The organism is Bifidobacterium vespertilionis (assembly GCF_008698145.1).
GTDB lineage: Bacteria > Actinomycetota > Actinomycetes > Actinomycetales > Bifidobacteriaceae > Bifidobacterium > Bifidobacterium vespertilionis.
Genome location: NZ_RZNZ01000001.1, coordinates 229,685 through 321,282, shown reverse-complemented (window position 1 = coordinate 321,282; position 91,598 = coordinate 229,685). Strand labels below are relative to the sequence as shown.

The window sequence follows — 91,598 nt, the reverse complement described above, 5'->3', positions numbered from 1 at the left end:
GGGACTACCAGCGCCGCCGGCCCCTGCCGGATGGCAACGATGCCCCGAGACAGGCGTAAACCATGCCCCGAGACATACCGTCAACCATGCCCCGAGACATCCGTCAATTATGCCCCGAGACAATACAATTGAAATGATGGTGCCTACACATCCGATTTGCTCATTGTGTGGCCGGCAAGCGCCGGAATGAGCAGATCCGATGCGGTGGAGCCTGGTTTAGGCTGCTCAGGCATCAGATTTGCTCATTGTGTGGTCTGCCGGGACAATCTGCCGGGAACCGGATGAGCGGCGCACGTTCCGCCCACTTTGCGGTCTCCTTGCCGGTTCGCGCATCAAAAAAGCGGCTGGCCGTGTGCCGGGACCGACGGATCAACCAGTCAGCCAGACACACGGCCCGCCGCCGTATGCTTCCCGGAAAGCCGGGAGAGGAAACGTATCGGAAACTAGGAAACTTAGGAAACTAGTCGGCGATAGCGGCCAGCAGATCGTCGGCCTGCTTGGCCAGCTCCTGCTTGGTCTCCTCGGAGAAGGTGTTCACGCCGGTGGTGAAGGCCTCGGGGGCCAGCTCGGCACCGGTGCCCTGACCGTCGACCAGCGTGTTGTGGGTGAACTCGAAGCTGAAGATCTCGGCCAGCTTGGCGCGCACGCCGGCGCCCTTGGACTTGCCGGCGATGGAGGCGAGGGCCACGGTCTTGCCGCTCAGCGCGGTCGGGCCGCCGAAGTCGTACTCCTTGAGCGGGCGGGACAGCCAGTCGAGCAGGTTCTTGAGCACGCCCGGGTAGCTGTAGTTGTACTCGGGGGAGAAGATCCAGATCGCGTCGGCGCCGTTGACCTCCTCGCGCACGCGGGCCACGGCGGCCGGGGTCGGGTACTCGTCGTCCTGATCGAACAGCGGGACGTCGGCGTAGTCGAGGTAGGACACCTCGGCGCCCTTGGCCTTCAGCGCGTCCGCCGCGAAAACGGACAGCTCCTTGTTGAACGACTTCTCGCGCAGGGAGCCGACGATGAACACGATCTTCTTGGACATGATGTCTCCTTGGTTGTTGCCTGCACCCGCACTCCGCAGGTGTTCCTCGCGTCCGCCCGGCTGGCGGACCTTCCAATCAGAAACATATCATGCTGAGATATACCGACACGACGGGTACGCCCGTAGCGGATATCGGAATAAGTTATGGCGCGCGTTTGCTTACATGCATTGTCTCCATGGATCAATCTACGTTGTTTGGCATGAATCTATGCGATCATCGCCGATTCCGGACAGGAAGGCGTGTTGTATTTCCGATTTGTGTGGTTGTTTTTGGGTGGGAGGCCGGATAGACCCGTTGGAAAACCGGCGGAACGGCGGTGTTCTTACCGGGCGGATCTCGAAAATCGACCGCACAAATCGGAAATACGGATGTAGTTTTTCTGGTACAGGCCGTTCGGAGACCGTTCAACGGCCTGCACCAGCCCGGAACGGGTCGGAATCAGTCGATGAGCGTGTATCCGTGGTCGGCCACGACGGTCCTGAGCTTGCCGAGGTAGGTTTCCGCGGCGGCGGAGAGCTTGGCGCGCTCGTTGGTGATCCAGCCGACCAGCATCGTCTCGTCGGACTCGAGCGGGACCGTGACGATCTTCTCGTTGTTGAGGTCGCCGTTGTCGATGCCGGTGCACACGGTGTAGCCGTTGAGGCCGATGATGAAGTTCAGGATGGTGGCGCGGTCGGTCACGTTGATCTGCTTGGGGGAGTAGTCCGGCCAGACCGCCTCCTCATAGAAGTAGAAGCTGCCCTCCTCGCCCTGCTCGTACTGGATGAACGGGTAGGGCTTGAGGTCCTCCATGGTGAGCTTCTTCTTGGAGGCGAGCGGGTTGGTGCGCGCCAGGAACACATGCAGCGGGGCGCGGAACAGCGGGTGGAAGGACAGGTGCTTCTCGCGCAGGAGCTTGCCGATCACGTCCTTGTTGAAGTCGGACAGGTAGATGATGCCCAGGTCGGACTGCATGTTGGCGGTCTGGTTGATGATGTCGCGCGTGCGGGTCTCGCGGATGGTGAACTCGTACTCGTCGGACTTGATGGAATTGATCATCTCCACGAACGCCTCGACGGCGAACATGTAGTGCTGGGTGGAGACCGTGCACAGCTGCTTGCGCGGCTTGGCGTGCTTGTAGCGCTCCTCGAGCAGGTCGGCCTGGTCGAGGACCTGACGGGCGTAGGTGAGGAATTCGGCGCCGTCCACCGTCAGCGCGATGCCCTGGGAGTGGCGGGTGAAGATCTCGATGCCGAGCTCGTTCTCCAGTTCCTTGACCGAGGAGCTCAGCGCCGGCTGGGAGACGTAGAGCTCGTGCGAGGCCTCGTTCATGGACCCGCATTCGACGATTTTCACGATGTAGCGCAACTGAAGAAGTGTCATAAAGTGTATTTATACCCGATGGGGTGAACGGGAGGATGGGTTATAGCCGTTTTGTGAGATTGCGCCATCCTGAGCGTGCCGTGCCATCCTGAGTGTGCCATGCCTTCCTGCGCGAAGCGAAGGATCCTTCGGCTCCGCTTCGCTGCGCTCAGGATGACGGCAGACGCCTCGGTGCCACCGGGCAACGGTGGTTCCGCATGATGACGTTGGCGATCGATAGACTTGTCCTATGACGAAGCGTAGCCTCATACTCATCCTTCGCATCGTTGGCTTCGCGTGCGTGACGCCGGTTGCGATGGTCTGGTGGGGGCCGGTGTTCAACATGCTGATCCACCAGCCCGGCGGCTGGCCGTCGATTCCCGTGGTCCTCGCCTACGGGACGGGCCTCGTGGTTTGGCTGGCGTCGTTCGCGCTCACGGTCAATGACATCCATCCGTCCGATCCGGGCCGGATGATCGCCGGCGCGATCCGCATCGTCGCCGAATGGCTGCTGGCGCTGATCGCCCTGCCGATCGCATTCGTCTGTCTACTGCTGGCGTTGAACATACTGTCGGGCGGTACGATGGGGTTGAGCGTGAAAGATCTCGATGTGCTCATCGTCGCCATGCTCGTTATGGTCCTGCTGGGGCAGGTCTGACCATGCCGGAGCCCCGCCTCATCCTGTGATACTCGAATCGTCGCGAACAGCAAGGGCCGAGGAACGCGCCCGGAATTGCAGGGGCAACGTCATGCACCAATGAATCCGATGCACAAGGTAATAATCATCCTTCGCTTCGCTCAGGATGATGTTGGGGATCCGCGTCCGCTTAATAGGCGCCGCCGCCGGTTCCGCCGGAGGTACCGCCATTGCCGGAGCCGTTATCGCCGGAATTGTTGCCGTTGCCGGAACCGTTGTCCGTGTTTCCGCCGTTGCCGGATCCATTATCCGTGCCGGAGCCGCCGCTGTTGTTGCCGTTATCCGTGCCCGATCCGGATCCGCTGCCGCCGTTTCCGTTGCCGGAGCCGTTGTCCGTGCCGGAGTCGGTGTTGCCTGAATTGCCGGAATTGTTGCCGTTGCCGGACCCGTTGTTGGTTCCGTTGTTGTTGTTCTGCGCGTTATTGCCGGTTCCCGAGTTGGATCCGTTGCCGGAATTGCCCGATCCGGTGGATCCGTTGCCATTGTTGTTGCTCGTGCCGGAGTGAGTCGAGGAGCCGGAGTTCGAATTGCCCCGATGGCTGGTGGACCCGCTATTGCCCGAGTTGTTCGACGAATTGTTGCGAGAACCGTTGGACGAGCTGTTCGGGCGTGAGCTGCTGTCTGAGTCGTTGCCCGAGCTGTTGCCGGAGTCGGAATCCATTGAGTCGTTGACCGCATCCATGGCGTTCTGCAGGGCCGTGGCGGCGTTGTTGAGGTCATCGACCTTCGGATCGCTGGCCGCGAGCAGCGTGTTGGCCGCGTCGATGGCCGACTGCAGTGATTGGCGCGATTCGTCCGAAGCGGACCCCTCGCTGCTGGTCATGAGCGTCTGCGCATTGGAGACCGCCGTCTGCAGGCTCTGCTTTGCGGCGTTGATGGCGGCGTCGCTCTTCTGCTTCTGGCTGTCCGTCACGGCGGTGACGGCCGATGTCACGGTGGAGGCCTGGCTGTTGAGCTTGTCCGCGAGCGCCGTGTTCGCATTCGTGTTGGCGGCGATCGCCGCGGCATCCAGATTGGCGTCGCATGCGCTGGCATCGCCCGCATCGGAGGCACCGGAAATGGCGGTTTCGAGTGCGGTGAGGGTGCTCGGATCGGCCACCTGGTCGGAGGTGATCTGCTTGGCGTCGTTGGCCTGCAGCAGCGCCGCGTCCAGCGCGCTCTTGCCCCTGGCCACGTTGTCCGCTGCGGTCCGGCATGCGGCGATGGCCGCATTGAACGAGGTCTGCTGCTGGTGCCTGTTGAAGGCGAACGCCCCGCCTACGCCCGCCGCGATCAGCACGGCCGCCACGACGCCGATGATGATCGGCTTGCGGTTGATGGTCCCCGCGGCGCTTCCCGTGGTCAGGCCGCCGATGCCGTTGTTCGTGCGGGCTGCGTTCGGATCGCCGACCGGAGGGAGGATCGTGGTGGTATCGTTGACGCTCGGGGGCAGATTTGGCGCGGGTTGGGCAGGTGTCTGCTCTGCCGCAATCGCATGTCTTGGCGCATCGTTCGCGACGGGGTTTGATGAAGTGGCGATCGTTGTGGCGTTTGCACCTGCGGCTGCAAACAGGTCCTGCTCCTGCGGAACGGGGTTCATTGCGACCGTGGGCTCGTCCTGCAGCGCGGGCCGCACCTGTGTGGGCTGATCGTCCGATGCCACGTCGTTCAGCGGCGTGCCGGATTCCGCGACTGCGGGTTCCTGGATGGAGGTGGATCCCCCCGTGATGCGAGGGAACACCATGTGCTCGTCCACGGACGGCAGGGGTTCCGTGGAGGTGGGTGCGTTGTTGGTGGCGTCATTTCCTAAGTTGGGCGAGTCGTCGGCTGTCGCATCGGCCGACGGGAACGACAGCGAAGGCCCATCCACGGGGGTGACGGGGTCGGTAATGCTTGGGAAGGACAGCAGGGGGATGTCCCAGTCGCCGCTTTCGACGCCCTTTGGCTTGTCGTTGTGCTTGTCCTGCGGTTCGGTCATGCTCTGTCCCCTTAATCGTTGTTTCCACCCCATCATAGCCGCTGCGGCGGTGTTTCTGCCGTCGATTCCAAGTCGGTCCCGTGCCGCTTGGCCTAAGATGGGATGATGTCTGCGGGGAGCGGGCGGTGCAAAGGTGCGCTGGGAAACTATGCAGGGAAAGTGAACGGCATGTTGTCTTCAACAGCAGAGCGAGCTCTTGACAGTGGTGCCTTAGCATGCCATTCAGTATGATACTTATGAGTATCATACTTGTAAGTATCAAAAGTGAGGGTGCATGGCTGGTGCAAAGTTCGTCGGGCGCGAGCGGGAATTGCGGACGCTGGCCCGGATGTGGGATCGCGATGGCTTTCAGATGATGGTGCTGTACGGGCGCCGTCGTATTGGCAAGACCGCGTTGCTCGATGAGTTCGCGGTGGGAAAGCGCACCCTGTTTTTCACGGCTCGGCAGCAGACGTCCACTGCGAACCTGCGTGATTTCTCGCGCGTGATATACGGTTTCTTCGGTCTTCCCGCAACATTGCCGGCTTTCGCGCTTTGGCAGGATGCATTCAATTTCATCATCGAGAAGCAGCGGGACCAATCGGCATCACGCCTCCTGCTCATATTCGATGAATTTCCCTACGCTGCCATGAGCGAGCCGTCGCTACCGTCGACGCTGCAGATCGCCATCGATCACGGTTTCAAGGATTCGCCGGTGATGATAGTCCTGTGCGGCAGCAACGAAGGGTTCATGGAGAGTGAGGTGCTGGGTGTGAAGAGCCCGCTGTATGGCCGCCGGACCGGGCAGCTGAGGCTCACCGCGTTCGACGCCTTCGATACGGCGCTCATGTTGCCGTTCGCCTCCCCGGAAGACGTGGTGCGATACTATGCGATCTTCGGTGGTACGCCGTATTACCTCAAGCAGATTCAATCCGATTTGCCTTACGAAGAGAACGTCATCGATCTGTTGTTCGACACCAGCGGTCTGCTCTATGAGGAGCCGCTGATGCTGCTTCGTCAGGAGCTGCGCGATCCGGCCGTCTACAACTCAGTCATGAACGCCATCGGCGCCGGTGCGAATCGACAGCACACCATCGCGGACAAAGCCGGATTGTCTTCAACCTCCAGTATCAGCAAATATCTTGCGGTGCTTGCCGATCTGGGGCTGATCGAGCGTCATGTGCCGTTCGGCGAGGACGTGGCGCGATCGCGCAAGGGGCTCTGGCAGGTAAGGGATCCGTTCTTCTCCTTCTGGTATCGGTTCGTCAGTCCCCATGCGCCGGAAGTGGAAAGTGGCGATGGCGACATCGCGGCGCGCGGAGAGGTGTTCGGGCCGGCCTTGGATACGTACGTGGGGCAGATATTCGAAGACGTCTGCCGCCAATGGCTGGTTCGGGCGAATCGTGACGGGCTGCTGCCGTTCATGGCGACCCGGTTCGGCAAGTGGTGGGGGAACGATCCGCGGTTGCGTGAGCAGACCGACGTTGACGTGATCGCCGCAAATCCCGGAACCAAGGACATCCTGCTTGGCGAATGCAAGTGGCGGGAATCGCTGGATATCGTCGAGACGATGGAGACGCTCAGATTCCGCTCTGCTCTGGTCAAGGGATATGAGCATCGCAGTTTCGCTTTGTTTGTGAAGACCGACGAACTGGCGGATGCAGCCAGGCGACGCGCAGAGTCCGACATGAAGGTGTACGGCGTCAGCGACATGTTCTCCGCACTCCGCTCGTAGAATAACGGGCCGCAATAAGTCGGTAGCCCTCTAAAGCGGTTCCTCGAGCGGGCCGAACTTGGACGCGGGTCCTTTGCTGTTGTTCTCGGCACTGGCGCACCCGGCCGAACCGCATTAGACTGGGCATTGTGGGCCAACGAAGGCGCACAACGGAGATTGCGTGGAGGGAGCCATCATGGAAGGGCGAGTGGCTGGACGGTTCATACACGGCTCTTTGGCGGGAATCGCGGCGATCGCAATGCTTGTTGGTCCGGTGGTCGGACCGGCGTTCGCGGCCGGGGTGACCGATGCCAAGCCGATCGATCATGCGCCGGTGATCGTACTGGAATCGGGAAATGGGGGCAAATACACCGTGGATTCCACCGAGTCGGCAGATTCGGCGGAATCTGAGGATTCGGTCGGGAATGTCGAAACACCTGGGAAGGAGGGTGAATCCCCGACGCCTGTATCCCCGGCACCCCAGGATAACCAACAGGAATCGGCCCCGGAGATGGATCCGACGGCGACGGAGGACCCATCGTCTCAAGCGCCCGCGGAGGATTCCGCGCCCGGCATCTTGCCCGCCCCTCTGCCGGTCATTGCGGTCGAGCGTCCCATGATCGAACACTATGCCTATGACGGCGAACTGCTGGCGGAGGACGTGATCCGGCTGGCCGGCGCGAGCGTGCCGGAAGGGTATGCGATCCGGGTGGATGCGGCGGCCTTGGAGGCGTTGGACGCGGCGTACAGGGATTATGCGGACGCAGATGTGGATGTGACGCTTACGGTGACGAAGGATGGCGTGCCGGTCGAGGGGGGCTGCCGAGGCGGTTGTGCGCGTGGCGGTGAAGGCGCCGGGCAGTCCGATGCCGATCGTTGAACGGCATGAGGTCACCCTGGATGCCGTCGAGGGCGCGGTGAGCGAGGACTCTTTGCTCGCGGCGGTCGGTGCCCGTCCGGGAGTGCCCGACGCGACCGTGGGCATCGACCGGGATCAGGTGGATGAGGTCAACCGGGTGATCGCGGACAACGGAACGGGGCCCGTGCAGATCGCGGTCAAGGGCGCCCGATTCGGCATCACGCGCGCCGAATTCATCACGGTGAACGTGACGCCTGTGGCTTTCGACCCTCATGGCTTCGACTGGCGGATCGCGGACGGGCAGCTGACCGAGGAGACGGTTGTGGAGCGTTCCGGCGTGCGGTCGCCGGGAAGGGGATACCGGTTCGACGTGCACATCGACCGGCTGCGCGCGGCCAATGACCGCATCCAGCAGGGACGGGCCGGCTCAATCGATCTGGAGATGACGGCGTACCGGCCGGACGGCTCCGGCGCGCCCTACGTCACGCGCACGGTGAAGGTGCGGCTGGTTGCGGAGAAAACCGCGATCGTGGACGAGCTGCCGACGACCGGCGTGGCCGTGATGGGGCCGTTCGCCGCGATGATCGCCTTTGCGGGATTGGGCGCACCGTTGATGCTGTACGCCAGAAGGCGGGCGGAGGGCGTCCGCAGGCGCTGATCGCATGATTTCCGGCGTGCCGTGCGCCGATTGAACACGGTGATGACGCATAATGGTCCGATGTCGAAATTTTGTTCGAAATGTTCGAGGAAAGGACCTATGCGCATGAAGCTGCATATGAAGCGGATCGTCGCTGGACTGCTGGCCGCGCTGACGCTGATCGTCCCGGCGGGCTGCTCCGCCGATTCATCCGCGATCGGCGGCCTGCTGGACGGGCTGGCGTCCCAGGGCCAGTCTCAATCCTACGGATCGCTGCCCAAGGAATGGTCGCTGGCCGCCGCGCCGGACTATTACACGGTGGTTGGCAAAGCCGATTTCTCCGGCGTCGATCTGCCCAAGGCAGGCGAGATCCGGTATGCGGAGCCGGATGCGCTCGGCCGGTCCGGGCAGGTCGTTGGCGTGATCGACAAGGCCCTGCGCACCGAGGGCAGCGAGCGCGAGCGGGACATGCCGAGCACGATCACCGGCTGGCCGAAGAAGAACCCCGAGGTGGACATCAACCTCACGGCGGACAACACCTGCTCGCTGGCCAAGGACAGCCGGCCGAAGAACACCTGCTACCACGGGTATCTGTTCAACAAGAGCCACCTGATCGCCAAGTCCCTGGGCGGACAGGACATCGCGAAGAACATGGTCACCGGCACGCGCACCCAGAACGTGGGCAAAAACAACCCGGCCGGCGGCATGGCGTACACGGAGAGCGAGGCGCGCGACTGGATCGACAAGCATCCCGACGGCACGATCACCTACATGGCCACGCCGAACTACACGGGTGACGAGCTGCTGCCGCGCACGGTGACCGTGGACATCCGCACGTCCGACGGGTCGATCGACCAGCGCGTGGTGGTGTGGAACGCGGCCAACGGGTTCACGATCGACTACGCCAAGGGAGGCACGCGGTAGCACGCGCTAGCGGCTGCGGTCGCCTTGGGTACGGCCCATTCGGCCACGGTCGCCAGCCGCCTTGGCTGGTTCAGCCGCTACAGCTGCTACAGCCGAACGCCGAGCGCGGCGAGGGATTCGCGGGCCGCCAGCGCGTTTTCAAAGAGAAGACCGTGGATGCCCACCTCGTTCGCGCCGGCCACGTTCTTGGCCGTGTCGTCGAAGAACACGCACTGCGCGGCGTTGAGGCCGAAGCGGGAGAGCGCCAGCTCGTAGATGTCCGCGTTCGGCTTGTGCAGCTTCTCCACGCCGGAGACCACCGTGCCGTCCAGCAGCTCGGCCAGACGCGGGAACTTCTCGAAGGCGAAGTGGAAGGTCTCGTGCGACCAGTTGGTCAGGCCCCACACGCCGTAGCCGTGGGCCTTGAGATCCGCGAGCAGCTCGACCATGCCCGGCAGCGTGCGGGGCAGTGCGTCGTCGTAGTGCTCGATGTAGTAGCGGAAGATCTCGGCGGTGTCCTCGCCCTGCTCGCGCACCACGTCCGGGTAGATGTCCGCGAAGTCCTCGCCGGCGTCCATGCGGTCCTCGTAGTGGAAGAAGCCGCAGGGATCGCTGTCCTCGCAGATGCGGTTCACCACGTCGTCGGGGAATCGGCCGCCCAGGCAGGAGCGCGTCTGCCAGTCCAGCAGCACGCCGCAGAAGTCGAAGATCACGTCGGTGATGGGTTGGTTGGCCATGTGGGCTCCTTTTGTATGACCGGGTGTATGACCGGGTGGCGCGCGATGCGGCGACCAGGGACGGATGACCCAACCAGTGTACGGCCGGCGGGCGATTGGATGCCTCAGCCGCGCTTCACGGCCTCGAAACTCCACGCGACCCGCCCGGTATGGGTGACCTTGTAGTCGTATCCGGCGATCAGATCCTCATGGCCGCGGACGATCAGCAGACCGCAGTTGGTGGTGCCGGCCCTAAGCGTGCCGCCGGAAACCACGCGGCAGACGGTTTCGCTTTTGGGCAGGGGAATCTTGGGCGCGGGCGCGAACCAGCCGTACAATCCGCAGGCCAGCAGGGCGGCGATCACCCCGGCGATCGCATTTCGGCCCGTGTGTCCGGCAGCTGCACGACCATGGCGGCCCCGGGCTCGCTTGGACGGTGTGGGCGATGCGGCGTGTGATTCCATCGCCGCGACCGAATGCCGGCCCCTGCGAGCGGCCATGATGTTCCTCCCGATTCCGTGATGTGCGTGACGATCACGACATGATAGCCCACTCAGCGCATCAGCGCCATCGGGCTCAGACGCTTGCTGATCTCGATGTACTTGGTGATCTCCTCGGGGGATTCCTTGAATCCGCGCTTCACCCACATCCAGATGATCGAGGTGACGCCGGAGACGACGATCTCGCCGCTGTACTCCGGCGGGATGCTGCCGAGTGACGGGTGGATGCTCAGGGCTTTGGCGCGCTCCTCCAGCACGTGCTTGAGCGTCTCTTTCGTGTCGTTGTACATCTTCAGATTCTGTCCGCTTTGCGAGATCGCGTCGAAGAACGCGGCGTCGGCGCGGATATAAAGCAGGGCCTGCAGCGTGGCCTGCGGGGCGATCACGTCGAGCACGCTGGCGTGCTGTCCGGGCGCGGGCAAGGGGACGGGCGCGCCCACATTGCTGGTCAGGATGCGGCGCAGATCGAAGATCGCGTTGTCCAGCAGCTGCTGCCTGAGATCGTACTTGTCCATGTAGTGCATGTAGAAGGTGCCACGGTTGATGCCGGCGATGCGCGCGATGTCGCTGACGGTCATCGCGTCGAAGCCCTTCTCCTTGAGCAGCTGGGTGAACGCGGCCTTGATCTTCGCCTCGGTGCCGGTGTTGCGCTTGCGTGCCATGACGCCTCCTTATATCAACATCGCGTTGTCTGTATGGTACGACCGGAAAAACCGGGAGTCAACACGGTTCCGAAGACGCGACCATGCTCAGCCTCGACGGCGCAGTTCCGGCAGCAGCACGCGAAACAGTACGATCGCCATGACGGCGGTGATCAGATCGGCGATCGCCTGCGCGGCGATCACGCCGTTGTAGCCGGCCACGCGCGAGGCCACCGCGAGCACCACGACCAGCACCACGCCCTGGCGGCTGATCGACAGAATGAACGCGCCCAGCGCCTTGCCCGTCGACTGGAACGTGCACGTGGTCACCATGACGATGCCCACGCACACCAGGCTGAGCAGCTGCACGCGCAGGATGCCGGCGCCGAGGTCGATGATGCGCGGGTCGCTGATGAAGAAGCCCATGAGCTGGCGGTCGAAGACGCTGAGCAGCACGGTCATCACCAGCGCGAACCCGCTGAGGAACAGATAGGAGAATCTGAGGATCCCGGACAGCCGGACCATGTCCCGGGCGCCGTAGTTGTAGCCGATCAGCGCCTGGGCGCCGAACGCGAAGCCCACGAACACCGAAACGGCGATCAGCACCACCTTCAGGGCGATGCCCATGGCCGCCACCGGATCGTTGCCGTACGGCAGCAGATACAGGTTCACCATCACCACGCCGAAGCTCTGCGTGAGGTTCGTGACGGCGGCGGGGATGCCGATCACCAGGACGTCGCGCAGTTCGGAGCCGGTGATGTTCAGGCGGGATCCGCGGAACATGAGCCTTGGATCGACCGAGAGGTTCTGGCTGCGGCGCAGCAGGAACCAGACCAGGTAGGCGTCGGTGCACACGTTGGCGATCACGGTGGCGCCCGCGGAGCCGGCTGCGCCCCAGCCGAACACGTGGATGAACAGCGGGTTGAGGATGATGTTGATCACGGTGCCGGCGATCTGGCCGATCATGGACGGCACGGCATGGCCCTCGGTGCGCAGCTGGTTCACGGGCGTCATGGAGACGATGATGAGCGGGGAGCCGATGATGATCCACGTGTAGTAGGCGGAGGCGTGGGGCCACGTGGCCTCGTCGGCGCCCAGCATGGAGAGGATCGGCGTGCGGAACGCCAGACCCAGCACCAGGACGGCGACGCCGATGAGCGCCGATCCGTAGAAGCAGAAGACGCTCAGACGCTTGCCGTCGGCGTAGCGGTGCTGGCCGAACAGGCGGGAGATCACCGAGCTGCCGCCCAGGCCGAAGATGTCGCCGATCGCGATCATCACCATGAACACCGGGGCGGTCAGGGAGACGCCCGCCACCATGTTGGTGTCGCCGGTGTGCGCGATGAAGTACGTGTCGACCATGTTGTACACCAGCGTGACCAGCATGCTCATCACCACCGGCATGGCCAGGCTGAAATAGGCCTTGGGGATTGGCGCCCGTTCGAAAAGCTCGTTGTCCATGTGTTCCTCCCGTTTCGCGCGCGTGCGTCGTCCGCCTGCGTGCGTGCGTCTTGCGTCTTGCGTGCGCGGGCATTATAGGTGGAGCAGTGTGGACATTTTTGTCATCCTGAGCGAAGCCCGGAGGGCGGAGCCGAAGGATCCTTGATTCGTACACAAGGTTAAGGATCCTTCGGTTCCGCCGTGTCGGACTTCGCCGGACCGTCGCCGCCTTGGTGGCGGCTCCCTTCGCCTACGGACAGCCCACTGGGCTGTCCGCTTAACGGCTCAGTGCTCAGGATGACGAGGGGCGAGTATGCGCTCCGTTCAGGATCAGATCAGAACGACGGGAAATTGCGTGCGGGGACGCCGCCGAACGCGCGCGGCAGGGGGATCATGCTCGCCAGATACGCCGAGACCAGCAGGATCGGGAACGAGGCGACGGGCATGACCAGCAGCATGATCATGGCCGCGGTCAGGGGTCTGCGGATCACCATGGCGATGAGCGCGCCGGATGAGAACGCGGCGCAGAACACCGGATCCGCGCCGGTCGCGCCGCCCAGAGCGTAGCCGAGCACCACGCCGGAGAAGATCATCGGGAAGAACTGGCCGCCCCGCCATCCCGCATTGATGCACAGCGGCGTGATGATGCATCGGGCCACCGCGATGGCGACGAGCATCACCGGGCCGGCTTCGGCGGCATGGCGGACCAGCACGTCCAGACTGGATTCGCCGGAGAACAGCATGAACGGCAGCACGGTGGCGACGATGGAAAGCGCCAGGGCCGTGAACAGGTTGCGCAGCAGGATGTGGTCGCCGAAGTGTTCTCCCAGCAGCTTGGCCAGACGGGTCATGCCCACGAACAGGGCTCCCGCCGCCACGCCCTCGGCCATGGCCGGAATCGCCCACGCCGCGTCGGCCGGATTCCACTGTATATGGCCGAGTCGGGGCAGCGCCAGGCCCGCTCCCGCCAGACGGCCCAAGCCGAAGAACACGATGATGCCGCACACCGCCGCGCAACGGTTGATTACCTTGCGGGCGAGGCCCTGCAGATCGGCATCGGCTTTCGATCCATCGCGCGCATGCAGCGGTTCACCGGTGCGGACTGTGCGCAGGCATGCCGCCGCCACGCCATGCAAAGCGCGGCCGAACCGCGTGCCAGACGAGCCGATCACGTTCGCGAGCCCCGCCTCCGGGCCCACCGCCGAGCCGAATGCCAGAGGCAGCAGCGCGGAGGTGAAATACGGCAGCACGCGGCCGTCCCCATATGCGCCCGTTTTGCGCACGCGGGCGATCACGCCCATGATCGGCGTGACCGTCACCGGATCGCGCCGCTCATTGACGGCCAATGCCACGGCTCCCGCGACGGTGACGGTCAGGGTGAACCAGAACGGCCATTGCGCCATGCTCGCCTCGCGGATTCCACCCAAGCCAAGGCGCATGGGCAGCTCCCTCCAGATCAGGCGGATCGCAAGTTCCATGGCGGCGGAGAACAGCCATCCCAACGCGCCCACGATCGCGCCGGTCCAGATCGTCATGGCCGCCAGCAGCACGCAGGCCCCAATCCGCCGCACCGTCCGCCGTAGTCCATGCACCGTGTGCCTCCCTTGTCCGCGTTCCCGCCGCCCGGGAGCATACCGCGGCTTGCTGGGAGCGGGCTGGATTTCGCGGGGCGCATTGCGGGAGCCGGGCCGAGTGCGGGTCGGACCGGGCGGCAGGATGAACCGGGGCGGCAGGCTGGGCCGGGCGGCAGAGGACGAAATCCGGTCAACGTGCGCGGATAAGGTGGCCACAACGTGTGAAGCCATGTGATCAGGAGGCTGCGGTATGAGCGAGCATGCGAAACGGCGCGACGACGAGCGAACGGTCGCGGGCGGGCATCGCATGATGCGCCGGGCCGACCGCGAGGTCGCCGATGCGGCTGCGATCGGCGCGATCATCGCGGGCTGCGACATCGTCGACATGGCGTACGCGGACGCCGAGGGGCTGACGGTCGTGCCGCTCAACTTCGGCTACGAGTATGACGGTGACGCGGCCCGGCTCACGCTGTGGATGCATTCGGCGGCCCGCGGAAGGAAGATCGATGCGATCCGCGCCGCCGGTAACCGTCTTCCCGTGGCGTTCACCATGCGCACCGACTGCGAGGTGTTGGAGGGCCGGACCGCCTGCAATTGGGGCGAGGCGTTCAAATCCATCGTTGGCACCGGGGTCGCGTCGATCGTCGACGATATGGACGAGGCGCGGCGTGGGCTGCAGCTGCTGATGGCGCATCAGGCGCACATGCCCCATGTGGAATTCACCGACGCGCAGGTCAGGGCCGTTACCGTGTGGAAAGTCGAGTCCGATCGCATCACTGCGAAATCGCATCCCCGTCCGGTTCGCGGTCATACGCCGGGAACGGACGTGAGTAGATAGCACCAATCGAATAAGCAATCGTCATTAAGTAGTCAATCGCAGGAAAGGCATCGGAATCATGACGGAAGGCACTTTGTTCATCGGCTCGCATCTGTCCGCATCCGGCGGATGGAACGCCCTGCTCAAGCGGTCGCGCGCGGAGGGCGGCACCACGTTCGCGTTCTTCCCGCGGTCCCCATACGGCAGCCGTTCGAAATCGCTCACGCCCGAAGGCGCCGGGGCGTTCGGGCAGGCCCTGCGCGAGGCGGGATACGGGCCGATCGTCGCGCACGCCCCGTACGTGTACAACTTTGCGGCCAAGGACCCAGCCAAGCGCGACTTCGCCGTGAACGCACTGGCCGAGGATCTGCGGCTGCTGGCTTTGGTGGCCGCCGCCGGGCAGTCGATCGGCCTCAACATCCATCCCGGATCGCATGTGGGACAGGGCGCGGACGAGGGCATCCGGCTGATCGCCGAGGGTTTGGATCGCGTGCTCGGGGCGATCGCGTCCGGTCCCGATGCGTCCGCTTTCGGGACCGACGCCTCCGACGCGGCGCCATCCGTGCCGATCCTGTTGGAGACGATGGCCGGCAAGGGCACCGAATGCGGGCGAAGCTTCGAGGAGCTCGCCGCGATCATCGATCGGGTGGATGCCCGATGGCGGCCGTCCCTGGGCGTCACACTGGACACCTGCCATGTGTTCGACGCAGGCTACGACCTGCTGGACGATTTCGACGGGGTGCTGGACGCGTTCGACCGGACGATCGGGTTGGGGCGGCTCAGGGCCATCCACGCCAACGATTCGCAGTTCGGCCTCGGATCTCGCAAGGACCGCCACGCCAACATCGGCGAGGGCAAGCTGGGGCTGCGCTTCTTCGCGCGGCTGGTCACGGACCCGCGCACGGCCGGACTGCCGATGATCCTCGAGACCAAGGAGGTCGCCGAGACCACGCACCGCGACGAGATCGCGCTGCTGCGCCGGCTGGCGGCGGACGGTTCGCAGCCCGAGGCCTGATCGTTTCGACCCCCAAGTCCAAAGCCTGATCGTTCCAACCTGCGCCGAAGGGGCCGCAGGCTGGAACGATCGGCACAATGGTCTTGCGCCGCCGGTCGAGCTCCTATAGCATCGCGACCATGACCAGCAACGCAAAACCCCGGACGCACGAAACCGCTGCCCTGCCCCTGCCGCAGCCCGACCGCGATCCAGCCCACATGCAGGGCCACTGGGTGCTCGCCCGAGCGGGCAAGCGTGTGCTGCGCCCCGGCGGCGAGGAACTCACCCGCCGCATGCTCGCCAACACGCCCATCGATGGCAGGGACGTCGTGGAGTTCGCGCCCGGCATGGGCCGCACCACGCGGCTCATCCTCGGCCGGCGGCCGGCATCCTACCGGGGCGTGGACCGCGATCCGCAGGTGGTGGACATCATCGCCCGTCTCACCGCCGATGCCGCTGGATTCGGCGGGACCGACGGCGGGCGCATCCCCGCCACCGTCATCCATCGTCAGGCCGCGGACACCGGACTGGAACCCGCGAGCGCCGACGCGGTGATCGGCGAGGCGATGCTCACCATGCAGTCCGACCGCGGCAAGCGCGCGATCATTGCCGAAGCGGCCCGCATCCTGCGTCCCGGAGGCGTGTACGCGATCCACGAGCTGGGACTCACCCCGGACGATCTGGACGACTCGGTCAAGGACGATGTGCGCAAGGCCCTCGCCCGCGCGATCAAAGTCAACGCCCGCCCGCTCACCGAGGCGGAATGGCGGGCTTTGCTCGAATCGGAGGGCTTCGAGATCGTCTGGAGCGGCCGCGCGCCCATGGCCCTGCTGGACATGCGGCGCAACCTTGCGGACGAGGGAATCGGCGGCGTGCTGCGCATCCTGCGCAACGTGATCCGCGACCCCGATCTGCGCGCCCGCGTGCTCGACATGAGGCGCACCTTCCGCACCTATCGCCGCGAGCTGACGGCCATCGCCCTCGTGGCGCGCAAGGCGGGGTGAGCGCCGGCGGGCGGTGGGGTGGATAGACTCGGAGGATGGGACACCCAAACGCCGAAGGAGGCCGACATGCCGAATGATGATGCGCGTGCCGTGCTGTCCGGCCGGACGTACCGGTTCATTCGTCGTGTGCCGCATGTGTCAGGGGATGGCGGCATCGTGCTGTGCGCACCGTGTGATGGCTTTGGCGAGGATGGGGACGGCGACGGCAGGTTGCGCTATGTGACCGAATACGAATGGCGCACCGGTTGCAAGGAGCGCGACCGCCGTATCCGCGAGACCGGCTCACGGAACGATGAAGCGGGCGCATCCTGCGACATTCCGGCGGTTTCCGGCGATTCTGGGGCTTCCGGTGTTCCGCCGGTCACCGCGCGCAGTTCGTCCGCGGACAAAATCGCGCTGTTCCGTTCGCTGTTCCGCGGTCGTGATGACGTATATGCGCATGGGTTCGTCAACGCGAAGACCGGCAAGATGGGATATGCCGTCGCCGCGTGGAACGAATGGACGGAACTTGCGGATGGCAAGCGCGTTCCCACGCCTCCGGAACGTCGCAGATGCAAGCCGTTGAGCGATCAGGCGCTCGTCGCGCACTTCACCGGGAGGGATCCCAAGCGCCGCAACATTGTTGGCCTGTACCCGCTGTCCAAGGAGTCGAAAGTGTGGTTTCTTGCCATCGACTTTGACGACGGCGATTGGCAACGTGAGATCACGGCGGTTGCCCGGGCGTGCGAGGCACATGGACTGCGCCCATCCGTCGAGCGCTCCCGTTCGGGGGATGGCGGACATCTATGGCTGTTCTTCACCGAGGAGGTTGAGGCGGCGGAGGCGAGGCGCATGGGATCGGTGCTGCTCACGGAGGCGGCCAGCCAAACGCATATAACTTTCCGCACCTACGACCGCATGTTCCCCAATCAGGATGTGCTGCCGGCCGGCGGATTCGGTAACCTCATCGCCCTTCCGCTGCAGCGCGCGGCCCGAGACCTCGGCAACAGTGTGTTTGTTGATGTCGATCACGGATTCAAGCCATATCCGGACCAGTGGGCGTATCTTGCGGGCGTCACACGCGTCACGCCCGAGCAGGTGCGCTCGATTGCCTCCTTGGCAGCGAGGCTCGGCGGCCCGTTGGGCAGACTCGTGGCTTTCCCAGATGATAAGTCGCAAGACCGGGATCGCCCCGCCTTGCCGATCGACGGCGAACATGGACGGACGGAACCGGCTTCCGCACCTGCAAGCGTACTCATCACCGAGGGACGTATGCTGTCCATACCCAAGGAGGGGTTCTCGGCTCAGGCGCTCAACGCGATCCGCCGCCTCGCGGCCTTCGCCAACCCCGATTTCCATCGCGCGCAGGCCATGCGCCAGCCGGTGTACAACAAACCGCGCATCATCTACTGCGGCGAGGAGACGGATCGTGCGATCCTCCTGCCGCGTGGATGCCGGGAATCATTGGAGGAGCTGCTGCGAGGATGCGGCACACGAGTGGAATACCGTGACGAGCGCACCGCAGGAAAGCCAATCCAGGCAGCCTTCAACGGCATGCTGCGACCGCAGCAGCGTGAGGCGGCGGATGCACTGCTGGCCCATCACGATGGTATCCTCGTGGCGCCCACCGGATTCGGCAAAACCGTCATCGCGGCCAATCTCATCGCATCCCGCGGCGTCAACACACTCGTTGTTCTCAGATCCTCCGCGCTCATGGACCAATGGCGCGAACGACTCGGACAGTTTCTCGACATCACCGCGGATCTGCCGCCTATGCTCACCAAGACAGGCCGCGTCAGCCGCAAACGTCGCACGGCCATAGGGCGCATAGGCGGAGGGCATGACGAGCTCAGTGGCATCATCGATATCGCCTTGGCCCAGTCCCTCTTCGAAAAGGGGGATGTGCCCGGTGAAAAACGGGTCAAATCCCTGGCGACCAAGTACGGCATGGTGATCTTCGACGAATGCCATCACGTGGCCGCCGCGGACAACGAGGCCATCGCCCGTACCGTCACCGCGGAATACGTGTATGGACTCACCGGAACGCCCAAACGCGATGACGGTCTTCAGCCCATCGCCTATATGCAATGTGGCCCAATCCGCCACATCATCAAGGTCAGCGACCAGATGGCCGATCAGCATTTCGCCCGCGTGCTTGTCCCTCGATTCAGCGCGGTGGATCTCCGCCTGACGGAGCCAACTTCATATCACGATTACCTTAAAGCCGCATGCGACAACGACGAGCGGAACCGGATGATCATCGACGATGCAATGAGTGCCATCAACGGCAAGCGCACGCCGTTGGTGCTTACCAAACGCATCGAGCATGCCAAGCGACTTGCCGCAAGTCTGCGCAAGCGGGGATGCCGGCACGTCATACTCCTGCATGGCGCCGACCCCAAAGCGGTTCGCAAGCGCAATCTCGAGGCCGTTCGGAATGTTCCCGATGATGAGGACCTCGCCGTCGTTGCCACCGGCAGCTACATTGGCGAGGGGTTCGACTGCGGCAGGCTCGACACTCTGCTGCTCGCCGCCCCGGTTTCCGTGGAAGGCGCCGTCGCGCAGTACGTCGGGCGTCTTCACCGGGACAGCGAAGGCAAACATGAGGTGCGCGTCTATGACTACATCGACGTGACCGTGCCCATGTCCGCCGCCATGTACCGCAAGCGGCTCAAAGCCTACGCGCATCAGGGGTACGCTGCGAACTTGTCCCAGACCGCAGCGGATCGACGCACAGCCAAGGAACAGGCGATTCGCATCCAACGCGGGCGCGCATCCGATTCCGCGATGGGTGCGACGCAGGGCGGCATCGTCTTCGCTGCCGAATACGGGGAAGCCTTCCGCGCGGATATCAACGCTTGCGAACATGCGATTGAAATCACCGCCGAATACACAACCGCCAAGGCCGTGGAGTCACTGGGATCCGACATCATCAAGGCCATAGGCCGAGGGGTCTCTATCCACGTCACGCTTAAACTCGGCGCCAACGCCACGCCAGCTGCGCGCTCGCGGACCGAACGTTCCGTTCAGCGTCTTACGGCACTGGGATGCACCGTGCGGACAGCGGAATCATGCACCGAGCATGCGGTCTTCGACGGCGAGCTCATCTGGTTCGGCAGCCTGCCTCTGCTGGGAAATCCCAAAGATGACGACTGCTCGCTCAGATTCCGTGATCCGGAGCTCGCAGTCAAACTTGCCCGGCGTAGTCTGGAACCATGATCGACCATATGACATTGCGGGTGCGGGACGTGGCCCGGAGCATCGACTTCTATGCAAAGGCGCTGGCGCCACTGGGATATGTGGCCAAGGCCCATCACGAGCCGACCATCGGGTTCGGGGTGGATGACGGGACGGCGCACTCCGACTTCTACGTGTCGCCTGCCGCGGAAACGGGCGAGGAGCAGGCCGGTGCCGTCTGTCCGGTCACGCACATCGCATTCCTCGCGCCGAGCCGCGAGGCCGTGCATGCGTTCTACGAGGCGGCGCTCGCGGCCGGCGGGCGGGACAATGGGGCTCCCGGGCCCCGGCCGTACCATCCCGGGTATTATTCGGCCTTTGTGCTTGATCCGGATGGCAACAACGTTGAGGCCGTGGTGGACTGGGCGCATGGCGGTGCCGTGTCTGAGGGCGTGGAGACCGAATAGCTGCCGTGGGATGGCACTGCCGGAGGGTATTCGGCGAAGTGGGGGCGGATTTCGGCACTTTCACAGTGATAAACATGAAAGTGGGGGCGTCCATCGGGCCTGACCGAGTTTGAATCGATCGAATCGCCATTGGAATTCCGCCATTGTTGCTGCGGCGAGTGCGATCCAGATGCCGGATTAGCCGCTTTCGACGCCCCCACTTTCATGTTTAGCATTCTGCAAACCCTGAAATCCGCCCCCACTTTGAGGAATACCCTGTCCGTGTCCGTCCGCGTTCGTTCCGCATCCAGCGAATGCCCAGCGGATATTCGACAATTCAGCCTTGGGAATGATGTCGGCCCCCAAAATGAGGCGTTACGCTGGCCCCATGGCATTCCTTCAGCAGTTCAGCATGTCGTTCGCGTTCGCGGTGGCGATGTGGCCGTTCGTATCCTTATTGCTCACCCTGCCGGTGCTGGCCTTGTTGTACCGGCGCGACAACCGGCTGCGCTTCTCATCCGCGCTGGGCGCCTATCTGGTGGTGCTTTACCTGATCGCGCTCGCCTGCTTCACGCTGTATCCCATGCCGGACGATCCCATCGCCTACTGCGCCGCGCACAGCTTCTCCCCGCAGCTCAACCCGCTGGAATTCGTGAATGATCTGCGTTCCAGTGGTGTGACGGCCGTGCTGCAGATAGGCATGAACATCGTGTTCTTCCTGCCGTTGGGCTTCTTCATGGGGCGCACGTTCCGATGGCCGTTCCGGGCGGCGTTGCCGGTGGGGTTCCTGACCTCGCTGCTCATCGAGACCGCGCAGCTGACCGGCTTTTTCCACCTGTTCCCGTGCGCCTACCGTCTGTTCGACGTGGACGACCTGATCTGGAACACCGCGGGCGCGGTGCTGGGTTGGATGGCTGCATGGCTGCTCAACCGCCGGTTCCCCGTCGAAGTGCTGGATGAATCGGCGATCACGCGCGAGCCCGGGTTGGTCCGGCGGTCCGTCGCGCTGGTGATCGATATGGTGATGGTCACGGCGGCATCCGCACCGCTCGCGCTGCTGGTGCACCTCGTGGGCCTCTACCTGCCCGCGGCACCGGACGGGCCGGCTGGCGCGGTCGCTCCGGGTGCTCCGCGAACCAGCGTGTACTTCATCGTGCAGACGGTGATGTTCCTGCTGCTCGAAGGCGTGCTGCCCTGGCTGCGTTGCGGCCAGACGCTGGGAGGCCGGTTCGTGCGCATGACCGTCGAGACCCGGCCGCGAGAGGGCTGGCGCCGTCTGGCGTTCTATGTGGCAAGGCTCGTGGTGCTGTACGCGATCGTGTTCGGTCCGCACTGGCGATCGTCGTGGCCGGGTCTGGTGTTTCTGGCGTGCGTGGTGTTCTGGCTGGCGAAGCGTCGCATGCCGTACGACCTGATCTGATCCTGATCCGCATGCGGGGCGTCGCGTTGACGGCGAAGAGATAAGTGTATATAGTGTATATAAAGGGTATATACACTTAGGCGTTTCGGGAAAGACGTTTTCCGGGGCGCGGCACCCCGCCGTGCGAATCCGCGCATCGGAGGGGCGGTCGGCAACATAAGGAACGGCATGGATCTCATCATCTCCAACTCGGACGGCAGACCCATCTACGAGCAGATCACCTCGCAGATCAAGGCGCTGATCCTCTCCGGCGATCTCAAGCCGGGGGAGAAGCTGCCCTCGATCCGCGCGCTGGCGAACGGATTGCGCATCAGCGTGATCACCACCAAACGGGCATACACCGACCTCGAATCGCAGGGTTTCATCGAAACCGTGCAGGGCCGGGGCAGCTTCGTCGCCGGCGGGAACATGGAGATGCTCCGCGAGGAGAAGCGGCGCCAGATCGAGCGGCGGCTCGCGCAGGTTGCGGCGGACGCACGCGCGGCCGGCATCGCGGATAGCGAGCTCAGGGAGATGCTGGACCTGACACTGGAAGGCGAGAGCCAATCATGAACCCCTCTGGAACGGAACCGCTCATTCGGGTGAGCGGGCTGAACAAACAATACGGCAACTTTGCGCTCAAGGACGTGTCGATCACCGTGGAACCCGGCGAAATCGTCGGTTTCGTAGGTGCCAACGGCGCTGGCAAGACCACCACCATCAAATCGATCCTGGGACTGGTCCCGCCGGACTCGGGGGACGGTCGGATCCTCGGAGTCCCCATCCGAGACATGGGCGGTCCCGCCGGCGTCGCAGTCAAAGAGCGCGTCGGCACGGTGTTCGATGCGGTGGGGCTGCCGCCGTCCATGCACGTGCGCGATGCTGCCGCGGTGATGCCGCGTTGCTTCGCGCACTGGGACGCGTCTCTGTTCGACTGTCTGCTCGGCAAAGCCGGCATCGCGCCGGACAGGACCGTTGCGGAACTGTCCCGTGGCATGGGCATGAAATTGTCGCTGGCGATCGCGCTGAGCCACGATCCAAGGCTGCTCATCCTCGACGAGGCGACCGCCGGGCTCGATCCGATGGCCCGCGACGGCATACTCGACACGCTTCGCGGCTTCGTGTCCGCGGGGGAGGATGGCGGCGGGCCGCGCGGCATCCTCATGTCCTCGCACATCACCGGTGACCTCGAACGGATCGCCGACCGCGTGGTGTGCATCGACGCCGGGCGGATCGTGTTCGACCGGCCAAAGGACGAAATCACCGATCTCATGGGCATCGCCCGCTGCCGCGCCGCCGATGTGGCGACGATCCGCGGCTCCGGTGCGTACGATCCGGGATCGCTGCGCATGATCCGGGGGCAGTATGGCACCAACGTGGCCGTGCCCGACCGATTCGCCTTCGCCGAGGCGTTCCCGGACATTCCGTGCGACCGCATGACCCTCGACGACTGCATGCGATTCGAACTCAAGGGGGAGAAGCTATGATCCGCGCATTCCGACTCGACATGGCCACGATGCGACGCGCGCGGCTGTCCAATTTCATCGTCATGGTCGCGCTGTGCGTGGCCGTGGGATTCGCGTCCAAGATGCTGCCGCTCGTGTTCGTCGCGGCCGTGTTCATGCGTTATCCGCTGTCCGTGCTGTCGCTGGATATGGTTGACGAGACGGGGACGTGGGGCGCCTACCGGCTGTCATTGCCGGTCAGCCGGCGCGATTGCGTGTTCGGCCGCTATCTGAGCGCGCTGGCGATGATCGGCATGGGGCTGGCGTCAGGTTTCGTCGCCATGCCGATCCTGCTGGCCGCATCCTCGCTGGCGTCCGTCGTGGGCGGTTCGTCGACGTTCGACGGCTTGCCGTCCCTGCCGGACGGGTTCATCTCCCCGAGCGCGTTGCTGGCCTCGCTGCTTGCCGTCTGCGCGACGCTGTTCGCGGGCACGCTCATGTTCGGCGTGGTCACGCCGCTCTATTACCGGTACGGCATGACCAAGGTCACGCTCATGCTGCCGTCGATCACCGTGGGCGCGGTGGTGCTGGCGGTCGTGGTCGCCGGCGGGCAACCCGACTGGCTGGCATCGTGGATGCCGGGGTTGGTCATGTGGATTCAGTCGCCCGGGCATATGGCGCTGGCGTCCCTGGCGATGCTGATGGCCGCCGCCGTGGTGTTCGCGGTCAGCGCGGTGGTTTCCGCGCGGCTGTACGAGCGGCGGGAATTGTAGGGGCATGTCCTAGAACAGGGCCGGCTGCTCGGCTTCGGGCCGGCGGCCGGCCCCATTGAGGGGCGTGGTGAGGTCCGCGTCACCGACTCCGGGAACCGCCGGGGCGACCTCGTGGAACGCCAGCGAGCGGGACAGTTCCGGGCCTGCGGCCCGCAGTCTGCTCAGCAGGCTCCGGCCGTCCTGCGCATGGTCGAGCCACGCGGCGACCATGTCTGGCGGCACGAGCAGCGGCATGCGGTCGTGGACCTTGGCGAATGCGTCCAGTGCCGGGCAGGTGAGGATCGTCGCGGTGAGCCGCCACGGCGAGGATGGGGCTGTGGATGGGGTGGCGGACGGGTCACGCCACCACGAGTAGAGCCCCGCCATCGCCAGCGGCGAGCCGTCCGGCGCGTGGAAGTAGAACGGGCGGTCGCCCTTGAACTCGAAGTAGCCGGTGGCGGGCACGACGGCACGCATGGACCGCACCGAGTCCGCGAACGTGGGCTTGCTGGCGGCCGATTCCGACCGGGCGTTGTATGTGGGGTACGGCAGATCGAAATCCCGGCTCCATCGCGGCACCAGCGACCAGTGGGCGGCGGCGAGCCGGTTGCGTCCGTCGCGGCTGCGGGCGACTATGCCGATCGGATGCCTTGGCTCGAAGCGGCGGCAAGGCACCGGCGGAAGATCGTTGTCCTTCATGCCGTCGCCGGCCACGCCGTAGCGCGCGGCCACGTCATCCCAGCCCAGATCGAGCGCGTATTGTCTGCACATGGTCACCACAGTGACATCGCCGCAGGACCGCGGCTGGACCGGATCGGCCCGTATGAGGAGCCCATATGCTAGCGTGCTGTAGGTAAAAACGGCAGTGGAAAGAGGATGCGTTGGCCGATGTGAGACGGGAGATGGAGCGGCTTCGGCCGGTCTACGAGACGGGCGTGCTCCGTCTGCTGCTGCGGCAGAACTCCATGATGTATGTGGCCCTGCTGCGCTCCTCGTTCGATCCGCTGACCGGCGAGCTCACGCGTGAGGTGCTGGAGGAGCGGCTCGCGCAGGGTCTGCGCAACCTCATCGACGCCGGCGAGTACACGCTGCGCGACGACCAGACCCTTGCCGACGCCGCACGCGGGGTGCTCGCCGAGCTCACCCGTGAGGGCGACGGCGACTACGCCTGGCTCGCCAACTCCCTCGACGTGGCCTCGCACCGGTTCCTCTACCGCCTCACCGCCCGCGCGCACCGCGCGATCGAAGCGCTGTCCCGGCTCGAGGACACCACGCGCACGCTGTCCGGCGCCCAGGCCAACTCCATCATCATGGAGATCGAGCACGCGCGCATACGGCTCACCCAGGACCCGCTGGAGCGCATCGCGCTGCTCAACCGGGAGATCAAGGCCAACAAGCGCGAGATCAAGCGGATCCTCAACGGCGAGGACGATCGCAGCCTGAACGAAAACCAGGTGGAGGACATCATCGCCGTGGTGCACAACACGTTGCGCGGCGTGCCGATCGACCTGCGCGAGCTGGCCCTGACCGAGCGTGACAACGGCGATGCGCTGCGCCGGCGCATGCAGGCGGGGAACATGAGCGTGGACGACATCCTGACCGCCTATCACGAGGACTACCGTCGCTCGTTCCGCGAATCGGACGCCGGACGCCGGTTCGAGGACGCCTTCCAGGTGATCGTCACCGACGAGGGCCGCAAGCAGATCGACGAGGCGATCCGCGACATCGCGCGCACCCCGTATCTGACGGGTGAGCCGGGCGCGCTGCTGGGGCAGGTGAAGTCCGAACTCGCGCGCATCTACGACGGCATCGAGGACGTGCGCCGCCAGATGCGCGCGTCCGACGAGGCGGTCAGCCGGCTCGTGCGGCAGCAGACCGACACCCGCTACAGAACCATGCTCTCCACGCTTAACAGGCTGTTCGTCAAGCTCAACGCCGAGGCCCGCGCCCATCCGGACGCCCCCGACGAGCCGTACGGCACCGATGTGTCCTTCGCGCGCCTGGGCGTTCTGCCCACCCGCCCCGCCAAATCTCTGACCCGGGACATCCCGCCCGAGCTGCACGACCGCAGCGGCGGGCCGGCCGAGGGCCTCAGGGACATCCGGTCCATGCTGGAGACGGGCGGCCCGCGTCTGGCGCGCATGGCGGGGCTGATTCGCCGCAATCCCGTGATGCGCGGCGGGCTTGTGGACATGGCCGCGAGCTTCAACCGGTTGCCGGCGAAGGAACGGCGCGAAAGCGAGATCGTGGGCTTCCTGGAGGGACTGGCGGTGGATGCGGGCGGCGACTACGTGGCATGGCGCTGCGTGTCGCTGGACGGCAGCCCGCGCGTGTGGCTGACGCGGCCGGTGATGGCCACGACGGAGGAACTGGAGGACATCGTGCGCAACGGCACGACCGAGGATACGGAGGAACGGGCATGAGCGACATCGCCAATCCCAACGCCCTGTTCGAGGGCGATACCAGCGACATGCCGGCCGCCGCGCGCATGGCCGCCATCGCGCTCAAACGCGACCGCTACATCACCGGCGACCTGTTCGAGGTGGTGGAGGACAACCGCGACGACGTGATCCGGTCGCTCAACAACGACATGCTCGAACTGGTGGTGAACACGCGCTACCACGTGATGTACGCCACCCCGGCGGGCGGCGCGGACGCGCCGATCCGCTCGCTCAAGACGCGCGCGAGCCTGACCCGCGAGGAGGCCGCGCTGCTCGCCTTCCTGCGCATCCGCGTGCTGGACTACGAGAACGTGCACGCGCAGCCGGCCGAATGGGTGGTCAGCTTCGAGGAGATTCGGGCCGCCCTGACCACAGGCGCGGGGTATCTGGCCGCGCGCAACGACGAGGAGGGCGTGGCACGGAAGGTGGTCGCGGTCGTCTCCGTGGCCACGACGCACGGGTATCTGGACCCTTCCGGCGACGAGGAGGGCATGTTCCGCATCACGCCGCTCGTGCCGGTGGTGCTGGACCGCGCGCTGGCCGAAACATGGCTCGCCGCGAATGCGGACGATGCCGACGCAGTTGACACAGACGGTGCCGACGCGGCTGACGTGGACGGTGCCGACGCAGTTGACACGGACAGTGCCGACGCGGTTGATGCGGCCGGATACGCCGGGGAGCCGGACGTATCCGATGATGCGGAACATGACGCGAAGAACGACGAGGAAACGGGGAGTGACGCCGATGGCACAACGCGATGAAATGGCGATGATCGCCGACCGGTGGATGCTTTCAAGTCGCCGGATCGTCAACTGGGGCTCCTACGAGGGCTACCACGAATTCAAACCGTCCATGGACCGAACCATGCCGGTCACGCTGCTCGCCGGAGCCAGCGAATCGGGCAAGTCCACGCTCGTGGACGCGCAGATCTCCCTGCTGTATCCCACCGGTACCCCGTTCAACAAGGCCTCCAACTCCGGACGCTCCGAGCGCAGCGACTACACATACCTGCGCGGTATGCTCGGCTACGGCGACGGGGATGAGCCGATCTTCCTCAGGGGGCGCGACGGGAACGGGGCCCCGCAATCCGTGTGGGGCGCGATCGTGGACGTCTACTCGAACCGCACCACCGGACAGACGCTCTCCTGCGGCAAATTTCTGTACCTCACGGCCGGCGACGGCTCCGGGGACGTGCGACGCCAGTACGCGGTGTGGGACAGGCCGCTCGATCCAAGGACCATGGACCGGTTCCGCGAAGCGCCCTTCACGCCCGCGCAGCTGAAGGCCGCATACCCCGGCTGCGCCACCTTCCCCAACGCCGCCGCCTTCCACGCGCACATCTGGGGCGTGATGGGACTGAGCGAGGGCGCATGCCGGCTCCTGCACAAAATCCAGTCGGCCGACGCGCCATCCCGTCTCGACGACATCTTCAAGCAGGGCGTGCTCGGCGTGCCCGACGCGCTGGAGCTCGCCCGTGCCGCGGTGGACGACTGGGACCGCTACGACGAGAACTTCCGGGCCATGGAGGAGAAGGCCAAGCGGATCGCGCGCCTCACGGACATCCAGACCCGTTACGGCGACTACGCGGACGCCGTGGCGCATCTGCGCGCATACGATCCCGTCGACCCGAGCGGCGAAACAGGCAAGTCGGCGATCCGCGCATGGGCGTTCGAACGCATGGCCGGCGAGGTGCGCGACCGTTTGCCCCTGGACGAGGCCGAGGCAAGCCGATTGGCGGACGCGGAACGCATCGCCGCCCGCAAGGCAGACGATCTGCGCGACCGCCTGGTCCAGATCGAGGCGCAGCTGCAGGGCCACGACGGAGGCAATCTGGCACGGCTCGAAACCCAACTGGCACAGGAGAACCGCCTGTTGGAGGAAACCCGCGCGCAACGCGACCGCATGGCCGCGCGATTCCGGGACGCCGGCGAACCCATGCCCGCGGACGGGACGGCATGGCAGGAGGCACGCAGCCGCATGACCACGGACACGGCCGACGCCGACCGCCGCATGGACGAACTCGAAGCCGAACGGGACGCGGCCGTGGGGCAGCGCTCGCAGGCCGACCGCGACCTCAAGACGCTCAAGCGGGACTACGAACGCCAGAGCCGCCAGCGCACGCGCATCTCCCAGTCCATGGACGAAGCCCGCGCGCTGCTCGCCAAGGCCACCGGACTGACAACCGACGAGCTGCCGTACGCGGCCGAGCTCATGGATGTGCGCGAGGACGCCGAGGAATGGCGCGCCGCCATGAACGTGGTCTACGGACAGCTGGCCCAGACCATCCTCGTGGACAAGCGGCACGAGCGGGGCTTCGCACGCAAGGTCAGCGCCATCGACCCGAAGCTCATGACCCGCCGCACCTGGACGTTCGTGGACACCGATGCCCGGTACGAGGACGAACCGTACGACGGCTGGATGTCCGGCAAGCTGCGCTACCGCGAGGACTCCCCGTTCGTCGGGTGGCTCAGATCGCAGACCTGCTCCGAGCGTCTGGACGCCGAATGCGTGGACGCGATCGACGACGCCGACCGCCAGACCCGGCAGGTCCAGCGCGACGGCCAGCTCAAATCCGGCACACGTGGCTGGCACGGCACCAAGGGCATCGCCGCGGTGATCGGCTTCGCCAACGAGACGTATCTGGCCGATCTGCGCGCGCAGGCCGACGATGCGCAGCGGCGGCTGCAGGATGCGGACGGGCGCTACCGGGATGCCAAGGCGGCGATCGAAACGCTGCACGCCGTCCGCGAACTGGCCGGCGCCCTTGCATACACGCCCTGGGACAAGGTGGATGTGGAGGCTGCTCAGACTCGCGTCGCCGACGTGGAGGAGCGGATTGACGCCGTGCGCAACGATCCCGAACTCGCGGACCTGCTGGACATGAAGCGCGAATCGGCGGAGAGGATGACCGCTGCGCAGACCGAGGCATCCAGGCTCGCGCTGTCCCGCACGGCCGCAGAGCGCACGATCGACGCCGAACGGGAGTGGCTCGAAGCGCACGGTACGGGGGCGGCCGACGGCACGGCCGCGGCGGACGAATCGGCGGGGCGGGATCCGCTTCGGGACGTGGCCGATGATCTGGCCCAGGCCTACGAGCGCAACTTCGCCGGCGTGCTGCGTCCGGAGGACCGCGCGCATGTGATCGTCTCCGCGGCGAACGCCGGCGACGGGACCACCGAACGGTTCGCCGATCGGGCCGTGGCTGCCATCGGGACCGCGATCGGGCAGCGGATCGCCGCGCTGCGCTCGCAGGCGGACGCGGTCCGTGCGGCCGTGGAATCCAAGATGGCCGACTACATCGAGTGGTATGCGCCGGACGACGACGCCCTCACCGCCAGCGTGAAGGACTACAAGTACTACCTCGACGAGCTGAAAAGCCTCGCGCGCCTGACCGCGGTGAACGCCACCGACGACGAGTACGCCAACTGCCTGGACAAGATGCTCATGGACTTCACGCAGCTGGGCCGCGCGATCGACACCGACGCGCGGGGCATCGGCGAGCAGCTGGAGCGCATCAACGCCATGCTCGACGGGCAGTCGTTCGGCCCGCGGCACGGCAGGCTGTCCATCGGCGCCGACGTGCGCGCGCCCGAAACCGCCTTCTCCGGCCTGCTCAGGCGCACGATGCGCATGCTGGCCGATTGGAAGGCCGGGCGGGGTGGCGCGGGCACCGGGGCGGTCGCAGGGGCCGCTGCGGATCATACCGATGCGCGCGACGCGCGACAGGCCTTCGCCAAATGCAAGGGACTGGTGGACCGTCTGCGCGAGGAGCTCGACCAGGTGCGCGACGCCAACGGCATCAAGAGCTATGGCGCGCGCAACCTCGACCCGCGCTGCCGTTCCCGGTTCTACGCCACAGTCCACCACGCCAGCGGACCGGACGAGCGCATCACCTCCACCGGCGGCAAGTCCGGCGGCGCCTTGCAGGAGCTCACGTCGTTCGTGTACGGCGCGGCGCTCATCTACCTGCTCGGCGGCGACGTGATCGGCCGGCCCACCTACACCACGCTGTTCCTGGATGAGGCGCTCATCAAGGCCGACGGCCGGTACACGCAGCGCGCGCTGTCCGTGCTGCCGCGCCTGGGCTTCCAGGTGATCGTCTCCGCGCCGGAAAGCAAGACCGCGGAGATCCTCGAGGTGGCAACCAAGGCGTACGTCGCCCGGCGCGATCCGGATACCAACCTGTCCGATCTGCGCGAGGTGGTGCTCGACGGGCTTGACGAGGATTACCCCGAGGAGGACGGACCCGACAGCCCCAAGGAGGACGGTCCCGACGGTACAATGCAGGGGACGGATCATTCCGATCATCCCGGGGCGGAACAGTCCGCGCCCGTGCGTTCCAAGGAGGTTTGACATGGCCAACGAACACGATCACCGCTGCGACGGCGCATGCGGATGCGGCCACGGGGAGCATGGCGGTCACGGGCCGGGCTCGGGTTCGGGTGCGCCGGTTGCGGCTCCCGCGCCGGAGGCCGACGCGCCCCACATGGTCGACATCGCCGATCTGGCCTCGATGATCGAAATCCAGACCGAAGCGACGGTCTCGCGCACCGTCCTTAAGGAGGACGGGCTGCGCACGGTCCTGTTCGCCTTCGATAGGGATCAGGTGCTCACCGAGCACACGGCCGCGATGCCGGTCATGATCCAGGTGCTTTCCGGCCTCCTGCGCATCGGCGCCGAGGGCCGCGAGGTGGAGCTTGCGCCCGGCGGCGTGGTCTATCTTGGCACGCGCCTGCCGCACACGGTCTACGCGGTCGAGCCGAGCAAGATGGTCCTGTCCATGTTCGACAACCGGGGTTGATTGGAGCTGACGATGCCGGTTATCAGCATGTTCTTTGGAATCATCATCACGATGAACTACAACGATCATCCCAAGCCTCATATCCATGCAAAGTATGGCGAGTTCGAGGCCGCTTATCTGTTCGACGGTACCTTGGATGAAGGGGAGCTGCCGCGGAACAGGAGAGGCTAGTTGTGGCGTGGATAAAATTGCATCAGGATGAGTTGAAAGCCAACTGGGAGATCGCGCAGGCCGGTGAGCCGGTCTTCCGCATCGAGCCCTTGAGGTAGGGAGAAATCCTATGGTTTCCAAATTGGTTACGGTGACAAGCGTGGAGCCGATGCCGCAGCATCGGCTGAAGGTTGCATGTTCGGATGGGGCAAGGGGAGTGTTCGACATGTCTCCTTTCATGAAGCAGCCGGTTTACCGGGCTTTGTCCGATCCTGACGAGTTCAACAGGGTGTTCATCGCCTTTGGCGTGCCCACATGGCCGAATGGCGCTGACATCGCCGCGGAGCGAGTGCGTTCCGATATGGTTGAAAGCTGAATGGAGGTTTGCGATGGGTGATGTGATTGAAGCGGGTGCCGCGTCCGCCAAGCGCGCGGTGGTGACCGGGGCGTCGAGCGGCATCGGCGCGGCCAGCGTGCGCGCACTGGTGAAGGCCGGATGGACCGTGGTGGCTCTGGCCCGCCGCGAGGCCAAGCTCAAGGCGCTGGTGGAGGAGGTCGGCCCGGCCGCGAGCTACGTGGTGTGCGATCTGACCGACGAGGCCTCCACGCAGGCCGCCGTGGAGCGGGTGCTGGCCGGTGGGCCGGTCAAGGCGCTGGTCAACTGCGCCGGTGCCGCGTTCGGCAAGGATCCGGTCGCCACGGCCAGTCTGGACGATTGGCGGGGCATGTACGAGCTCAACGTGATCGGCACGCTGCGCATCACGCAGAAGCTGCTGCCGGGGTTGAAGCGTGCTCCGGGCGGCGGCACGGTGCTGGTGATCTCTTCGACGGCCGGCATCGAGCCGTATGAGGGCGGCGCCGGCTACTGCGCCTCCAAGTTCGCCGAGCGTGTGATGGCCCGTGTGCTGCGCCTCGAGCAGATCGGCGAGCCGTTGCGCGTGATCGACATCGCGCCCGGCATGGTGGAGACCGACGAGTTCTCGCTCAAGCGCTTTGGCGGAGATGCGCAGCGCGCGGCCGCCGTGTATGCCGGCGTGCCCAGCCCGCTGAAGGCCGAGGACATCGCCGAATGCGTGACGTGGGCGCTGGGCCAACCGGACACTGTGGACATCGACCAGATCGTGGTCCGCCCGCGCGCGGAGGGCTCCTACACCAAGGTGTACCGCGAGCGCTGACGCGTTGGAATTCATGGGTTTTTGCCCCACTGCTATGATCATATGCATAACAGCGGGGCAAACTGTTTTATGGATCGATTGAACAGCTGTGGCGGGCAGTCCGCCCCGCGTGTCGCCGATTTACTTCAAGCACTTGAAGTTCCTACAGTACGAACCATGAGCACCACCACCTGGCATACCATCCGCGAGGCGTCGATGATCTCGGGCCTGCCCGAATCGACCCTGCGCTACTACGAGCAGATCGGCATCATCGATCCCATCGCGCGCGACCCCAGCTCCGGACACCGCGCCTACTCCGACGCCGATCTGGAGGCCCTGACCATCGTGTCGTGCCTGGCCGCCACGGGCATGCCGCTCGAATCGATGCGCGCGTATCTGCGCAACCGATTCGACGGTCCCGAAGGCGCCCGGCGGCAGATGGAGCTGCTTGACGCCCAATCCCTCAGGCTTGCGGCCAAGGCCGAGGCCATCCGCATGCAGCAGGCGTACGTATCGTTCAAAACCCTGTACTGGCGGGCCATCGCCGAGGGGCGCGAGGACGATGCCGAGCGGCTGCTGGAGGAGAACCGCGACATCGTGGAGCGGGTCAAGCGCATGCAGGTGGGAGGCAAGGCTCCCAAGACCGGTTCGCCGGTCGCGCAGGCGGAATGATCGAGAATCGCAGATCGTGAATCGCACGAAAGGAACGCAACCATGTTCGATGAACTGAAAACCCGCATGAACAGGTTCTGGAACAGCGACAAAACGCTGCAGGAGACCGACCCCGAATTCGTGGAGCTGTTCTCCCGCTTCGCCTACGACGAGGTGCTCAACGAGCCGGGCGCCAACCATCCGGATCTGGACGACGCGACCCGTGCAATGGCCATCCTGGCCACGCTGATCGGATGCCAGGGCATCGACGACTACGAGCTCATGCTGCCGGTGGCGTTCGAATCCGGCGTCAGCGGCGTTCAGACCAAGGAGATCGTCTACCAGGCGGTGGCGTATCTGGGCTTCGGCCGCGTGCTGCCGTTCCTCAAGAAAACCAACGAGGTGCTCGGCGCCATGAACGTGGCGTTGCCGCTGCCGGCCCAGGGCACGGTCACGCCGGAAACGCGCGCCGAGGCGGGGGAGAAGGCGCAGATCAGCATCTTCGGCGAGCATATGCGCGGCTTCGCCCAGTCAGGTCCGGAGGAGACGCGGCACATCAACAAGTGGCTGGCGGACAACTGCTTCGGCGACTACTACACGCGCGGCGGTCTGACCGTCCGGCAGCGCGAGATGATCACGCTGTGCTTCCTTGCGGCGCAGGGCGGCTGCGAGCCGCAGCTCACGGCCCACGCCGGCGCGAACCTGAAGGTGGGCAACGAAAAGCGGTTCCTGATCGCCGTGGTCTCCCAGTGCATGCCGTACATCGGCTATCCGCGCACGCTCAACGCGATCCGCTGCATCAACGAGGCTGCGAAGAGCGCCGAGGAATAACGCGGACGCATCCGGATTTGCTCATTCTGATACGGGCATACCGCAGGATGAGCAAATCCAGTGTGGCGGCGCGCTTTGGGGACCTGCTAGCCATCGGATTTGCTCATTCTGTGACGTGTTTACTTCAAAATGAGCGGATCCAATGTGTGGTGGCCTGATTTGGAGTTCTACCGCATCGGATTCGCTCATTCTGTGCTGTCCTAGTTGCAAAGTGAGCGGATCCGTTGTTCTACGGGCTGATTCAGGGCTGATTTGAAGTGTAGGCCGGTGGATTTGCTCATTTTGGCATACCCGGGCTTCGGCCGTGGATGAGGAGCAGCACGGACGATTCTTCCGAATCCCGCCCGTGGCTGAGGAATAACGTGTGCGGCGTCAAGGCGCACCGAGGGAAGGCGTACGAGGGTACGTCGACCGAGGGGCAACGCGGACGACGCTCCGTTATTCCTCAGCCACCAGTTCGAGGTAGGAGTCGTTCCACAAATCCTCATCCCCGTCCGGCATGAGCAGCACGCGCTCGGGGTTGAGGGCCTCCACAGCGCCCTCGTCGTGGGTGACGAGGACGATTGCGCCCTCGTACTTGGCGATGGCCTTCAAAATCTCATCGCGGGAGGCGGGGTCGAGGTTGTTGGTGGGCTCATCGAGCAGGAGCACGTTGGCGCGGGAGGTGACCAGCGTGGCGAGGGCCAGACGGGTCTTCTCGCCGCCGGAGAGCACGCGCGCCGGCTTCATCGCGTCATCGCCGGAGAACAGGAAGCTGCCCAGGATGGAGCGGGCCTGCGTGTCGTTGAGTTCCGGGGCCACGTGCTGCAGGTTCTCCAGCACGGTGGAATCAAGATCAAGGGTGTCGTGCTCCTGAGCGAAGTAGCCGATCTTCGCGCCGTGGCCGTAGACCACTTCGCCGGTGTCCGGCTCCTCCACGCCGGCGAGGATGCGCAGCGTGGTGGTCTTGCCGGCGCCGTTGTAGCCCAGAATGACCACGCGGGAGCCCTTGTCGATGGCGAGGTTGATGCCGGCGAACACGATGTTGGAGCCGAACGCCTTGGAGATGTCCTTGGCCATGATGGGCGTGCGGCCGCAGGGCGCGGGTTCGGGGAAGCGGATGTCCGCCACCTTCTCCTTCCTCTGCGCCTCGGACGTGTTTTCGAGCAGCTTTTCGGCGCGGCGCATCATGTTCTGCGCGGCCACGGCCTTGGTGGCCTTCGCGTGCAGTCGGATGCCCTGCTTCATGAGGCGATCGGCCTTCTTCTCCGCCACTTCGCGTTCGCGGCGGCGGCGCTCCTCGTCCACCACGCGCTGGTGCAGGTAGGCCTTCCAGCCTAGGGAGTACATGTCGATCTGGCCGAGCTGCGCATCCAGATGCCACACCTTGTTCACCACCTCGTCCAGCAGTTCGGTGGAGTGGGAGATGACCAGGAAGCCGCCCTCGAAGCGCTTGAGGTAGCCGCGCAGCCACTCGATCGAATCGGCGTCCAAGTGGTTCGTGGGCTCGTCGAGGATCAGCGTGTCCGCGTCGGAGAACAGGATGCGGGCCAGCTCGATGCGTCGGCGCTGGCCACCGGAGAGGGTGCCGAGCTCCTGCTGCATGACCTCCTGCGGCAGACCCAGCGAGTTCGCCATGGCGATCGCCTCGGATTGCGCCGCGTAGCCGCCGGCCTTGTCGAAGTCCTGCATGGCCTTGTCGTAGCGGTTCATGGCCTTGCTCATCACGTCGGGATCCGGGTCGGTCATCTCCTTTTCGGCCTTGCGGATGCGGCTGATGATCGTGGAGATGTCGCGCGCGCTCATCATGCGGTCGAGCGCCGACTGCGTGGGGTCCGCGGCATGCGTGTCCTGCGGCAGGTAGCCGAGCTTGCCGGAGACGCGCACCTTGCCGGAGGTGGGGAGCAGATCCCCGGTGATCACGCGCGTGAGGGTGGTCTTGCCGGCGCCGTTGCGGCCCACCAGACCGATCTTGTCGCCCTTGGCCACATGGAAGTCGCAGGGATGCAGCAACGTGCGCGCGCCGATCTGAATCTCCAGACCCTGTGCATCAATCGCCATAATCCAACCCTTCGCTTCCTGTGTTTCCGCGGCCGCCCACTGATTCCTGCGGCCGTGCGCCGACAATATGCCAACGGTCCATCATACCGAACCGTTCGACCGATTCGGTGCGTCGGCTACCATGGTCGGCATGCATATGACCGACGCCGAATTCGAATCAGCCGTTGAGGATGCCCTCGCCGGGGTGCCGGAGCGGTTCCGCGCCGCGCTGGACAATGTGGGCATCGCGGTGGCCGACGAGCCGGACGAACGGGAGATGGATTCCATGTGCGATCCGGACGGCGAGCTGCTGGGCCTGTACGAGGGCGTGCCGATCACGCAGCGTACCAGCGCGTACGGCGGCGTGATGCCGGACGTCATCACTGTATTCAAGGGCCCGCACGAGCGCCTGTGCGCCACGCGCGACGAGATGGTCCGCGAGATCCGCACCACGGTGCTGCACGAGCTTGGCCACTACTTCGGCTTCGATGACGAGTACCTGCACGCGCACGGGTATTGAGCCGACCACGGAAGGCCGGCATTGTCGGACCGACTCCCGGAATTGCAACGGTCCGCCCGGAAATACCGGCCTTCCGTGGTCGGACGGACGGTCCGCTCAATCCTCCTGCAGCAGCCGCCTGGCATACCAAGCGAACAGCGCCCCGGCCGTGAGCGCGGACGTGATGTCGGAGATCGGCTCTGCCACGAACACGCCGGTCGTGCCGAAGCCCAGCTCCGGCAGCGCCAGCGCCAAGGGCACGAGCAGGATCAGCTTGCGGAAGATCGCCAGGAACAGCGACGGCTTGGCCTGACCCATGCCCACGAACGCGCACTGCACCACGTTCTGGATGCCGAACACGCCCATGCCGCACACGAAGTAGGGCAGCGTGCGCGTCACCACGTCGGCGATCGCCGGATCGGAGGTGAACAGCGAGGCGAAGAACGCGGGGAAAAGGGCGAACATGGTGGTCATCGAGCAGTTGATGGCCACCTGCACCGCCATGGTCCCGCGGTAGGCGCGGCGCACGCGATCGTACAGCCCGGCCCCGTAGTTGTAGCCGATGATCGGCTGCACGCCTTGGGAAATGCCCTGCGAGAATACGAAGATCAGCTGCATCAGGCTCGTCATGATCGTCATCGCGCCCACGTAGGCGTCGCCGCCGTAGCGCTGCAGGGACGAGTTGAACACCACCTGGATCACGGATTCGGTGATCTGCATGATGAACGGGGAGACGCCCAGGAACAGCATGGGCCCAAGCATGCGGGTGAACCGGATGTTGCGGATGCGCAGCCGGATCGCGCTGCGCTGGGAGGCGAGGAACCGCAGCACCCAGAGGGCGGACAGGCCCTGCGCGATCACGTTGGCCAAAGCCGCGCCGCGCACGCCCATGTCCAGGGCGAAGATGAACAGCGGATCCAGCGCCAGCGAGCTCAGCGCGCCGATCAGCACCGACACCATGGCCACGCGCGCACGGCCCTGCGCGGTGATGAACGTGTTGAGCCCCAGGGACAGCTGCACGAAGATCGTGCCGGACAGGTAGACGGTGAGGAAGTCGACCGCGTAGGGGAGCGTGGCCGGACTCGCGCCGAACAGGGTGAGGATCGGCGCCTTGAGGATCTGCAGGACGGTGGGCAGCGCGAGGGCGATCGCGACGATCGCCGCCACGGACGTGCCGAGGTATCGTTCCGCCAAGTCCCGGTCGCCGCGGCCCAGAGCGATGGAGGACAGCGGCCCGCCGCCCATGCCCACCAGCATGGCGAACGCGGAGACGGCCAGCGTGATGGGGAAGCACACGCCCACGCCGGTCATGGCGAGGTCGCCCACGTCGGGGATGTGCGCAAGGAACAGCCGGTCGACGATCGTGTACAGCGCGTTGCAGGCCTGCGCCACCACCGCCGGGATCGCCAGCGAGACGGCAAGCCGGCCGATGGGTTTGGTGCCGAGGTCCGTGTTGGCGGTGGTCCCTCGGGTGGATTGCGTCGGCTGCGTCGCCGGTTGCCCTGATTGCGTCGATTGCGTCTTCGTCACGAAGGGCATTGTACGCGAGGTGGGCTTCGGCCGGCGTGTTCCGCCGCATGGGGATCATCCCCGAGGATGAGGGTAGACGCGGCGGGGCATGCCGGATCATTCCTTCGGTTGATTGAGGCCACTGCCTGCGGCCGATAGCGTGGAGGCACCACGATGGAATCCGATGGAGGGAAGGAGCCGAAATGCGATCGCAGGATGCGAATGGGATGACGGGGTCCTGTGGCGGGCACGCGGCGCAGTCATTCGCCGTCTTTCGCATGCGCCGCGCATGGACCGCGATGATCAGGCGCGCGGCCGTGCTCATCGTGTGCGTGGCCGCGGTGGCCCTGGCGGCGTCATGTGCGGGGCGTTTCATGCATTGGACGCCATTCGCGCGGGAGCGGACCGCCGCCGCATACGATCCCGCGCGGTGGAACCTGATCGTTGTCAACCGATGGCATGCGATTCCGTCCGAATACCCGCAGACGGAACTGACCACGCTGCGCAACGGTCAGCAGGTCGATGCGCGCATCTATCCGGACCTGCAACGCATGTTCGACGCCATGCGCGCGGACGGGCTCGACCCGGAAGTGACGGCCGGCTTCCGCACACGCGATGTGCAGCAGCGCCTGATGGACGAGAAAGTCGCGGAATACCGCGGCAAAGGCCTGCCCGACGCCGCGGCGAGGGTGCAGGCGGAGCAGTGGGTGGCGATTCCCGGAACGAGCGAGCATGAGATCGGCCTGGCCGTGGACGTCAACGCGCGTGGCAGGGCGACTGACGCCAACTGGGCCGTATACCGCTGGCTGGCGGCGAACGCATACCGCTACGGGCTCATCCTGCGCTGCCCGGACGGTGGCTCCGCCATGACCGGCAATGGGTACGAACCGTGGCACTACCGGTATGTCGGCGCCGACGCGGCGAAGGCCATGTTCGCCAGTGGATAGACGCTTGAGGAGTATGCGGGCGTCGACCATTAGGTCTGACCCACGTAGGCCTAACCCAGGTGGCGCGCGAAGAAGTCGCACATGGCCGCGTTGGTGCGCCGGCTTTCCTCCCAATCCACTTCGGTGATGTTGAACACGTGTTCGAGCCGGCGGTCGTTGGGCCAGACCAGCTCCTCGAACTCGATGCCGCGGCCGCGCAGATAGCACAGCAGACGGGCGCTCTGGTCGTAGAACGGATCGGCCAGCCCGGTCATGACGAACATGGGTGGCAGGTCGACGCCGGCCGCGAACCGCACGTACGACCGGTACGGGCGCCATGGGGCGTTCGGGTCTCCGCCGCACATGACCTTGAGCAGCGCCCGGTCGGCCACGGCGAGCAGCGGGCTGGGGGGATCCGCCCGGTATGTGCCCTCCACGACGCCGTTGGCCAGTCCGATCGCGCGGATGGCGAGACGGGGCTCCGGTTCAACGCCGAAGATGGTCCGAAGGCGGGCCGACGCGTTGACGCAGTACACGAGCAGCGCCAGATGCGCGCCTGCGGAATCGCCGGTGAGGAAGACGTTGGATTTGTCCAGACGCTCGTCGCCTGCATGATCGGCCAGCCAGTGCAGCGCGGCGAACAGATCCCGAACCTGACCGCGCAGATCGGTGTCGGGCTGGTTGCGATAGTCCACGTTCGCCACGGCGAATCCCCGTTCAGCCAATCGCGAACAATAGGCGCGGTTGACGTCCAGATGGCCATGGATCCAACCGCCGCCGTGGATGTCGACGATCAGGGGCATCGGGGCGTGGCGGGGCGCATTCGCGGGGCGCATGATCTCGAGGCGGTGCGAGGGGTCGCGATCGCCGGCGTAGAAAACAGGGGCCTCCATTACGACGTCGTCGGGCGCGCGCAGACGGCCGGCACGGTCGGCCACGCCCTTGTCCACCACCAGCGCGAACGCGCGGATCGCCGCGTTCCTGACCCAATCCGGTGCATCAATCGCCATCTCGAACCTCCTGCGCACCCACTGTAGTCGGCGTGCGCGTGAAGGGGAGCGGATGACCCGCTTCGCGACACGCCATCGAACATTCGTTCGAAATTTGTCCGGTTTCCGGGTATGCTGTTCGAAGACTTGCAGCAGATGGGAGGATGCATGGCGACGGGACGGACGGGCAAAAGCGGCGACGTGGTGGTGGAGCGCGTCATGACCAGCGATTCGTTCCTCACGCGTGAGATCAGGCGCGCGCCCATGAAGCGCACCGAGACCTCGCTTGTGGCGGACATCTCGCACATCCCCAACGATCTCAAGATCACCATCCAGGGGGCCCGCGAGCATAACCTCAAGAACGTGAACCTCGCCGTGCCGCGCAACCGCATGGTGGTGTTCACCGGCCTGTCCGGCTCGGGCAAGTCGTCCCTTGCCTTCGACACGCTGTTCGCCGAGGGCCAGCGGCGGTACGTGGAGTCGCTGTCCGCATACGCCCGCCAGTTCCTGGGCCAGATGGACAAGCCGGATGTGGATTTCATCGAGGGCCTGAGCCCGGCCGTGTCCATCGACCAGAAAACCACGAACCGCAACCCGCGTTCCACCGTGGGCACCATCACGGAGATCTACGACTACCTGCGACTCCTGTTCGCGCGCACCGGCGTGCCGCACTGCCCCGAATGCGGGGAGCCGGTGGCCTCGCAGACGCCGCAGCAGATCGTGGACGCCCTGCTCGCCATGCCCGAGCGCACGCGATTCCAGATCCTCGCGCCCGTGGCCAAGGGACGCAAGGGGGAGTTCGTGGAGCTGCTGGAGCTGCTGCGGTCGGACGGCTATTCTCGCGCGCTCATCGACGGCGAGATGCACCAGCTGAGCGACGACATCAAGCTCACCAAGCAGAAGAAGCACACCATCGAGGTGGTGGTGGACCGCCTCGTGGTCAAGGACGGCATTCGCCAGCGCCTCACCGATTCGGTCGAGACGGCCCTGAAGCTCGCCAACGGCACCGTCGTCGCGGACTTCGTGGATGAGCCGGAGGATTCTCCCGCGCGCCGCCGGCCGTTCTCCGAGCACCGCAGCTGCCCGAACGGGCACACGCTCGAACTGGACGAGATCGAACCGCGCACCTTCTCCTTCAACGCCCCATACGGCGCCTGCCCGGTGTGCACGGGCCTGGGTTTCAAGCTGGAGATCGACCCGGAACTCATCATCTCCGATCCGGACAAGTCCTTGGCACAGGGCGTGATCGAGCCGTGGTCGAACACCAAGATGACCTCGCAGTATTACGGCCATGTGCTGGAGGGTTTGGCGAGGGACATGGGCTTCTCCATGGACACCCCGTGGAAGGATCTGCCGGAGGATGTGCGCAAGGCCATCATGTACGGCCGCGACTTCGAGGTGCAGGTCTCGTACCGCAACCGCTGGGGGCGTCTGCGCGAGTACTCCACCGGCTTCGAGGGCGTGATCCGCACGCTCATGCGCCGGCACGACGAGACCGACTCCGAATCCATGAAGGAGTACTACGAGTCCTACATGCGCGAGGTGCCCTGCCAGGCGTGCCACGGCCGGCGACTCAAGCCGGAGGTGCTTGCCGTCACCGTGGAGGGCAGGTCCATCGCGGACGTGTGCGACATGTCCGTCTCGCATGCGCTCGAATGGATCAACGGGCTCAAGCTGGAGGGCGCCGCCGCCAAGATCGCCGGTGAGGTGCTCAAGGAGATCCGCGCGCGTCTGGGCTTCCTCAATGACGTCGGCCTCGACTACCTCACCCTGTCTCGCGCCGCGGCCACGCTGTCCGGCGGCGAGGCGCAGCGCATCAGGCTCGCCACGCAGATCGGATCCGGTCTGGTGGGCGTGATGTACGTGCTGGACGAGCCGTCCATCGGCCTGCATCAGCGGGACAATGAGCGTCTGATCGAGACGCTGCACCATCTGCGCGATCTGGGCAACACCCTTATCGTGGTTGAGCATGACGAGGAGACCATAGAAAAGGCCGACTGGGTGGTGGACATCGGCCCGGGCGCCGGCGAGCACGGCGGCGAGGTCATTTACTCCGGCCCCGCCAAAAAGCTCGTGGACGCGCCCCGATCCATCACCGGCGACTATATCGCCGGCCGTCGCAGGATCGCCGTGCCGGATCAGCGACGCAAGGTGCGCAAAACGCATCAGCTGCGCGTGGTGGGCGCCCGGGAAAACAACCTCAAGAACATCAACGTGAGTTTCCCACTCGGCGTGATGACCGTGGTAACCGGCGTCTCCGGCTCGGGCAAGTCCACGCTCGTCAACTCGATCCTGTACCCGGTGCTTGCGGACAAGCTCAACGGCGCCCGCATCGTGCCCGGCAAGCACACGCGCGTGGAGGGCGTGGACCAGGTGCGCAAGGTCATCCACGTCGACCAGAACCCGATCGGGCGGACCCCGCGCTCCAACCCCGCCACCTACACCGGCGTGTGGGACAAGATCCGCACACTGTTCGCCAAGACCCCCGAGGCGCAGGTGCGCGGCTATGGTCCCGGACGGTTCTCCTTCAACGTCAAGGGCGGCCGGTGCGAGGCGTGCCATGGCGACGGCACCATCAAGATCGAGATGAACTTCCTGCCGGACGTGTACGTCGACTGCGAGACCTGCCACGGCAAGCGCTACAACCGCGAGACGCTCGAGGTGAAGTACAACGGCAAGACCGTCTCGGACATTCTGGACATGCCCATCGATGAGGCCGCGGACTTCTTCAAGGCGTACCCGGCCATCTCCCGCTACCTCAAGACCCTGGTGGACGTGGGCCTCGGCTACATCAGGCTCGGCCAGCCCGCGCCCACGCTGTCCGGCGGCGAGTCCCAGCGCGTCAAGCTCGCCACCGAGCTGCAGCGCCGGTCCGACGGCAAGACCGTGTACATCCTGGACGAGCCGACCACCGGCCTGCACTTCGAGGACGTCAACAAGCTGCTCAAGGTGCTCGAGGGCCTTGTGGACAAGGGCAACACGGTGATCGTCATCGAACACAACCTCGATGTGATCAAGACCGCCGACTGGATCATCGACCTCGGCCCGGAGGGCGGCGACGGGGGCGGCACGGTCGTCACCGAGGGCACGCCCGAGCAGGTGGCCGAATGCGCGGAGTCGTGGACCGGGAAGTTCCTCAAGCCGATGCTCGCATAGGCGGCCGTGCTCGCGTAAGTGGCCGTATGGGCGGGACGCGCGTCGATCCGCCATCCCGCCCGGATGTTTGTCCAGACGGTTGAATTCCAAAGGAGACTGCTATGAACGCCGGCATGCTGGAACGCCATGCCCCGGAGACCTGGCGCAAAACGGCGACGGCGCTGCGGGACGCCGACGCGGAAGCTGGCGGGTCCTCCGATGCGGCCGCAGACGTGGCCGCCGGCAAGGCCGTGAACAGGAACGGCGCGCCGCTGCTCGGCGACTCGCGCGATCTGTTCCGCCCCAAGACCGGCGACATTCCGGCCCAGCCCGGCGTATACAAGTGGAGGGACGGCGAGGGCCGTGTGATCTACGTGGGCAAGGCGAAAAGCCTGCGCAACCGCCTCACGAACTACTTCCAGCCGCTCTACCTGCTCCATCCGCGCACGCAGACCATGGTGCTCACGGCCCGCAGCCTCGAATGGACCGTGGTGGGCACCGAGCTGGAGGCGCTGACCCTCGAATACACGTGGATCAAGGAGTTCGACCCCCGGTTCAACGTGCAGTTCCGCGACGACAAGACCTACCCGTATCTGGCCATCTCGGCCGGTGAGGCCTATCCGCGCGTGTGGGTCACCCGAAGCCGAAAGCGTCGCGACACCCGGTATTTCGGCCCATATGCGAAGGTCTGGGAGCTCAGGCAGTCGTTGGACAAGCTGCTGCGCACCTTCCCCGTGCGCACCTGCACCGAGGCCGTGTTCCACAAGGCGGAGGTGACGGGCCGCCCCTGCCTGTTCGCGTCGATCGGCAAATGCTCCGCGCCCTGCGTGAACCGCATCACGCCCGCAGAGCACCGCCGCATGTGCGAGCGTCTGGTGGGTGTGATGACCGGTCGGCTCGGCAAGTCGTACGTGGCGCAGCTCACGCGGGACATGAAGGCGGCCAGCGCCGAACTCGAATTCGAGAAGGCCGCCCGGCTGCGCGACGAGATCCAGATGCTGCAGACCGTCATGCAGCAGAACGCGGTCGTGTTCGATCAGGACGTGGATGCCGATGTGTTCGGTCTTGCGTCCGACGAACTGGAGGCGTCCGTGCATGCGTTCTACGTGCGCGACGGCTCGATCCGAGGCGAACGCAACTGGGATGTGGAACGCGTGGAGGACGTGACTGACGCCGAACTCATCGCGGACCTCATCGTGCAGGTGTATTCGGATGCCGACAGCGAGGCCAGACGGGACGAGGCGGCAACCGCCATCCGCGAGCGGCGCGACGCGATCGGCTCCACGCAGAGCCTGACCGCCGTGGACGCCACATCCCGCGCCCAGGCCACACGCGAACGCCACGAGCGGCAGGAGCAGACCGGCCGCGCCGACCTGCTCGCACCCATCGCCCCCGTGCCGCGCGAGGTGATCGTGCCCATCGAACCCGCACGACGCGGGGAGCTGGAGGAATGGCTGTCCGGTCTGCGCAGGGCGGCCGTGACCATCCGCGTGGCCAGCCGTGGCGAGAAGAAGGCGCTGATGGACCGCGCCGCGGAGAACGCCGCCCAGGCTCTCCAGCGGGCCAAGATGAGCCGCATCAGCGACATGGGTGCGCGCACAGCCGCCATGAACGATGTGGCCAAGGCGCTGGGGCTTGATCAGGCGCCATTGCGCATCGAGTGCTACGACATCTCCAATACCGTCGGCGGAGCATTCCAGGTCGCATCCATGGTGGTGTTCGAGGATGCCATCGCCAAGCGCGGCGAATACCGGCGCTTCGCCATCCGCGGCAAGGACGGCAAGGGCGCGGTGGACGATCTGAGCGCCCTGTACGAGACGCTGACCCGCCGGTTCAGACATGGCAACATCGCTGGCGACACGGGCGAGAGCATGGACAACGAGCGGCGGGCCGAACAGGCGTCCCGCTCCGGGGAGTCGGACCGTTCCGGCACCACCACCGTCGTCTCCGCGGCGGGGGAGAGCGTCGAACCGGTTGTCCAGCAGAATACCGATCGCCATCATTTCGCGTACAAGCCGAACCTCATCGTGGTCGACGGCGGCAAGCCGCAGGTCATGGCCGCCGCCAAGGCGCTCGAGGATTCGGGCGTGGACGACGTGGCCCTGTGCGGCCTCGCCAAGCGCCTCGAGGAGGTGTGGGTGCCGGATGACGACTATCCGATCATCCTCAAACGCCAATCCGAGGGCATGTACCTCCTGCAGCGTGTGCGCGACGAATCCCACCGGTTCGCCATCACCTACCACCGTCAGACCCGTCGCAAGGGTGCCCTCAGATCCGCGCTGGACGGCATTCCCGGCATTGGCGAGGCCTACCAGAAGCGGCTGCTCAAGGAGTTCGGCTCGGTGCGCGCCATGCGGTCGGCAAGTGTGGAGGACCTTGAAGCCATCAAAGGCATCGGACATGCCAAGGCGCAGGCCATTTACGACGCGCTGCATACGGAAGGCCGGGAAGGCGGGGCGGACGGGTCTTCGCCCGGCGAGGCGCAGACTATGTGAGTCGATGAACCGCGTGGGGCTCATCGGCCCGCGTGCGATCGTGACCGGTAATCGTCACGGACCCCGCGAAGCGCGGCCGTCATATACTCCCCGTCGTGATCGGCGCCGGCACGCACGGCGGTGGCCACACAGGCCACGGCGGCGAACGAGACCCGGACGCCCTGCCCGTCCGCGTGGAAGTCGGCCGCGCATTCGGGTTTGATGCCGAAGTCGCCCGCGGTCCGGGCCGCATCGATGTTGGCTCCCAGAAATACGAACTCCCAGCCGTAGCGTTCCCGCTCATAGGAGATCATTCGCCTCACCTGCGCCCACGAATACCGCCGGCTCGCGTTCTCATACCCGTCGGTGATGATCACGAACAGCACACGGTCCGCGCGGTCCGACGGCATGGCGTGCCGTTGCCTGGCGACCATTTCGTCGATCGTGGAGCCGATGGCGTCGAGAAGCGCCGTGCTTCCGCCTGCCCGGTAGTCGCGGTCGGTCAGATCAGGCACCTTGCGCAGATCGACGTGGTCATGCAGCATTTCCGTCCTGTTGCTGAATAGGACGGTGGTGACGCTGCAATCGCCGGGAATCGCACGCTGCTTGGCGAGCATGCCGTTGAATCCGCCGATGGTATCCGATTCAAGACCGGCCATCGATCCGCTGCGGTCCACGATGAATGTCAACTGCGTGAGACCCCGATGCGATGCGCCCTTGCCCGATGCGCCTTTGTGATTCGCTGTTCCGTGCACTGCCATGTTGGTTCCTTTCCGGTTCGTCGCTGACAGGTTTGCCGGCGACGATCATCAGCATGGCAGCATCGAGACGGCCTGTGGTCGCTTTGCGGGCGACATCGGTTCGGCCTCCGTGATCACTGCCCGAGCAGCGGCTGGTCGTAGCGGAACAGGGTCTCGTTGATCGCGAATACGTCGAAGATGCCATGGACGATGAAGAATTCGACGATCACGTCGAATTTCACGCTGTGCGACAGCGCATAGCCGGCGCACGCCAGCAGATCGTCCGTTTCGTCAACATCCAGGCGCAGGGCGATCGCCAGCGCCAATACGGTCTTCTTGCCGGGCATGTACCCGTTGCCGCAGCGTATCTTCGAAAACAGCTTGCGGCTGATGTTGGCGCGCTTGTACACCTCCACGTCGTCAAGGCCCTTGGCGTCGATGAGCCGAAGGAGAATGACATTAAACGGTTCGTCCAGATCCGCAAGCACATCGCGCTCGTCATAGTGGCGCGATTGTGGCGCGGAGGATGGGCTTTCGGCCGCAAGCGGCGCATTGACGGCTCGCGACGACAGCGCCCGTTCGATCCCACGGTCGGCTTCAAGTCCCTGCATTTCCCGTTCGCGGTCCCGCGAGCGGTCCTCGTGCGAGGACGCATAGTGGTCGTCGATGTATTCGCGGATGCGCTGGTCGAGTTCCGAGGCGATCGTGAACGCGGACCGGTCGAATACGCACAGATACACGTCGGGATCATTTTCCTCGGACGGATACCCGTCAAGGAAACCGCGGATCTCGTCGATGGCCACGCGCAGCGCGTCCGGCTTCGGATAGCCGTAGATGCCGCTGGAGATCAGCGGGAACGCGATGCTCGTGCAGCCCAGTTTCGTGGCCAATGCCAGCGCATTGCGGTAGCAGGCGCGCAACAGCCGCTCCTCGTCGTGCCCGCCGCCATGCCAGACCGGTCCGGCGGTGTGAATCACGTACCTCGCGGGCAAGTCGAAGCCGGGCGCCGCGACCGCCTCGCCGGTCTGGATGGGGGAGAGCCGGTCGCATGCCTCCCGCATCCGTCGTGCGCCCGCAGCGCGGAAGATCGCGCCGCACACCCCGCCGCCCATGAGCAGTCGTGTGTTTGCCGCGTTCACGATCGCGTCCACGCGCATCCGCGTGATGTCCTCACGGACCAGTTGCAACGGCATGATATCCCCCTTCGCATCGGGCCCGTGTCGGATTGCGCTCCGCAAGCCTCATGAACGGTCCTGTGAACGGCATAGCGTCTCCCTCACGGGACGGTTGAAGCTGAACACCGACAAGGCCCACGATACCGGTTTTCTTCCCGGCGTTCCCTTGCTATTTTGCGTTTCGGGGCGGATTTCGGACTTTGCGGGATACCATATGCGCAAGTGGGAATCCCACGTGGGCATCATAATCGATGATCAACGATCATTCATGGTCTGGTACCCCAGTGTCAGACACGACCGCCTTGCGCAACAGCCATGCGCTGATCGCGGCGATGGCGACGCCGACCGGGATCACGTAGGCGGCGTATTTCACCCCGTTCAGCATCCATGTTGTCGGTATGACGGCGTACAGGATCGGCGAGTCCGGGAACATGCCGGAACCGATCGGAAGGCCGACGACGATGAGGAAGATGACGACGCTCCAGGCGGCGAGATCGTTGGTCCACAGTCGCAGGACGAAGCATGCAAGGGAAAGGACGACAGTGGTGAACGCCATCATCAAAGCCGCATGCAGGGACAGCAGCTCATTGACGACGAATCCGATGGCAAGCCCGTACAGCAGGGTCAGACAGACGTTGACCGCAACGCCGAGCGATAGCGATTTCATGCTGAAGCGGAGCAGGAGCCGATCGTGGATGCTGAAGGACCGATACGAGGAGGGCACCCGCGCATGGGAGAAGATGAGGCCGGCCGTGGCGATGGGAAGCATGACCGACAACGCCGACTGAGCCACCGCGATCGTGTTGCCGTAGCGCAGGAAGAGCAGCGGCAGAACCAACGCGGCCATGAAGGCGAGCGTCGACCAGCGAATCAACGCCACGCGCTCGATATACGACAGATACTTCATTTCCTTTCCACTCCTTTGCAACGGAACCGGCCCAGCAGGACATAGACGACACTGAGCGCCACAATCGGGGCGAGCATCACGGGATCGCCGGGCGACCGGCTTCCCGTCGCCCCCGGCGGGGCCATGGTGCCGTTCAGGTTCAATCCGACGGCCCGCAGGGCGTTCGCGACGTAGGGTGTCGCATAGTCGGGAAGGTCGCCCGGCAGCAGGATCCACACATAGCACAGGACGCCCGAGACGACCCCTGCGGCCGTGGGATTGACGGCGATCTCGATGATCGAGTAGACCAGCGCAATCAGCAGGCTTTGCAAAACGACGAAGCACAGGACCACGGTCAGATGCGGGTGCATTGCGGCGCCCGTCAGGATCATGATGGCGTCGAAGCCCAGGACGCTCAGCAGGTTCACGGCGATCAGGACCAGCGCCCGGAATACGGTTCTGAGCGAACATGGTTTCCACGCGAAGTACACCTGATATGGCAGGCCCCCATAGTGCGCCTTCGCGACCCTGGCATCGCACGCATAGAGCAGTGCCAGGCAAATCAGCGGCTGAGTGCCGGTGAACAGGAAGCTGTACCCTCCGGTGATCGGGGTTCCATTCGCCTCGCTCGAAATCCACGAGCCCATCAAAAGGGACGATACGGACCCGAACACCGCGGCGAGGAAATACCATGCGCTCCAGTAATACGTGACCAGCGCGCGGACAGGGGCAGCGGCACTCAAGGCTCTACCATATAGATCCGCGATGTTCACACCGGTCAGATCCGTGATCTGCTCGGCCCGGCCATGGCGGATCACAATGCATTCGTCCGGGACTCCTTGGATCTCGTGGAGCAGATGCGTGGAAATCACCACGCAGTTGCCCGCATCCCGATAGGCGCGCAGCGTTTCGGTCAGGGAGATCATGCCGTCGGCGTCCAAACCATTCTGTGGCTCGTCGAGAAACAGGAACCTCGGACGAGACAGCATGGCGAGGCACAACTCCAAACGCTCCTTCATGCCCGTCGAGTAATCCTTCGCCTTCCGTCCATGCGCCGCACGGCCGATGCCCACACTATCCAACGCTGACTCCGGGTCCACGTCCAGCCCCCAGAACGCCGAGGCCACCCGGACGTTCTGCCGGCCACTCAGGTACGGAAAGAAACTCGGGTGGTCTATCGCCGCGGACATCTCCTCGATACCCGTCTGCGTATAGGTGACGCTCCCGCTCACGGGCCTGATCCGCCCGAGCAGCGTCTTCATCAACGTGGTCTTGCCCGCGCCGTTCGGCCCGAGTAGACAGATGATCCTGCCAGTATGCAACTGCAGGTTGATGTCGCTGACGATCGGGGAACCCTTGTACCCGATCGAAAGATTGGTCGCCGATATCGCTGGCATGGTCCACCTTTCAAGAAAGGCGGGTCTGAAGACAAAGAATGCCTTGTCCCGGAACCGCGTCGTAACTCATTCGTCAGACTACGCATCCACGGTCGCGCGCGGCATAGTGCGTTGGGATGACAGCGAGCCATGCGGAGGTGCGGCCCCTCATCCTTGAGGACGACATGCGGAGGTGCGGCCCTGCAAACAGGTATCCGCCACAGTCAGTGCGCAACATTGTCGCAATTCGATACGGGGGCCGGCGTCCCCAATGAGTGAACGATTTTCGACACGCCGAAACAGCTCGAACATATGTTTGTCGAACTTTTGTTCGTAGATCATGTTACAGTGTAACCACACGGAAGGCGGCGCAACCGGCGAGGGATGAAAGAAATGGTCGCGCCGGCTTCCGTGGCCACACGATCAGAAGGGAACAACCATGAACAACGAACTCGAACACAACAACGAACTCAGACAAATCGCCCTCTACGAGAGCCCGGACCATACCGTTCACCTGGACGTAAAGGTGGACGAGGAGACCGTATGGCTCAACCGGCAGCAGCTTGCACTATTGTTTGGCCGCGACATCAAAACGATCGGCAAACATGTCGGCAATGCGCTGAAGGAAGAGCTGCAGGGCATTCCAGTTGTCGCAAAATTTGCGACAACTGGAACCGATGGAAAAACCTATCAGGTCGAGCACTACAACCTCGACATGATCCTCTCCGTCGGATACCGGGTCAAATCAAAGGAGGGCATCTACTTCCGCAGATGGGCGAACTCCGTCCTCAAGCAGCATCTCGTGGCCGGTTATACCATCAACCGCAAGCGCCTCGAATCCCTGCGGACCGTGGTCAAGGTGCTTTCGCATTCCGACGAGCCCGAGATCGCGGGCACGGCAAAGATCCTCGAACGGTATCTGCCCAGTCTCGAGCTTCTGAACGACTATGACACGGGTAATGTGCCCACGCCCAAAGGGCAGGAGCCGCACTGGAGGCTCACCTACGACGATGCTTGGGCGTTCGTGCGCTCGCTGCCGTTCTACGGGCGGTCCGACCTGTTCGGCCGCGAGCGCAACGGCGCCTTCGAAGGCATCGTCAATGGACTGTACCAGACCTTCGCGGGGCAGGAATTGTACCGTTCCGTTCAGGAAAAGGCCGCGAACCTGCTGTACCAGATCGTCAAGGACCACCCGTTCTCCGACGGTAACAAGCGCTGCGCCGCGGCTCTGTTCGTGTATTTCCTCGACGGCAATGGCGCGTTGCGCGATGACGAGACGTTCTTGGTGGAAGGCAACGCCCTCGCCGCCATGACGCTCATGATCGCACTGTCTGATCCGGGCGAGAAGGACACCATGATTGCCTTGGTTGAAAACTTCCTGGCGCATCGCTGAGACTCCGGAGGGAATCACACAGTGAGACCGACGGTACGATAGGATGAAGGAGCGAACAAGGAGGGATATGACCCAGGTCAATCATCGTTGCGCCGTGCTCGGCAAGCCGATCGCGCACTCGTTGTCCCCAGTGCTGCACAATGCGGCATACAAGGCGCTCGGCCTTGACGACTGGCACTATGACCGCCACGAGGTGGGCGAGGGGGATCTCGACGCCTTCCTCAAGGGGCTCGATCCCTCATGGGCCGGCCTGAGCCTGACCATGCCGCTCAAGAAGACCATCCAGCCGTACGGTATCCCGTCGAACCTGTGGGCGAAGGAACTCAAGGTGGCCAACACCGCGGTCTTCGACTGGGACAAACCCGGCGCAGGTCCCTCGATTCGACTGTACAACACCGATGTGGTGGGCATTCAGCTCGCATTCGACCATGCCACCCGTGCAGCCGGCATCCACGTTGAAGGGGACAGGCGTGGGCGCGCGCTGATCATCGGCAACGGCAACACGGCGTCCTCCGCGGTGGCCGCCTGCACGATGATGCCCGAAGTCGGCCACATCACCGTCGCCGCCCGGCACCCGGACAAGAACCTCGGATTGAAGCCGCTCGCCGAACGGTTCCTCAAGCGCGGCGACGCGCTCGACTTCATCGCGCTCGATGACCATGACGCCCTGCTGCGCGCGTTCGCAGAATCCGTCGTGGTCATCAGCACCATTCCCGGCCATGCCGCCGATCCCGTGGCCGAGGTGCTGGATTCGGCCGGTTTGGAGGTCGCCCCCGCCAGCGGCGCGCGGTTGCTCGATGTGGTCTATGACCCGCGTCCCAGCGCGCTCATGCAGGCGTGGCGGCGCCGGGGAGGGCTGGCCATCGGCGGCGAGGAGATGCTGCTGTATCAGGCCCTGATCCAGGTGCTGTTGATGACCAAGATCTGGGATGGCGATCCGCCCAGCGACGCGGACAGCAGGCTGCAGAATACGACCGTGGACGACGATCATGTGGAAATCGCCATGAGACAGGCGCTGGAGGAGGTGCTGTGATGACCAGCGACGCACTGACCGGTTTCAACGACAGGAATGACCGAATCGCGCAGGCGGACGACGACAGGCCGGAACCCGCCGAGGGCTTCGAGGTCCTGCTCATCACCGGTATGTCCGGTGCGGGACGATCCCATGCGGCGGACAGCGTGGAGGACATGGGCTGGTACGTGGTGGACAATCTGCCGCCCAAACTGCTTGTGCCGCTCGTGGACATGATGACCAGCTCCGCCTCGAAGATCCACAAGCTGGCCGCAGTGATCGACGTGCGGTCCCGCTCGTACTTCGACGATTTGTCCCAGGTGCTCAGCCATTTGGATGACCTTGGCGTCAAGACCCGCATCCTGTTCCTCGACGCGAGCGACGAGGTGCTGGTCAAGCGCTACGAATCCGTGCGCAGGCCCCATCCGCTGCAGCGTGGCGGACGCCTGATCGACGGCATCAACGAGGAGCGTGCGCTGCTCGCCCACTTGAAGGAGCGGGCGGACATTGTCATCGACACCTCGAACCTGTCCATCCACCAGCTGTCCACCAAGCTGTACGAGGGTTTGCTCGGCACCGGTCCCAGCACCGTCGCCGTGCACATCTTCAGCTTCGGCTTCAAGTACGGCATCCCGTTGGACGCGGACTTCGTTGCCGACGTGCGGTTCCTGCCGAACCCGTTCTGGGTGCCGCAGCTGCGCGAGCTGACCGGTTTGGACAAACCCGTGAGCGACTACGTGCTCTCCAGCCAAGGTGCCGGGGAATTTCTGGACGCCTATGAGACCGCCATCGTCACGGCCATCCAGGGCTATGCGCGCGAGGACAAGCACTTCGTGACCATCGCCGTGGGATGCACCGGAGGGCAGCACCGTTCCGTCGCCATGAGCGAGGAGCTGGCGCGCAGGCTGCGCCTGCACGGGTTGAACGTCACCGTTTCCGCCAGGGAGCTGCACCGCCATCGGCAAGGCGCGTGAGCAAAACGTTTGACGCCTTGCGTTGCCCGTGCGCGTCGATGACCCGACCCGATTTTCACATGTTGAACGCGGAATCGATAAATCGGGGTGAAAAGGCCCTTGGTTGTCCAACCGATTCGATATCACAGAAAGCCGGTGGTCACGCGGAGGAACATTCCGCGCGGCCGGATAATAAAACTCGAATACTGAGGAAGTTGTAGGAGGCTGGCTCTTGGCACTGATCGACGACGTCAAAAGCGAACTTGCCGCAATCGACAACGAGCTGCCTGCCGCGAAGAAGGCGCAGGCCGCCGCGATGATCCGTTTCGGTGGTGGACTCCACCTGATTCAGAACCACATCGTTGTTGAGGCCCAGTTCGATTCGCTGGACGCGGCTCGTTGGCTGCAGGACGCGATCAAGGACGTGTTCGGCCACGATTCCGATCTGATCGAGGTGTCCCGTCAAACCCCCACGGGTGCGGTGCAGCGCTATTCCGTGCGTGTGCTGCGTGCGGGCGGCGCATTGGCGCTGCAGACCGGTCTGCTCGACCGTCGCAAGCGTCCGGTCCGTGGCCTGCCGGCGGATATCGTCAGCGGCAACATCGCGCAGATCAAGGCCGCATGGCGAGGCGCGTTCCTTGCCCACGGCGAGCTGTCCGACCCGGGCAAGGCGAGCTATCTGGAGATCATTTGCCCCGGTCAGGAGGCCGCTCTGGCGCTGGTGGGTACCGCCCGCCGACTCGGCGTCAATGTGAAGGCCCGCCAGGTGCGCAGCTCCGAGCGCGTCACCCTGCGCGACCCCGACGCCATCGAGCGCATGCTGCTGCTGCTCGGCGCCACCCAGTCGTCCCGTCAGTGGAGCGGCAAGCGCTCCGACGGCGAATCGCGCGGCAAGGCCAACCGCCTCGCCAACTTCGACGATGCGAACATGCGCCGCAGCGCCAAGGCCGCCGTCGAGGCCAGCGAGAAGGTCATCAAGGCGTTCGAGATCCTCGGCGACGACATCCCTGAGAACCTGCGCGCGGCGGGCCAGTTGCGTCTGGATCATCGCGACGCCAGCCTCGAGGAGCTTGGCCGTCTCGCGGACCCGCCCGTCACCAAGGACGCCATCGCGGGCCGCATCCGCCGCCTGCTCCAGCTGAGCGCCAAGGTGGAGAAGCAGCGCGCCCAGCAGAACGTCTGAGCATGCAGCGGGCCGCAGTCCCGACCGGACCGCCGGTCATGGCCGTCCGCCCCGGCGAATAAAGCCGCGAAACCCTTCCAAACCCCGCCCCAAATGGCGGGGTTTGTTCGTTGTGGACTGTATTATGCGAATTGGCAATAAGCCCATTCCCTGCATACCGCAGTTAGGAAAGGATATACATGAAGACACTCAAGGATCTCGGAGATCTCAAGGGCAAGCGCGTTCTGGTCCGCGCCGACTTCAACGTCCCGCTGAAGGGCGAGGAAATCACCGACGACGGCCGCATCAAGGCTGCTCTGCCCACCATCAAGGCCCTGCGCGAAGAAGGCGCCAAGGTCATCCTGATGGCCCACCTCGGCCGCCCGAAGGGCAAGGTCGTCCCCGAGCTGTCGCTGGCTCCGGTCGCCAAGCGCCTCGGTGAGCTGCTGGGTGTCGAGGTCCCGCTGGCCGCCGACACCTACGGCGAGGACGCCCAGGCCAAGGTCGCCGCGATGAACGACGGTGACGTGGTCCTGCTGCAGAACGTGCGCTTCAACCCGGAGGAGACCAGCAAGGATCCCGCCGAGCGCGCCGCCTACGCCAAGAAGATCGCCGCCCTCGGCGAGGCCTTCGTGTCCGACGGCTTCGGTGTGGTCCACCGCGCCCAGGGCTCCAACTACGACGTGGCCGCCGATCTGCCGGCCGCTGCCGGCCTGCTCGTGGAGAAGGAAGTCAAGGCCCTTTCCAAGGCCACCGAGAACCCGGAGCGCCCGTTCACCGTGGTGCTCGGCGGCTCCAAGGTGTCCGACAAGCTCGGTGTCATCGAGAACCTGCTGGACAAGGCCAACCGTCTGGTCATTGGCGGCGGCATGGTCTTCACCTTCCTCAAGGCCAAGGGCTACGAGGTCGGCACCTCCCTGCTCGAGGAGGACCAGCTGGACAAGGTCAAGGGCTACATCGAGACCGCCGAGAAGAACGGCGTCGAGCTCGTGCTGCCCACCGACGTGGTCGTGAACGCCGGCTTCCCGGCCGGTGACACCCCGGTCAACCCGGAGGTCGTCCCGGCGGACGCCATCCCGGCCGACAAGATGGGTCTGGACATCGGCCCGGACTCCCAGAAGCTCTTCCACGACAAGATCGTGGACTCCAAGACCGTCGTGTGGAACGGCCCGATGGGCGTGTTCGAGGTTCCGGAGTTCGCCGCCGGCACCAAGGCCGTGGCCCAGGGTCTGGTGGACGCCACCAAGGCCGGCGCCTTCACCATCGTCGGCGGCGGCGATTCCGCTTCCGCCGTGCGCAACCTCGGCTTCCCGGAGGATGGCTTCTCGCACATCTCCACCGGTGGCGGCGCCTCCCTCGAGTTCCTCGAGGGCAAGGAGCTCCCGGGCCTGAAGGTGCTCGAGTAGTCCCATAAGAGGGTTTCCTTCACTGTCGTCCTGAGCAGAATCGCATTGTTCCCCGTTTCGCTCAGGACGACGTGTTTTTGGGCTTGTTCGGATGCGTTCGCGGAAATTATCCGGACGCATTCACGGAAAGGGGCATCATGTCGTCGCGCATCCCGCTGGTGGCGGGCAATTGGAAGATGAATTTCGACCATCTTGAGGCTACCTATTTCGTGCAGAAGCTCGCATGGCTGCTGCGCGACGCGCACTTCGACTTCTCGCGCTGCGAGGTCGCGCTCATGCCCGCGTTCACCGCCCTGCGCAGCGTGCAGGTGCTGGTGGAGGCGGACAATCTCAAGATCCGCTATGGCGCCCAATCCGTATCCGTCACCTCGCAGGGCGCGTTCACCGGCGATGTGTCCGCGGACATGATCAGCCGTCTCGGTTGCTCCTACGTGATCGTGGGGCACTCGGAGCGGCGCAAATACCATCCCGAGGACGACGCGAACATCGTCGATCAGGTGCGCGCGGTCCTCGCCGCCGGCATGCAGCCGATCCTGTGCGTGGGGGAGAGCTTCGAGGAGCGGCGCCAGGGCATCGAACTCGAATTCGCCGTGGGGCAGGTCCGCGATGTGACGCGCGATCTGTCCGATGAGGACACCGCCAAGCTCATCGTCGCCTACGAGCCCGTGTGGGCCATCGGCACCGGTATGGTCGCCACGCCCGATTCGGCGCAGGAGGCGGCCCATGCCATTCGCAGCAGCATCCGCGAGCAGTTCGGTTCGTCGGTCGCCCGCACCATGCGCATCCTGTACGGCGGATCGGTCACCTCGCGCAACGCCTCACAGCTCATCGAGGGGGCTGATGTGGATGGATTCCTGGTCGGAGGCGCCTCGCTCAAGGTGGACGAGTACGCGAAAATCTGCCGCCTTGCGGAAAAATCCGTCCGCGCGTTCTGATTTTTCCCCACTATGGGGTAATATGTGCTGGAGTTTAAGAAACCGTGGAGGTCAAATTGGTCGCTCTCAAGATTGCGCTCGAGATCATCGTCGTCATCGCATCCCTGCTGCTCACCCTGCTCATCCTCATGCACAAGGGCAAGGGCGGCGGTCTGTCGGATATGTTCGGCGGCGGCCTGACCCAGAACGCGGGTTCCTCCGGCGTGGCCGAGAAGAACCTGAACCGCCTCACCGTCATCGTGGCCCTCATCTGGGTTGCGGTCATCATCACGCTCGGCCTGCTCACCAAGTTCAGCCTGATCTGATCCGGTGAAGCCGCACGGGCGGCAGTTAAGCTTCGGGCTCATGGCCACGGTCATGGGCCCTTTTTGTATGCGCATCGCATCTGTCGTGGAATGAGCGCCCCAAGGACAGACGATCCCATGGAAAGGGGGAACCGGTTATGACCAATAACGCCAACAGTGCCGGCATCCAGCTGCTCGTCGTGGATCTGGACGGCACGCTGCTGCATGGCGCGGACACCTTCGAGGGCCGCTATCTGAGCCAGCGGGCCGCGGACGCCATCCAGCGCGCGCATGATGCAGGAATCAAAATCGCCGTCTCCACCGCGCGTCCCGTGAGCACCGGGCTGGCGATCGTGCAGCGACTGGCCGTGGACGCCTGCGTGTATCTCAACGGCGCGCTCATCGACTTCGACCCGCTGGCCTCCACCTATGCATCGCTGACCCGTGACGACGTGTCCGGCGACAGCAATCTGATCAAAATCGGATTCGATTCGGCTCGCGCGGTCGAGGTGTGCCGCATGCTCACCGATCGGCTTCCCGGTCTCAAATGCGGCATCGTCATGAACGACGTGCGCTACACGAACTTCGACGTCAGCGTCTACTGGAAGACGCAGACCTGGCGCCTCACCGACTTCGCGTCCGCGGACCCCGGAGTGCCTGCCGGCGTGGCGGACAAGCTCATCGTCTTCCCCGAGCCCGACCAGCGGGATGCGCTTGGCGCTCTGATCCCGGACGACTTCGCGGTGAGCATCTCCGAGGGCGTGATGTGGATGCTCATGAACCCGCTCGCCAACAAAGCGCATTCGCTCGGGCTCGTGTGCGATCGGCTGGGCATTCCCGTTGCGCGGGCGGCGGCGTTCGGCGACGATCTGATCGACATCGCGATGATGCAGAAAGCCGGCAGGGGCGTCGCCGTGGCGAACGCCAATCCCGAGGTGCTGCGCATCGCCGATGAGGTGTGCCCGTCCAATGACGAGGACGGCGTGGCGCAATGGATTGATGCCCTTCTGGGCGTCTGAACGCTTTTCCTGGTTCACGATTTCCGGGCGCTTTCAAATCGTGAACCGGAACCGCACAATTCCGCACATGCTCTTTGTTGAACATCGGCGGAATTCCAAGGATGTCCATGTCCATATGAACATTCTGCAGTTCACGATTTCAAGACCGTCAAAAAACGTGAACTGGAAACCAATGCGGGGCCGCGGATAGAATGGGCTGTGAGCCGGGGAACGGCCCGCGGCCCGAATCGAGGAGGAACCCATGGGATCGAACATGGCTGACGGCGACGTGATCTGGACGCAGCGCAAGCGCAACTGGTGCCGCACCCCGTTCACCTTCACCACCTACACGCTCACGGCCGACGAGCTCGACATCAAAACCGGCGTGCTGCGCCAAACCTTCGACAGCACCAAGCTGTTCCGCATCGTGGACATCACGATCGAACGCACGCTCCTGCAGCGCCTCTTCGGGCTGAGCACCATCGTGATCGACGCGCGGGACCAGTCCAGTGGCGGGCGGATCATCCTCAAAAACATCATCCATGGCTTCGACGTGCGCAAGCAGCTGCAGTACGCCGTGGACGATGCGCGCAATGTGAACCGCGTGAGCACCCGCGAGTTCATGGATTCCGGGGAGGGGTACGGCTCAAGCGACGACGGATATGATGCGGGGGACGGCTACATCGAGCATTAGCCCCATGAATAATCCCATGAATGGCCCCATGAACCCGCTGTCCATCCGGCATGCCGTCGCTGCGGACGTCGACATGCTGTCGGCGATCGAATCCGCCGGATTTCCACCCGCGGAGGCTGCCTCGGCCGATCGGATCCGCGAACGGGTTGCGGTGTACGGCAGCCATTTCTGGTTGCTGACCGATGCCTCCGGACGGATCCTCGCGTTCATCAACGGCATGGCCACCGACCGGCCTGATCTGACCGACAACATGTACGAGGACGCCTCGATGCATGACCCATATGGCGCGTGGCAGATGATCTTCGGAGTGACCACAGCCCCGGAGTTCCGGCACCATGGCTACGCGAGCCTGCTCATGCGCAGGATGATCGACGACACGCGCATGGCCGGGCGGCGTGGTCTGGTGCTCACCTGCAAGGATCGGCTTGTGGGATTCTACGAACGGTTCGGCTATGCGGACGAGGGCGTGTCCGCATCCACACACGGCGATGTGGTCTGGCATCAGATGCGGCTCACGTTCCCGAGCACGCATCGGGAGGAGGCGTGATGATCGATACGATGCGGGCAACGCCTGACGTTCCCGATCTTGTCGCCACATTCGACGCGGGCACCACGGCGATCAAGGGCGCGATGGTGGATCGCAACGGCCGTGTGATAGCCAGCGCGAGCGGCGAGCTCGACCTTATCATCGACGGCGACAGGCGCGAACAGGATCCGGGGCAGTGGTGGCGGGTGTTCCGCAGCGTGTCCCGCGAGCTGGTCGGCTTGGCCGAGTCATCGGAAGCGTCCGTTGCCGGGCGTATCCGAGGCGTCATCATGAGCGGCCAGATGCAGGATCTGATCACGCTGGACGGCAATTGTCATCCCGTGCGCAACGCGATCCTGTACTCCGATGGCCGGGCGGACGCGGAAGCCGATGAACTCGCGCGATCCTACGGCGGTCCCCAGCAGTTCCTCAGCACCGTGGGCAACCGGCTCGAGGGATGCCTGCCGCTGCCCAAGCTCATGTGGATGCGCGATCATGAGCCGGATGCGTTCAATCGCACGCGTCATGTACTCATCAGCTCGAAGGACTATCTCAACGCGCGGCTCACCGGCGTGTGCGCGGGCGATGTGGCCGCCTGCTCCACGGCTGGCGCGATGGACATCCGCACCGGGCGATGGGACGCGGAACTGATCCGGGCCGCCGGATTCGAGGCCGGATGCGATGCCGGATGCGACGATGGCGGAAACGGACTGCTGCCGGTTCTGCGCAATCCGCAGGACCGCATCGGCACGGTCACGCCGGAGGCCGCCGGGCTCACCGGACTGCCCGCAGGCACCCCGGTGTTCGCGGGCATCGGCGACGCGGGCGCGACCACATTCGCCAGCGGCGTGACGCGGCCCGGACAGTACAACATCAATCTCGGCACGTCCGGATGGATCGCCACCGTCTCGCCGGAGCCATTCACCAGCGGTCCCGGCGCCGCGAACCTGCGCTTCGGCGTGGCGGACGGATTCGTGAACGCCGTACCGTTCCTCAATGCCGGCGACGTTCACCGGTGGGCCGTCAGCACCTTCGCCGGCGGCGATTACGCGGTCGCACATGGCATGCTCGAGCGGTCCGCTCCCGGCGCGCATGGCGTGCTCTGCCTGCCATATCTGGTGGGGGAGCGGTTCCCGGTCATGAACCCCGCCATCCGCGGCGCCTACGCGGGCCTGTCTCCGGACACCACGCCCGCCGATCTGGTGCGCGCGGCTTTGGAGGGCGTTGCGCTGTCCATCCGCCAAGGCATGGCAAGCTTCACAACGGCCCCCGAATCCATTTCGCTGATCGGCGGCGGGGCGCGCGAAGCCGTATGGTGCCAGATCCTCGCCGATGCGTTGAACCATCCGATGCGGGTGTTCGATCATGCCGACATTCTGCCCGCCGTGGCGTTGGCTTCGCTGGTGTACGCCGATCCCGCACTGGTCGAATCCGCCGCCACCGGTCGGACATACCGTCCGGATCCCGCAGCCGCCCGCATCTACGACGGGCTGTACGATCGGTTCCTGACCCTGTACCCGGCGCTGAACGCGATCGGATAGGCGGGCAACGAGACGGGGCGCCTTGTGAGACGGGCGCCGAACACCGAAAGGAAGTCTGCGAATGACCTGGCATGACAGGACCATCACGACGGTCACCACCGGGAGCCAATTGCGCGGGGCGTTGGTGGACGTGGGATTGAAAGCCACGGACTCATGCCTGGTCCATGTGAGTCTCAGCGCGTTCGGCTTCATCCCGGGCGGCACGCAGACCGTGGTCGGCGCGTTGAAGGACGTGCTGCGCGACGGCGACATCATGATGCCCGCCCAGACCGCCGACATCACCGACCCCGCGTATTGGTGCGCGCCCCCGGTGGAGCCGTCGCTCGTGTCTCTGGTGCATGATGCGCTGCCGGCGTACGATCCCGAAACCACGCCGGTCACCGGCATCGGGCTGACACCGGAATACTTCCGCACGCTGCCCGGTACCCTACGCAGCGGTCATCCCGTGTGCTCCATGAGTGCGTGGGGCAAACATGCCAGCCAGCTCACCGACTGCCATCGCAATGGCGATTACGACATGCCGTTCGGCGAGGGCAGCCCGTTGGCCAGACTGTACGATCTGGACGGCACGGTGGTGTTTCTCGGCACCGGGTTCGGCACCTGCACGGCCCTGCACTATGCCGAATCGACGATCGGGCGGTCGCATATCCGCGAGACCGCGCCGGTGCGGCGGGCGGATGGGAGCGGAGTCGAATGGGTGGATTTCGACGATATTGAACTTGAACCGTATGATGATTTCGAGACGTTTGGTGCGCGGTTTCTGGAGGAGCATGCCAATGCGGTGCGGTCCGTTGAACTCAACGGGGGAGTGATCCGCGCGTTCCCGATGCGCACGCTCGTGGATGCGGCCCGCGTCTATTGGAGAGATAAGGATGCCAAACGAAATTGAACTGCGACACGCGCGGGTTCAATTCCTGAATTCCCCATGAGTTCAATGAGGTGTATGCTCTGGACCAGAAATTGAACTTCGGGAAGATCTTCAGGATTGCGAGGCGTACATGGCCAACGAGTTGTTCGCGCAGCGGCTGCGGGATGCGATGGGCCGCAAGGGGCTCAAGCAGGTGGACATCGTCAACGCGGCCGCAACCCGCGGCGTGCATCTGGGCAAAAGCCATATCAGCCAGTATGTGAGCGGCAAGACCACGCCCCGGCCGGACATCATGGGCTTCCTCGCGCAGGAGCTGCAGGTCGATGAGCAGTGGCTCGCCGGCGAGGAGGCCAACGCGGCTCCCTCCGGTTCCCCTGTGCCCTCCGGCTCCTCCGCACCTTCCGAATCGGCTCCCGAGCCGGCAGCCGAACCCGCTCCCACATCTTCCCCGTCCGTTTCGCCACGTGTTTCATCCCCCGTCAACCCCGATCCCGCCCCGTCGAAAGGAACCCCCATGCGTCGTTTCGGAAAATCCCACAAACTCGATGACGTCCTGTACGACGTGCGCGGCCCGGTGGTCGACGAGGCTACGCGCATGGAGCAGTCCGGCATGCACATCCTCAAATTGAACATCGGCAATCCGGCGCCCTTCGGTTTCCGCACCCCGGACGAGGTCATCTACGACATGGCCCAGCAGCTCACCGAGTGCGAGGGCTATTCGGCGTCCAAGGGCCTGTTCTCCGCGCGCAAGGCCATCATGCAGTACGCGCAGCTCAAGAACCTGCCGAATGTGGGCATCGAGGACATCTACACCGGCAACGGCGTGAGCGAGCTCATCAACCTGTCCATGTCCGCCCTGCTGGATAACGGCGACGAGGTGCTGATCCCGAGCCCCGACTACCCGCTGTGGACCGCCTGCGTGAATCTGGCCGGCGGCACGGCCGTGCACTACCTGTGCGACGAGCAGTCCGAGTGGTATCCGGACATCGACGACATGCGCGCCAAGATCACGGACAGGACCAAGGCGATCGTGGTCATCAACCCGAACAACCCCACCGGCGCCCTGTACCCCAAGGAGGTGCTGCAGCAGATCGTGGATCTGGCGCGCGAACACCAGCTCATGATCTTCTCCGACGAGATCTACGACCGCCTGGTCATGGACGGCCTCAAGCACTTCTCGATCGCATCCCTCGCCCCGGACCTGTTCTGCGTCACGTTCTCCGGCCTGTCCAAGTCGCACATGATCGCCGGCTACCGCGTGGGCTGGATGGTCCTGAGCGGCAACAAGAACATCGCCAAGGACTACATCGAGGGCATCAACATGCTCACCAACATGCGCATCTGCTCGAACGTGCCCGCGCAGTCGATCGTGCAGACCGCGCTCGGCGGGCACCAGTCGGTCAACGATTACATCGTGCCCGGCGGCCGCATCTACGAGCAGCGCGAGTACATCTACAACGTGCTGAACGCGATCCCCGGCGTCACGGCCGTCAAGCCCAAGGCGGCGTTCTACATCTTCCCGAAGCTGGACGTCAAGAAGTTCAACATCAAGGACGACGAGCAGTTCGCGCTGGACCTGCTGCACGACGAGCGCATCCTTATCACGCGCGGCGGCGGGTTCAATTGGCAGCATCCGGACCACTTCCGCATCGTCTACCTGCCGCGCATCGAGGTCCTCAAGGACGCCACCGCCAAGCTTACCGACTTCCTGAGCTACTACCAGCAGTGAGCCGGGTGGCGCAGACGAATTCCTGAAATGCCGGGTCGGGGGAATGATCCCCCGACCTTTGTTTTTGGTTGAAATACCAACGTTTACCTACAACAGTTCAATTTTCTGTCGATTACCTGGTTTGTTTATAAGTTCAACTTTGATTTCAAGTCGGTATCCGCAGCACAAAAAGGACTTGACATCCTATCTAGATAGGCTGCATACTTAAATACATGAGTGATTCAGCATTGCATGAGCCGAAGTGGCCGGCGCTGTGGGTGCGCGCGGCCATGCGCACGGCGATTCTGGCTTGTCTGGAGGCCGGGCCGCTGCACGGGTATGCGATCGCCCTCGCGCTTGAGGGCATCGGATTCGGACGGCCGAAGGGAGGGTCGCTGTATCCGATTCTCGAGGAACTCAAAATGGCCGGATCGGTCGTTGACGAATGGGAGCAAAGCGATGGCGGTCCGGGCCGGCGGGTGTACAGGCTCACGGCGGATGGCCGGAAACGGCTTAAGTGCGAACGCGGGCAGTGGCGTGAACTGGCGGACTCACTGGCATCCGCCGGCATGACGGGCAACGGCGCGAATCAACCATCCAACGCCGTCATCCAGGCCGCGTCCACTTCATCGGCTTCCACGGCCGCGGACTGATTCCGGCATCGGCGGGAAGGGAAACTCGTGACGGATAACACGCGCAATGGCAATGCCGCATCGGCCATGGATAACGAACAGCTGTTCGACGCCTATAGACGGGTGCGCGGACGGAAGGACGATCGACGCTGGGCCATGGACGCGGCCTATGCGCTGCTTTTCGACCAGCATGCGTCGGCGGCGAGGGTGCATGAGGCGCTGGCGGTGCAGTTGGAGACGTTCCGGAACATCGTGAAGGACGGCGATGGAAGCGGCGATGCGAATGGGACGATCGGGACGCTCGCCGTTCTGCTCGGAGCACCTGAGCAATGGGCCGCGCAACGGGCCGACCTCTGGCGTGAAGAAGGCATCGACGCCTTCGACTACGACGACACCGCACCCTTGTCCCTGCGCGATGTGCTGGTGTATGCCTTTGGCTTTGGCGCGCTGGCCACCGCACTGTTCTGGTTCTTCATGCTGTTCCGCGTTCAGGACTGGGGCGCTGCGCACATGGTATGGCGTGCGCTGCTGCCCAGTCCGATGACGATGGGCCGGGACGGCGGGACGTTGTCCATGGGATGGGTCGCCTGGTCCGGCCCTGCGCTGCCTCTGGTGATAGCGCTGGGCGTGACGCTGATCAATGCGGTCTACCGTTGTGTGCTGTCCGCAAAGTCGTTCGCGTTGGCGGTCATCGCCGCAGGCGCGGTATTCATCGTTTCCGTTGCGGCGGGCAGCGCTCTGGCCATGGCCGCCGATGCCGGACCGCGCATGGGCATGGGTTGGATGCCCGTCGCTGCCATCGCATATGGCCTGATCGCCTATGCCGTTTCCCGGCTGTGGAAGGTGCCCGCTGGCCGTGGCGCCGAAACCGTGGCCGATGATCTGCTGCTTGGCGACGATGAATGGCTCGCCGAACTCACCGGTCTATTGCGCGAACGCAACGATATGACCGATCGGGATGTCGCACGCATCCGCGACGAGGCGCGCGCCCATGCCTCCCAGAGCAATGCAAGTTTGGTGGAGGAATTCGGTTCGCCCCGCGAATATGCACACCGGTTCACGCCCACGCCCGTGAGTGCCGGCCGCGAGACCGTATATTGGGCGTTCGCTGTGATTTTCGCCGTCATCGGCATCGTATGGCATGCGGTCGCAGGGGAGACGGCGTCATGGTGGTCCGTTGCGCAGCTGGCGATGTTCCTGATCGCCTTCGGGCTCGCCCTTCATGCCTGGCACCGGCGGAAATCCGAAGCGAAAGGAGAATGAACGCATGGCCGAGCAGATCACCATGGTGGAGTTGATGAGCGATCGCCAGCTCTTCGACGCCTATGGGCAGGTGCGTGGCGTTGAAGCCGATCGCGAATGGGCGGTGAACGCCTCGTACGAGCTGCGTGAGGAGCAGCATGTCGCGCCGGACAGGGCGCATGACGCACTGGCCGATCAAACTGCTGGAATTCCGCGACATGATGTGGCATCGCGATGACGAAGACCATGCCGCCGATCATGATTCCGTCGATCGGAACGCTCCGGCCAATCAGCTGTTCGGCACGCCAAGGCAGTGGGCCGCGCGCCACGCGAATGACTGGCGGGAGGACGGGATCGATGCCTTCGACGACAGGCGTCCGCAGTCGTGGCGCAGCGTGGTGATCGATGCGTTCAACGCCGCCGCCTGCGCATATGTGGCGCTGTGGGCGTTGCTGCTGGTCAATGCCCTCGTCTCGGCATCGCAGTCCACAATGAGTTGGACGAAGGCGCTCATCCCATCGGCTCCCGTGGCGTCATCAACGTCCGGGTTCCAGCATGTGTGGACGGCCGATGGCATGCTGCCGCTGCGCAGTGTGCCTTGGCCCCTGCTGTGCATGCTGATCGTCAGCATTACGAACACGGTGGTCAAACGCATTGTTCGCAACGTGTCCTATGTGCTGGCTGTGCTGATCGGCGGGGTCATGACGATTGGCGGAGCCATAGCGGCTGCAATGCTCACCGAACGGCTTGCCGGCGCTTGGCTCGTGCCCATCGCATGGATGCTGCCGGCGGCCGCCGTCTGCGCGCTGGCCGGTCGGGGCATCGCGATGCTATGGCCCGACCGCATCTCGAAGGCGGATTATGAGAGGGAACTGGTGGCGCACAGCCCGCTCGTGGACGATGCCACATGGCTGCGCGAGACGGGAAGCCTGCTGCGCGAGCGCGGGGACATCACCGATCGTCAGGTGGCTCGGATCCTTGATGACGCACTGGCGCATGCCCGGCAGACCGGTGCCGATCTGGCCGCCGAATTCGGCACGCCCGCGGAATACGCGCACCGGTTCCGCATCACGTCGATTGGTGCGCGCCGCGAACTGATCACGGCCATCGTCACAGTCATCCCGATGACGGCTATCGTGGTCGCGGCATGTTGGGGTCTGATCTCCGGCGGCTGGTCCGACGCGGACGTCCCCGTGATTCCGCTCATGTTGTTCGCCATTGTATGGCTGTGCACTGTCGCCAACCTCGTCAGCGCCGCACGCGCATATTGGTTACGCAGATTTTCTGGTTCACGATTTTTCGGACCTCGAAGATCGTGAACCAGAAACGCACATTATCTCACATGCGGTTGAAGACGAATCCGCGTCATTCCGCCAATACTCATGTGCGAACGAACAACTTCCAGTTCACAAAATGCGCGTTCCCAAAAATCGTGAACCGGAGTTGAGGTCGGTCTCACTCGCCGCCGCGCCCATGCGCCACCGAATCAATCACGCCGACGCCCGCACCCAAAAACGCCGGCACCACCCATCCGAGCGAATACGATTGCAGTGGCAGCAGATCCAGTGCGGAGGCAAGCCAGCCGAACGCGCCGGCTTCGCCAAAGCCGAATACCGCAGCCAGTGAGACCACGCAGCCCAGCAGCGCCACAATGCCCACCAGCAGCACGGTCCAGAAATACACGCGGGCGAATCGCGCGGCGAACCAGCGGTGGGTGAGCGCCAGCAGCACGAGCACGATGGCGATGGGGTAGAGGGCGGACAGCACCGGCACGGACACCTTGATGATCGCGGCGAGTCCGGCGTTGGACACCACGAAGCTGAACAGCGTGAAGATGACCTGCCATGCGCGGTAGCTCACGCCGTGCCCGGCCACCGTGCGGAACCGATCGTGGAAATACGAGGCGCAGGTGCAGATGAGGCCGGTGCACACGTTGAGGCAGGCGATGACGAACACGACGCCCAGGAACGCGGTGCCGGCATGGCCGAACACCGAGGATGTGAGATTGGTCAGCACGGTGGCGCCGGTGTCGGTGGACGGATCGATCGCGGCGATGGCCCCGGAGACCACGCCCACATAGCTCAGTGCACCGTAGATCAGCACCAACAGCACGCCGGTTCCGAGCCCGGCGAACGCGGTTTCGCGGCGGACGGTGCCCTCGCTGTCCACGCCCAACGCGCGGATGTTTGCGCTGATCACGATGCCGAAATACAGTGCGGCCAACAGATCCATGGTCTGGTAGCCATCCAGGAATCCGCGAGCCAACTGGCCTTGCGCGTAGTCGCCCATTGGTGCGACGGAAGCGTCCACGCCGTGAATCAGGCAGGCCGCGAAGAGTATGGCGATCAGCGCGATCAGCAGCGGACCCATGAAGCGGCCCAGCACATGCGAGAGTTTCTCAGGCTTCTGCGCGAACAGGAAGGCCAATGCGAAGAACACGGCCGAATAGATGAGCTGGGCGATCCATTTGCCGCTCGCACCGCCCGCCCCCGTTGCGCCCGTTGCGTCGGCACCACCTAGGAACGGCACGATCATCATCTCGAACGAGGTGGTCGCCGTACGCGGAATGGCGAAGCAGGGGCCGATGGTGAGGATGATGGCCACGGCCAGCACGGTGGCGAAGCCGGGGGAGACGCGGCTCGCCAGACGATCGAAGCCTCCGGCGAAGGAGACGGCCAGTACGCCGAGGATCGGCAGGCCCACGGCCGAAACGATGAAGCCAAGCGTCGCCGGAACCGAGGCGGATCCGGCCTGTGCGCCCACGAACGGAGGGAAGATCAGATTGCCCGCACCGAAGAACATGGAGAAGAACGTGAAGGTCATCAGCATCCGTTGACGGGCGGACAGGCGGGCGGACAGGCCGGTGGTCGTTGCGGCGGGTTTGGTGGATGATGCGGCGGCTGTGGTCATGGGCGTCTCTCCTCTTACATGTCTTCTCTCAACAAATAGGAAAAGGGCCCGATCCATGAGGGATCGGACCCCATCACTCAGTCAGGGACGCAGAGCGTCCCTCAGGCGATCTCAGGCGTTGACGCGATCGATGCCGGCCTGGACGTCCGCGAGCACGGAATCCCAGGACTTGATGAAGGCGGCCACGCCGTCGGCCTCGAGCTTGTCGGTGACATCCTTGAGGTTGATGCCCAGCTCGGCCAGCTTGTTGATGATGGCGTGGGACTCCTCGTAGGTGCCCTCGATGGACGGAGCGCCGTTGCCGTGATCGGCCAGGGCGTTCAGGGTCTTCTCCGGCATGGTGTTGACGATGTGCTTGGCAACGAGCTCGTCAACGTACTTGCAGTCGGAGTAGGCCGGGTTCTTGGTGCCGGTGGAAGCCCACAGCGGACGCTGGACCTTGGCGCCCTTGGCGGCCAGCTCGGCCCAGCGCGGATCCTCGGCGAACTTCTTCTCGAACAGCTCGTAGGCCAGACGGGCGTTGGCCACGGCGGCCTTGCCCTCGAGGGCCTTGGCCTCGTCGGAGCCGTTGGCCTCGAGCAGCTTGTCGACCGCGGTGTCCACGCGGGAGACGAAGAAGGAGGCGACGGAGCCGATGTGCTTGAGGTCGTGGCCGTTGGCGGCGGCCTGGGCGATGCCCTCGATGTAGGCGTCGATGACCTGCTCGTAGCGCTCGAGCGAGAAGATCAGGGTGACGTTCACGGAGATGCCCTTGGCCAGGGTGGCGGTGATGGCCGGCAGGCCCTCGAGGGTCGCCGGGATCTTGATCATCGCGTTCGGACGATCAACCTTGGCCCACAGCTCCTCGGCCTGCTTCTCGGTGGCCTCGGTCTCGTGGGCGAGGCGCGGATCCACCTCGATGGAGACGCGGCCGTCGACGAAGTCGGTCTTCTCGGCGATCTCGCGGAAGATGTCGGTGGCGTTGCGCACATCAGTGGTGGTCAGCTCGCGCACGGCGGTCTCGACGTCGACCTTGCCGAGCTCCTTGAGCTGGGCGTCGTACGGGCCGACCTGGGACAGGGCCTTCTGGAAGATGGACGGGTTGGTGGTCACGCCGACGACGTTCTTGTTGGCGATGAGGTCCTGCAGGGAGCCGGACTCGATGCGGGAGCGGGACAGGTCGTCCAGCCAGATGGACACACCGTTGTCGGAAGTGCGCTGAGTTGCTTCGGTCATTTGTTTATCTCCTTGTTATTGGATGAAAATCCTGTTATGGGGGAGGGGACCCTCGTTGCGCCCGGATGGACCCGGGATCCCCTCCCGGTGGCGACGGTTCGGATCAGGCGGCCTGAACCTCGGCGATGGAGGCCTTGGCGGCGTCCACCACATGCTCGGCGGTGATGCCGAGGTCGATGAGGTTCTGGGAGCCGGAGCCCTGCAGGCCGAACTGCTCGATGGAGACGGGCTTGCCGTAGGAGCCAAGGTACTTGTACCAAGGCATGGCCACACCGGCCTCGACGGAGACGCGGGCCTTGACGGCGGCCGGGAGCACGGACTCCTTGTAGTCCTCATCCTGCTCCTCGAACCACTCGAGGGACGGGACGGAGACCACGCGGGCCTTGATGCCCTCGTCGGCCAGGGTCTTGGCGGCGGAGACGGCCAGCTGGACCTCGGAACCGGTGGCGAGCAGCAGCACGTCCGGGGTGCCCTCGGTGTCGACGAGCACGTAGGCGCCGCGCTTGACGCCCTCCTTGGCCTTGGCGGCGGTCTCGGCGAGCACCGGGACGCCCTGACGGGTCAGGACCATGGCGGTCGGCAGGGTGTTCTTCTTCTCGAAGAAGTAGCGATAGGCCTCGGCGGTCTCGAAGGCGTCGGCCGGGCGGACGACCTCGAGCTGCGGCATGGCACGGAAGGCGGCCAGGTGCTCGATCGGCTGGTGGGTCGGGCCATCCTCGCCGACGGCGACGGAGTCGTGCGTCCACACGAACAGGTTCGGGATCTCCATGAGGGCGGCCAGACGGACGGCCGGGCGCTCGTAGTCGGAGAACATGAAGAACGTGCCGCCGAACGGACGGGTGTGGGAGCCCAGCAGGATGCCGTTGGTGATGGTGCCCATGGTGAACTCGCGCACGCCGAAGTGCAGCTGGCGGCCGAACGGGCTGACGACCGGCCACTGCTTGGTCTCGTTGCCTTCGGGGGCGAAGGTCGCGGCGCCCTTGAGATCGGTCTTGTTGGAGCCGCCGAGGTCGGCGGAGCCGCCCCACAGTTCCGGCATGACGGCCGCGATGGCGTTGAGGACGGAGCCGGAGGCGCCACGGGTGGCGACGCCCTTGCCGATCTCGAAGGTGGCCTCAAGGTCGTCGATGGCCTTGTCGAAGCCCTCCGGCAGCTCGCCGGCCTTCAGACGGTCGTACAGGGCGGCCTTGTCCGGGTTGGCCTTGCGCCAAGCGTCGAACTTCTCGTCCCATTCCTTGTGGGCCTCCAGGCCGCGCTCGGCGACCTTGCGGGCGTGGGCGAGGGCCTCCTCGTCGATCTCGAAGCTCTTCTCCGGATCGTAGCCGAGGACCTTCTTGAGGCCGGCGACGGCCTCGGCGCCCAGCTTGGAGCCGTGGGAGGACGGATCGTTGGTCTTGCCCGGGGTCGGCCACGCGATGAGCGTGTGGACCTTGATGAGCTTCGGCTGGTCCGGGGCGGCGGCCTCGGCCTTGGCGATCACGTCGGCCAGGCCCTCGACGTCCTCCTTGTAGGAGCCGTCGGGCTGGATGAAGCTGAACTCGTCGGTGTACCAGCCGTAGGCCTGGAAGCGCTTGAGCACGTCCTCGGCCAGCACCAGGTTGGTGTCGCCCTCGATCTGGATGCGGTTGGCGTCGAAGATCACGGTCAGGTTGCCGAGCTTCTGGTTGGCGGCCAGGGCGGCGGCCTCGCCGGAGATGCCCTCCTCGATGTCGCCTTCGCCGCAGATGGCCCAGATCTTGTGGTAGAACGGGGAGTCTTCCTTCTTGGTCTCCGGGTCGAGCAGACCGCGCTGGAAACGCTCGCCGTACGCGAAGCCGATGGCGGAGGCGAAGCCCTGGCCCAGCGGGCCGGTGGTCATCTCGATGCCCGGGGTCAGGCCGTACTCCGGGTGGCCCGGGGTGCGGGTGTCGGCGCCGCCGCGGAAGTGTTTGAGGTCGTCCAGGGTCAGGCCATAGCCGGAGAAGTAGAGCTGGACGTACTGGGTAAGGGAGGCATGGCCGCCGGAAAGGATGAAGCGATCGCGACCCTCCCAGTTGGGATCGTTCGGATCGTGCTTGATGAAGTGCTGGTAGAGCGTGTAGGCGATGGGCGCCAGGGAGACGGGGGAACCGGGGTGGCCGGAACCGGCCTTCTCAACCGCGTCGGCCGAAAGGACCTTCGCCAGCTTGATGGCGCGCTCGTCCAGTTCGGTCTCCTTGAATTCGGTCATATTCAATTTCCTTCCAATAATTCGGGCCCCATGGCTCGACTTGCGCCGTGCCACGGTTTGCCTTCACATTGCCCTTTCATGCTAAACGCCGACAACGACTTTCACGCGCATTTTTGGAGTGTTTTGTGACCTTTTGTTCCGTTAGCGTTCACAATCGGACATGCCCCGGTAAGCCCATAACGAACGCGCCGCAATGGTTTAGCACTCGAAATGTCCGAGTGCTAATACAATGGGTGAAGGTTGGAAATTCACCAACAATTCATTCGCAACCGCACATAAGGAGGCGCGCATGACGAACAACCGCCGCATGCTGGTGCTGCGCGCCGTGGTCGAGGACTACATCCGCTCGCAGGAGCCGGTCGGCTCCTCGTCGATCACCCGCGACCACGCGCTGGGCGTCAGTTCGGCGACCGTGCGCAACGACATGGCCGCCCTGGAGGACGAGGGCTACCTCGTCCAGCCGCACACATCGGCCGGACGCATCCCCACCGAAAAGGGGTACCGGTATTTCGTGGACAAGCTGGCCACGGTGGTGCCGCTGTCCGCCGCCCAGCGGCGAGGCATCGACACCTTCCTGTCCGGGTCCGTCAGCCTCGAGGACACGCTGCAGCGCGCCGCCCGTCTGCTGTCGCGCATCACCGGGCAGGTGGCCGTGGTCGCCTCGCCGTCCCTGGCCAGGTCCGCGCTGCGCCGGTTGGAGATCGTCCCTCTCACGCCCGGCGTGCTGCTGGTGGTGGTCATCACGGACACCGGTCGGGTGGCCCAGCGCACGCTGAACCTCGCGGACTGCCCGGACGCCGACGGTGTGGCGAAACTGTCCGATGCCGTCAATGAGCAGTGCCAGGGCATGTCCCTGCTGCAGGCCGCCGAATGCGTGGGGCGCATCAGCGCATCCCCGGCCTTCACCGGCATGCAGTCGCTTGGCGCGTCCCTTGCGGAGGTGTTCGGGGACATGGCCTCCCAGGAGCAGTCGAGCAACCTGTACATGGCCGGCGCCTCCACGCTCACCCGGTCCTCCGTGGCGAACGTGGCGGATCTTGCCCCGCTGTTCGACGCGCTGGAGGAGCAGGTGGTGCTCATGAAGCTCATGAGTTCCCTGAGCGAGGTGTCCTCGAAGGCCGGCGGCGTGAGCGTGGCCATCGGATCGGAGACCCATACGCCGGGCCTCATGCACGCCTCCGTGGTCACCAGCGGCTACGGTCGGTCCAGCTCGCCGTCCAAGGCGACGGACGGGGACGAGTCCGCCGCGGCCGCCGAACCCGTGGCCTTTGTGGGGTCCATCGGCCCCACGCACATGGACTACGCCGCCACGATGGCCGCCGTGCGGGCCGTGGCGCGTTATCTCACCGGCTTCATGAGCCGTGAGGAGAGCGGCGAGCAGGTCTGACCTGCTCCCGTGGCACAATGTCAGCGAATTCAACAGACACAAGGAAAGAAACCGTGGCAGATTATTACGAGGTGTTGGGCGTCGAGCGCACGGCCAGCGACGAGGAGATCAAGAAGGCCTATCGCAGGATGAGCCGCAAGTATCATCCGGACATCGCCGGCCCCGAGTTCGAGGACAAGTTCAAGGAGGTCAACGCCGCCTACGAGGTGCTCTCGGACAAGAACAAGCGCCAGATGTACGATCAGGGCGTGGATCCCAACGACCCCCAGGCGTCGGCTGGATTTGGCGGCGGCGCGTTCAACATGGGGGACATGGGCGACATCTTCGGCCAGTTCTTCGGCGGCGGATTCTCCGGCGGCGGTCAGGGGCCGATCCCGCGTACCCAGCCGGGCCGCGACGCGCTGGCCTCCGTGACGATCGATCTGAAGACCGCGGTGTTCGGCGGCGTGGCGCACACGGACATCAACACCTTCTCCCTGTGCCAGGAATGCGGCGGTTCCGGGGCCCAGGCGGGCTCCCAGCCGGTCACCTGCCCCGACTGCAAGGGTCGCGGCTTCGCGCAGAAGGTGGTGCGCACCCTGCTCGGCCAGATGGTCACCTCCGCGCCGTGCGAACGCTGCGAGGGCCACGGCACCATCATCGAGAAGCCCTGCCCGAGCTGCATGGGCCACGGCCGCGTGCGCACCAAGCGCTCCGTGGGCGTGACGATCCCGGCCGGCATCCGCGACGACTCCCGTCTGCGTCTGGCCTCTCAGGGCGAGGTGGGCGAGGGCGGAGGCGCGGCCGGCGACCTCTACATCGACGTGCGCATCAAGGCGGACAAGCAATACACGCGCGACGGCGACGATCTGCACTGCTGGATCCAGGTGCCCATGAGCTGGGCCGTGCTGGGCCACGAGCTGGAGATCGAGACGTTCGACGGCCCGCAGAAAATCACCATCCCCGCCGGATGCCAGCCGGAGGACACCGTGGCGCTCAAGGGCCTCGGCGTCACCAAGCTGCGCACCCAGGAGCGCGGCGATCTGGTGGCCCACATCGCCGTCCACATCCCCACCAAGCTCAACGACCGCGAACGCGACCTGATCAGCCAGTTCTCGCAGCTGCACGACTCCGGCGCCGGCCATGTGGCTCAGAGCGGCAAGCCCCGCGTCGGCGGTGCGAAGAAGGGCGGGTTCTTCTCGAAGCTGAAGGATGCGTTGAGCTGACGGACGTGCCTCTAGAACATTGAAAGCAGCCATTCTCCCGTGCGCGAGTAGGGGAGAATGGCTGCTTTTCGCATATTGGGAACGGAAGAATGAACGAAGAATGACGGAAGACGGCGGGATGAGACGTGTAACGGTCGGTATTGGTCATATTGACCGTTACGTACCGCAATGCAGGCCGTCTAAAGGTCGGAATCGGCAAAAACGACCGATAGAATCCATGTAAAAGGTGTCGTAAAGGTCATACAGGAACGAAGGAGCGCGTAGGGATGGACTACAAAAGCATCAGACAGACCGTGCACATGAGCCGTTCCACGGAGAGGCCGGATGAGATCGCCGACGCGGAATATGCGCGGCGTCTCAATGGATGGAGCACATTCCGTTCGGGCATCATCCTGCGCGGGTATGAGGTCTTCGCCGTCAATTTCCGGGAGCTCGCCACGCTCTCCGATGCGATACGGGAACGGGAGAACGAGGTGACCGTTCTGTGGAACGCATTGCCGACGATCGCGCGCCGAGCTTACCTACATGATCTCATCGGAGAGGAGCTGGAAAGCACCAACAGCATAGAGGGGGTGCGCTCCACTAGGCAGGAAATAAGCCGGGCGCTCGAAGTCGCGTTGAAGTATGACGGGCACGCGCGATTCAGCGAATTCGCCCGACTGTTCCTCGCGCTCAGCGACGACGATCCCGCCCACTATGCCCTGCCGGAAACCCTTAAGGACATTCGGGTGATCTATGACAAGATCATCGACGGCGAGCTCAGCGCGGACGACAAGCCGGATGGTGATTTGTTCCGCATCGGCTCCGTGTACATCGACGATCCATCTTCCGGACGCCGTGTCCATACGGGCATAGCCCCGGAGTCGGAGATCAAGGTGGCACTCACCCAATGGCTGGCACTCACCCGCAATCGAGATGTTCCGCCGTTGATCCGGGCGGCCCTGTGCCATTTCGCGTTCGAATACATCCACCCCTTCTATGATGGGAACGGACGCACCGGACGATTCCTGTTCGCCCTCCAGCTCCGGCAGCATCTGAGCGTGCCCACTGCGGTAAGCCTCAGTCCCGTCATCTCGGATGGAAAGGACCGGTACTACAGGGCGTTCGAGGAGGCACAACATCCGATGAACCGGTGTGATGCCAGCTTGTTCGTATACAGGATGCTGAAGTTCATCGCTCAGGCCCAGAAACGCATCGTCGATGACCTGTCCGACAAGCGCGCATCCCTCCTGCGCGCGTTCTCGCAACTCGACCTGCTGCGTTCGGAGCATTCGTGGAATGATGATGCCGCGAATGTCGTTGCGCTCCTCGTCCAGGAGGAGCTGTTCGGGATCGCCCCGCACAGCGTAACCCGTACAAGACTGCGCGAGGCACTGGGATTGGGGCGAAGCAGGGTCAGCCATGCGCTGGATGCACTTACCCGGGATGGAACCATCGATGCCATGGGACAGCGTCCCGTGCGCTACGCACTTTCAAACGCCATGCGTGACGCGATCCTTGGTTCGGAGAGTGGTTCATCGCAGATCTGAAGGACCGGAACGCCTTGACCTTGGCGAATTGCGCCGGGAAGGCCTGTGGCCGGGTGTTATGTTATCTGCATAACACCCGGCCACACTGTTATATATTAAATCAGAACAGCTGAGCCTTTATTCAGCCCAGCAGCGAGCGGAGCATCGAGCGGTATTCGCTCACGTATCCGCCACCGAAGAAGACGCAATGGCCGGCGATGGGGTAGAGCTGCCACAGGGTGAAGCGGTCCTCGAAGCCCCTCTTCAGCGGATGGACGGTCTGGTAGCCGTCGATGATGTTGCGCAGGTACGACATGCCGAACAGGTGCAGCATCGCCAGATCCTCCTCGCGATGGCCGCCGTGGGCCGCCGGGTCGATCAGCACGGCCTCGGTCTCGCCGTCGGTGCCATGGGTCCACATCACATTGCCGCTCCACAGGTCGCCGTGCACGCGGGCGGGCTTGTCGTCGGCGGCCTTGCCCAGGATCTCCGGCATCGCGGCGATCACCTCGCGCGTCACCCTAAGGTCATCGGCGTCGAGGGCCCCGCGGTGGATGCCCATCTCCACCATCGGGATCAAGCGTCCCTCGCCGTAATAGGTGATGGGGTCGTCCCAGTTTCCGGTGTCCATCGGCACGGGGTCCTGCAAGGGGCCGAAATAGCAGGTGCCGGTGTAGCCGGCGGGGGCGGATCCGAAGTGCGGGGCGCCGGCGTCGTGCATCCGGGCCAGAGCCGCGCCGAAGCGGTGGGCCGCAGCCGGCGTGGGGGAGGCGGGATCCACGCGCTCGATGTCCAGATGGTCGTCCGTCCAGTCGTACACCTCCACGACACGCGGGCCGCCCTGCGCCTGCGCCTCGCCGAGCCACTGCAGCCCACGGCCCTCGCATTCGAAGAATCCCTTTGGCGCGAATGCGCGCGACTTGCGGTATTCGGACATTGCTGCTCCTTACTTACGCCTTGTCTTCGGTGTATTCCGGCGTGGACGCGTGCCCGCGCCGCCGATTGCGATTGTAGTGTGTGCGTTCCGCGATGACGTCAGCCCCGTTCACGCATTATGCCCCCCGTGTCGCTAATCTTATACGCGGATAAGCACCACCGAGCTAGAAGAGGGGTTATGAATTTCTTCCAAGCTATATTCCTGGGCCTCGTTCAGGCGTTGACCGAATACCTGCCGGTCTCCTCGAGCGCCCACATCCGCATCATCGGCGACCTCATGCTGGGCTCCGACCCTGGTGCCGCGTTCACGGCGATCATCCAGATCGGCACCGAGCTGGCGGTGCTGCTGTACTTCCGCCGCGACATCGCCCGCATTCTGGGTGCCTGGTTCGGATCCCTGTTCGGCAAGGAGGGCAAGGACTGGAAGTCCCGTCTGGGCGCGCACAACCGCGATACGCAGATGGGCTGGTACATCATCATCGGCACGTTGCCGATCGTCATCGCCGGCGTGCTCTTCAAGAACGCGATCGAGACCACGCTGCGCAACCTGTGGATCACCGTGACCGTGCTCGCCCTGTTCGGCGTGCTCCTGTGGATCTTCGACGCCCGTTCCAAGCAGATCAAGACCATGGAGCGCATGACCGCCAAGGACGCGATCATCTTTGGCATCGGCCAGATGCTCGCCCTGATCCCCGGCGTCTCCCGCTCCGGCGGCACCATCACCTTCGGCCGCGCGATGGGCTACACCCGCGAGGCTGCCGTGCGCGTCGCCTTCCTCATGGCCATCCCGGCCGTGCTGGGCGCCGGCCTGCTTGAATCGGTCTCCGCCGTCAAGGACGTGAGCGCCTGCTCCGCCAACCCCGACCCGCTGTCCGAAGCGTGCGTGGGCGCCGGCATGTTCCCGGGCTGGGGCCCGACGATCGCCGCGACCATCGTCTCGTTCGTGGTGGGCTACATCGTGATCATCGGCTTCCTGAAGTTCGTGTCCACCTTCTCCTACAAGGCGTTCGCCATCTACCGCATCGCCCTGGCCGTGGTGGTGGCGATCCTGCTGCTCACCGGCGCGCTGTCCCCGGTGGAGGCCGCCGTCGCCGCGGGTGCGTGACGTCTCCCGTCCCGCGCTGAAAAACGCCGCAAAACACGCTGCAAACGAATCGGGGCGTGACCTCCAATTGGAAGGTCACGCCCCGATTCATATATTCGCCCGTGGAATCCCTGCGCTCCGGGAACCCGTCACCGGCCGCCGTCCATGTCCCGCAGGAACGCCTCCGCCTCCTGCGCGATGTCGTTGCCGGAAGCCTCGGTGAACTTGGCGTTTTCCCGCGTGTCCACCTCGATCTCCAGATGGCGCACGTATTCGGCCAGATCGTCGTTGCAGCGCGTCAGCAGGCTTGCCTGGGCCTTCCACTGGGCGGCCTTCCTGGGCAGATCGCCCTCCTTGAGCTCCACGCCCAGCATGTCCGAAAGCCTGTCCAGCAGACGCAGCGTGGCCTGCGCGCATTCCTCGCCGTTGAGGTACTGCGGGATGGACACCCACATGGACGTGGTGTTGTAGCCATGGTCGTTCGCCACCTGGTCCAGCACCGTGGGGATGCCGATGGGGCCGGTGTAGTCGTCCTCGCCGGTGCAGACCGTGTTGTACCCGCCGGTGGTCACGTCGATGGGCAACGGACGGGTGTGCGGGCAGTCGGCGAACATGGCGCCCAGGCAGATGACGTCCTTCACATCCGCATCCTCGGCGAACCGCAGGCTGCGGTGGCAGAATTCCAGCCAGCGGTAGTTGGGTTCCGGTCCCATCTCCACCAGGATGCTGTGCGACTCGTCGATGGTGATGCGGTACAGCGAGGTTTCCGGCCAGACGATGTTGCGCCTTCCGTTCATGGTGCACAGCATGGGGCGGGAGGTCTGGTAGTCGTAGAAGCCCGCGCAGCAAATCTTGCCTACCTGCTGGGAGTCGTAGGTGTCGATCAGATGCCGGATCACATTGGTGGCGGCCTGGCAGGCGTCGTTCCATCCGGCGAACGCGCTGACCATCACACAGCTGGGTTTCGTCGTTTGCTCTTCACTCATGCCTCTCAGTGTAACCGCCGCATAATGCGCCGAAATGCCAATCCGCCGTAGGCGTGAAATGCGATCGAAACGTCCGGTTCGCCGCAAGTTTGCCGGCGCGACACGATCGCGACACGCTGATTTTGCAAATCACAGAGATGTCGTTATAGTGGTTACTCGTGCTTCGGCGGAAGGAATTCCGCGGTTCACATGCGGACATAGCTTAGTTGGTAAAGCGCAACCTTGCCAAGGTTGAGACCGCGGGTCCGAGTCCCGTTGTCCGCTCTAGGTCCGATGAGTTGACAGACCTTACGGTGGGTTAGCCAAGCGGTTAGGCAGCGGCCTGCAAAGCCGTATAGACGAGTTCGACTCTCGTACCCACCTCTCGGACGCGCCTGTGCGCGTTGGACCTGGGCGGTTGGCGCAGAGGTAGCGCACTTCCCTGACACGGAAGGGGTCACAAGTTCGAATCTTGTATCGCCCACTCGCGAGCCGTTAGGTCCGGAGTAATAATTGAATATTTCCGAATGCAATTCGGGCGATTGGCGCAGCGGCTAGCGCACTTCGTTCACACCGAAGGGGTCGTAGGTTCGATTCCTACATCGCCCACTGATTCCTGCTTCTCACGGCGGGAATCTTTGCGGACATAGCTTAGTTGGTAAAGCGCAACCTTGCCAAGGTTGAGACCGCGGGTCCGAGTCCCGTTGTCCGCTCTCATCGAAGCCTCTCCCTCGTGGAGAGGCTTTTTGTTTTCCCGGACGCGGCACTGGGGCTTTACCGTCGTCCTGAGCGGCGCCCGTAGGGGACGGGCACAGTGTCATCCTGAGCGAAGCGCAGCGGAGAATAGCCTGTTAAGGATCCTTCGACTGCGCCCTACGGTGTCCGGCTTCTCCGGACCGTCGCCGCCTTAGCGACGGCTGTTTTCCGCTCCCTGTTCTTCTAAATACGGGCTGCACGGGCCGAAATTCCGAATTCGCAGAGTCATCGGGCCGTTTTTCGCCTGATTTGCGACCCGATAGTGCTGTGAATCGGCAAGATCAGCCCGCGCAGCCCGTAAATGAGCGAACATCGGGCATCAATTCGCTATCCTGTGTCCATCGAAGGTGAACGGCCGGTCGTAAACGGATATAGTGCTGACCATCGGCGTGTGACCATGCACGACGGCGGTGCGGCGAATCGACGGGAGGCGCAGGCCATTGGTGGCGTTGGCGATCATCGAACGGTACTTCATCTACTGGCTGGCGTATGCCTTCGTGGGATGGGCGTGGGAAACCGGTCTGAGCGTGGTCCTGCGCCACCGGTTCGAGGACCGAGGCGTGCTCAACGGCCCTCTGTGCCCTATCTACGGATTCGGCGCGCTGCTGGTCGTCACCATGCTGGGCGACGTGGCCAATCCAATCGCCCTGTTCCTGTCCTGCGGCGTGATCGCGTGTACGTTGGAATACCTGTCGTCGTGGGCGATCGAGGTGCTGTTCCACGTGCGGCTGTGGGATTACGCCGGCAAGCCGTTCAACATCAACGGCCGCGTGTATCTGAACGGCTTTCTGGCGTTCGGCGCTGGGGCCACGGCCGTGGTGATGGTGGTCCAGCCATGGCTTGAAGGGATCGTGGACTCATGGCCGCCGATCGCGCTCGATCTGACGGCCAGCCTGCTGTTTGCGGTCACTGTGGTCGACGCCGCGATCACCGTGGCGGGTCTGGCGAGCTTCGACACGCGTCTTGCCCGCGTGGCCGAGGAGCTCAAGGCGCTCAGGCTGGAGCAGATCCGCGACATTGATGCGAACATCGCCCGGACGGATGCGCGCTGGGAGCGGCGCATGACCGGCATGCGCGACGATGTGGAGGCGATTGCCGAGGAGGCCCACGAGCGTATCCGCGGCACCCTGAGCTGGCAGCAACGCCGTCTGATCCGCATCTTCCCGAGCCTGACTTCCTCCCGTGACGCCGGGCTTGCCGAACGGATCCGCACGCTGCTGAGCCGTCGCCGGTAGGGGGTCTTTCCCCTTCCGTCGTCCGCCGGATGACGCCGATCCGCCTTTCGGCCCAGCGAAGGCCATACGATGGGGGATATGGAGACCAAGTCGAGCAGCAGAAGAACCGTCGGCATTGTGGACAACGACCCGTTCACTCTGCGGGCGCTGCGCGATGTGACGGCCACGATGCTCGGCTACAGGGTGGCGTGGGCGCAGCGGTCGGCGATCGACGCGCTCGGCCTGTGCGGCGAGGACGCCACCGCGCCGGACATGCTGCTTACGGACGTGATGATGCCCGACATGTCCGGCATCACGCTGTGCAAGCTGATCCGCAGTCGCACGGCATCCATCCCGATCCTTGCGATCACCTCATACAATCTGGACGTGTACGCCGCCAAGGCGCGCGACGCAGGGGCCCAGGGAATCGTCAACAAGGACGATCCGGCGGTGATCACGGCCGCGATCTCCGCGGTGGGCAACGGCATGACGTGGCCGTACCGATCGGCCTCGGGAACCGGCGTGGTGACGTTTTCCACCGCCGCGGCCGCGCATGAACGGGTCTCGGTGACGGATGTGCAGCGCGCGATCGCCACGCTGTCCGCGCGCGAACTGGCCGTGGTGCGGCTGACCTGCGAGACGCTCGCCCCGTTCGGGGACATCGCCGCCAAGCTCGACTGCGGAGAGTCGACCGTGAAGACCCTCGCCCAACGCGCATACAGGAAACTCGGCGTCTCCAGCCGGCGCGAACTCATGGCCCTGTGGACGGAAGGACTGCTGACATGAACGCTAGGAATGCGAAAACCGCGGGGGAGACCGGAGTGGTGTCGCGATGGCTCCGCCGAACCCGCGCGTGGCTGTCCGGCACGCTGTACGCCAACCGGTGGTATGCCGCACTGGCCGCCGTCGCCCTGCTGTGGCAGCTGTGGCTCATGCTCGGCAACCCATTGCTGAACTTCCATCTGCTGTACAACCGGCATTTGCTTGCGCTGTCGATCGCATGCGGGCTGGTCATGACCGTGGGACTGGTATTCAAGCCGGACATCGCGTCGTGCGCCATGATCGTCCTGAGCGCGCTGTGGATCGCCGTCATGCGGTATGAGACGTTCGCATGGTTCGCCGGAGGTGTGCTGATAGCGATCGCCGTGCTGGCATATATCAGACCGCGATGGGCGGCCATCGCCACCGCCGCATGGCTGGTGTGCCTTGGGCTGGCATTCGCCGTCCGATCGCAATCGTTTGGATCGGCCGATGCATACGGTTGGATATGCGCGCTGCTGGCCGCATGCGCGGTTGCGGCGTGCGCGATCGGCATGCTGATGGGGTTGAAGGGACGGTTCCGGTCCCTAGAGCGCAAGCAGGCCGATCGTCTGCGCGCCGAGCAGGAGCTGGCACGCAAGCGACGCAACGAGACGATCGCCAGGAACATCCATGATTCGCTCACCGGGAACCTCTCGTACATTGCGCTGCTGGCGCAACGGGAACTCGCCCGGCAAGAATCGGACGGAGATGCCGATGCGGACGCGGATGCATCGGCGCGGGCCGCATGGCTGGGCGTGGAGCGTAACGCGACCGATGCCCTCAAGGGCGTGCGCAAGGTGATCGGCCTGCTCGACGCCGATGACGCGAATGGCGGTCCGGAGGGTATGGGAGAGCGGTCGTTCGAAGGGATCATGCGTCTGCAGGAGCCGAGGCTGGAGGATCTGGACATCCGCGGGCGGACCGTGGTGGTCGACCAGTCAGACGGATCGATCGACGGGGAACGGATGGAGGCGGCGTACGCGCTGGTGGAGGAACTGTACGCGAATCTGCTGCGGCACTGCGCGCCCGGAGACGACGCCTACTTCATGCGCATCGGGCTGACCGCGGACGGCGTGACGATCGCCGAGGCCAATGCGATCCGCCCGTCCGACGGTGATGCATCCGGACCTCTGCCCGACTCCGGCACCGGGCTGATCCGCCATGCGCGGGCGATCCAACGGCTCGGCGGCACCTGCGACTACCGGTCGGACGGCGGCGAATGGCTGCTCTCCGCGTTCATCCCCAACGCGACGGAGTGAGCATGAACCGGTCTGCTTCTTCATCCTGAGCGCTGGGAGCAGCCCTCCCGTCATCCTGAGCGCAGCGTAGCGGAGTCGAAGGATCCTTGATTTGTGCACAAGATTAAGGATCCTTAGCCCTTCTGCACTATGACCCTGTGCGAAATGACGAAGGATCCTTCGACTCCGCCCTATCGGGCTCCGCTCAGGATGACAGAATGCAACTCTCGTCATCCTGAGCGTAGTCGAAGGATCCTTCGCTTTACTTGGGATGGCGGAAAGCTGTCATCCGGCGGACGACGGGCGTGGCCCAACGCGCCTCGGCGGTCTCATAGGCTGGAAGTACGGGGATCGACCGGTCCCCGGCCACTCGAAAGGGGGCGATGACGATGAGGCATCACAGGATTCCGGCCATGGCGGCGATTGCGGCCACCGTGTTCGCAATGTGCGCGGCATGCGGCATGCCAAACCAATCCGCGTCGAACGAGCGGTTCGTGGACGGTGACGTGGCAAGCGCCAACGGCAACTGGCAGGCCATCGCGGACGCCATCATGGCGGATGGGAAGGTCACGCGCGCGGAGACCGAGCAGGCGATCGAGTCGTACTACCAGTGCATGGATGAGAACGGATTCTCCGGCTCGTACGCCATCGACCTGGACATCTACTACTGGGTCGACGGCGGCAGCTGGGGACTCGATCCGGATGTGCCGGGCTACCAGCGCCTGCCGGAGCGATTCCATGACCCGGACGCTTCGGGCACGACGCAGGACGATTTCTCCTCGTATCTCCGCAGTGCCGAGGGCAAGGCGCTCATGGCGAACAATGACAAGTTGGAGAAGGAGCATCGGGAACCGTGCAAGGTGTTCGACAAGGTGGATGAGATGGCGCAGGCCGCGGTGGACTGGGCCGCCTACGACCGCCGCAAGTTCGACGCGATCGTCCGGTGCATTGCGGCCAACGCGCCGGCTTATGCGGACAGGGCGCGGTCGGTGGCATACGGCTTCGGGGATATCAGCACCGGCGTGATGAAGCTGGGCGAAGAATTCTTCGGCAAGGGCGACGAACACTGGGCGGAATTCGTAAGCAAGCCCGCGGGCAGCGAGGAATACAAGCTGAACCAATGCTTCCAAAACCCCAACGGCGTGCCGATGCGCTACTTCGGGCAGGCGGAATACAGCGGTGAGAACCGGGGCGCGCAATAAGCTCCTATCGAAAAATCCGATAACCCTTCCGACCCGGCGGATTTTCCCCTACAGTACGGTGGAATCGATTACATCGAACAACGAGAGGAAGATCATGTCGGATACGGCATTGAACTGGGTGGCGCTTGCCGTCACCGTGGTGCTGTTCGCCGGGTTGGGATATCTGAGCGTCAGCAAGAAGGCGGGCTTCAGCGCCCGCGTGCTCATCGCGACCGCGCTGGGCATCGTGGTGGGCGTCGCATTCAAGGAGCATACGGATTATGTGGCGGCGTTCGGCGACGTGTGGTCGAACGCGATCGCCGCGATCGTGGTGCCGCTGCTGCTGTTCAGCGTGATCGCGAGCATCACCAATCTGGGCGAATCGCTCAAGCTGCGCAGCATCGGCGTCAAGACCGTGGTGTTCCTGCTCATCAACACCGCCACGGCCGCGCTGATCACGCTCGGACTGGCCCTGCTGTTCCGCGTGGGCCAGGGCTTCCAGTTCACGTTGCCCACCGATTACAAGCAGCGTGAGGTTCCGGAGGTGCTGGACACCATCGTGGCCCTGTTCCCGACCAATCTGGTGAAGAACTGGTACTCCAACCAGGTGGTGCCGGTGGTCATCTTCGCGATCCTGGTGGCGGTGGCCTACAATCAGGCCGCCAAGACCGCCAAGGGCGCCGCGGCCGTCCATCCTTTCAAGGCATTCGTGGACGCCGGCAACGTGGTGCTCTCCAAGGCCACGCAGATCGTGGTGGGCTTCACCCCGTACGCGGTGCTCGCGCTGATCGCCGCCGCCGTGAGCAACAGCGATGTGGCCGCCCTGCTGCCGCTGCTCACCGTGCTGGTGGTGGCGTACATCGCCATGATCATCCAGCTGTTCCTGATCCAGCCGCTCATCCTGTCCGCGGCCGCCCGCGTCAACCCCGTGCCGTTCTTCAAGGCGTTCTGGCCCACCGGCGTGGTGGCCTTCACCTCCGAAAGCAGCATCGGCACGATCCCGGTGACCGTGCGCAACCTGCGCGCCAACGGCGTGCCCGGCGAGATCGCCTCCTTCGTGGCCAGCCTCGGCGCGAACCTGGGCATGCCGGGCTGCGCCGGCGTGTGGCCCGTCCTGCTGGCCGTGTTCGCGGTGAACGCGCAGGGCATCTCCTACTCGCCCGCCCAGTACCTGTTCCTGGTGGTGCTGGCCCTGCTCGTGTCCATCGGCACGGTGGGCGTGCCGGGCACCGCCACGATCACGGCGACCTCGCTGTTCGCCGCTGCCGGCCTGCCGATCCCGTTCATCGCCATCTCGCAGCCGATCTCGCAGATCGTGGACATGGGCCGCACCGCGCTGAACGTGGCCGGCGCCGCCAACACCGCGGTGATCGTCGCAGCCACCGAGCAGGAGCTCGATCAGGACCTCTACTACGGACGCAAGGCATTCGTGGACGAGGATGCCAACGACGACGAGCTCGAGGCCGTCGGCGCCAAGCAGGCCGCGCCGATCGCCTCCGCCGTACCGGCTGCGGGGGAGTCCTCCAAGCCCTCCGCGCTGGCCGCGTTCCAGAACGGCGGCAGCGGCAACCTGCTGAGCTTCTCGCCCTCCTCCGCGCTTGAGGGCACCGGCAATGACGACCAGTGCGGCATCCATCCGGGCGCCAACAAGGATGCGGACAAGAAGGACTGATCCGCAACCCGGCGATCGCATGTGCCAGATCGCATGCATGACATGAAATGAGCGGATCCGATGACCTGCAACCCGAAATGGGGACGCGGGCCATCGGATCCGCTCATTTTTGCCGTGATGCGCGCGGCATGGGGTCGGTGTGTGAACAGATCGGGATGGTTGTCGCTATGCCGCCCTATGGTGGCGCTTGCTGAAACACCCAGTCCAGGCCTGCACCTTGTAACGCGGACCCACGATAGTAAGGACACCACAATGGCACAGTCAACCATCTCCATCACACTCAACGGCGAAGCGAAGGAGGTGGAAGCAAGCCAGACCGGCGTCGACCTCTTTGCGGACAACAAGGACATCATCGCGGTGCGTCTCAACGGCGAACCGCGCGATCTGTACACCCCGCTGAACGACGGCGACGTGGTCGAGCCCATCGCGCTGGACAGCGAGGACGGACTGGCGATCATGCGTCACTCCGCCACGCACGTCATGGCTCAGGCCGTTCAGGAGCTATTCCCGAACGCCAAGCTGGGCGTGGGACCGGTCATCAAGGACGGGTTCTACTACGACTTCGAGGTGGACAAGCCCTTCACGCCGGACGATCTCAAGGAGATCGAAAAGCATATGCAGCGCATCATCAAGGAGTCCCAGTCCTTCCGCCGCCGCGTGGTGACCGAGGATGAGGCCCTTGCCGAGGAGGAGGGCCAGCCCTTCAAGATCGAGCTGATCAAGGACAAGGAAGCGCACCTGGATCCCGCCACCGCCACCGAGATCGCCGAGAAGGAGCTGAGCTTCTACGACAACGTGGACCGCGAGGGCAACGTGGTCTGGAAGGATCTGTGCCGCGGACCGCACCTGCCGAACACCCGTTACATCAAGGCGTTCAAGGTGCAGCGCTCCGCCGCCGCCTACTGGCGCGGCAGCGAGAAGAACCCGATGCTGCAGCGCATCTACGGCACCGCCTTCGCCTCCAAGGAGGACCTCAAGGCGTACGTGACCCGCATGGAGGAGGCCGCCAAGCGCGACCACCGCAAGCTGGGCCAGGAGATGGACCTGTTCTCCTTCCCGGATGAGATCGGCCCCGGTCTGGCCGTGTTCCATCCGAAGGGCGCCGCGGTGATCAACGCGATGGAGGACTACTCGCGCGAGATGCACCGCAAGCACCACTACAGCTTCGTGCAGACCCCGCACATCACCAAGGGCGGCCTGTACGAGACCTCCGGCCACCTGCACTGGTACAAGGACGGCATGTACCCGCCCATGCACCTGGACGAGGAGTACGACGAGGACGGCAACGTCACCAAGCCCGGCTTCGACTACTACCTCAAGCCCATGAACTGCCCGATGCACAACCTGATCTTCAAGTCGCGCCAGCGCTCCTACAAGGAGCTGCCGCTGCGCCTCTTCGAGTTCGGCACCGTGTACCGCTACGAGAAGTCCGGCGAGGTCCACGGCCTGACCCGCGTGCGCGGTCTGACGCAGGATGATTCCCACATCTACTGCACCCGCGAGCAGATGAAGGACGAGCTCAAGAACCTGCTGACCTTCGTGCTGACGGTCCTCAAGGACTTCGGCCTGAGCGACTTCTATCTGGAGCTGTCCACCAAGGACGAGCACAAGTACGTGGGCAGCGACGAGATCTGGGAGGAGGCCACCAACACGCTGGCCGAGGTCGCCAAGGAGTCCGGTCTGACCCTCGTGGCCGATCCGGGCGGCGCCGCGTTCTACGGCCCGAAGATCTCCGTGCAGGCCCGCGACGCGATCGGCCGCACCTGGCAGGTCTCCACGATCCAGCTCGACTTCAACCTGCCCGAGCGCTTCCAGCTCGAGTACATCGCCGCCGACGGCACCCATCAGCGCCCGGTGATGATCCACCGCGCCCTGTTCGGCTCCATCGAGCGCTTCTTCGCCGTGCTGCTCGAGCACTACGCGGGTGCGTTCCCGGCGTGGCTCGCCCCGGTCCAGGTGCTCGGCATCCCGGTGGCCGACGATGTGGCCCCGCATCTAGCCGGCTTCGTCAAGTCCCTGGAGGACGAGATGGTCCGCTGCGAGATCGACTATTCTGACGACCGCTTCGGCAAGAAGATCCGCAACGCCTCCAAGTCCAAGACGCCGTTCATCATCATCGTCGGCGAGGAGGATGCCTCCAACAACGCGGTGAGCTTCCGCTTCCGCGACGGCAGCCAGCTCAACGGCGTGCCGGTGGACGAGGCCAAGGCCAACATCCTCAAGGTGATCAAGAAGCGCGTCCAGGTCAACTCCGCGGACGACTTCAAGGCCGCTCTGGCGGACTGATCCCCGTGTCTGTGGGCTCCCTCCTTCGGGGGAGCCCTTTTTTGAACCATTGCGGGCTTTGCGCACCGGCAAGGCGGAAAGCATAAAGGAGAACGATGAGCGAACAGTGCGATGACGTGAGAGTGGACGATCCGGCGGAGTTCCCGCCCCAGGAGGATACGGTGGAGCGCCTGTGGACCCCGCAGCGCATGACCTACGTGCTGCGCAACAGCGAGGACCGTCCCACCAAGCCCAAGACGAAGGAATGCCCGTTCTGCGCCGGGCCGAGGAAATCCGACGAAGACGGTCTGATCGCGTGGCGCGGCACGCACGTGTTCGCGATCATGAACCTGTACCCGTACAATGTGGGACACCTGATGATCTGCCCGTACCGCCATGTGGGCTTCGTCACCGAACTCGACGACGCTGAGCTGTTCGAGTTCGAGAAGACGACCACGCTGGCCATGAAGGTCATGGCGTCCGTCTCGCACCCGGACGGCTACAACATCGGCATCAACCAGGGTGAAGTGGCCGGGGCCGGCGTGGCCGCGCACCTGCACCAGCATGTGGTGCCGCGATGGAACGGCGACGCGAACTTCATGCCCATCGTCGCCCAGACGCGCACGATGCCGATTCTGCTGTCCGATCAGCGGGCCGCGTACGCCAAGGCGTTCGCCGATCTCGCCCCCGATTTCGGGCTGCCGCTCAAGACGCCCGTGACGCTGGGTTGAGCCGGGCTGATTCCAGCCGACGTGGCCGGTCCGACATGGCCGGTCCAATCCCGGCCAATCCGACAGGCGGGCCGGGATTGTCGGCTTGCGCGAGGGCGATGGGCCGATGTGTCCTGATATGGTGTGAATCGTGCTAGAGAAACTGCGCCAACCATGGAAAAGGATCATCGAACCCATCGCCCGTCTGCTGGTGAGGCTGGGCGTAAGCGCCAACGCCGTCACCATCGCCGGCGCGCTGGGCACGGTGATCGCGGGCATCGCCACGGGGTTCACCGGCTGGCTGCTGCCGGGCGCGGTGGTGCTCACCGTTCTGGTGATCTTCGATTCGCTGGATGGCTCGGTGGCGGCGCTGACCACCGGCGGCACCAAGTTCGGCGCCTTTCTGGACTCCACCCTGGACCGCATCGCCGACTGGGCGGTGCTTGTGGGCGTGATCATATACTTCGTGCGCGAGATCATCGCCTCGCGGGGCGTGCCGGATTACACGGCATGGGTCGGCGCGGGATGCGCGCTGTTCGCTGTGATGACCTCGTTCGTGACCTCCTACGCCCGAGCCCGCGCCGAATCCGTGGGCTTCGAGGCGAAGAATGGCATCGCCACCCGTTCGGACCGGCTGACCATCATCCTGGTGGGCATGGCCATCTCCGGCGGCACGGGGAACGGCCTGTGGCTCGCCGCGGCCATGGCGCTGCTGGCCGTGCTTGGGGCGGTGACGGTCTGGCAGCGCATCGCCGAGGTGCGCAGGCAGATGATCGCCGCGGGCGACAAGGTCTGAAAACGTTGGAACGAAGCCGTTTTCAGCATTGTCAATGAGCATGCCTACAATCTAGCCTGATTGTCAAATTCCCGACTTTGCTAGGAGCATTATGTCCGGTCATTCCAAGTGGGCGACTACCAAGAACAAGAAGGCCGCCATTGACGCCAAGCGCGGCAAGCTGTTCGCCAAGCTGATCAAGAACATCGAGATCGCTGCCCGTATGGGTGGCGGCGACCCCGACGGCAACCCGTCCCTGTACGATGCGATCTACAAGGCCAAGAAGGCCTCCATGCCCGCCGACAACATCAAGCGCGCCGTCAAGCGCGGCTCCGGTGAGGAAGCCGGCGGCGTCAACTACGAGGACATCGTGTACGAAGGCTACGCGCCGGCCGGCGTGGGCCTGATCATCGAGTGCCTGACCGACAACCGCAACCGCGCGGCCGCCGAGGTGCGCTCCACCCTGACCAAGGGCAACGGCTCCCTGGCCACCTCCGGTTCCGTGTCCTTCAACTTCGAGCGCAAGGGCCAGATCGTGGTCCCGTCCGAGGGCGTGGACTACGACGACCTGTTCGAGAAGGCCGCCGAGGCCGGTGCCGAGGACGTTTCCGATGACGGCGACGTGTATACCGTCATCACCGATCCGTCCGACCTGCACACCGTGCGCAAGGCCCTTGAGGACGCCGGCTTCGACTTCGATTCCGCCGATCTCGTCATGGCCCCGAAGAACGAGGTCGAGCTGGGCCTTGAGGACGCCCGCAAGGTGTCCAAGCTCATCGACAACCTCGACGATCTGGACGATGTGCAGAACATCTACGCCAACTGGACCGCCTCCGACGAGGTCATGGAACAGCTCGACGCGGAGTGACATCGCGTGATCATACTTGGCGTTGACCCCGGGCTTACGCGCTGCGGGGTCGGCGTGGTGGAAGCCGGCGCATACCGCCGGCTTTCGTTTATCCACGTCGATGTGGTCCGTTCGGACCCGCACACCTCGCAGGACCTGCGCCTGAAGATGATCTACGACGGACTGTGCGCCAAGCTGGACCGGTTCATCCCGGACGCGGTGTCGATCGAGCGCGTGTTCGCCCAGGACAACCGCAACACCGTGCTCGGCACCGCGCAGGCGGCCGGCATGGCCATGCTCGCGGCGGCCCAGCGGGGGATACCGGTCGCGCTGCACACGCCCACCGAGGCGAAGCTGGCCATCACCGGCAACGGGCACGCCCAGAAGCCGCAGGTGGAGCGCATGGTGGCACGCATCCTGGGCCTCAACACGCTGCCCAAGCCCGCCGACGCCGCCGATGCGCTGGCATTGGCGATCTGCCATGCCTTAAGGCCTGCGGGCGCCCTGCAGGGAGGGGAACGCGAGGAGCATCTCACGGAGGCGCAGCGGCAGTGGGCGGAGGCCTCGCAACGCGCCGTGAAGGCGCAGCATCGCAAGAACGTCGATCGCGGCATGTAGACTTCGAACAGTTGTTCGATGTACTAGTGGCCGCATTGCACCGGCCATATTCATAGAAAGGGGTGCCCGTGATCGGCATGCTGAACGGGACGGTGGCGGAGATCGACGCCGACGTCGCCATCATCGACGTGAACGGCATCGGCTTCGAGTTGCGCATGCCCGTCTCCGATCTGGGGGCGATGCATGGCGGCCAGCAGGTGCGCGTGTACACCGCGCTCAATGTGTCCCAGGATTCCCTCACCCTGTTCGGATTCCTCGCCAAGACCTCGCGCACGCTGTTCGCCCAGCTGCAGAAGGTCAGCGGCATCGGTCCCAAGGTGGCGCTGTCCATCCTCTCCACGCTCACGCCGGCGCAGCTCGCGCAGGCGGTGGCGGAGGGGGATTCCGCCGCACTGTCCCGGGCGCCGGGGCTGGGAAGGAAGGGCGCGCAGAAGATCATCCTCGAACTGGCCGGCAAACTGAATCTGGACGAGGTCACCGCCTCCGCGTCCAAGGGAGCCAGACGGGCGGACCCGGCGCTGAAGCAATGCATCGAGGGTCTGGTCTCGCTCGGCTGGCAGCAGCGGGACGCCGAATCGGCCGTCGCCACCGTGTGCGACGAGGAGGAGATCGCACTGCCGCTGGAGGTCGAGGACGTACCTCGCGTGCTCAAGCTCGCGCTGGCCTCGCTGGATAGGGGCAGGTGATCGCCATGGCCATCATGAACGAGGGACCGGCCATGTCCGGCGAACTGATGACGCAGGCGCAGCGCAACTCCGGGGCCGCGGAGGATTCGCTGCGCATGGTGTCCGCCGCGCCCATGGGCGACGAGCAGGTGAGCGACGAGGAGCTGCGTCCCCATGCGCTGTCGTCGTTCATCGGCCAGCCCAGGCTCAAGGCCCAGCTGCAGCTGTTCCTGGACGCGGCCCGCAAGCGTGAGGTGCCGCCGGACCACATCCTGCTGGCGGGTCCCCCCGGACTGGGCAAGACCACGCTGGCGATGATCGTGGCCAA

Annotated in this window: 80 protein-coding genes, 5 tRNA genes and 1 pseudogene (1 of these 86 cut by a window edge); 65 read left to right on the top strand and 21 right to left on the bottom strand. The window is 64.7% G+C overall.

The genetic code is table 11. The annotated features are described in order from the left end of the window. Window positions 1–460: 460 nt before the first annotated feature. Both EMO90_RS01410 and EMO90_RS01405 read right to left on the bottom strand, forming a co-directional pair. On the bottom strand, window positions 461–1,027 hold the full coding sequence (locus EMO90_RS01410; protein ID WP_150353459.1) for an NADPH-dependent FMN reductase: 567 nt from the start codon (window positions 1,025–1,027) through the stop codon (window positions 461–463). A 439-nt stretch (window positions 1,028–1,466) separates the two neighbouring features. After that, the gene (locus tag EMO90_RS01405) at window positions 1,467–2,390 is read right to left on the bottom strand and encodes a LysR family transcriptional regulator (protein ID WP_150353460.1); all 924 of its coding nucleotides are present in this window, start codon (window positions 2,388–2,390) and stop codon (window positions 1,467–1,469) included. Between the two features lie 229 nt (window positions 2,391–2,619). Here EMO90_RS01405 and EMO90_RS01400 point away from each other — a divergent pair, with 229 nt between their 5' ends. Continuing rightward, on the top strand, window positions 2,620–3,027 hold the full coding sequence (locus EMO90_RS01400) for a hypothetical protein (protein WP_150353461.1): 408 nt from the start codon (window positions 2,620–2,622) through the stop codon (window positions 3,025–3,027). A gap of 169 nt (window positions 3,028–3,196) precedes the next feature. Here the strand turns inward: EMO90_RS01400 and EMO90_RS01395 are convergent, their stop codons facing one another. After that, the gene (locus tag EMO90_RS01395; RefSeq protein ID WP_150353462.1) at window positions 3,197–5,023 is read right to left on the bottom strand and encodes an FIVAR domain-containing protein; all 1,827 of its coding nucleotides are present in this window, start codon (window positions 5,021–5,023) and stop codon (window positions 3,197–3,199) included. Window positions 5,024–5,297: 274 nt separating this feature from the next. Between EMO90_RS01395 and EMO90_RS01390 the strand changes: the two genes are divergently transcribed. The 4 genes from EMO90_RS01390 (at window position 5,298) to EMO90_RS01375 (ending at window position 9,136) form a co-directional block, all read left to right on the top strand. Next, window positions 5,298–6,737, top strand: coding sequence for an ATP-binding protein (locus EMO90_RS01390; protein WP_150353463.1), 1,440 nt, complete (start codon window positions 5,298–5,300; stop codon window positions 6,735–6,737). 160 nt (window positions 6,738–6,897) lie between these two features. After that, window positions 6,898–7,596, top strand: coding sequence for a hypothetical protein (locus EMO90_RS01385; protein WP_150353464.1), 699 nt, complete (start codon window positions 6,898–6,900; stop codon window positions 7,594–7,596). Further along, on the top strand, window positions 7,583–8,233 hold the full coding sequence (locus EMO90_RS01380) for a hypothetical protein (protein ID WP_150353465.1): 651 nt from the start codon (window positions 7,583–7,585) through the stop codon (window positions 8,231–8,233). Before EMO90_RS01385 ends, EMO90_RS01380 begins: the two co-directional genes overlap by 14 nt. Window positions 8,234–8,338: 105 nt before the next feature. Next, complete coding sequence (locus EMO90_RS01375) at window positions 8,339–9,136, top strand: DNA/RNA non-specific endonuclease (RefSeq protein WP_190971949.1); 798 nt, start codon at window positions 8,339–8,341, stop codon at window positions 9,134–9,136. A gap of 86 nt (window positions 9,137–9,222) precedes the next feature. On the opposite strand, the gene EMO90_RS01370 is transcribed toward EMO90_RS01375, so the two are convergent. The 5 genes from EMO90_RS01370 to EMO90_RS01350 all read right to left on the bottom strand — a co-directional run bounded on the left by EMO90_RS01370 (window position 9,223) and on the right by EMO90_RS01350 (window position 14,004). Beyond that, complete coding sequence (locus EMO90_RS01370) at window positions 9,223–9,852, bottom strand: HAD family hydrolase (protein ID WP_150353467.1); 630 nt, start codon at window positions 9,850–9,852, stop codon at window positions 9,223–9,225. Between the two features lie 104 nt (window positions 9,853–9,956). Next, window positions 9,957–10,331 (bottom strand): hypothetical protein, encoded by a 375-nt coding sequence (locus tag EMO90_RS01365; protein ID WP_150353468.1) that lies wholly within the window; start codon window positions 10,329–10,331, stop codon window positions 9,957–9,959. A 53-nt stretch (window positions 10,332–10,384) separates the two neighbouring features. Next, a complete protein-coding gene (locus EMO90_RS01360; protein WP_150353469.1) occupies window positions 10,385–10,993 on the bottom strand; it encodes a TetR/AcrR family transcriptional regulator in 609 nt (202 codons plus the stop codon). An 87-nt stretch (window positions 10,994–11,080) separates the two neighbouring features. Next, window positions 11,081–12,433, bottom strand: a complete 1,353-nt coding sequence (locus EMO90_RS01355) for an MATE family efflux transporter (protein ID WP_150353470.1) — start codon at window positions 12,431–12,433, stop codon at window positions 11,081–11,083. Between the two features lie 314 nt (window positions 12,434–12,747). Then, window positions 12,748–14,004, bottom strand: coding sequence for a chloride channel protein (locus EMO90_RS01350; RefSeq protein WP_190971950.1), 1,257 nt, complete (start codon window positions 14,002–14,004; stop codon window positions 12,748–12,750). A 232-nt stretch (window positions 14,005–14,236) separates the two neighbouring features. On the opposite strand from EMO90_RS01350, the gene EMO90_RS01345 reads away from it, so the two are divergent. The 9 genes from EMO90_RS01345 to EMO90_RS01305 all read left to right on the top strand — a co-directional run bounded on the left by EMO90_RS01345 (window position 14,237) and on the right by EMO90_RS01305 (window position 24,020). Continuing rightward, window positions 14,237–14,824, top strand: coding sequence for a pyridoxamine 5'-phosphate oxidase family protein (locus tag EMO90_RS01345; protein WP_150353472.1), 588 nt, complete (start codon window positions 14,237–14,239; stop codon window positions 14,822–14,824). A 58-nt stretch (window positions 14,825–14,882) separates the two neighbouring features. Then, window positions 14,883–15,818 (top strand): deoxyribonuclease IV, encoded by a 936-nt coding sequence (locus EMO90_RS01340; protein WP_150353473.1) that lies wholly within the window; start codon window positions 14,883–14,885, stop codon window positions 15,816–15,818. Window positions 15,819–15,937: 119 nt separating this feature from the next. Beyond that, on the top strand, window positions 15,938–16,801 hold the full coding sequence (locus EMO90_RS01335) for a class I SAM-dependent methyltransferase (protein ID WP_150353474.1): 864 nt from the start codon (window positions 15,938–15,940) through the stop codon (window positions 16,799–16,801). Between the two features lie 66 nt (window positions 16,802–16,867). Next, window positions 16,868–19,999 carry a TOTE conflict system archaeo-eukaryotic primase domain-containing protein gene (locus EMO90_RS01330; protein ID WP_150353475.1) on the top strand — a complete coding sequence of 1,044 codons (3,132 nt, stop codon included), beginning with the start codon at window positions 16,868–16,870 and terminating at the stop codon, window positions 19,997–19,999. After that, window positions 19,996–20,424 carry a VOC family protein gene (locus EMO90_RS01325; protein ID WP_150353476.1) on the top strand — a complete coding sequence of 143 codons (429 nt, stop codon included), beginning with the start codon at window positions 19,996–19,998 and terminating at the stop codon, window positions 20,422–20,424. The genes EMO90_RS01330 and EMO90_RS01325 overlap by 4 nt, the downstream gene beginning before the upstream one ends. A 367-nt stretch (window positions 20,425–20,791) precedes the next feature. Then, a complete protein-coding gene (locus EMO90_RS01320; protein WP_150353477.1) occupies window positions 20,792–21,823 on the top strand; it encodes a VanZ family protein in 1,032 nt (343 codons plus the stop codon). 168 nt (window positions 21,824–21,991) lie between these two features. Then, window positions 21,992–22,375: a GntR family transcriptional regulator gene (locus EMO90_RS01315; protein WP_150353478.1), complete on the top strand. Its 384-nt coding sequence runs from the start codon at window positions 21,992–21,994 to the stop codon at window positions 22,373–22,375. 29 nt (window positions 22,376–22,404) lie between these two features. Continuing rightward, on the top strand, window positions 22,405–23,289 hold the full coding sequence (locus EMO90_RS01310) for an ABC transporter ATP-binding protein (protein ID WP_223849676.1): 885 nt from the start codon (window positions 22,405–22,407) through the stop codon (window positions 23,287–23,289). Continuing rightward, window positions 23,286–24,020: an ABC-2 transporter permease gene (locus EMO90_RS01305; protein WP_150353480.1), complete on the top strand. Its 735-nt coding sequence runs from the start codon at window positions 23,286–23,288 to the stop codon at window positions 24,018–24,020. The genes EMO90_RS01310 and EMO90_RS01305 overlap by 4 nt, the downstream gene beginning before the upstream one ends. A gap of 9 nt (window positions 24,021–24,029) precedes the next feature. Here the strand turns inward: EMO90_RS01305 and EMO90_RS01300 are convergent, their stop codons facing one another. Then, the gene (locus EMO90_RS01300) at window positions 24,030–24,770 is read right to left on the bottom strand and encodes an SOS response-associated peptidase (RefSeq protein WP_150353481.1); all 741 of its coding nucleotides are present in this window, start codon (window positions 24,768–24,770) and stop codon (window positions 24,030–24,032) included. Between the two features lie 110 nt (window positions 24,771–24,880). Here EMO90_RS01300 and EMO90_RS01295 point away from each other — a divergent pair, with 110 nt between their 5' ends. From EMO90_RS01295 to EMO90_RS01255, 9 genes and pseudogenes are all read left to right on the top strand, one after another. Beyond that, window positions 24,881–26,422, top strand: a complete 1,542-nt coding sequence (locus tag EMO90_RS01295; protein WP_150353482.1) for a DUF3375 family protein — start codon at window positions 24,881–24,883, stop codon at window positions 26,420–26,422. Further along, a complete protein-coding gene (locus EMO90_RS01290; protein WP_150353483.1) occupies window positions 26,419–27,201 on the top strand; it encodes a DUF4194 domain-containing protein in 783 nt (260 codons plus the stop codon). The genes EMO90_RS01295 and EMO90_RS01290 overlap by 4 nt, the downstream gene beginning before the upstream one ends. After that, entirely contained in the window at window positions 27,185–30,793 is a 3,609-nt protein-coding gene (locus tag EMO90_RS01285) for an ATP-binding protein (protein ID WP_150353484.1), read from the top strand. The genes EMO90_RS01290 and EMO90_RS01285 overlap by 17 nt, the downstream gene beginning before the upstream one ends. Before the next feature lies 1 nt (window position 30,794). Continuing rightward, window positions 30,795–31,241: a cupin domain-containing protein gene (locus tag EMO90_RS01280; RefSeq protein ID WP_223849677.1), complete on the top strand. Its 447-nt coding sequence runs from the start codon at window positions 30,795–30,797 to the stop codon at window positions 31,239–31,241. 12 nt (window positions 31,242–31,253) lie between these two features. Further along, window positions 31,254–31,510, top strand: a pseudogene (locus EMO90_RS12700) (DUF4160 domain-containing protein). Window positions 31,511–31,521: 11 nt separating this feature from the next. Then, window positions 31,522–31,767, top strand: a complete 246-nt coding sequence (locus EMO90_RS01270; protein ID WP_150353485.1) for a DUF2442 domain-containing protein — start codon at window positions 31,522–31,524, stop codon at window positions 31,765–31,767. A gap of 13 nt (window positions 31,768–31,780) precedes the next feature. Further along, window positions 31,781–32,566 carry an SDR family oxidoreductase gene (locus EMO90_RS01265; RefSeq protein WP_150353486.1) on the top strand — a complete coding sequence of 262 codons (786 nt, stop codon included), beginning with the start codon at window positions 31,781–31,783 and terminating at the stop codon, window positions 32,564–32,566. 156 nt (window positions 32,567–32,722) lie between these two features. After that, entirely contained in the window at window positions 32,723–33,217 is a 495-nt protein-coding gene (locus EMO90_RS01260) for a MerR family transcriptional regulator (RefSeq protein ID WP_150353487.1), read from the top strand. 42 nt (window positions 33,218–33,259) lie between these two features. Beyond that, a complete protein-coding gene (locus tag EMO90_RS01255) occupies window positions 33,260–34,027 on the top strand; it encodes a carboxymuconolactone decarboxylase family protein (protein ID WP_150353488.1) in 768 nt (255 codons plus the stop codon). A 438-nt stretch (window positions 34,028–34,465) separates the two neighbouring features. Here EMO90_RS01255 and EMO90_RS01250 read toward each other — a convergent pair whose 3' ends face one another. Beyond that, window positions 34,466–36,067 carry an ABC-F family ATP-binding cassette domain-containing protein gene (locus tag EMO90_RS01250; RefSeq protein ID WP_150353489.1) on the bottom strand — a complete coding sequence of 534 codons (1,602 nt, stop codon included), beginning with the start codon at window positions 36,065–36,067 and terminating at the stop codon, window positions 34,466–34,468. Between the two features lie 130 nt (window positions 36,068–36,197). On the opposite strand from EMO90_RS01250, the gene EMO90_RS01245 reads away from it, so the two are divergent. Continuing rightward, window positions 36,198–36,566: a metallopeptidase family protein gene (locus tag EMO90_RS01245; RefSeq protein ID WP_150353490.1), complete on the top strand. Its 369-nt coding sequence runs from the start codon at window positions 36,198–36,200 to the stop codon at window positions 36,564–36,566. 96 nt (window positions 36,567–36,662) lie between these two features. On the opposite strand, the gene EMO90_RS01240 is transcribed toward EMO90_RS01245, so the two are convergent. Beyond that, complete coding sequence (locus EMO90_RS01240) at window positions 36,663–38,075, bottom strand: MATE family efflux transporter (protein ID WP_223849678.1); 1,413 nt, start codon at window positions 38,073–38,075, stop codon at window positions 36,663–36,665. Window positions 38,076–38,353: 278 nt separating this feature from the next. Here EMO90_RS01240 and EMO90_RS01235 point away from each other — a divergent pair, with 278 nt between their 5' ends. Next, window positions 38,354–39,001 carry a M15 family metallopeptidase gene (locus tag EMO90_RS01235; RefSeq protein ID WP_223849679.1) on the top strand — a complete coding sequence of 216 codons (648 nt, stop codon included), beginning with the start codon at window positions 38,354–38,356 and terminating at the stop codon, window positions 38,999–39,001. A gap of 50 nt (window positions 39,002–39,051) precedes the next feature. Here the strand turns inward: EMO90_RS01235 and EMO90_RS01230 are convergent, their stop codons facing one another. Further along, entirely contained in the window at window positions 39,052–39,990 is a 939-nt protein-coding gene (locus tag EMO90_RS01230) for an alpha/beta hydrolase (protein WP_150353492.1), read from the bottom strand. A gap of 147 nt (window positions 39,991–40,137) precedes the next feature. Between EMO90_RS01230 and uvrA the strand changes: the two genes are divergently transcribed. Both uvrA and uvrC read left to right on the top strand, forming a co-directional pair. Beyond that, window positions 40,138–43,125 carry an excinuclease ABC subunit UvrA gene (gene uvrA, locus EMO90_RS01225; RefSeq protein ID WP_150353493.1) on the top strand — a complete coding sequence of 996 codons (2,988 nt, stop codon included), beginning with the start codon at window positions 40,138–40,140 and terminating at the stop codon, window positions 43,123–43,125. 101 nt (window positions 43,126–43,226) lie between these two features. Beyond that, a complete protein-coding gene (uvrC, locus tag EMO90_RS01220; protein WP_223849680.1) occupies window positions 43,227–45,599 on the top strand; it encodes an excinuclease ABC subunit UvrC in 2,373 nt (790 codons plus the stop codon). A 20-nt stretch (window positions 45,600–45,619) separates the two neighbouring features. Here uvrC and EMO90_RS01215 read toward each other — a convergent pair whose 3' ends face one another. The 4 genes from EMO90_RS01215 to EMO90_RS12300 all read right to left on the bottom strand — a co-directional run bounded on the left by EMO90_RS01215 (window position 45,620) and on the right by EMO90_RS12300 (window position 49,776). Further along, window positions 45,620–46,339 carry a vWA domain-containing protein gene (locus EMO90_RS01215; protein ID WP_150353494.1) on the bottom strand — a complete coding sequence of 240 codons (720 nt, stop codon included), beginning with the start codon at window positions 46,337–46,339 and terminating at the stop codon, window positions 45,620–45,622. Between the two features lie 113 nt (window positions 46,340–46,452). Then, the gene (locus EMO90_RS01210) at window positions 46,453–47,511 is read right to left on the bottom strand and encodes a macro domain-containing protein (RefSeq protein ID WP_150353495.1); all 1,059 of its coding nucleotides are present in this window, start codon (window positions 47,509–47,511) and stop codon (window positions 46,453–46,455) included. Window positions 47,512–47,755: 244 nt separating this feature from the next. Beyond that, a complete protein-coding gene (locus EMO90_RS01205) occupies window positions 47,756–48,400 on the bottom strand; it encodes a cytochrome C oxidase subunit IV (protein WP_150353496.1) in 645 nt (214 codons plus the stop codon). Beyond that, entirely contained in the window at window positions 48,397–49,776 is a 1,380-nt protein-coding gene (locus EMO90_RS12300) for an ATP-binding cassette domain-containing protein (RefSeq protein ID WP_223849681.1), read from the bottom strand. The genes EMO90_RS01205 and EMO90_RS12300 overlap by 4 nt, the downstream gene beginning before the upstream one ends. A gap of 418 nt (window positions 49,777–50,194) precedes the next feature. Here EMO90_RS12300 and rhuM point away from each other — a divergent pair, with 418 nt between their 5' ends. The 17 genes from rhuM to EMO90_RS01110 all read left to right on the top strand — a co-directional run bounded on the left by rhuM (window position 50,195) and on the right by EMO90_RS01110 (window position 66,428). Beyond that, window positions 50,195–51,148 (top strand): RhuM family protein, encoded by a 954-nt coding sequence (rhuM, locus tag EMO90_RS01190; RefSeq protein WP_150353497.1) that lies wholly within the window; start codon window positions 50,195–50,197, stop codon window positions 51,146–51,148. Between the two features lie 67 nt (window positions 51,149–51,215). After that, window positions 51,216–52,181 (top strand): shikimate dehydrogenase family protein, encoded by a 966-nt coding sequence (locus EMO90_RS01185; RefSeq protein WP_150353498.1) that lies wholly within the window; start codon window positions 51,216–51,218, stop codon window positions 52,179–52,181. Next, entirely contained in the window at window positions 52,181–53,134 is a 954-nt protein-coding gene (gene rapZ, locus EMO90_RS01180; protein WP_150353499.1) for an RNase adapter RapZ, read from the top strand. Before EMO90_RS01185 ends, rapZ begins: the two co-directional genes overlap by 1 nt. Window positions 53,135–53,345: 211 nt before the next feature. Beyond that, window positions 53,346–54,296 carry a DNA-binding protein WhiA gene (gene whiA, locus EMO90_RS01175; RefSeq protein ID WP_150353500.1) on the top strand — a complete coding sequence of 317 codons (951 nt, stop codon included), beginning with the start codon at window positions 53,346–53,348 and terminating at the stop codon, window positions 54,294–54,296. Window positions 54,297–54,475: 179 nt separating this feature from the next. Then, window positions 54,476–55,681, top strand: a complete 1,206-nt coding sequence (locus EMO90_RS01170) for a phosphoglycerate kinase (protein WP_150353501.1) — start codon at window positions 54,476–54,478, stop codon at window positions 55,679–55,681. 134 nt (window positions 55,682–55,815) lie between these two features. Next, complete coding sequence (tpiA, locus tag EMO90_RS01165) at window positions 55,816–56,616, top strand: triose-phosphate isomerase (RefSeq protein ID WP_190971958.1); 801 nt, start codon at window positions 55,816–55,818, stop codon at window positions 56,614–56,616. 56 nt (window positions 56,617–56,672) lie between these two features. Then, entirely contained in the window at window positions 56,673–56,921 is a 249-nt protein-coding gene (gene secG / locus EMO90_RS01160) for a preprotein translocase subunit SecG (RefSeq protein WP_150353589.1), read from the top strand. Between the two features lie 137 nt (window positions 56,922–57,058). Beyond that, on the top strand, window positions 57,059–57,919 hold the full coding sequence (locus tag EMO90_RS01155) for an HAD family hydrolase (protein WP_150353503.1): 861 nt from the start codon (window positions 57,059–57,061) through the stop codon (window positions 57,917–57,919). A gap of 241 nt (window positions 57,920–58,160) precedes the next feature. After that, on the top strand, window positions 58,161–58,592 hold the full coding sequence (locus EMO90_RS01150) for a PH domain-containing protein (protein WP_150353504.1): 432 nt from the start codon (window positions 58,161–58,163) through the stop codon (window positions 58,590–58,592). 4 nt (window positions 58,593–58,596) lie between these two features. Continuing rightward, on the top strand, window positions 58,597–59,139 hold the full coding sequence (locus tag EMO90_RS01145; RefSeq protein ID WP_223849682.1) for a GNAT family N-acetyltransferase: 543 nt from the start codon (window positions 58,597–58,599) through the stop codon (window positions 59,137–59,139). Next, the gene (locus EMO90_RS01140; protein ID WP_223849683.1) at window positions 59,139–60,659 is read left to right on the top strand and encodes a xylulokinase; all 1,521 of its coding nucleotides are present in this window, start codon (window positions 59,139–59,141) and stop codon (window positions 60,657–60,659) included. The genes EMO90_RS01145 and EMO90_RS01140 overlap by 1 nt, the downstream gene beginning before the upstream one ends. 61 nt (window positions 60,660–60,720) lie before the next feature. Then, window positions 60,721–61,548, top strand: coding sequence for an aminoglycoside N(3)-acetyltransferase (locus EMO90_RS01135; protein ID WP_150353505.1), 828 nt, complete (start codon window positions 60,721–60,723; stop codon window positions 61,546–61,548). A gap of 109 nt (window positions 61,549–61,657) precedes the next feature. Then, window positions 61,658–63,256, top strand: a complete 1,599-nt coding sequence (locus EMO90_RS01130; protein WP_150353506.1) for an aminotransferase class I/II-fold pyridoxal phosphate-dependent enzyme — start codon at window positions 61,658–61,660, stop codon at window positions 63,254–63,256. A 212-nt stretch (window positions 63,257–63,468) separates the two neighbouring features. After that, window positions 63,469–63,888, top strand: a complete 420-nt coding sequence (locus tag EMO90_RS01125) for a PadR family transcriptional regulator (RefSeq protein WP_150353507.1) — start codon at window positions 63,469–63,471, stop codon at window positions 63,886–63,888. A gap of 27 nt (window positions 63,889–63,915) precedes the next feature. After that, on the top strand, window positions 63,916–65,130 hold the full coding sequence (locus EMO90_RS01120) for a hypothetical protein (RefSeq protein ID WP_150353508.1): 1,215 nt from the start codon (window positions 63,916–63,918) through the stop codon (window positions 65,128–65,130). A 4-nt stretch (window positions 65,131–65,134) separates the two neighbouring features. Continuing rightward, the gene (locus EMO90_RS01115; RefSeq protein WP_150353509.1) at window positions 65,135–65,347 is read left to right on the top strand and encodes a hypothetical protein; all 213 of its coding nucleotides are present in this window, start codon (window positions 65,135–65,137) and stop codon (window positions 65,345–65,347) included. Next, window positions 65,328–66,428, top strand: coding sequence for a hypothetical protein (locus tag EMO90_RS01110; RefSeq protein WP_150353510.1), 1,101 nt, complete (start codon window positions 65,328–65,330; stop codon window positions 66,426–66,428). The genes EMO90_RS01115 and EMO90_RS01110 overlap by 20 nt, the downstream gene beginning before the upstream one ends. 136 nt (window positions 66,429–66,564) lie before the next feature. On the opposite strand, the gene brnQ is transcribed toward EMO90_RS01110, so the two are convergent. The 3 genes from brnQ to tkt form a co-directional block, all read right to left on the bottom strand. Next, window positions 66,565–68,019 carry a branched-chain amino acid transport system II carrier protein gene (brnQ, locus tag EMO90_RS01105; protein WP_395952563.1) on the bottom strand — a complete coding sequence of 485 codons (1,455 nt, stop codon included), beginning with the start codon at window positions 68,017–68,019 and terminating at the stop codon, window positions 66,565–66,567. 111 nt (window positions 68,020–68,130) lie between these two features. Next, complete coding sequence (gene tal / locus EMO90_RS01100) at window positions 68,131–69,234, bottom strand: transaldolase (RefSeq protein ID WP_150353511.1); 1,104 nt, start codon at window positions 69,232–69,234, stop codon at window positions 68,131–68,133. 103 nt (window positions 69,235–69,337) lie between these two features. Then, window positions 69,338–71,443, bottom strand: a complete 2,106-nt coding sequence (tkt, locus tag EMO90_RS01095; protein ID WP_150353512.1) for a transketolase — start codon at window positions 71,441–71,443, stop codon at window positions 69,338–69,340. Window positions 71,444–71,732: 289 nt separating this feature from the next. On the opposite strand from tkt, the gene hrcA reads away from it, so the two are divergent. The 3 genes from hrcA to EMO90_RS01080 all read left to right on the top strand — a co-directional run bounded on the left by hrcA (window position 71,733) and on the right by EMO90_RS01080 (window position 75,564). Further along, window positions 71,733–72,830 carry a heat-inducible transcriptional repressor HrcA gene (gene hrcA / locus EMO90_RS01090; protein ID WP_150353513.1) on the top strand — a complete coding sequence of 366 codons (1,098 nt, stop codon included), beginning with the start codon at window positions 71,733–71,735 and terminating at the stop codon, window positions 72,828–72,830. A gap of 53 nt (window positions 72,831–72,883) precedes the next feature. After that, window positions 72,884–74,035 (top strand): molecular chaperone DnaJ, encoded by a 1,152-nt coding sequence (gene dnaJ, locus EMO90_RS01085; RefSeq protein WP_150353514.1) that lies wholly within the window; start codon window positions 72,884–72,886, stop codon window positions 74,033–74,035. Between the two features lie 266 nt (window positions 74,036–74,301). Beyond that, window positions 74,302–75,564 (top strand): Fic family protein, encoded by a 1,263-nt coding sequence (locus tag EMO90_RS01080; RefSeq protein WP_150353515.1) that lies wholly within the window; start codon window positions 74,302–74,304, stop codon window positions 75,562–75,564. 121 nt (window positions 75,565–75,685) lie between these two features. Here the strand turns inward: EMO90_RS01080 and EMO90_RS01075 are convergent, their stop codons facing one another. Continuing rightward, complete coding sequence (locus tag EMO90_RS01075; RefSeq protein WP_150353516.1) at window positions 75,686–76,480, bottom strand: fructosamine kinase family protein; 795 nt, start codon at window positions 76,478–76,480, stop codon at window positions 75,686–75,688. Window positions 76,481–76,657: 177 nt separating this feature from the next. Here EMO90_RS01075 and EMO90_RS01070 point away from each other — a divergent pair, with 177 nt between their 5' ends. Next, complete coding sequence (locus EMO90_RS01070; protein WP_150353517.1) at window positions 76,658–77,584, top strand: undecaprenyl-diphosphate phosphatase; 927 nt, start codon at window positions 76,658–76,660, stop codon at window positions 77,582–77,584. Window positions 77,585–77,712: 128 nt separating this feature from the next. Here EMO90_RS01070 and EMO90_RS01065 read toward each other — a convergent pair whose 3' ends face one another. Further along, window positions 77,713–78,549, bottom strand: a complete 837-nt coding sequence (locus EMO90_RS01065) for a PAC2 family protein (protein ID WP_223849684.1) — start codon at window positions 78,547–78,549, stop codon at window positions 77,713–77,715. Window positions 78,550–78,740: 191 nt separating this feature from the next. On the opposite strand from EMO90_RS01065, the gene EMO90_RS01060 reads away from it, so the two are divergent. The 17 genes from EMO90_RS01060 to ruvB all read left to right on the top strand — a co-directional run. Next, a tRNA-Gly gene (locus EMO90_RS01060) sits at window positions 78,741–78,813 on the top strand. 28 nt (window positions 78,814–78,841) lie between these two features. Further along, window positions 78,842–78,912, top strand: a tRNA-Cys gene (locus tag EMO90_RS01055). A 28-nt stretch (window positions 78,913–78,940) separates the two neighbouring features. After that, window positions 78,941–79,012: transfer RNA gene (locus tag EMO90_RS01050), tRNA-Val, on the top strand. A 52-nt stretch (window positions 79,013–79,064) separates the two neighbouring features. Beyond that, window positions 79,065–79,137 (top strand) — tRNA-Val (locus EMO90_RS01045). A gap of 31 nt (window positions 79,138–79,168) precedes the next feature. Further along, a tRNA-Gly gene (locus tag EMO90_RS01040) sits at window positions 79,169–79,241 on the top strand. A 486-nt stretch (window positions 79,242–79,727) separates the two neighbouring features. After that, the gene (locus EMO90_RS01035; protein ID WP_223849685.1) at window positions 79,728–80,519 is read left to right on the top strand and encodes a putative ABC transporter permease; all 792 of its coding nucleotides are present in this window, start codon (window positions 79,728–79,730) and stop codon (window positions 80,517–80,519) included. Window positions 80,520–80,597: 78 nt separating this feature from the next. Next, a complete protein-coding gene (locus tag EMO90_RS01030) occupies window positions 80,598–81,284 on the top strand; it encodes a DNA-binding response regulator (protein WP_190971952.1) in 687 nt (228 codons plus the stop codon). Beyond that, a complete protein-coding gene (locus EMO90_RS01025) occupies window positions 81,281–82,558 on the top strand; it encodes a histidine kinase (RefSeq protein ID WP_150353520.1) in 1,278 nt (425 codons plus the stop codon). The genes EMO90_RS01030 and EMO90_RS01025 overlap by 4 nt, the downstream gene beginning before the upstream one ends. Window positions 82,559–82,950: 392 nt before the next feature. Beyond that, complete coding sequence (locus EMO90_RS01020) at window positions 82,951–83,739, top strand: hypothetical protein (protein WP_150353521.1); 789 nt, start codon at window positions 82,951–82,953, stop codon at window positions 83,737–83,739. 94 nt (window positions 83,740–83,833) lie between these two features. Then, window positions 83,834–85,390, top strand: coding sequence for a dicarboxylate/amino acid:cation symporter (locus EMO90_RS01015; protein WP_150353522.1), 1,557 nt, complete (start codon window positions 83,834–83,836; stop codon window positions 85,388–85,390). Between the two features lie 252 nt (window positions 85,391–85,642). After that, window positions 85,643–87,676, top strand: a complete 2,034-nt coding sequence (thrS, locus tag EMO90_RS01010; RefSeq protein ID WP_150353523.1) for a threonine--tRNA ligase — start codon at window positions 85,643–85,645, stop codon at window positions 87,674–87,676. Window positions 87,677–87,771: 95 nt separating this feature from the next. Further along, complete coding sequence (locus EMO90_RS01005) at window positions 87,772–88,386, top strand: HIT family protein (RefSeq protein ID WP_150353524.1); 615 nt, start codon at window positions 87,772–87,774, stop codon at window positions 88,384–88,386. Window positions 88,387–88,516: 130 nt separating this feature from the next. Continuing rightward, window positions 88,517–89,161, top strand: coding sequence for a phosphatidylinositol phosphate synthase (gene pgsA, locus EMO90_RS01000; RefSeq protein ID WP_150353525.1), 645 nt, complete (start codon window positions 88,517–88,519; stop codon window positions 89,159–89,161). A 91-nt stretch (window positions 89,162–89,252) separates the two neighbouring features. Continuing rightward, window positions 89,253–90,008, top strand: a complete 756-nt coding sequence (locus EMO90_RS00995; protein ID WP_150353526.1) for a YebC/PmpR family DNA-binding transcriptional regulator — start codon at window positions 89,253–89,255, stop codon at window positions 90,006–90,008. Window positions 90,009–90,014: 6 nt separating this feature from the next. Beyond that, the gene (ruvC, locus tag EMO90_RS00990; RefSeq protein ID WP_150353527.1) at window positions 90,015–90,605 is read left to right on the top strand and encodes a crossover junction endodeoxyribonuclease RuvC; all 591 of its coding nucleotides are present in this window, start codon (window positions 90,015–90,017) and stop codon (window positions 90,603–90,605) included. 68 nt (window positions 90,606–90,673) lie between these two features. After that, a complete protein-coding gene (gene ruvA, locus EMO90_RS00985; protein ID WP_190971953.1) occupies window positions 90,674–91,291 on the top strand; it encodes a Holliday junction branch migration protein RuvA in 618 nt (205 codons plus the stop codon). A 47-nt stretch (window positions 91,292–91,338) separates the two neighbouring features. Further along, window positions 91,339–91,598, top strand: the 5' portion of a protein-coding gene (ruvB, locus tag EMO90_RS00980; protein ID WP_150353595.1) for a Holliday junction branch migration DNA helicase RuvB. 793 nt of this gene lie beyond the right edge of the window; only the first 260 of its 1,053 coding nucleotides appear in the window; it begins with the start codon at window positions 91,339–91,341; the stop codon falls past the right edge of the window.

Coding starts and splice junctions, on each gene's coding strand:
- EMO90_RS01355 (WP_150353470.1), bottom strand. CDS start 12,433: ATGGACAACGAGCTTTTCGAACGGGCGCCAATCCCCAAGGCCTATTTC.
- EMO90_RS01330 (WP_150353475.1), top strand. CDS start 16,868: ATGCCGAATGATGATGCGCGTGCCGTGCTGTCCGGCCGGACGTACCGG.
- tkt (WP_150353512.1), bottom strand. CDS start 71,443: ATGACCGAATTCAAGGAGACCGAACTGGACGAGCGCGCCATCAAGCTG.
- EMO90_RS01210 (WP_150353495.1), bottom strand. CDS start 47,511: ATGCCGTTGCAACTGGTCCGTGAGGACATCACGCGGATGCGCGTGGAC.
- EMO90_RS01340 (WP_150353473.1), top strand. CDS start 14,883: ATGACGGAAGGCACTTTGTTCATCGGCTCGCATCTGTCCGCATCCGGC.
- EMO90_RS01030 (WP_190971952.1), top strand. CDS start 80,598: ATGGAGACCAAGTCGAGCAGCAGAAGAACCGTCGGCATTGTGGACAAC.
- EMO90_RS01215 (WP_150353494.1), bottom strand. CDS start 46,339: ATGGCAGTGCACGGAACAGCGAATCACAAAGGCGCATCGGGCAAGGGC.
- EMO90_RS01305 (WP_150353480.1), top strand. CDS start 23,286: ATGATCCGCGCATTCCGACTCGACATGGCCACGATGCGACGCGCGCGG.
- EMO90_RS01345 (WP_150353472.1), top strand. CDS start 14,237: ATGAGCGAGCATGCGAAACGGCGCGACGACGAGCGAACGGTCGCGGGC.
- EMO90_RS01335 (WP_150353474.1), top strand. CDS start 15,938: ATGACCAGCAACGCAAAACCCCGGACGCACGAAACCGCTGCCCTGCCC.
- EMO90_RS01400 (WP_150353461.1), top strand. CDS start 2,620: ATGACGAAGCGTAGCCTCATACTCATCCTTCGCATCGTTGGCTTCGCG.
- EMO90_RS01235 (WP_223849679.1), top strand. CDS start 38,354: ATGATCAGGCGCGCGGCCGTGCTCATCGTGTGCGTGGCCGCGGTGGCC.
- EMO90_RS01125 (WP_150353507.1), top strand. CDS start 63,469: ATGAGTGATTCAGCATTGCATGAGCCGAAGTGGCCGGCGCTGTGGGTG.
- EMO90_RS01110 (WP_150353510.1), top strand. CDS start 65,328: ATGATGTGGCATCGCGATGACGAAGACCATGCCGCCGATCATGATTCC.
- EMO90_RS01365 (WP_150353468.1), bottom strand. CDS start 10,331: ATGGCCGCTCGCAGGGGCCGGCATTCGGTCGCGGCGATGGAATCACAC.
- EMO90_RS01135 (WP_150353505.1), top strand. CDS start 60,721: ATGACCTGGCATGACAGGACCATCACGACGGTCACCACCGGGAGCCAA.
- brnQ (WP_395952563.1), bottom strand. CDS start 68,019: ATGACCACAGCCGCCGCATCATCCACCAAACCCGCCGCAACGACCACC.
- EMO90_RS01070 (WP_150353517.1), top strand. CDS start 76,658: ATGAATTTCTTCCAAGCTATATTCCTGGGCCTCGTTCAGGCGTTGACC.
- EMO90_RS01405 (WP_150353460.1), bottom strand. CDS start 2,390: ATGACACTTCTTCAGTTGCGCTACATCGTGAAAATCGTCGAATGCGGG.
- EMO90_RS01280 (WP_223849677.1), top strand. CDS start 30,795: ATGGCCAACGAACACGATCACCGCTGCGACGGCGCATGCGGATGCGGC.
- hrcA (WP_150353513.1), top strand. CDS start 71,733: ATGACGAACAACCGCCGCATGCTGGTGCTGCGCGCCGTGGTCGAGGAC.
- tal (WP_150353511.1), bottom strand. CDS start 69,234: ATGACCGAAGCAACTCAGCGCACTTCCGACAACGGTGTGTCCATCTGG.
- EMO90_RS01285 (WP_150353484.1), top strand. CDS start 27,185: ATGGCACAACGCGATGAAATGGCGATGATCGCCGACCGGTGGATGCTT.
- EMO90_RS01005 (WP_150353524.1), top strand. CDS start 87,772: ATGAGCGAACAGTGCGATGACGTGAGAGTGGACGATCCGGCGGAGTTC.
- EMO90_RS01205 (WP_150353496.1), bottom strand. CDS start 48,400: ATGAAGTATCTGTCGTATATCGAGCGCGTGGCGTTGATTCGCTGGTCG.
- EMO90_RS01075 (WP_150353516.1), bottom strand. CDS start 76,480: ATGTCCGAATACCGCAAGTCGCGCGCATTCGCGCCAAAGGGATTCTTC.
- EMO90_RS01360 (WP_150353469.1), bottom strand. CDS start 10,993: ATGGCACGCAAGCGCAACACCGGCACCGAGGCGAAGATCAAGGCCGCG.
- EMO90_RS01230 (WP_150353492.1), bottom strand. CDS start 39,990: ATGGCGATTGATGCACCGGATTGGGTCAGGAACGCGGCGATCCGCGCG.
- thrS (WP_150353523.1), top strand. CDS start 85,643: ATGGCACAGTCAACCATCTCCATCACACTCAACGGCGAAGCGAAGGAG.
- rhuM (WP_150353497.1), top strand. CDS start 50,195: ATGAACAACGAACTCGAACACAACAACGAACTCAGACAAATCGCCCTC.
- EMO90_RS01375 (WP_190971949.1), top strand. CDS start 8,339: ATGAAGCTGCATATGAAGCGGATCGTCGCTGGACTGCTGGCCGCGCTG.
- EMO90_RS01390 (WP_150353463.1), top strand. CDS start 5,298: ATGGCTGGTGCAAAGTTCGTCGGGCGCGAGCGGGAATTGCGGACGCTG.
- EMO90_RS01395 (WP_150353462.1), bottom strand. CDS start 5,023: ATGACCGAACCGCAGGACAAGCACAACGACAAGCCAAAGGGCGTCGAA.
- EMO90_RS00995 (WP_150353526.1), top strand. CDS start 89,253: ATGTCCGGTCATTCCAAGTGGGCGACTACCAAGAACAAGAAGGCCGCC.
- EMO90_RS01115 (WP_150353509.1), top strand. CDS start 65,135: ATGGCCGAGCAGATCACCATGGTGGAGTTGATGAGCGATCGCCAGCTC.
- EMO90_RS01290 (WP_150353483.1), top strand. CDS start 26,419: ATGAGCGACATCGCCAATCCCAACGCCCTGTTCGAGGGCGATACCAGC.
- EMO90_RS01155 (WP_150353503.1), top strand. CDS start 57,059: ATGACCAATAACGCCAACAGTGCCGGCATCCAGCTGCTCGTCGTGGAT.
- EMO90_RS01130 (WP_150353506.1), top strand. CDS start 61,658: ATGGCCAACGAGTTGTTCGCGCAGCGGCTGCGGGATGCGATGGGCCGC.
- EMO90_RS01020 (WP_150353521.1), top strand. CDS start 82,951: ATGGCGGCGATTGCGGCCACCGTGTTCGCAATGTGCGCGGCATGCGGC.
- EMO90_RS01145 (WP_223849682.1), top strand. CDS start 58,597: ATGAATAATCCCATGAATGGCCCCATGAACCCGCTGTCCATCCGGCAT.
- EMO90_RS01410 (WP_150353459.1), bottom strand. CDS start 1,027: ATGTCCAAGAAGATCGTGTTCATCGTCGGCTCCCTGCGCGAGAAGTCG.
- EMO90_RS01265 (WP_150353486.1), top strand. CDS start 31,781: ATGGGTGATGTGATTGAAGCGGGTGCCGCGTCCGCCAAGCGCGCGGTG.
- EMO90_RS12300 (WP_223849681.1), bottom strand. CDS start 49,776: ATGCCAGCGATATCGGCGACCAATCTTTCGATCGGGTACAAGGGTTCC.
- EMO90_RS01080 (WP_150353515.1), top strand. CDS start 74,302: ATGGACTACAAAAGCATCAGACAGACCGTGCACATGAGCCGTTCCACG.
- EMO90_RS01260 (WP_150353487.1), top strand. CDS start 32,723: ATGAGCACCACCACCTGGCATACCATCCGCGAGGCGTCGATGATCTCG.
- rapZ (WP_150353499.1), top strand. CDS start 52,181: ATGACCAGCGACGCACTGACCGGTTTCAACGACAGGAATGACCGAATC.
- EMO90_RS01245 (WP_150353490.1), top strand. CDS start 36,198: ATGCATATGACCGACGCCGAATTCGAATCAGCCGTTGAGGATGCCCTC.
- EMO90_RS01270 (WP_150353485.1), top strand. CDS start 31,522: ATGGTTTCCAAATTGGTTACGGTGACAAGCGTGGAGCCGATGCCGCAG.
- EMO90_RS01140 (WP_223849683.1), top strand. CDS start 59,139: ATGATCGATACGATGCGGGCAACGCCTGACGTTCCCGATCTTGTCGCC.
- uvrA (WP_150353493.1), top strand. CDS start 40,138: ATGGCGACGGGACGGACGGGCAAAAGCGGCGACGTGGTGGTGGAGCGC.
- EMO90_RS01370 (WP_150353467.1), bottom strand. CDS start 9,852: ATGGCCAACCAACCCATCACCGACGTGATCTTCGACTTCTGCGGCGTG.
- EMO90_RS01015 (WP_150353522.1), top strand. CDS start 83,834: ATGTCGGATACGGCATTGAACTGGGTGGCGCTTGCCGTCACCGTGGTG.
- EMO90_RS01065 (WP_223849684.1), bottom strand. CDS start 78,549: ATGAGTGAAGAGCAAACGACGAAACCCAGCTGTGTGATGGTCAGCGCG.
- EMO90_RS01150 (WP_150353504.1), top strand. CDS start 58,161: ATGGGATCGAACATGGCTGACGGCGACGTGATCTGGACGCAGCGCAAG.
- EMO90_RS01320 (WP_150353477.1), top strand. CDS start 20,792: ATGGCATTCCTTCAGCAGTTCAGCATGTCGTTCGCGTTCGCGGTGGCG.
- EMO90_RS01170 (WP_150353501.1), top strand. CDS start 54,476: ATGAAGACACTCAAGGATCTCGGAGATCTCAAGGGCAAGCGCGTTCTG.
- EMO90_RS01380 (WP_150353465.1), top strand. CDS start 7,583: ATGCCGATCGTTGAACGGCATGAGGTCACCCTGGATGCCGTCGAGGGC.
- EMO90_RS01255 (WP_150353488.1), top strand. CDS start 33,260: ATGTTCGATGAACTGAAAACCCGCATGAACAGGTTCTGGAACAGCGAC.
- EMO90_RS01315 (WP_150353478.1), top strand. CDS start 21,992: ATGGATCTCATCATCTCCAACTCGGACGGCAGACCCATCTACGAGCAG.
- EMO90_RS01300 (WP_150353481.1), bottom strand. CDS start 24,770: ATGTGCAGACAATACGCGCTCGATCTGGGCTGGGATGACGTGGCCGCG.
- EMO90_RS01025 (WP_150353520.1), top strand. CDS start 81,281: ATGAACGCTAGGAATGCGAAAACCGCGGGGGAGACCGGAGTGGTGTCG.
- EMO90_RS01250 (WP_150353489.1), bottom strand. CDS start 36,067: ATGGCGATTGATGCACAGGGTCTGGAGATTCAGATCGGCGCGCGCACG.
- uvrC (WP_223849680.1), top strand. CDS start 43,227: ATGAACGCCGGCATGCTGGAACGCCATGCCCCGGAGACCTGGCGCAAA.
- EMO90_RS01325 (WP_150353476.1), top strand. CDS start 19,996: ATGATCGACCATATGACATTGCGGGTGCGGGACGTGGCCCGGAGCATC.
- EMO90_RS01185 (WP_150353498.1), top strand. CDS start 51,216: ATGACCCAGGTCAATCATCGTTGCGCCGTGCTCGGCAAGCCGATCGCG.